At 47.5% G+C, this 115343-nt stretch carries 97 protein-coding genes (1 of these 97 running past the window's edge); 68 read left to right on the top strand and 29 right to left on the bottom strand.

The genetic code is table 11. The features are described from left to right. Positions 1-1264 carry the 3' portion of a RagB/SusD family nutrient uptake outer membrane protein gene (locus BMZ54_RS00480; RefSeq protein ID WP_089906203.1) on the top strand. It extends 77 nt beyond the left edge of the window, so only the last 1264 of its 1341 coding nucleotides appear in the window; its start codon lies beyond the left edge, outside the window; its stop codon occupies positions 1262-1264. Between the two features lie 146 nt (positions 1265-1410). On the opposite strand, the gene BMZ54_RS00475 is transcribed toward BMZ54_RS00480, so the two are convergent. The 7 genes from BMZ54_RS00475 to ubiE all read right to left on the bottom strand — a co-directional run bounded on the left by BMZ54_RS00475 (position 1411) and on the right by ubiE (position 7928). Continuing rightward, a complete protein-coding gene (locus tag BMZ54_RS00475; protein ID WP_089906202.1) occupies positions 1411-1767 on the bottom strand; it encodes a hypothetical protein in 357 nt (118 codons plus the stop codon). Between the two features lie 43 nt (positions 1768-1810). Further along, positions 1811-2269 carry a MauE/DoxX family redox-associated membrane protein gene (locus tag BMZ54_RS00470; RefSeq protein WP_089906201.1) on the bottom strand — a complete coding sequence of 153 codons (459 nt, stop codon included), beginning with the start codon at positions 2267-2269 and terminating at the stop codon, positions 1811-1813. 41 nt (positions 2270-2310) lie between these two features. Next, positions 2311-3297: a helix-turn-helix transcriptional regulator gene (locus BMZ54_RS00465; protein WP_089906200.1), complete on the bottom strand. Its 987-nt coding sequence runs from the start codon at positions 3295-3297 to the stop codon at positions 2311-2313. 238 nt (positions 3298-3535) lie between these two features. After that, on the bottom strand, positions 3536-4864 hold the full coding sequence (locus BMZ54_RS00460) for a MutS-related protein (RefSeq protein WP_089906199.1): 1329 nt from the start codon (positions 4862-4864) through the stop codon (positions 3536-3538). A gap of 130 nt (positions 4865-4994) precedes the next feature. Continuing rightward, positions 4995-6341, bottom strand: coding sequence for a dihydroorotase (locus BMZ54_RS00455; protein ID WP_089906198.1), 1347 nt, complete (start codon positions 6339-6341; stop codon positions 4995-4997). 160 nt (positions 6342-6501) lie between these two features. Next, the gene (porT, locus tag BMZ54_RS00450) at positions 6502-7209 is read right to left on the bottom strand and encodes a type IX secretion/gliding motility protein PorT/SprT (RefSeq protein ID WP_089906197.1); all 708 of its coding nucleotides are present in this window, start codon (positions 7207-7209) and stop codon (positions 6502-6504) included. After that, a complete protein-coding gene (gene ubiE / locus BMZ54_RS00445; RefSeq protein ID WP_089906196.1) occupies positions 7182-7928 on the bottom strand; it encodes a bifunctional demethylmenaquinone methyltransferase/2-methoxy-6-polyprenyl-1,4-benzoquinol methylase UbiE in 747 nt (248 codons plus the stop codon). Before ubiE ends, porT begins: the two co-directional genes overlap by 28 nt. Before the next feature lie 105 nt (positions 7929-8033). On the opposite strand from ubiE, the gene yihA reads away from it, so the two are divergent. Further along, positions 8034-8642: a ribosome biogenesis GTP-binding protein YihA/YsxC gene (gene yihA, locus BMZ54_RS00440; RefSeq protein WP_089908136.1), complete on the top strand. Its 609-nt coding sequence runs from the start codon at positions 8034-8036 to the stop codon at positions 8640-8642. Positions 8643-8805: 163 nt separating this feature from the next. Here yihA and BMZ54_RS00435 read toward each other — a convergent pair whose 3' ends face one another. The 7 genes from BMZ54_RS00435 to BMZ54_RS00405 form a co-directional block, all read right to left on the bottom strand. After that, complete coding sequence (locus tag BMZ54_RS00435; RefSeq protein ID WP_089906195.1) at positions 8806-9282, bottom strand: ribonuclease H-like YkuK family protein; 477 nt, start codon at positions 9280-9282, stop codon at positions 8806-8808. 146 nt (positions 9283-9428) lie between these two features. Then, positions 9429-9809, bottom strand: a complete 381-nt coding sequence (locus BMZ54_RS00430) for a CoA-binding protein (protein ID WP_089906194.1) — start codon at positions 9807-9809, stop codon at positions 9429-9431. A gap of 106 nt (positions 9810-9915) precedes the next feature. Next, a complete protein-coding gene (locus BMZ54_RS00425) occupies positions 9916-10872 on the bottom strand; it encodes a TIGR01777 family oxidoreductase (protein WP_238386442.1) in 957 nt (318 codons plus the stop codon). A gap of 39 nt (positions 10873-10911) precedes the next feature. Further along, positions 10912-11418, bottom strand: coding sequence for a GbsR/MarR family transcriptional regulator (locus BMZ54_RS00420; RefSeq protein WP_089906193.1), 507 nt, complete (start codon positions 11416-11418; stop codon positions 10912-10914). 245 nt (positions 11419-11663) lie between these two features. Further along, entirely contained in the window at positions 11664-12053 is a 390-nt protein-coding gene (locus BMZ54_RS00415; RefSeq protein ID WP_089906192.1) for a VOC family protein, read from the bottom strand. 189 nt (positions 12054-12242) lie between these two features. Beyond that, positions 12243-13934, bottom strand: coding sequence for a pyruvate dehydrogenase complex dihydrolipoamide acetyltransferase (locus BMZ54_RS00410; protein ID WP_089906191.1), 1692 nt, complete (start codon positions 13932-13934; stop codon positions 12243-12245). Between the two features lie 131 nt (positions 13935-14065). Beyond that, the gene (locus BMZ54_RS00405; RefSeq protein ID WP_089906190.1) at positions 14066-15979 is read right to left on the bottom strand and encodes a DNA polymerase III subunit gamma/tau; all 1914 of its coding nucleotides are present in this window, start codon (positions 15977-15979) and stop codon (positions 14066-14068) included. Between BMZ54_RS00405 and BMZ54_RS32870 the strand changes: the two genes are divergently transcribed. Then, positions 15980-16123, top strand: coding sequence for a hypothetical protein (locus BMZ54_RS32870; protein ID WP_156093004.1), 144 nt, complete (start codon positions 15980-15982; stop codon positions 16121-16123). 343 nt (positions 16124-16466) lie between these two features. Beyond that, a complete protein-coding gene (locus BMZ54_RS00400) occupies positions 16467-17858 on the top strand; it encodes an ATP-binding response regulator (RefSeq protein WP_162277440.1) in 1392 nt (463 codons plus the stop codon). A gap of 12 nt (positions 17859-17870) precedes the next feature. On the opposite strand, the gene BMZ54_RS00395 is transcribed toward BMZ54_RS00400, so the two are convergent. Then, the gene (locus BMZ54_RS00395) at positions 17871-19031 is read right to left on the bottom strand and encodes a hypothetical protein (protein ID WP_089906188.1); all 1161 of its coding nucleotides are present in this window, start codon (positions 19029-19031) and stop codon (positions 17871-17873) included. A 124-nt stretch (positions 19032-19155) separates the two neighbouring features. On the opposite strand from BMZ54_RS00395, the gene BMZ54_RS00390 reads away from it, so the two are divergent. Next, positions 19156-19767, top strand: a complete 612-nt coding sequence (locus BMZ54_RS00390) for a hypothetical protein (RefSeq protein WP_089906187.1) — start codon at positions 19156-19158, stop codon at positions 19765-19767. 104 nt (positions 19768-19871) lie between these two features. Here BMZ54_RS00390 and BMZ54_RS00385 read toward each other — a convergent pair whose 3' ends face one another. After that, positions 19872-21356 (bottom strand): DUF6600 domain-containing protein, encoded by a 1485-nt coding sequence (locus BMZ54_RS00385; RefSeq protein ID WP_089906186.1) that lies wholly within the window; start codon positions 21354-21356, stop codon positions 19872-19874. A gap of 390 nt (positions 21357-21746) precedes the next feature. Between BMZ54_RS00385 and atpD the strand changes: the two genes are divergently transcribed. The 3 genes from atpD (at position 21747) to BMZ54_RS00370 (ending at position 25116) form a co-directional block, all read left to right on the top strand. Further along, complete coding sequence (atpD, locus tag BMZ54_RS00380; RefSeq protein ID WP_089906185.1) at positions 21747-23249, top strand: F0F1 ATP synthase subunit beta; 1503 nt, start codon at positions 21747-21749, stop codon at positions 23247-23249. 95 nt (positions 23250-23344) lie between these two features. Further along, on the top strand, positions 23345-23599 hold the full coding sequence (atpC, locus tag BMZ54_RS00375) for an ATP synthase F1 subunit epsilon (protein ID WP_089906184.1): 255 nt from the start codon (positions 23345-23347) through the stop codon (positions 23597-23599). Positions 23600-24909: 1310 nt separating this feature from the next. Then, positions 24910-25116 carry a helix-turn-helix domain-containing protein gene (locus BMZ54_RS00370; RefSeq protein ID WP_162277439.1) on the top strand — a complete coding sequence of 69 codons (207 nt, stop codon included), beginning with the start codon at positions 24910-24912 and terminating at the stop codon, positions 25114-25116. Between the two features lie 506 nt (positions 25117-25622). Here BMZ54_RS00370 and BMZ54_RS00365 read toward each other — a convergent pair. Then, complete coding sequence (locus tag BMZ54_RS00365) at positions 25623-26174, bottom strand: YqgE/AlgH family protein (protein WP_089906182.1); 552 nt, start codon at positions 26172-26174, stop codon at positions 25623-25625. 440 nt (positions 26175-26614) lie between these two features. On the opposite strand from BMZ54_RS00365, the gene BMZ54_RS00360 reads away from it, so the two are divergent. Together BMZ54_RS00360 and BMZ54_RS00355 are read left to right on the top strand one after the other, a co-directional pair. Next, entirely contained in the window at positions 26615-27979 is a 1365-nt protein-coding gene (locus BMZ54_RS00360; RefSeq protein ID WP_089906181.1) for a sensor histidine kinase, read from the top strand. A 179-nt stretch (positions 27980-28158) separates the two neighbouring features. Next, entirely contained in the window at positions 28159-28971 is an 813-nt protein-coding gene (locus tag BMZ54_RS00355; protein WP_089906180.1) for a HesA/MoeB/ThiF family protein, read from the top strand. A 200-nt stretch (positions 28972-29171) separates the two neighbouring features. Here BMZ54_RS00355 and BMZ54_RS00350 read toward each other — a convergent pair whose 3' ends face one another. Next, the gene (locus tag BMZ54_RS00350) at positions 29172-30083 is read right to left on the bottom strand and encodes a S66 peptidase family protein (RefSeq protein ID WP_238386441.1); all 912 of its coding nucleotides are present in this window, start codon (positions 30081-30083) and stop codon (positions 29172-29174) included. A 170-nt stretch (positions 30084-30253) separates the two neighbouring features. Here BMZ54_RS00350 and metG point away from each other — a divergent pair, with 170 nt between their 5' ends. From metG to lpxB, 9 genes are all read left to right on the top strand, one after another. Further along, the gene (gene metG, locus BMZ54_RS00345) at positions 30254-32335 is read left to right on the top strand and encodes a methionine--tRNA ligase (RefSeq protein WP_089906179.1); all 2082 of its coding nucleotides are present in this window, start codon (positions 30254-30256) and stop codon (positions 32333-32335) included. A 105-nt stretch (positions 32336-32440) separates the two neighbouring features. Next, complete coding sequence (locus BMZ54_RS00340) at positions 32441-32683, top strand: hypothetical protein (protein WP_089906178.1); 243 nt, start codon at positions 32441-32443, stop codon at positions 32681-32683. Continuing rightward, on the top strand, positions 32673-32972 hold the full coding sequence (locus BMZ54_RS00335; protein ID WP_238386440.1) for a type II toxin-antitoxin system RelE/ParE family toxin: 300 nt from the start codon (positions 32673-32675) through the stop codon (positions 32970-32972). The genes BMZ54_RS00340 and BMZ54_RS00335 overlap by 11 nt, the downstream gene beginning before the upstream one ends. A gap of 175 nt (positions 32973-33147) precedes the next feature. After that, positions 33148-35547 (top strand): 3-hydroxyacyl-CoA dehydrogenase/enoyl-CoA hydratase family protein, encoded by a 2400-nt coding sequence (locus BMZ54_RS00330; RefSeq protein ID WP_089906177.1) that lies wholly within the window; start codon positions 33148-33150, stop codon positions 35545-35547. A gap of 94 nt (positions 35548-35641) precedes the next feature. Further along, a complete protein-coding gene (locus tag BMZ54_RS00325) occupies positions 35642-36529 on the top strand; it encodes an ABC transporter ATP-binding protein (RefSeq protein WP_089906176.1) in 888 nt (295 codons plus the stop codon). Between the two features lie 6 nt (positions 36530-36535). After that, entirely contained in the window at positions 36536-37315 is a 780-nt protein-coding gene (locus BMZ54_RS00320) for an ABC transporter permease (protein ID WP_089906175.1), read from the top strand. Between the two features lie 51 nt (positions 37316-37366). Then, on the top strand, positions 37367-38143 hold the full coding sequence (gene surE / locus BMZ54_RS00315) for a 5'/3'-nucleotidase SurE (protein WP_089906174.1): 777 nt from the start codon (positions 37367-37369) through the stop codon (positions 38141-38143). A gap of 33 nt (positions 38144-38176) precedes the next feature. After that, the gene (locus BMZ54_RS00310; RefSeq protein WP_143080865.1) at positions 38177-38479 is read left to right on the top strand and encodes a hypothetical protein; all 303 of its coding nucleotides are present in this window, start codon (positions 38177-38179) and stop codon (positions 38477-38479) included. A 123-nt stretch (positions 38480-38602) separates the two neighbouring features. Then, positions 38603-39706 carry a lipid-A-disaccharide synthase gene (gene lpxB, locus BMZ54_RS00305; RefSeq protein WP_089906172.1) on the top strand — a complete coding sequence of 368 codons (1104 nt, stop codon included), beginning with the start codon at positions 38603-38605 and terminating at the stop codon, positions 39704-39706. Between the two features lie 20 nt (positions 39707-39726). On the opposite strand, the gene BMZ54_RS33090 is transcribed toward lpxB, so the two are convergent. After that, the gene (locus BMZ54_RS33090; RefSeq protein WP_202909100.1) at positions 39727-39894 is read right to left on the bottom strand and encodes a DUF6728 family protein; all 168 of its coding nucleotides are present in this window, start codon (positions 39892-39894) and stop codon (positions 39727-39729) included. Positions 39895-40037: 143 nt separating this feature from the next. On the opposite strand from BMZ54_RS33090, the gene BMZ54_RS00300 reads away from it, so the two are divergent. The 12 genes from BMZ54_RS00300 to BMZ54_RS00245 all read left to right on the top strand — a co-directional run bounded on the left by BMZ54_RS00300 (position 40038) and on the right by BMZ54_RS00245 (position 57079). Next, on the top strand, positions 40038-41474 hold the full coding sequence (locus BMZ54_RS00300) for an alpha-L-fucosidase (RefSeq protein WP_089906171.1): 1437 nt from the start codon (positions 40038-40040) through the stop codon (positions 41472-41474). 239 nt (positions 41475-41713) lie between these two features. Then, a complete protein-coding gene (locus BMZ54_RS00295) occupies positions 41714-42454 on the top strand; it encodes a response regulator transcription factor (protein WP_089906170.1) in 741 nt (246 codons plus the stop codon). Between the two features lie 45 nt (positions 42455-42499). After that, positions 42500-43237 (top strand): 2'-5' RNA ligase family protein, encoded by a 738-nt coding sequence (locus tag BMZ54_RS00290; RefSeq protein ID WP_089906169.1) that lies wholly within the window; start codon positions 42500-42502, stop codon positions 43235-43237. Between the two features lie 154 nt (positions 43238-43391). Beyond that, positions 43392-45647 (top strand): RelA/SpoT family protein, encoded by a 2256-nt coding sequence (locus tag BMZ54_RS00285; RefSeq protein ID WP_089908123.1) that lies wholly within the window; start codon positions 43392-43394, stop codon positions 45645-45647. Positions 45648-45872: 225 nt separating this feature from the next. Beyond that, positions 45873-47150, top strand: coding sequence for an adenylosuccinate synthase (locus BMZ54_RS00280; RefSeq protein WP_089906168.1), 1278 nt, complete (start codon positions 45873-45875; stop codon positions 47148-47150). Positions 47151-47244: 94 nt separating this feature from the next. Beyond that, entirely contained in the window at positions 47245-47697 is a 453-nt protein-coding gene (locus BMZ54_RS00275; RefSeq protein WP_089906167.1) for a hypothetical protein, read from the top strand. 111 nt (positions 47698-47808) lie between these two features. Continuing rightward, positions 47809-49026, top strand: coding sequence for an anthranilate synthase component I family protein (locus BMZ54_RS00270; protein ID WP_238386439.1), 1218 nt, complete (start codon positions 47809-47811; stop codon positions 49024-49026). Positions 49027-49205: 179 nt separating this feature from the next. After that, the gene (locus BMZ54_RS00265) at positions 49206-49805 is read left to right on the top strand and encodes an RNA polymerase sigma-70 factor (RefSeq protein ID WP_089906165.1); all 600 of its coding nucleotides are present in this window, start codon (positions 49206-49208) and stop codon (positions 49803-49805) included. A 55-nt stretch (positions 49806-49860) separates the two neighbouring features. Continuing rightward, positions 49861-50814 (top strand): FecR family protein, encoded by a 954-nt coding sequence (locus BMZ54_RS00260; protein WP_089906164.1) that lies wholly within the window; start codon positions 49861-49863, stop codon positions 50812-50814. A 43-nt stretch (positions 50815-50857) separates the two neighbouring features. Further along, a complete protein-coding gene (locus BMZ54_RS00255; RefSeq protein WP_238386438.1) occupies positions 50858-54280 on the top strand; it encodes a SusC/RagA family TonB-linked outer membrane protein in 3423 nt (1140 codons plus the stop codon). Between the two features lie 19 nt (positions 54281-54299). Next, complete coding sequence (locus BMZ54_RS00250; protein WP_089906162.1) at positions 54300-55760, top strand: SusD/RagB family nutrient-binding outer membrane lipoprotein; 1461 nt, start codon at positions 54300-54302, stop codon at positions 55758-55760. An 89-nt stretch (positions 55761-55849) separates the two neighbouring features. After that, a complete protein-coding gene (locus tag BMZ54_RS00245; protein ID WP_089906161.1) occupies positions 55850-57079 on the top strand; it encodes an alkaline phosphatase family protein in 1230 nt (409 codons plus the stop codon). 176 nt (positions 57080-57255) lie between these two features. Here BMZ54_RS00245 and BMZ54_RS00240 read toward each other — a convergent pair whose 3' ends face one another. Then, on the bottom strand, positions 57256-58182 hold the full coding sequence (locus BMZ54_RS00240) for a TIGR01777 family oxidoreductase (RefSeq protein ID WP_089906160.1): 927 nt from the start codon (positions 58180-58182) through the stop codon (positions 57256-57258). A gap of 337 nt (positions 58183-58519) precedes the next feature. On the opposite strand from BMZ54_RS00240, the gene BMZ54_RS00235 reads away from it, so the two are divergent. The 5 genes from BMZ54_RS00235 (at position 58520) to BMZ54_RS00215 (ending at position 64561) form a co-directional block, all read left to right on the top strand. Next, positions 58520-60037, top strand: coding sequence for a hypothetical protein (locus tag BMZ54_RS00235; protein WP_143080864.1), 1518 nt, complete (start codon positions 58520-58522; stop codon positions 60035-60037). 15 nt (positions 60038-60052) lie between these two features. Further along, on the top strand, positions 60053-61030 hold the full coding sequence (locus BMZ54_RS00230) for a hypothetical protein (protein ID WP_089906158.1): 978 nt from the start codon (positions 60053-60055) through the stop codon (positions 61028-61030). A 176-nt stretch (positions 61031-61206) separates the two neighbouring features. Continuing rightward, on the top strand, positions 61207-61899 hold the full coding sequence (gene purQ, locus BMZ54_RS00225; RefSeq protein ID WP_089906157.1) for a phosphoribosylformylglycinamidine synthase subunit PurQ: 693 nt from the start codon (positions 61207-61209) through the stop codon (positions 61897-61899). Positions 61900-61945: 46 nt separating this feature from the next. After that, a complete protein-coding gene (locus BMZ54_RS00220; RefSeq protein WP_089906156.1) occupies positions 61946-62401 on the top strand; it encodes a protein-disulfide reductase DsbD domain-containing protein in 456 nt (151 codons plus the stop codon). A 147-nt stretch (positions 62402-62548) separates the two neighbouring features. Further along, a complete protein-coding gene (locus BMZ54_RS00215; RefSeq protein ID WP_089906155.1) occupies positions 62549-64561 on the top strand; it encodes a protein-disulfide reductase DsbD family protein in 2013 nt (670 codons plus the stop codon). Between the two features lie 81 nt (positions 64562-64642). On the opposite strand, the gene hisS is transcribed toward BMZ54_RS00215, so the two are convergent. Then, positions 64643-65992 carry a histidine--tRNA ligase gene (hisS, locus tag BMZ54_RS00210; RefSeq protein WP_089906154.1) on the bottom strand — a complete coding sequence of 450 codons (1350 nt, stop codon included), beginning with the start codon at positions 65990-65992 and terminating at the stop codon, positions 64643-64645. A gap of 133 nt (positions 65993-66125) precedes the next feature. Beyond that, positions 66126-66563 (bottom strand): low molecular weight protein-tyrosine-phosphatase, encoded by a 438-nt coding sequence (locus tag BMZ54_RS00205; RefSeq protein ID WP_089906153.1) that lies wholly within the window; start codon positions 66561-66563, stop codon positions 66126-66128. A 580-nt stretch (positions 66564-67143) separates the two neighbouring features. Between BMZ54_RS00205 and BMZ54_RS00195 the strand changes: the two genes are divergently transcribed. The 23 genes from BMZ54_RS00195 to BMZ54_RS00085 all read left to right on the top strand — a co-directional run bounded on the left by BMZ54_RS00195 (position 67144) and on the right by BMZ54_RS00085 (position 92107). Continuing rightward, positions 67144-68061, top strand: a complete 918-nt coding sequence (locus BMZ54_RS00195) for a substrate-binding domain-containing protein (protein ID WP_089906151.1) — start codon at positions 67144-67146, stop codon at positions 68059-68061. A 37-nt stretch (positions 68062-68098) separates the two neighbouring features. After that, the gene (locus BMZ54_RS00190; RefSeq protein ID WP_143080863.1) at positions 68099-69826 is read left to right on the top strand and encodes a tetratricopeptide repeat protein; all 1728 of its coding nucleotides are present in this window, start codon (positions 68099-68101) and stop codon (positions 69824-69826) included. A 157-nt stretch (positions 69827-69983) separates the two neighbouring features. Further along, positions 69984-71729, top strand: a complete 1746-nt coding sequence (locus tag BMZ54_RS00185; protein ID WP_143080862.1) for a tetratricopeptide repeat protein — start codon at positions 69984-69986, stop codon at positions 71727-71729. A gap of 244 nt (positions 71730-71973) precedes the next feature. After that, on the top strand, positions 71974-72366 hold the full coding sequence (locus BMZ54_RS00180; protein WP_089906148.1) for an NADH-quinone oxidoreductase subunit A: 393 nt from the start codon (positions 71974-71976) through the stop codon (positions 72364-72366). Between the two features lie 56 nt (positions 72367-72422). Further along, the gene (locus BMZ54_RS00175) at positions 72423-72986 is read left to right on the top strand and encodes an NADH-quinone oxidoreductase subunit B (RefSeq protein ID WP_089906147.1); all 564 of its coding nucleotides are present in this window, start codon (positions 72423-72425) and stop codon (positions 72984-72986) included. A gap of 33 nt (positions 72987-73019) precedes the next feature. Next, positions 73020-73523: an NADH-quinone oxidoreductase subunit C gene (locus BMZ54_RS00170; protein ID WP_089906146.1), complete on the top strand. Its 504-nt coding sequence runs from the start codon at positions 73020-73022 to the stop codon at positions 73521-73523. 105 nt (positions 73524-73628) lie between these two features. Continuing rightward, positions 73629-74846 (top strand): NADH-quinone oxidoreductase subunit D, encoded by a 1218-nt coding sequence (locus tag BMZ54_RS00165; RefSeq protein ID WP_089906145.1) that lies wholly within the window; start codon positions 73629-73631, stop codon positions 74844-74846. Between the two features lie 82 nt (positions 74847-74928). Then, entirely contained in the window at positions 74929-75420 is a 492-nt protein-coding gene (locus tag BMZ54_RS00160) for an NADH-quinone oxidoreductase subunit NuoE family protein (RefSeq protein WP_089906144.1), read from the top strand. A gap of 31 nt (positions 75421-75451) precedes the next feature. Beyond that, positions 75452-76813, top strand: a complete 1362-nt coding sequence (gene nuoF, locus BMZ54_RS00155; protein ID WP_089906143.1) for an NADH-quinone oxidoreductase subunit NuoF — start codon at positions 75452-75454, stop codon at positions 76811-76813. Between the two features lie 24 nt (positions 76814-76837). After that, positions 76838-77929: an NADH-quinone oxidoreductase subunit G gene (locus BMZ54_RS00150; protein ID WP_089906142.1), complete on the top strand. Its 1092-nt coding sequence runs from the start codon at positions 76838-76840 to the stop codon at positions 77927-77929. A gap of 124 nt (positions 77930-78053) precedes the next feature. Further along, positions 78054-79088 carry an NADH-quinone oxidoreductase subunit NuoH gene (gene nuoH / locus BMZ54_RS00145; RefSeq protein ID WP_202909099.1) on the top strand — a complete coding sequence of 345 codons (1035 nt, stop codon included), beginning with the start codon at positions 78054-78056 and terminating at the stop codon, positions 79086-79088. Between the two features lie 17 nt (positions 79089-79105). After that, entirely contained in the window at positions 79106-79606 is a 501-nt protein-coding gene (gene nuoI, locus BMZ54_RS00140) for an NADH-quinone oxidoreductase subunit NuoI (RefSeq protein ID WP_089906141.1), read from the top strand. Positions 79607-79637: 31 nt separating this feature from the next. After that, positions 79638-80132: an NADH-quinone oxidoreductase subunit J family protein gene (locus BMZ54_RS00135; protein ID WP_089906140.1), complete on the top strand. Its 495-nt coding sequence runs from the start codon at positions 79638-79640 to the stop codon at positions 80130-80132. Positions 80133-80242: 110 nt separating this feature from the next. Continuing rightward, on the top strand, positions 80243-80560 hold the full coding sequence (gene nuoK, locus BMZ54_RS00130; RefSeq protein ID WP_089906139.1) for an NADH-quinone oxidoreductase subunit NuoK: 318 nt from the start codon (positions 80243-80245) through the stop codon (positions 80558-80560). A gap of 101 nt (positions 80561-80661) precedes the next feature. After that, on the top strand, positions 80662-82569 hold the full coding sequence (nuoL, locus tag BMZ54_RS00125) for an NADH-quinone oxidoreductase subunit L (protein WP_089906138.1): 1908 nt from the start codon (positions 80662-80664) through the stop codon (positions 82567-82569). Positions 82570-82590: 21 nt separating this feature from the next. Further along, the gene (locus BMZ54_RS00120; RefSeq protein WP_089906137.1) at positions 82591-84027 is read left to right on the top strand and encodes a complex I subunit 4 family protein; all 1437 of its coding nucleotides are present in this window, start codon (positions 82591-82593) and stop codon (positions 84025-84027) included. 135 nt (positions 84028-84162) lie between these two features. Further along, the gene (locus BMZ54_RS00115; protein WP_089906136.1) at positions 84163-85536 is read left to right on the top strand and encodes an NADH-quinone oxidoreductase subunit N; all 1374 of its coding nucleotides are present in this window, start codon (positions 84163-84165) and stop codon (positions 85534-85536) included. Positions 85537-85723: 187 nt separating this feature from the next. Further along, positions 85724-87001, top strand: a complete 1278-nt coding sequence (locus tag BMZ54_RS00110; RefSeq protein WP_089906135.1) for an ABC transporter permease — start codon at positions 85724-85726, stop codon at positions 86999-87001. Positions 87002-87110: 109 nt separating this feature from the next. Then, entirely contained in the window at positions 87111-87578 is a 468-nt protein-coding gene (locus tag BMZ54_RS00105) for a RidA family protein (RefSeq protein WP_089906134.1), read from the top strand. Positions 87579-87809: 231 nt separating this feature from the next. Beyond that, a complete protein-coding gene (locus BMZ54_RS00100) occupies positions 87810-88913 on the top strand; it encodes a D-TA family PLP-dependent enzyme (protein WP_089906133.1) in 1104 nt (367 codons plus the stop codon). 87 nt (positions 88914-89000) lie between these two features. Next, positions 89001-90074: a dipeptidase gene (locus BMZ54_RS00095; protein WP_089906132.1), complete on the top strand. Its 1074-nt coding sequence runs from the start codon at positions 89001-89003 to the stop codon at positions 90072-90074. An 87-nt stretch (positions 90075-90161) separates the two neighbouring features. Further along, positions 90162-91055, top strand: a complete 894-nt coding sequence (locus BMZ54_RS00090; protein ID WP_089906131.1) for an alpha/beta hydrolase — start codon at positions 90162-90164, stop codon at positions 91053-91055. Positions 91056-91210: 155 nt separating this feature from the next. Further along, entirely contained in the window at positions 91211-92107 is an 897-nt protein-coding gene (locus BMZ54_RS00085) for an alpha/beta hydrolase (RefSeq protein ID WP_089906130.1), read from the top strand. A gap of 60 nt (positions 92108-92167) precedes the next feature. Here BMZ54_RS00085 and rplI read toward each other — a convergent pair whose 3' ends face one another. From rplI to rpsF, 3 genes are read right to left on the bottom strand one after another with little or no spacing between them, the layout of a single operon-like run. Next, positions 92168-92614 carry a 50S ribosomal protein L9 gene (gene rplI, locus BMZ54_RS00080; RefSeq protein ID WP_089906129.1) on the bottom strand — a complete coding sequence of 149 codons (447 nt, stop codon included), beginning with the start codon at positions 92612-92614 and terminating at the stop codon, positions 92168-92170. Positions 92615-92623: 9 nt separating this feature from the next. Further along, entirely contained in the window at positions 92624-92890 is a 267-nt protein-coding gene (gene rpsR, locus BMZ54_RS00075; RefSeq protein WP_089906128.1) for a 30S ribosomal protein S18, read from the bottom strand. A gap of 4 nt (positions 92891-92894) precedes the next feature. Continuing rightward, complete coding sequence (gene rpsF / locus BMZ54_RS00070; protein ID WP_089906127.1) at positions 92895-93248, bottom strand: 30S ribosomal protein S6; 354 nt, start codon at positions 93246-93248, stop codon at positions 92895-92897. A gap of 367 nt (positions 93249-93615) precedes the next feature. Between rpsF and BMZ54_RS00065 the strand changes: the two genes are divergently transcribed. Next, positions 93616-95709: a glycoside hydrolase family 76 protein gene (locus BMZ54_RS00065; RefSeq protein WP_089906126.1), complete on the top strand. Its 2094-nt coding sequence runs from the start codon at positions 93616-93618 to the stop codon at positions 95707-95709. Between the two features lie 153 nt (positions 95710-95862). On the opposite strand, the gene BMZ54_RS00060 is transcribed toward BMZ54_RS00065, so the two are convergent. Beyond that, positions 95863-99159 (bottom strand): Ig-like domain-containing protein, encoded by a 3297-nt coding sequence (locus BMZ54_RS00060; RefSeq protein WP_089906125.1) that lies wholly within the window; start codon positions 99157-99159, stop codon positions 95863-95865. A 345-nt stretch (positions 99160-99504) separates the two neighbouring features. Here BMZ54_RS00060 and htpG point away from each other — a divergent pair, with 345 nt between their 5' ends. Next, the gene (gene htpG, locus BMZ54_RS00050; RefSeq protein ID WP_089906123.1) at positions 99505-101355 is read left to right on the top strand and encodes a molecular chaperone HtpG; all 1851 of its coding nucleotides are present in this window, start codon (positions 99505-99507) and stop codon (positions 101353-101355) included. Positions 101356-101491: 136 nt separating this feature from the next. Next, positions 101492-102292, top strand: coding sequence for a carboxylesterase family protein (locus BMZ54_RS00045; protein WP_089906122.1), 801 nt, complete (start codon positions 101492-101494; stop codon positions 102290-102292). A gap of 78 nt (positions 102293-102370) precedes the next feature. Here the strand turns inward: BMZ54_RS00045 and recJ are convergent, their stop codons facing one another. Together recJ and BMZ54_RS00035 are read right to left on the bottom strand one after the other, a co-directional pair. After that, positions 102371-104083 (bottom strand): single-stranded-DNA-specific exonuclease RecJ, encoded by a 1713-nt coding sequence (recJ, locus tag BMZ54_RS00040; protein ID WP_089906121.1) that lies wholly within the window; start codon positions 104081-104083, stop codon positions 102371-102373. Positions 104084-104192: 109 nt separating this feature from the next. Beyond that, positions 104193-105158 (bottom strand): polyprenyl synthetase family protein, encoded by a 966-nt coding sequence (locus tag BMZ54_RS00035; protein WP_089906120.1) that lies wholly within the window; start codon positions 105156-105158, stop codon positions 104193-104195. Positions 105159-105450: 292 nt separating this feature from the next. Here BMZ54_RS00035 and BMZ54_RS00030 point away from each other — a divergent pair, with 292 nt between their 5' ends. The 5 genes from BMZ54_RS00030 to BMZ54_RS00010 all read left to right on the top strand — a co-directional run bounded on the left by BMZ54_RS00030 (position 105451) and on the right by BMZ54_RS00010 (position 114125). Further along, positions 105451-107004, top strand: coding sequence for an OmpA family protein (locus BMZ54_RS00030; protein ID WP_089906119.1), 1554 nt, complete (start codon positions 105451-105453; stop codon positions 107002-107004). Between the two features lie 149 nt (positions 107005-107153). Further along, positions 107154-109109: a KUP/HAK/KT family potassium transporter gene (locus BMZ54_RS00025; RefSeq protein WP_089906118.1), complete on the top strand. Its 1956-nt coding sequence runs from the start codon at positions 107154-107156 to the stop codon at positions 109107-109109. 397 nt (positions 109110-109506) lie between these two features. Then, a complete protein-coding gene (locus BMZ54_RS00020; RefSeq protein ID WP_089906117.1) occupies positions 109507-112314 on the top strand; it encodes a T9SS type A sorting domain-containing protein in 2808 nt (935 codons plus the stop codon). A 12-nt stretch (positions 112315-112326) separates the two neighbouring features. Beyond that, positions 112327-112917 (top strand): Crp/Fnr family transcriptional regulator, encoded by a 591-nt coding sequence (locus tag BMZ54_RS00015; RefSeq protein WP_089906116.1) that lies wholly within the window; start codon positions 112327-112329, stop codon positions 112915-112917. Positions 112918-113000: 83 nt separating this feature from the next. Next, entirely contained in the window at positions 113001-114125 is a 1125-nt protein-coding gene (locus BMZ54_RS00010; RefSeq protein ID WP_089906115.1) for an oxidoreductase, read from the top strand. Here BMZ54_RS00010 and BMZ54_RS00005 read toward each other — a convergent pair. Beyond that, the gene (locus BMZ54_RS00005) at positions 114090-115001 is read right to left on the bottom strand and encodes an acyltransferase family protein (protein WP_089906114.1); all 912 of its coding nucleotides are present in this window, start codon (positions 114999-115001) and stop codon (positions 114090-114092) included. The genes BMZ54_RS00010 and BMZ54_RS00005 overlap by 36 nt on opposite strands. A 54-nt stretch (positions 115002-115055) precedes the next feature. Between BMZ54_RS00005 and BMZ54_RS32665 the strand changes: the two genes are divergently transcribed. Further along, positions 115056-115343: transposase (locus BMZ54_RS32665; protein WP_143080861.1), on the top strand; the 288-nt coding region annotated here is incomplete at its 3' end.

Below are 115343 nucleotides of genomic sequence, written 5' to 3'. Positions count from 1 at the left end.
CAGGCCGGATGTAAAGCTGGAAGTGCCTGTAACCATCAAAGACCTGCAGCTGCTGATGGATGATTACGCCACTATGAACAATACCTGGCCGGCTGCCGGCGGTTTACTGGCTGATAATTTTTACCTGGCCGCAGCAGACTGGAATGCTTTGCCGCAAAGTGACCAGGAGCTGTATCTATGGCAAAGAACAGATCAGACCAACGATTACTGGAACGGCCCCTACCAGGCTATTTTAAATACCAATGTGGTGCTGGAAAATGTTGACAAGGCGCGCAATACCGGTGCTGTAGAGGACTGGAATAACCTGAAAGGTACCGCCCTCTTTTTCCGGGCCATGTATTTTCATGCGCTGGCGCAGCTGTTTGCCAAACCCTATGATGCTGCCACCGCCGCGCAGGACCCAGGTATTCCGCTACGTTACACCTCCAATTACAATGATCCTACAGTAAGGGCATCAGTTGCACAAACCTATGACCGTATTCTGTCTGATCTGAAAACCGCGCTTACCTTATTACCCGAAACACCTGCAATAAAAAGCCGCCCGGGTAAGCCGGCTGCTTATGGTGCGCTGGCCCTTGTATACCTGGATATGCGGGACTATGCCCATGCGGGCGCCTATGCAGATTCCTGCCTGCAATTGTATAACCGGCTGATGGATTACAATGAGCTGGATACCCTGGCAGATGCGCCTGTTCCGCGTTTTAATGATGAAGTGATCTTTGAGATGATATCGCCTAATGCCGGCGCATTATTTCCGGCAGTGTGTAAAGTAGATACGGTACTTTATAATACTTACACGGAGAATGATCTGAGAAAACGTATATGCTTTACCGGTAACAGCTTTAAAGGAGATTATGCAGGTATGGGCCCAGACAATGGATATATTTTTGCCGGTATTGTTACAGATGAAATGTACCTGGTACGTGCAGAGAGCCGGGCCCGTGCGGGGAATGCCACCCAGGCAATGAACGACCTGAATGCATTGCTGGTAAAGCGCTGGCGGCAGGGTACCTTTGTGCCGCTCATAGCTGCAGATGCAACAGATGCGCTCAAACAAATACTCCGTGAAAGAAAAAAAGAGCTGCTGTTCCGCAGCGCCCGCTGGGCCGATCTGCGGCGGCTGCAGCAGGAACCGGCTTTTGCGGTAACACCACAACGTATGTTAAACGGGGAAACCTACACGCTGCTGCCCAACAGCCCTCGTTATGTATTACAGATACCGGGCAAAGTAGTTAGTATGACGGGCATTGAACAAAATCCATGAAAAACCGGCGAAGGCGGTTCATAGAGACCATTTAAAAGACTTTATGAACGGGATAAATGTAAAATGATAAATGTAAAAGTGAAAGATGCAGGACATCGCTGCATTCACTTTTACATTTATCATTTGAAATTTTACATTAAATTTTTTTACGGTTTCTCCTTAAGAAACCCTCCCACAGAAGTACCACCGGTATTGAAATAAGTTACCAGCTGGTTATCCAGCGTGCTGCCCTGCGTAATTACCGGCAGGTGATTGTTGGTTTGCGCCAGCACTGCACACAGGTTCACCGTACCGTTGCAAACATCAGATACATCGGTACCGGCTTCAATATAATTCCCTGCATTACGGGCTTCACCAACATTAAAAGCAATATCGTCCCCGCCATCTGAATACAGGAACCATTGCGTGGTTACAGGTTTTTTTACCAGTTTGCCGGCATGAGTATAAGACGCTGCTGTTACTGCCAGCAGCACAGCCAGCAGGCAAATACGATTTTTCTTCATACAAAAATTTGAAGGTTTAATGGATTAATAAGCCTACTCTTTTTTACAGGTTTTCAGCTTCGCCTGTTTTTATAGATGGTGAAAGAGGATGGTGGAACATGGGTGAATGCAACCGTATACCCAGCAGCGCCAGCGCAGTAAGCACAACATTAAATACCAGGTGCTGCTGCCAGCTTAGCCGGCTAATAACGCCACCACAGGAGCAGGGCAGCCTGGGCACAAAAAGAAGCATGTAGGTAAGGTAAGCGGTGAACACCAGCATAAGCCCCAGGGATGCCAGCATGCCCTGCTTGCGGGTGGCTGGCAGGAACAATAATAAAGCAACCAGTATTTCACCGGCAGGTATCAATACCGCCATAATACCGGCATTACGGGCTATTAAAGGAGAGCTGCGCAGGAAATGTCTGAACACGGCAAATTCACCCAATTTGCTTAATGCGGTGTACAAAAACAGGAGAATAAACAATCCTGCAATGACTTCCGCCATCGTTTTTTTGGACATAGGTTTAAACGCTTGGTCAAAAAAGATTTGACGCTAATGTATTATTCTTCAGTGGCATAGCTTACCCCATTGGCCCGGTGCGACCGTGGGGAATAACCAAAGAACTTTTTAAAGTCCCTTGCAAAGTTGGTAGGCATGTAGCCCAGATCCGCCGCAATATTGGCTACACTTTTATTAGTATGCAGCAGCAGCTGCATGCTGCGCTCCATACGTTGTTTATGATGATAGCTCCATACAGTGGTCATGAAATATTTTTTGAAACCCTGCTTTAGCTTTGACTGGCTGATGCAGAAGCTGCGTGCCAGCTGCGCCAGATCAGGCCGGGTATCCAGGTGATTGGAGAGGTATACCTTAATGGTTTCAAACAGCTGGCTGTTGGCATCGCGGTAAGGGCGGTCGCCGGAGGTATCCAGGTCTTCCAGTACCATGGCCTGTATTTCCAGCAGCTTGCTAAAAAGTTGCATTTCCGTTATTTTCTTCACAGGAGTGCTGTGATTAATATCCTCTATCAGCTGGTACAGCTTATTCCAGGTAATACCGGAAAGCGGTTTGGGTGCGCCATCCTTACTCAGGGTTTGATGCAGCAGCTTTTTAGCATGAAAAGAATCCGTGGCCATTTCTTCCAGCAGCGTGTAAGGGCTATCTACCCCCCAGGATGCATACAGGCCGGGATTCAGGAATATTTCATGGGTACCCTGGTGCAGCTGCAGCAGGTTATACTGCCCCTGGTACAGGCGTACGCGCTCCCTGCCATTAATACGGCAGTCTATGCTGCCTTGCATCATACAGTACAGTGTAGCGCCGGTTTCGTCGGGCTGCAGCAACAATTTTACCGGTCCTTTTACAAACATCCAGTGATGGGATACCACGCAACCTCTTACAGTAATTTTCTGTTCCAGGATCACCGTTAACGGGGTGGAAATAAGCTGGCTTTGTGCAAAGGGATATTGGTAGTTCTTGTACTGTACCGGTATTTCATAGGTAACACTCACCAAATGTGCCGGCACATCCGGAAATGAATACTTCATGGGCTGTTAGTATTTAATGGTTAACATGATGAATAGATATGGTTTAATGATCGTTACAGGTTTTTCATAGTATGCTGCAAAGCATTGCTACGAGGTTCATTCCAGAAAAAGCAGGTTCTCACACGGATACATAGGTTTTCATTTAATGGTCAAAAAAAACAGAGGATAGCGATAAAATTAGTAGTTGCCACTGCTATTATTCTGCAGCAGCTCCTAAAAATCTTGTCAAAAATAAGCACTATTTTATTTCTTTCAGCAGGTCCAGCACTTTCTCCCGTTTCAGGATCAGATAACCGATCTTTTCACGGGCAATACCGTCTTTTAACTGGTAGGTAAAGTGCAGGTTATCCGCAATAACTTCCGATTCAAAGTACTTAAAAAGAATGTTCTTTTCTCCCTGCAGCTCTTCTGCCAGCTCATATAAATGGGTTGACAGAATGAACAAACAGTTAGAGCTGCGCAACAGGCCCTGTATCACAGCCAGGGAGCAGTTCTTGGCATCTTCCACGTTGGTGCCCTTGAACATTTCATCTATCAGCACCAGCCAGTGACGGCCGTTACTGATCTTGATAATGGTGTTCTTAATGCGCTGCACCTCGCTGTAAAAATAGCTTTCTCCTTTAAAGATATTATCCTGCACCTGTATATTGCTGAAAATACCGTGAAAAAAGCTAAGCTTCATATGTTCTGCAGGTACGCCCATTCCAATATGTGCAAGAAATACGGCCACACCTACCGCTTTAATAAACGTGGTTTTGCCTGCCATATTGGCCCCGGTAAGGAATAAAAAACGGGATTTGGGATCCAGCTCAATGTCATAGGATACCGGCGCCTGTAAGATCATGTGATACAGCTGCTTAGCTGCTATAAAGGGGTGAGGGGTATCTTCAAATACCGGGAACTGCAGGTTATAATGTTTCACCGCTTTGGCCATAGCATAATAAGCATCCAGCTTTTTATACAGGTCCACCAGCTCCCAGAGATGTTTTTTCTGGCGGGTGCGGATCAGGTTATCATAACGTAAGATCTGTATAAAGGAAAGCTGTTCCAGGGATTCTATGTGCAGCAGCTCCGTGAATTCCCGCTGCTGTAACAGCTGTTGGGCCCTGTCCAGCAGCTGTTTAAGTATTTTTGGGGTAATATCTGTATTGAATACTTCTACCAGCTTGCGAAAGCCTTTTATGAGGTTCATGAGCTGGGAGAACGAGAATTTAATGAACCCGTAATCCGGTGCATAAATGGTTTTGGTCATTACAGCGCTTAGCAGCAGGCCGGGGCCGCCGGTGCTGGAAATAGGCGTTATCTGCGCTTCCAGGTAATTTTCTACTACTACAATAGTGCCGTTGGTAATGATCTCCGGCCACTGGGCTTGCTGGGCCAGTATGTATTGCAGCACCTGCTGCCTTTGTTCTATGGTTGCAATATCGGCCAGGGGAGCGCTGAACAGTTGCCGCAGGTATTCGCGGCCACCCGCAGTGGTGGTAAAGTCTAACCGGTGGAACAGTGAAAATTCTTCCTCCCGGTTAAAAATAGATAGATCATAGTAGGTCGTCTTGTCCAGCTCCATGCAACCGTATTTTAATTTTAGTGAATATACGTTTTGTAAGGATGCAGGGCAATCATATTTCCATAAAAGTTATTAGTAGTTAGCACAGCATTATGCATTTAACTAACTATCAATAATTACAGGTAGTTCTTTATACCCCGAATGTAAGCCTGCGGCCCTGTACGTTTTCATTGAACTGGCCGTTTTCCCAGGCCAGGTGGCCGCTTACAAACGTGTGGGTAACGGCTGCCGGGAAAGTATGTTCTTCAAACGGGCTCCAGCCACATTTGTAATAAATATTGGGCTTATCTACCATCGTAGCCTGCTGCAGATCCACGATCACACAATCGGCAAAATAACCTTCCCGCAAAAAGCCCCTTTCCTGTATGCGGAAACAGGTGGCCGGTGCATGGCTCATTTTTTCCACCATTTTTTCCAGGGTCAGGTTGCCTTTGCTTACATGTTCCAGCATCATCAGCAGGCTGTGTTGCACCAGTGGTACGCCGGAGGGCGCCTGCATATAAGGCTGCTGTTTTTCTTCCCAGGTATGCGGGGCATGATCCGTGGCAATAATATCCAGCCGGTCATCCAGCAGGCCTTTCCACAGGGCATGTTTATTATGTTCCGCTTTAATGGCCGGGTTACACTTAATAAGGTTGCCGTAACGCACATAATCATCAGCCGTAAAATATAAATGATGCACACATACCTCAGCGGTTATACGTTTTTCTGACAGGGGCAGCATGTTGCTGAACAGCTGCAGCTCTTTTTCCGTTGAAATATGCAGAATATGCAGGCGGGAATTATGTTTTTGTGCAAACTGCACCGCCACTAAGGAGGATTCAAAACAGGCTTCCTCGTTACGGATCAGCGGGTGGTCGGCGGCTGTAAGATTTTCTTCTCCTTTTTCTGCCTGAAAGGCCGCCATGTTGGTACGGATGATCTTTTCATCTTCGCAATGTGTGGCAATGAGTAGCTCGCTTTGGGAGAATATTCTTTCCAGGGTCAGGTAATTATCTACCAGCATATTACCGGTAGAGGAGCCCATGAATATTTTTACACCGCACACGCGGTCTTTTTTTGCATTGGTTTTCAGTACTTCGTCCGCATTGTCATTGGCCACTCCCATAAAAAAGGAGTAATTGGCCAGCGAGCGTTGTGCGGCGATGTCATATTTTTCCTCCAGTATTTCCTGGGTAAGGGCAGCAGGTTTAGTGTTGGGCATTTCCATAAAGCTGGTAGTGCCGCCGGCTACAGCTGCACGCGCTTCAGTATAAATATTGGCTTTATGGGTAAGGCCGGGTTCGCGGAAATGTACCTGGTCGTCAATAACCCCGGGCAGCAGGTGTTTGCCTTCCCCGTTTATCTCTTTGTAGTTAGCATCCAGGGTGATCTGTGGAGCTATTTTTTCAATGCGGTCGCCTTTGATCCATACGTCCTGTACTGTAGTACGTCCTTCGTTTACGACTGCAATATTCCGGATGAGATAATTTTGCATGCCGCAAAGATAATAAGTTGGCAGTTAACAGTTGGCAGTTGGCAGTCAGGGGAATTGTAGTTCAATAGTATGGAGTTGGCATAGCAGGCAATCTCAAAACTATAGCTGACAACAAAAAGCAATCTTCCCAGACTGCCCACTGCCAACTATCTACTGCCAACTACCCTTCCAGGTGTATAGAAAATACAAACATCCTGGATTGCATTTTCTCAACCACATTGGAGTAGCGGAGGTCCGTGTTTTGTACATGCACATTGCCTAACCCGTTACTGATCTTAATTTCAGGGGAGAAGATGAAGCTTTCAAAGTAAAACTCAAAACCGGCGCCTAATTCATAACCATAATCCGTGGTGCGGATCTTGGGCAGGTTATCATCGCGGCGGGCACGGGCATTGGCAGCCAGGTCATAATCAAACTTTAAACCGGCTATCGTGTATACGCGCATGTTACCAATGCGGTCCGATTTAAATTTGATCTGAACGGGAAAGCTTAAGAGAATGGATTCTACCTTTTTAGTGGTTTCCTGTACCGGGTACAGCTCTTTATAATAGAGGTTCTTGGAGGCAAATACCAGCTGCGGATTAAAACGCAGGTCAAAATACTGACTCAGGCGGGCATTGGCAAGCAGGCCCAGGTTAAAACCCATGGTGCGCAAAGGTTCTACCACCATAATGGAATCGTTCTTCAGGAAAGCCTGCGACTGGACCAGCTTAAAATTGGAATTGTTGGCGGCCAGGGTAATACCAAAATAATAAGGCTTGGCATCATGCTCCAACATGTTCATCATTTGCTGGGCGCATACGGTTGTTGGCTTCCATAGGACTATGAAAAGGGATAGGATCAGCGCGTTGCGCAGTAAATTGAACATATGCCGAAAGTGAGCGTTTTGCATGTAACCGACTGGAAACCAGTGTTAGTTAAAATATTGCACATTACCTGCCCCTGTGGAAAAGCCTTCACTGAATCCGGCAGGTAGCTGTAAGCTGCCTGACTTTTCGCAATCCATTTTCCCAGCAGTGGCGTTATATAACGAAAATACAGATTATATAATTGTTTAATGGGAAAAACTGTTGGATTTGAAAATTCAAGGATCACCAGTTTTCCGCCCGGTTTCAGTACGCGGCACATTTCTGAGAGCCCTTTTTCCAGGTTTTCAAAGTTGCGCACGCCAAATGCCACCGTTATGGCATCAAACGTCCTATCAGGAAAAGTTATTGTTTCACTGTCGCCGGCCTGCAGGGTTATTTTATTTTCCAGTCCCAGCTTGGTTATTTTTTCCTGCCCGAAACGGAGCATGCCTTCGGAAATATCTATCCCCGTTATATGATCCGGTTGCAGCAGCCGGTTGGCCATAATGGCAAAATCACCGGTGCCGGTGGCCACATCCAGCATTTGTTTGGGTTGCAGGGTTTTCAGCTGCCGTAAAGCTTTTTTGCGCCACAACACATCAATTCCCATGGACATAAAATGGTTCAGGAAGTCGTAGCGGAAGGCAATATCATTGAACATGGCCGCTATTTGCTCCTTCTTGCTTAATTTTGACTCCGCATACGGAACTACCTTCTGAACATTCGCTTTATCTGACATAGGGGGCAAAGGTAGTAAATGTGTAAATATGCAGCTGTGCCAATGTGCAGATGCATGCTATTTTAAACTTCCAGGGGCTATGGCCCATGGAGCATGTACTTTATAATGATCATCAAATCAGCAGCATACATTATCAGTAACGTGGACTGGCAAAAGTGCCCCGCACCCAATTTGCCGGAATACGCATTTATAGGCCGTTCCAACGTGGGTAAATCATCCCTGATCAATATGCTGGCCAACTATGATAAGCTGGCCAAAACATCCGGTACGCCGGGTAAAACGCAGCTGATCAATCACTTCGTTATTAACGACGCCTGGTACCTGGTGGATCTGCCGGGGTACGGGTTTGCCAAAGTAAGCCAGTCGCAGCGCCGGCAATGGGAGCAAATGATCGAGAATTACCTGCGTAAAAGGGAGAACCTGGTGAATGTATTTGTGCTGATAGACAGCCGCCATACACCTCAGAAGCTGGATATTGACTTTATTAATCAGCTGGGTAAATGGGAAGTACCTTTTAACCTGGTATTTACCAAAGCCGATAAAAATACCCAGGCCGAAACCAGCAAAAATGTAAAAGCCTTCCTCAATAAGCTGCGCGAAGAGTGGGAATTCCTGCCGCAGCATTTTATTACCTCTACCGTTAAAAAATCAGGCCGGGATGCCATCCTGGGCTTTATTGATGAAATGAACGCACAGTTCAGGACAACAGTGTAAGGTTATACAACACCTTGTTATACAGTTGTTTTAGCCTGTAATAAATGATGATACCGGAGTTATAGGAATGTGTGCCGGAGCTGGCTGAAATAGGGGAGACAAACCTACCGGACGCGTGGCCACGTCCAAAAAACAGGGGTTAAATCAGTTTACTTCTTCAAGGTCAGTTCACTACCTTATTGGCGCAGCTGCTGCTGGCAAAGGCTTCCGGCTTGGCTTTAAAGGCAAAGCCCATACCCAGTATGTAACCCATGGCTTCACGTAGGGCCAGGTTACTTTTGAACTGGGGATTGGTGTTAATGTCGGCATGCACTTCCATGTCCACATCATACTCCGTGAAAAGGTCGCATAGCTCATAGGCAATTTCAATGCTCTTGGCCACTTCGATCAGCATGCGCTCCTTAATGGAATACACATCCCTTGTTTTTTCGTTGTGAATGAACATAAAACCGCCGTGCCCTTCCCGCAGGAAAACGATCACGGTAGCAAATTCAGTTTCTACGCCTTTCACCTGTGAATCCGTGCCAATGCAAACTTTCAGTCTGAAACCACGGCCTGTTTCGCGGATAATGGCCTCGCGCACCTCATCCTTAATAGGTAAGTGAATGGGGTCGCCATTGAATCTTCTCCATTTAAACATGTGAGTATAATTAAAAAGTGAATAGGCGTTGGTGTTATACGCGCTTAGTCGGTTACGGAAAGCCGGTCTGTATCTATAGCCTTGCAGTAATGGGGAATGGATGGATCCAAAAAAAGTCAACCGAATATACGAAAAAAAGTAACAGGTTAATATTGCCCGGTGCTGAGCATAACCAGGGTGCAGGCTTCTATGGGCTCAATACCATTTTTAATGGCCAGCTGCTCCAGCTCAGGGTTTTCAGTACCGGGGTTAAAGATGATGCGCTTGGGATGCAGTTGCAGAATATAATCATAATAGGCCTGCTGCCGTTGGGGGTTCAGGTACAGGGTAATGGTATCTACCGCCTCTACTGCCGGATGTTCTTTGATCACCGGCGTGTCACCGATCTTTTCATCCTTTAAACCAATGGCTACCACCGGATGCCCGTGCGCCGTTAACCGCGATACCGCCAGGTAGCTGTATCGTTGCGGGTTAGCGGATGCGCCAATAACGACGGTTAATTTTTTATTATTACTGTTGATAGCCATAAAACTAAGTTAAGGCAATTACCTGGAAAACGGGGCGGGCTGAATAATGAAATCTTCATCAATTATCCTGTATTCTGCACCATCATCTTACTCCTGCATCCTTATTTCAAAACAAATGATACGCCCTGCGTGGCAGCTGCTGCAAGATATTTTCAAACGCCGGCTGCAGCTGCGGATATTGAAACGTAAAGCCGGCCTGCGTGATCCTTGCAGGCAGCACCCAGCGGCTTTTTAACAGCAGCTCCGTTTCCGTACCTATCATACGTGCGCCCAGGGCCAGCATCCAGGCAGGAGCAGGCAGGCCTATATAATGCCCGCCGGCTTTGCGCAGCATTTGCATAAACGTTTTGTTAGGTACAGGATTGGGCGCGCTGCAATTAAAAGTACCGGATAGCTGCGGCTGTTCGTATAACCAGGCAATCATACGGCATACGTCGGTAATGTGCACCCAGCTAAACATCTGCCGCCCGTTACCCTGGTATCCGCCCAGCCCGAATTTCATGAGGTTCAGGTAAGGCGCCATCACACCGCCCTGATGGCCCAATGTAACGGCTATACGTAAAACAATCTTCCGTGTATGGGGCAGCGTTATATCATTAAAGGTCTGTTCCCATTTTTTGCAAACCTGTACGGAAAAATCGTTTTCAATTTCACCGGTAAATTCATCCATGGGCCGGTCTTCCGCATGCCGGTAAATAGTGGCAGATGCAACATTTACCCACAAACGCGGCGGGTGTGCCAGGCCGCGGATGGCCTCCCCTAATATAGTAGTAGCATGGGTGCGGCTGTTGAAGATCTCTTTTTTGTTGCGTTCTGTATACCGGCAGTTCACACTCTTACCGGTAAGATTGATCAGCAGGTCTGCGTTTTCCAGCTGGGTTGCCCAGTCACCCAGGGTTTGGCCATCCCAGTATACATAGGTGGTGCGGCCCTGGTCCGGTTTAGGATGCCGGGTAAGGATCACCAGGTCATTCTCCTTTCCAAAATGGTCTATCAGTCCTTGTCCAATAAAACCGGCGCCACCGGCCACCACGATCTTTTTATGTTGCAATATCGGTTTCATAACTTTCAATAATTATTGAAACATTGTGATAAAAAAATTTTACTTGAAGATCTTCAGCAGCGTACTATAAAACCAGCTTTCTTCCGACTTTACAAAAGAGTTGATGGTTTTATCCGTATGGTGCGCAAACTTGTTGATGTTCTGAATGGAATCTTTGAAAGACTTTACGTATTTATCTTTTGCTTCGCCTTCCACATCCTGCAGCTGATTCAACACTTTCATAATCGGATCCAGCTCCCGTTTCTTCCGCTCTTTGGCAATGTAGGTAGCTACTTTCCAGATATCTTTTTCTGCGGAGAAGAATTCGCGGCGTTCTCCGGGTACCAGGATGCGCTCTACCAGGCCCCAGTTAATGAGCTCCCGCACATTCATATTGGTATTGCCCCGGGAAATGTTCAGCTCCTGCATAATCTCATCCGCGCTCAGGGGATCGGGCATAATGAGCAGCAGCGCATGGATCTGCGCCATGGTGCGGTTAATGCCCCATTGCGCCCCCAGTGAACCCCAGGTTTGGATGAATTGTGCTTTTGCTTCTGCCAGTTTCATATGCTTCCCTTTTCAAAACGAAGATAGGAGAAGTTTTTGAATTTTCAAAAGTTAGTGAAAGAATAAAAGGGAGTCCATGGTCGATGGTCCATAGTCATTGCCTTGTTCACATAAGAAGTACGGGTAGGTGGGATTAAGATGGAGGGACCACAAGGCTCCCTGGTAGCTCACGGATTTCCCATTTCAGCGAAAACCTTCCATAACGCACTACGCGATGGACTATGGACGATCGACCATGGACCACTTCACCCCATCGAATGCAACGCCACCCGGTTCCCTTCCGTATCCCGGATGATCGCATAATAACCCAGCTCCATTTCATCCGATACCGGCGCTTTCTCCTGTTCCACATGCCCACCCGCCGCAGCAACGCGGCCCAGCACCTGGTTCAGGTCATCACCGGCATTCAGGTACACCAGGCTGCCACGCTGGCTGGGTATATAATCCGGGCCTTGCACAATAGCGCCACCAATGCCGCCGCCCTGGGGGGCAAACGGTAAAAAACCTCTTTGATTAGGTCCCATAACGGAAACCTGCATCTCATATTCAAACAGCTGGCTATAGAACTCGCGGGCACGTTCAAAATCATTGACCGGTATCTCAAACCAGTTAAGGGTGTTTACAGGCAATTTCATGACAGAACAGGATTAGGATGTTGGGGTATAGTTAAATTTACTGAATTCAGCCGAACCGTCCAAGCGGAATAGCGGTATACTGTTCATGATAGTTTCAGGGGGGCGGTGCCGTTATACGGTAGGCGGTACCCAAATAAAAAAAGGGCGAAGCACCTGCTTCGCCCTTTCGTATAGTTATTTGCGTAAGTGCTATACCAGCATGGTCACCGGGTTTTCCAGGAACCCTTTCAGGGTAGCCAGGAAGCGGGCGCCTACGGCGCCGTCTACAATACGGTGGTCGCAGCTCATGGTCAGCTTCATGATGTTTTGCACCTTGAATTGTCCTTTTTCTGATACTACGGTTTCTTTGATATTACCTACAGCCAGGATTGCGGAATCCGGCGGGTTAATAATAGCCGTGAACTCGTCTATACCCAGCATGCCCAGGTTAGAAATGCTGAAAGTATTGCCACTGAACTCCTGCGGCTGCAGTTTTTTGTTCTTGGCTTTTTCATACAGCTCTTTAGCTTCACCGGCTATCTGGCTCAGGGATTTCTGATCTGCAAAACGGATCACCGGTACAATCAGGCCTTCGTCAATAGCTACGGCAGAACCAATATGGATATGCTGATTGGTGCGGATAAAATCGCCCATCCAGCTGCTGTTTACGAAAGGATGCTGGCGAAGGGCCATGGCAGCGGCCTTGATCACCATATCATTAAAGGAAACTTTTACAGGAGAGATCTCGTTGATGGTTTTGCGGGCTTCCATTGCCTTGTCCATCACCACATCTATTTTCAAATAGAAATGAGGTGCGGTGAACTTGCTTTCGCTCAGGCGGCGGGCAATTACCTTGCGCATCTGGCTCAGCGGAGTATCGGTATAACCTTCCTGACCGGCCGGTACAAATGCAGGAGCTGCTGCACCACCTTTTGCCGCAGCAGGGGCAGTAGTAGCTGCCGGTTTAGCGCCGGGTACAAAGCTGTCCACATCTTTTTTCACAATACGGCCACCATCACCACTGCCGGTTACCTGGTTAATGTCAATTCCTTTTTCTTCTGCCAGCTTTTTGGCAAGAGGAGAGGCTTTAACGCGGCCATCCTTAACAGCGCCATTACTTTCTGCCGGGGCAGCAGTAGCAGCAGCGGTCTGAGGTTGGGCATCGCCGCTTTTATTTTCAGCAGGTGCGCCATCAGTTGCGGGAGCGGGAGATCCGCCTTCAGCTGCCAGTATAGCATCTACATTAGTTCCTTTTTTACCTACAATGGCTATAATGCCATTCACTTTAGCGGCTTCGCCTTCTTTTACACCTACATATAAAAGCTCACCGTCGGCATAACCTATTACTTCCATAGTGGCCTTATCGGTTTCCACTTCTGCCAGCACATCATCACTCTTAACGGTATCGCCTACTTTTTTATTCCATGCTACGATCTTGCCTTCTGTCATGGTATCGCTCAGCAGCGGCATACGGATCACCGTTGCATTCTTCAGCGCTTCGGCTGCTGCAGCGGCATCGCCGGCAGGTTGAGCGGCTTTGGCAGCAGGGGCTTCAGCCTTTGGAGCTTCTGCTTTGGGTGCAGGTGCAGCTGCATCGGCCTTACCGTTGGATGCCGGCGCTTTAGCGGCGCCACCACCTTCCAGTAAAGGTTTATAATCTTCCCCGGCTTTACCTACAATAGCTATGATATCATTTACTTTGGCAGCCTTTCCCTTTTCCACGCCTACATATAACAGCGTTCCCTCCACATATCCTATTACTTCCATGGTAGCCTTATCGGTTTCCACTTCAGCTATTACGTCGTCTGATTTTACGGTATCACCCACCTTTTTATGCCATTCCGCAATCACCCCTTCTGTCATCGTATCACTTAAAAGGGGCATTCTGATAACTTCTGCCATAGTCTTTAGTCAAAATTTTGCCCAAACCTACAAAAGAAAGTCGAAAGTCGAAAGTCGAATCTCAAAGTAAAGCCGGGAGATATTAAGTAAGAAATGAGCGGTTAGCGCCAACGTAGTCAGCAATAACCGGTTTAAAAATCCAATTCCATGTTCAGCCGGTCCTTCAGCTCTTTGATCATGGGATAATGCTCCGCCATTAGCTGGAATTGTTCCCGGCTACTGAGCGGCGCCGGACCTATATCCTGGGTTTGCTGGCTTTCATCCAGCTGCAGGGTGAGAATAATAGCTGGGTTATTAAACTTACGTTTAAAAAAGTCGGAAATAGCCAGCTTCTCTTCTTCCATAAAGCGGAACTGTACAATGTTCCGGCTTACAATCCCGATCTCTTCCTTGCCCAGCAGGTTAATAATGGCCAGCTGCAGGTTGCTCACTACCGTCATTTTATTGGCCTGCCGGAAAATGTCAATAAACTCTTCCCAGTACACAGCCAGCGCGCCCGCCGTAATGGGTACTGCTTCGCGCACGGTAGTTTGCTGCTGTTTGGCGGCCAGGGCTTCTTTCATGGCTGCCAGGCCCGTAAGCTTGCTGCCGGTAGCGGGCGCGCCTTGTTTAACGGGCGCAGTGCGGGTTGCCGGCGTATTATTACTATTAGTGAGTGTAGTAGCGGTGGTATTGGCGGCGGCAGCAACAGGTGCTGTAGCTGCAGGTGCCGCGGGGGCCGTTGTTGCCGGTGCAGCAGCCGTAGCCGCTGTTTTAGCTGCCGGCGGCGTCTCTATCGTTAGCTTAGCGCCTTCATTTTGTGCAATGGAGGCCGCTGTAGCAGGCTTGCCGGCGCTTTTAGGCCCGGCTGCCTGGGCAAAAGGTGCGCGTAACTGTTGCGGCACTGCCCCATCAGGTACTAACTTTTTTTTTACCACTTCGCCGGACTGGTCATCGCCGGCCAGGGTAACGGCCTGCTGCAGGTAGCACAGCTTTATCAGCGCCATTTCTACATGCAGGCGTTTATTGCGCGCCATCCGGTAGTTGATCTCCGTTTCATTCAGCAGGTGCAGGGCAGTGATCAGGTAAGCCGGGCTTATTTTACCGGACAGCTGTTTGTACCGGTCCTTCAGGTTACCGGATACTTCCAGCAGGTGCAGCACCTTTTCCTCTTTACACATTAATAAATTACGCAGGAACTCTGCCCAGCCGTTCAGGAAGTTATCTCCCTCAAAGCCTTTCTGCAGGATCTCGTCAAATATCAGCAGAGCGCCGGCTACATCCTGCTGCAGCACGGCATCCATTACTTTAAAGAAATAGTCGTAATCCAGTATGTTCAGGTGCTCCAGCGTATTCTGGTAGGTGAGGTGCCCGCCGGTAAAGCTCACAATTTTATCCAGGGTGCTCAGGGAATCACGCATACAGCCGTCTGTTTTCTGGGCTACCAGGTGCAGGGCGTCGGCTTCTGCCTGTATATGCTCTTTCTCGCAGATCTCATGCAGGTGATCCACCGTATCCTGTATAGTAATGCGCTTAAAGTCGAAGATCTGACAACGGCTCAGGATCGTGGGAAGGATCTTGTGCTTTTCTGTGGTGGCCAGGATGAAAATAGCGTAGGAGGGCGGTTCTTCCAGTGTTTTCAGAAACGCGTTAAAGGCGGAGGAGCTGAGCATGTGCACCTCATCTATGATATAGATCTTATACTTGCCTGCCTGCGGCGCAAAACGTACCTGCTCAACCAGGGTACGGATATCATCCACCGAGTTGTTGGAAGCCGCATCCAGCTCGTGAATATTAAAAGAGCTGCCTTCATTGAACGATTTGCAGGAATGGCACTCATTACAGGCCTCTCCGTCCGGTTGAAGGTTCTCACAATTAATGGTTTTGGCCAGTATACGGGCACAGGTGGTTTTACCCACACCCCGCGGACCGCAGAACAGGAAGGCATGCGCCAGCTGGTTATTACGGATCGCATTTTTAAGAGTAGTGGTAATGTGGGATTGTCCTACTACGGTAGAAAAATTCTGAGGACGGTATTTACGGGCCGAAACGATAAAATTCTCCATATGCAAGCATTCGCAAAGCCCGAAAGTACACATTTTTTCGGACTGTTATCCGCCCGCGGCGCACCTTGCCGGTGGCGGGATGCTAACCAGGATAGAATGAAAAGCTGGATAGATCAGCGGTTCAGCACTACCTGTTTATCTTGATTCTAAACCGTTTGTAAGAATTAAAATTTACCATGTCTGTAAATTTCTTTAATTTTCTTGCTGATACCCAATCGTTAATTCCCGGCTGGTATCCCTTTGAAATAACTATAAACCAAAAGTAGGGGCGTGAATGTTTTACCCATATGTACAATAAGTCGCAGCTGATCTATTAGGATCCTTCCAGGTTATCTGTTGAAAAGACAATACACCATGTATCAAATTTTAATTTAATTAAATGCGCTTTTTACGTATTGCACTGTTTGTCCTGTTGGCCTGTAAATTAATTGTTGGTGTGACAGCTTTCTATTACCACCGTCATAATATGAACCAACTACGGCAGGCTATGCACCAGTTAGAACTGGAGAATAGTGCCATGCCTGCAAATGATGCCGCGCAAAAGCAAGCCATGCAAGCACGGCAAGCCGCCATTGCCGCCGATTTCAACGGACGCACCAGGGGTATGGAGAATGTTGTGCTGCTGGTGATCGTATTATTAGAGCTTACCGCGATAGTAACCGGCGTTATCTGGTGGGACTATCACCGGAAGGATAAACAGCTTAAGAAAGAAAAACAGCATGCGTTGAATGCCGCCAAAGCCCGCTCCGTATTCCTGGCCAATATGAGCCATGAAATACGTTCACCGCTGAACTCTATTGTAGGTTTTACCGAACAATTGGCGCATACTCCTTTACAGGAAAACCAGCGGGAGCTGTTACACGCCGTAGAGGTATCTGCCGGTATGCTGATGGATGTGGTGAATGATGTATTGGATTTTTCAAAGCTGGACAGCGATTATATCTCCATTCAGAAACAGCCCTTTACATTATACCAGGCCCTGGCAGATGTAACGAACACCCTGCGTATACAGGCCACTAGCAAACAGCTGCAGCTGCATTTTTCCTTTACAGGCAATCAGCAGCAGCATGTGATGGGCGATGTGTTCCGCCTGAAACAGATCCTGGTGAACCTGTTGGCCAATGCCATCAAATACACTGAAACCGGGAATGTTACCGTAACCGCTAAGCTGGATAGCAGCGGTAAGCAGGGGGTATTGTACCTGTCTGTGGAAGATACCGGCCCCGGTGTGCCGCCGGAAGTGCTGCCCCGCATTTTTGAACGGTTTTACCAGGTACGTACCGCCCACCATAAGCCCGGTGGTACGGGCCTGGGGCTGGCTATTACCCAGCGCCTGGTGCAGCTGCACGGTGGCAGTATTAGCGTGGAGAGTGAAGTAGGCAAAGGCACGCGCTTCAGCTGCCGGATCCCTTATGAGCTGGCAACCCCTGCACAAACAGTAATTATAACCCAGCATGATATTGAGCAAATGACCGGCAACCAGCTGGAAGGACTGTATGTGCTGATAGCTGACGATCAGGAAATGAACCTGCTGCTGCTGAAAATAATGCTTACCCGCTGGAAATGCCGGTTTGATATGGCCCGGGATGGCGCTATAGCCTATGAGCTATACCAGACCAATAACTACGACCTGATACTGCTGGACCTGCAAATGCCGGAAATGAGCGGGCTGGAAGTGGTACAGCACATCCGTGCCGATAAAGACATCAGAAAGGCAAAGGTCCCCGTCGTGGTGCTCACTGCTGATATTGACCGGCAGGATGAAGAAGCCTTCCGCAAAGCCGGGTTCAATGACTGGCTGCTGAAACCCTTTAAGGAAAGGGATATTTATAAAAGCATTCTGAAACAGCTGCCCCGGGCAAGAATGCAGGCGAATTAACCTATCACCACATTACACCAGCGGATGCCGTTTAAACTCTTTGGTACGGTCAAATAAATAACGGTAAGTGGTAAGCTGGCGGCTGCGGTAAGCGCCCAGGTTCTCGCCAATGTTGAGCATTTTGGGATTAAAATCACCGATCCACTGCATTTCATAATCCTCATACAGGTGCTGCCCCTGTATCAGCTTGGCGCCTTCCACGATCATATAAGCATCCACCCCCTTGCCCTGGAACTCCGGAACAACGCCAAACACAATACCGGTGAATTTGCGGCATTGGCGGGTATACTTCATCCAAAGGAGCTGCAGCTTTTGCCATAACCCGAATTGGCCGTTCATATGTTTAAAGAACTGGTTCAGCTCCGGCAGGTTTAACCAGCAGGCAATAGGCTCGTTGTTGTGATAAACAAACCACACCACTTTTTCATCCATCACCGGTTTCATTTGCTTAAAGATCTGCAGGGCCTGCGCCTTGGTAATCTCTTTGCCGCCGTCATGGCCGGCCCAGGCTTTATTATAGATGGTGCAAAAATCTTCTGCGTACTTTTCCAGCTTGTTTTTTTGCAGATGCTGCGCCTTGTAGGCAGGGTCTTTATCCAGGGCATCATGGCGGGCATAGAACTTCTCCTGCAGCTGTACACCAACGTTTATGGCAAAGCAGATCTGGTAAAAGAAAGGCCGGAAACCGTAGGTTTCAAACAGGTCTTTGTAATAAGGCGGGTTATAGTTCATACAGTACAGGGGTTCATGAAAACCCTCTGTAAGCAGGCCCCACCAGTTATTACGCTCACCAAAGTTAATAGGGCCGTCCATAGCGCCCATGCCCCTTTCCTGCAGCCATTGTTTAGCGGTATCAAATAAAAGGTTGGCTGCTGCCTGGTCATGTACGCAATCAAAAAAACCGATCCCGCCGGTAAGCTGCTCATCACCTTTAGTGCGGTATTTATTATTCACAAAAGCGGCGATCCGGCCAATCCATTGTCCCTGCTTGTTCTTCAGCAGCCAGCGTACACATTCCCCGTGCCGGAAGGTTTTGTTCTTCTGCGGGTCAAATACAAAATTAATATCCTTATCCAACGGACGGATCCATTGGGAGTTATGTTTGTTAAGGTCTACGTGGATCTGTATAAACAGCCGGGCGGTTTGTTCGTTATCTACTTTGATGAGCTCCATAAGGGAGCAAAAATAAGGAAGTCGGGGAAAGGATGTATAAAGCAATTTTATAATGGCATCATTTTTTCTAATTGCCAGGATAAGCCCGGTAAAACAGGTACCATACCATTAACAACTATTCCAGATGAAAAAAACATCACCTTTTCTTTATACGATCATCTTTTTTTTTGTAGCCATTATCCTGGGCCTGGGCTATTACCGGCAGCAGCAGCGGGTACGCAAGGTATTACAGCAAAATGAGCGCCTGCTGAACGAGAACCGCGACCTGAGGCAAAGCCTGAACCTGGCCAGTGGGGCCGCCCAGCAGATAGCTGACCGCAAAGACCAGCAGCAGCGCGTGCAGGGTAAGTTTGTGGAGCGCCGCACCTATTACCGCCGTAACTGGAAGCAGTTTATTTCCGTTAATACCAGCGACTACAAAACCGGCTTTTTCGGCGGTATCAAAAACCTGCAGGTGATCGTGAAGAACCAGACGGAGTACCCGCTGGACAATGTAGTGGTAAGTGTGCAATACCTGCGCAGTAACGGGGATGTATTCAAAACAGAACAATATACGGTGAATGATATACCAGCTAAGGAAACCCGCGCCGTGGATGCTGCCGGCAGCCGCAAAGGCATGAAGGTGCAGTTAAAGCTGATCAGCATTACCAGCCAGGCCATGAACTTTTGCTGGGCCTTTAATAAACCCGCCCCGGAAGGCAATCCTGATCCTTTTCAGTGTGTAAGTGATCAATAATTTATTTTTAAAAAATAAAAAGAAGAGGGAAATAAGACTATGATGTGATTCATATATCTTATTTCCCTCTTTTCAATCTCCTGCTTCTTACTTCCTATTTCATCTTATCCTCTCTGGATCCTTCCTCCGCCACCGCCATTGTTGTCGTTAACACGGCGTGGGGCCGGTGCAGGCGCAGGTGCAGGACGTGGTGCTGACGGCTGCTGCATACGCGGTTCGGGGCGCGGAGCAGGAGCTGGCATGCTCCGTTGTGGCTGCGGTGCAGGAAAACTCCTGGGTTGCGGCGCCGGACTTGTCCTGGGTTCTGGCCTTGGTGCAGTCGGCGAAGGCTGTGTCCTTGGCATTGGTGCAGTTACAGGAGCAGCTGCCGGGCGGTTGCTTGGCTCGTTGAATATACGCCGGGGCGGATTATTGTTCGGAGCCGGGTTGTTAACTGGATTACTGGGCCGGTTCGGCGCTGGATTATTAGGAGCCGGTGTGGGTGTTACCGGACGGTTATTAATGTTGTTGTTATCAATCCCGCGGTTATTGTCGAATATACGCCTGGGCGCATTCCGGTTCGGGTCCGGGGTGTTAACCGGCTGATTATTGTTATTATTCGGCACATTAACAGGCGGGTTCACCCGGTTATCATTATCGTTATCGAATATCCGGCGGGTTCTGCCCGGTGCACCTGGCTGGGTAACATTATTGTTGTTATTAGTTGCAGGCGTAGGAAAGACCCGGTTATTATTGTTGTTATTCCCGTTAATCCTGGTAGGATTGTTTCCCCGGTTATTGTTGTCAGCCAGCGGGCGGCGCAGCTCTGCACCCTGCGGGCGGAAAATGCGCATCTGGTTATTACTAAGGCTGCCACTACCCGGGCGGTCACTGTTCACTACCCGTACCGGGGTAATAGGCCGGCGCGTTACCCTTTCCACATCCCGTACTTCAGGGCCACGGTAGTAACGGTTATTATTAACGACCCGCACATTATTGATCACGGTAGTATTGTTAATGATGGTAACGTTGCGGCTGCGGGGCACGTAATACTGATGAATGCTGGGGCTGCTTATATATGCGCAGGGCACAAATGACCAGTAAGCTGTTGGAATGTTCATACTTACCCCGATGCTCATACCCGGTGTTAACGGTGCCCAGCCATAATAATCCGGGCTGTTACGCCAGCTTACCCACGCAGGGCCCCATTCTTCACCAGGCACCCATAACCATCCGTAATTGTTGTCAAAGGCCCAGCGGCCATAGTGGAAAGGAGCCCAACCCCAGGGGTAGTCGCTCATCCAGGTCCAGCCATAATCTGTATATACCCAGTGCCCGTTAGTAGAGTAGGGCTGAAAGTCCCGCCCGGCATTGGGCACCCATACCTGTCCGTATTGTCCGTAGTTCATCCATTGTCCATATGGGCTTAAGGCATCATAAAAGGCAGAAAAAGATACATTTCCCTGCTGGTAAGGATCGGGGTCATAATTTTGATCATAACCCTGGTCATAGTACTGTTGTGGTCTGGCCGTAGCGCAACTGTCGGCTAATGTAGTAATGAAAAAGCTGGCAATAATTACGCTAGCATAGAAGTTTATCTTGCTTTTCATATCGCATACTTTTAAAGGTATCAGGAAAGTCTTACGCATTTCCTTAGGTTGTTGTGTACATTACAAATAATGCGATTATCGTACCAGAGGCACCATACCGGCACTTTCTTAACGCTATTTAACGGTCAGGCAGGGGATTTTAGGACGACCTTAACATTTATACGGTGTAACACGCAATTTGGCAGGTGAATATTGTGCAGTGAGCGAAGAAAATAAGGCAAACAGCGATAAATAAGATGACCAGGAGTTGGTTTGGTATTAGGTTATTTATATATTTGATTTTGACTCCGATGAATCCGGGCGTTTATTTGAATTTTACCCCTTTAACCATTACCTTTGCGCCAAATTTTATAAACCGCTCATTTAAAGATTTATAAATAGCAATAATATATGCCTAACACAGGTAAGATCAAGCAAATTATCGGTCCCGTAGTGGACGTGCATTTTGAAGGAAAATTACCCGAAATCTACAACGCCCTGGAAGTAACCCGTGAAAATGGTCAGAAAGTAGTATTGGAAGTGCAGCAGCACCTGGGTGAAGACAGCGTTCGCTGTGTAGCCATGGACTCTACAGATGGTTTCGTAAGAGGAATGGCCGTATCCGATAAGGGCACTCCTATTAAAATGCCTGTTGGCGACCAGATCAAAGGACGCTTGTTCAATGTGGTAGGTGAAGCAATTGACGGTTTGGGAGATATTGACGCTTCCAATGGTTACCCCATTCACCGCCAGCCGCCCCGTTTTGAAGACCTGGCTACCGATACAGAAGTACTGTACACCGGTATCAAGGTAATTGACCTGATCGAGCCCTATGCAAAAGGTGGTAAGATCGGTTTGTTTGGCGGTGCAGGTGTGGGTAAAACCGTATTGATCCAGGAGCTGATCAACAACATTGCAAAAGGTTACGAAGGTTTATCAGTATTTGCCGGTGTAGGTGAGCGTACCCGTGAAGGGAACGATCTGATGCGTGAAATGATCGAAGCCGGTATCGTAAAATATGGTGAGAAATTCCAGGAATCCATGGAGCATGGTGGCTGGGAGCTGGGTGCTGTAGATATGGAGGCACTTAAAAACTCACAGGCTACTTTTATCTTTGGCCAGATGAATGAACCCCCCGGAGCCCGCGCACGTGTGGCCCTGTCCGGTTTAACCATTGCAGAATATTTCCGTGACGGAGATGGTTCTGCCAGCGGCGGCCGCGATATCCTTTTCTTCGTAGACAACATCTTCCGTTTTACCCAGGCAGGTTCTGAAGTATCCGCGCTGTTAGGCCGTATGCCTTCTGCGGTGGGTTACCAGCCTACTTTGGCTACAGAAATGGGTTTGATGCAGGAACGTATCACCTCTACCAAAAACGGTTCTATTACCTCCGTACAGGCGGTATATGTACCTGCGGATGACTTGACGGATCCTGCTCCTGCAACAACCTTTGCCCACCTGGATGCTACTACCGTACTGGATCGTAAGATCTCCGACTTAGGTATTTATCCTGCTGTGAGCCCGCTGGATTCTACTTCCCGTATCTTATCACCTGCCATTGTAGGTGAAGCACACTATAACTGCGCACAAAGGGTGAAAATGATCCTGCAGCGTTATAAAGAGTTACAGGATATCATCGCCATCCTGGGTATGGATGAGCTGAGTGATGAAGATAAGCTGACCGTATTACGCGCACGCCGTGTACAACGTTTCCTGTCACAGCCTTTCCACGTGGCAGAACAGTTTACCGGTCTGAAAGGCGTACTGGTGCCCATTGAAGAAACGATCCGCGGTTTTAACATGATCATGGATGGTGAAGTAGATGAGTATCCGGAAGCTGCCTTTAACCTGGTAGGTACTATTGACGATGCCATTGAAAAAGGTAAGAAACTGCTGGAAGCAGCCAAAAATTAATTAATAATGAAGAATGAATAATTAATATACCTGTGTGATATTAGTGACATTCTTCATCTTAATTATTAATTCTTCATTTTTAATTATTAATTATAATGTTGCTTGAAGTTTTAACACCTGAAAGAAAGCTGTTCACCGGAGAAGTGTACGGCGTGCAGCTGCCGGGTATCGATGGCTCTTTTGAAGTGCTGAACCGCCATGCGCCGTTGATCGCTGCTTTGGGCAAAGGCAAAATGAAGGTGCTGAAAGATAAAGTGCAGGCAGAATATTTTCAGATAGAAGGCGGCTTCGTGGAAGTGCTGCGTAATAAAGCAACTGTGCTGGTAGAAGGCGCTTCGCTGATTGGCTAAAAAGCAGAGATGCACATAAAATAACAGGCCGGGTATGATTACCCGGCCTTTGTTTTTGTCCTAACTATTCCAATCTAAGAAGACCCCGTTAAAAGCGCAGTAGGAATACTGGCCGGGTTATTCAACGAGCAGGTTATTGCCGATTATGATAATTACATTACATAACTACCATGCAGCAGGCATATAACCCTATTCCTATGAAAATGAATATATTTAAGCGCCGCTGAACGGTGGCTGCCGTTACAGAAGTACAAGTGTATCTTCAATAAGTTTTTGGGTGTTTTTTTTTATATATTATCCGATGCAAGCTGGCCTAAAAGAGACCTACCGTTATCGTTTTCATAGGTTTAGCTATTCGGTATCAATGCTTTCGTTGCTCCTGCTCTCACAGTTGAAAAATGGGTTAAAATGCATCGCGCTCCGTGGTTGATCCTACCGTATCCATTTTACATTAGCAAGATATTTAAATTGTTTTGAATATTCTCACTCCGTTTAGTCATTTTTGTTAGGGAGAACAAAGGGCGGCACGTTAACCATTGGACTTCAAAGCATAGGCACAGAAAAAAAAATCAAAAATTTTATTAACAGATTGATGTGTAAAAATACACCGGCCTCACCCGCCAGGAGCCTTGCCAGCAGATGAAAGCAGCCGGAACTGTAATAATGCAGCAGCCGCAAGTTTACGAAAGTGATTGAAAGCGACCACACTATGAACCTTCCTGATCCCTATTGTTGCCAGATCACCAAAAAGGCTACTTACGTAAATCTTTTTTAGCAGCGCTCACCGTATTCCTATTCGCTTGAAGATCAGGCCTGTATTGTTTTAGCTGGATTTGACAGGGAAGCGCTGTTGCGTGCTTACGCAAATAAAAAGCGTAAATGCTTCATTTCCATTGCAGCTTAACCGGTTACGTTTATGCTTAAAAACGTATCTTCGCTTAACAATTCATTAACAAGTCATTAAGAATTCAAGCGTACAGAATTATTTAACTTAATAGAAGAGGCTCTCTAAACTATTTTATAGCTATTCCTGTTAAACCATTAGACCATAAAGACACACACTCCATAGTATGCATTAAATGCAATTGTTTGTTTGATAAACTGATGTACCATGTCCTTACACTTAACTTACCCACGTGACCTGGTTTATACCTGGAGAAAACGAGTGATCACCCGCATGGCTAAACGTTGCTGTTTGCCGTATAGGGGTGATAGTTAGTACTCCTATGTTAACATAATCCTGATCATATCCGTCTTTTACATAGCAACCCTCTCATATGGATCAAAATACCATTACACACACCTACATAATGCGTGTTATCCAAAAGCTTCGTTCACTGCGCCGAAAAAAGGAATACTCGCAGGAGTATATGGCTTTTATGCTGAATATTTCTCAAAATGCATATAGCCGTTTGGAGAATGGTAAAACCCCGCTTACCATTCATCGCCTGTTTGAAATTTGTGATCTGCTGAAAGTAAAACCGGCAGAGTTCTTAGGGCCGGATGTATTGGGCTGATCCCTCAGCGGCGCAAACGAGGTTGTTTTCACCTGACCAGCTTTTATCAGCAAACCTACGCGTGCTGTAAGGCTTTTTATGCATGAAAAAGGCCGGGAAAACCCGGCCTTTGCGGTTATGTCATAGGATGGCTACAACGGAAGATTTTCGTGTGCCAATGCAATCTCAAACAGTCACTAATAACTGTAGTACCATAATTGGCATGCTGTTACCAGCACAATATTTTTGATAGTGATAAATAGCCTGGTTGATGAGTGTACCTTATGCTGCCTGTAAGTTACAACGGGAATAGGAAATGGTCTTATCTGGGAGCAACGGGTGATCATACAATGACTTTCACAACGGGATCAGCAAATGTTTATCCTTATAAAGTTGACAATTATTTTTTCATTTTCCTAAACGTATAGTGGTTAAAGTATGCCTGTAAGGTTTAATCTCTGCAGGAAAATAAAATCCCGTTGCGGCCACGCCACAACGGGATAAGCGCCTTTTATAAAGCAATATTTTTAATTCAAAGATGGGTCAATAGGGAAGTTGGCCATTATGGCAAAATTGTTCCCTAAATTCTTCAGCGATTGCTGCCAGATGTTCTGTTCCTTTTCATCAAAAATAAGCGCCGTATCGCTTTCAGATAAGATCCAGGATTTTTCATTGAACTCATTCACCAGCTGCCCGCTGCTCCAGCCGCTATAACCGATAAAGAACTTGATCCTGCTCAGATCCAGCCGGCCTTCATTCAGCAGCGATACTACATTCTCAAAACGGCCGCCCCAGTAAATGCCGGGAATGATCTCAAAACCGCCGTCTATAAGCTCCGGCTGCTGGTGCACAAAATGGATCGTATCCATTTGCACCGGGCCGCCAAAGAACACGGGAATGTTAGGCACCAGCACTTCCGGCACCAGCTCATCCAGCGTTTGATCAAACAGCTTATTGATCACAAAACCAAAACTGCCCTTATCCTGGTGTTCACAAAGTAATACCACGGTGCGCGCAAAGTTCGGATCTTTCAGAAAGGGATCAGCTATGAGTAATATTCCGGGAGCAAGGGACACCATACGCAACAATTTTGATCACTAAAATAAATTTAACCAATTTTGATTGGAAATGAAATAGCTATAATAAAAAAAGGAGGCTAGAAAGCCTCCTTACCATTTTATCAACCAAAATCTAAATCGCTTATGGAACGAAATCCACGTCGATGTATGTAGAAAGTTTAATTATTCAATTTTGTCTCTGGTATCTACTTTACAAATTTGATACCAGTTTATACAGCAAAGGTAAGTAAAGAAGCAATAAAAAATGCAGCGGTACGCAGTTAAAATTACGTTAAAGTGATAGTCTTTTGTTAAAATTAAGCTGCTGAACGGGTTACGTGCTCTAATTTTGTATTATTGTTGCTATAGCAATGATTGTTTTTGACAGAATTTAAGACACTTAATGTTATCTTAGAAAGTTACAAATCAGATACTTGCTTATTTAAGTTTTTACAAAATACATGCTACCGTTAAAGAAAACATTTCCGATCATCGTTGTGCTTATCACCTTGTCTCTGCTGGGCATTATTGTAATACAGGTTAGCTGGATACGCAATGCGGCCATTCTGCGCAAAGAGCAGATGGAGCAGCGTTTCCTCAATGTACTGATGAATGTGCGCGATGAAATGGTGCGCCGCCAGGCCCCGCCCATCCGGTTTAAAATGGGAGGCACTGCCCTGAGCAAAGGGGCGGATAACAGCTTTACCCTGGAAAAATATGAGCTGAGTAATATAACCGTAGACGTAAGCGACCGCTTTACCACCGACGAAGTGGAGCAATTGATAGACAGTATATTACATAAGCAAAAGCTGGATACGGATATTGACTTCGGCATTGTGGGCAGGAGCAGCTTAAGCAACGACAAGATTGTTGTAAAACTGCAGTCGGCGCATTTTTCTGATCATATGAACCTGGCCAATAAGGATACGCTGGACTATTCCATACAAAGCGTTCCCCTGGTCAGCAGCCTCGATCTGTTGACGGACCGCACCGAACTGTTGTATATAATATTCCCCAACAATAACCTCTCTATCCTGCGCTGGCTGGGATGGGTGATAGTTGGTTGCGTACTGTTTACACTGATCATTGTCACGGCCTTTGCCCTTACCATCCGAACCTTGCTGAACCAGAAAAAGCTATCGGAAATAAAATCAGACTTCATCAATAACATGACGCATGAGCTGAAAACCCCGCTGGCTACCATTTCCCTGGCAATAGACGCCATTGGCAACCATAAGGTGATGGATAATAAGGAAAAGATCCAGTACTTCTCCGGCATCATTAAAGAGGAAAATAAGCGCATGAATAAACAGGTGGAAAGCATCCTGCAATCTGCCCTGCTGGAAAAGAACGAAATAGGCCTGAACCTGCAGGTGCTGGATGTACATGAGGTGATACAGCATACCGTGGATAACCTGCAGCTGCAAATGGCTTCCAAGAACGGGCGGGTGGAGCTGCGGCTGGATGCCATCAACCCTATCATTAAAGCAGATGATGTGCATTTTTCCAACGTGATCTTTAACCTGCTGGATAACGCCATCAAATACTCCAAGCAACACCTGGAAGTAATGATCAGCACCTATAACACCCGCAAAAGCATTGTGATCACCATTTCCGATAACGGCATTGGCATGAGCCGGGATACGATTTCGCGTATCTTTGAAAAATTTTACCGCGCCCATACCGGTAACGTGCATAACGTAAAAGGTTTTGGCCTGGGCCTCAGCTACGTAAAAGCCATTGTGGATGCTCATAAAGGCAAAATAAAAGTAGATAGCGCTTTGGGTAAGGGCAGTAAATTCACTTTGGAATTCCCACAGGAATAAGCTGTAAAATGCTGAATGCGTAACGCCGGACGCTTAACGCTGCCTGTGTTTTATTCTAAGAAGGGCCTTTAGCATTCAGCGTTCCGCATTCATTCGTAATTATTCATATCACAATTACTTTCAGCGGCATTCATGAATGCTCGCATTTCGTAATTGACAATTCGTAATTGACCTATAGCATGGCATTAACAGAGAAAGAAATACAACACTTCCGGCATCCTATAGCCGTACCTGGTATGGGACTGGCTATGCAGGAAAAGCTCAAAACATCCAGGGTATTAGTAATAGGGGCCGGTGGCCTGGGATGCCCGGTGATACAATATCTCAGCGCAAGTGGCATTGGCGTAATAGGCATTGCAGATTATGGTGTGATCACAGATGAGGATATGCACCGCCAGCCCATTTACCAGATGCAGGACCTGCGTAAGCATAAAGCTAAAATGGCATCCAGCCGTTTATGGGCTACTAACCCCTTCACCAAACATTATCCTTTGCTGGTGCAGATAAAACCGGAAAATGTGGTGCAGCTGATCACTGAAATGGACCTGGTAATTGACTGCTCCCAGCACCTGCCTACTCACCTGGTGGTGAATGATGCCTGTGTGCTGCATGAAAAACCGTTTGTAATAGGGGAGGTGCATAACTGGGTGTCCTGGTGGGCTGGATATAACATTCCGCAGCCGGATGGCGCACCCTCTGCCTCTTACCGCTGCAGTGCCGCGCTTACGGAAACCTACCGCAATTTTGACGCAGGGGCCATGGGCGTTACCCACGGCGCTACCGGTTTGCTGATGGTGAATGAGATACTAAAATACCTGGTAGCTGTACCGGATGGCCTGGTGAATAAGCTATATAGCATGGATTACCTGCACAACCAGTTCAGGAGCCATCACCTTACACCGGATAGAGATCTGATCGCCCAAACAAAAGCTGCGGGTATTTTAACAGCTGAAGATTACGGGCTGGAGATTGTGCCCGATGTGGAGGATTAGTGGTTTTTCCCATGTCTTTCTCATGAGTTTCTCATGTCTTTCCCTACTGGATCCCATGTTTTTCCCTAGTGAATCCCTAGTGAAGTCCATGTCAGGGGTATAATTAACAATGAAAAATTAATAATTAATAATCATGAGGGCAGGCTTTACATTGAAATGCCTGCGACCACTATTGTTAATCATTAATTATCCATTATTAATTATTTAGCTGTATAAAGTATACTTCCTTTAGCGCCTACCTTAAGCTGGTGCTTTGTGCCCAGCCGCAGGGCATAATTCTCCACCTGGTGGCCGGAGGGGAAGCCGTAGCACACTGGGTATTTGTAATCTTTTACGATATTCTGGATGATCTCAAATTCGTTCTGCCCAAAGGGGGTAGTGGTTTCCTTACCATCTACAAAAGCGCCTACTACCAGGCCTGCCAGCTTATCCAGCCAGCCGGCGCGTTTCAGGTTGTACATCATGCGGTCCACATTGTAGCGGTACTCGCTGATATCTTCCAGCAGCAGGATCTTGCCTTTGGTGTCAATTTGTGATCTGGTGCCTGACAGGTTGGCAAGCAATGACAAATTACCACCTACCAGCACGCCACTTGCTTCCCCGGGCCGGTTCAACTCATGCGGGGCTGCTGCATATTTATAGGCTTTGCCGCGCAACGCCTGGTGCAGGCTGTCCACATACACGTTTTCTGCAGTGGCTTCCGTAATGCCGCTGCACATCAGGGAATGCAGGGTGGCGATGCCATACCGGTGTTGTACGTGGGTGTGCAGGGTAGTAATATCGCTGTAACCGCATAGCCACTTGGGATGTTTGCGGAAGCGGGTAAAATCCAGCTTATCCAGCAGGCAGATCATTCCATAGCCACCACGGCCAAATATAATTGCTTTTATTTCCGGGTCGTCCAGCATACCCTGTAGCTCTTCCAGCCGTAGCTCGTCCGGGGCGGAAAAATTATGGAAGCTGGTGCCTACGGTAATGCCCAGGTGCACCTGGTAGCCCCAGGAATTAATCACATTGGCCGCATATTCTGCCGCAGCCAGCTCCATTTTACTGCTGCTGCAGGTAATGCCTATAAGATCGCCTTTCTTCAGATAAGGGGGAATTTTCATCATTCTAATGCGCTTTATTTACCTTTGCGGACTGGTTTGCCGGTTTACGCTTCCCTCATAAAAGCAGGAGGTATGTTTTGGAAAACAGTTCCACCAAAAACTTCAGTCCAAAATAAATCAATAAACCAGAAAACAAACAAACCTTCAAACATTTAAGTATTGTTTAAACGGATATGGCAAAATTTAATAGATATTTAATAACAGCTGCGTTACCCTATGCTAACGGACCGGTACACATTGGTCACCTGGCCGGTTGTTATTTACCTGCGGATATTTATGTCCGTTACCTGCGTGCAAAAAAAGCCGATGTAAAGTTCATTGGCGGCACAGATGAACATGGCGTGCCCATTACCATCAAAGCCATGCAGGAGAACGTAACCCCTCAGGATATTGTAGATAAGTATTATAAGATCATCAACGAAAGTTTTGCGGAGATGGGAATATCCTTTGATATTTTCTCCCGTACCTCGCGCCAGGTGCATCATGAAACTGCAGCCGCCTTTTTCCTGAAAATGTATAACGACGGCCGCTTTGAAGAAAAAGAAAGTGAGCAGTATTTTGATGAGGTTAAACAAATGTTCCTGGCCGACCGCTATATTGTGGGCACCTGCCCCGTTTGCGGCAATGACCGGGCCTATGGTGATCAGTGTGAACGCTGCGGTACTTCCCTGAGCCCGGAAGAGCTCATCAACCCTCGCTCTGCCCTGAGCGATGCCGTGCCCGTGAAAAAGAAGACCAAACACTGGTACATGCCCCTGCAGGACTATGAGCCCTGGTTAAGGGAATGGCTGCTGGAAGGCCATAAAGAGTGGAAGAATAACGTATACGGCCAATGTAAAAGCTGGCTGGATAACGGTTTGCAAAGCCGCGCCATGACGCGTGACAGCAACTGGGGCATTAAAGTGCCGCTGCCTGATGCAGAAGGCAAGGTACTATACGTATGGTTTGATGCGCCTATTGGGTACATTTCCGCCACCAAAGAGCTGACGCCTAACTGGGCCGATTACTGGTGTAAGGACGATACCAAGCTGGTACACTTCATAGGGAAGGATAACATCGTGTTCCACTGTATTATTTTCCCGGCCATGTTAAAGGCCCACGGCGGTTTTGTAGTGCCGGAAAATGTACCTGCCAACGAGTTCCTGAATATTGAGGGCGAAAAAGTATCCACCTCCCGCAACTGGGCCGTGTGGGTACATGAGTACGTGAAGGATTTCCCGGATCAGCAGGATGTGCTGCGCTATGTATTATGCAGCACTGCACCGGAAACAAAGGATAATGATTTCACCTGGAAAGATTTCCAGGACCGCAATAACAACGAGCTGGTAGCTATTTTCGGCAACTTCATTAACCGCACCATGGTGCTGATGCACAAATTGTGCAATGGTAAGGTGCCTGCTTTCCATGCCGATGTAAAAGATGCAAAGGATGATGCGTTAATGAACGCATTGCAGGAAGCCAAACAGAAAATAGAAGATGCGCTGGAGAATTTCCGCTTCCGGGATGCCCTGCAGGAAATGATGAACACAGCCCGTGAAGGCAACCGTTACTTACAGGAAAAACAACCCTGGATCCTGGCTAAAACGCCGGAACTGCAGGCGGAAAATCAAAAGCTGATAGACAACTGTTTGCACCTGTGCCTGCAGCTCACCGCCAACCTGGCTATTTTCAGTAATCCCTTTTTGCCGTTCACGGCTAAAAAGATCTGCCACATGCTGAAAGTGGTGGACCGTATGCTGGAATGGGAAAATGCAGGCAGCCTGAAGCTGGTGAGTGTGGGTTATAGTTTGCGTCCGCCGGAGCTGTTGTTCAAAAAGGTGGAAGATGAGCAGGTGAAAGCACAGGTAGATAAGCTGCATGCAGGTTTGAAGAAGTCGGCTGCTGTTACTACGCCTGCCACACCGCCGCCTGCACCTGCAGCGCCGCCCAAAGCAGAGATCCAGTTCGATGATTTCGCCAAGCTGGATCTGCGTGTAGGAACTATTATACAGGCAGAAAAAGTAGAGAAGGCCGATAAGCTGTTAAAGCTGTTAGTGGATCTTGGTACGGAAAAACGTACAGTCGTTTCCGGTATTGCCATGCACTTTAAACCGGAGGATATTGTAGGCAAGCAGGTAACGCTGGTAGCCAACCTGGCCCCCCGTAAAATGAGAGGTATTGAAAGCCAGGGCATGATCCTGATGGCAGAGGATAACGGGAAGCTGGTGTTTGTGAACCCGGCAGAAATGGTGAGCCCGGGGAGTGGTGTAAGCTGATATAATTTTAAGAGGATAATGCATGCACAAAGTCAGCAGGATTGAGTATTCTGGCGGGCTTTGTGCATTGCTTTTTTTAGTGTAGATTCGTAGAAATTGTTATTTATGGGAGCGCCTTCATTGGATAGTGAATTTATGAAATACTGGTTGCGGCTGACAAGTATTGAAAAAGAATCGCTTTTAAGTGTAGCTAAGCATTACGTAGCACTGAAAGATGAGGTAGGCCGTGTGGGTATAGAACAATACAACCAGGAAATAGCAGCAGCTATGGATGGTATAGACGCCGGTGAGTTTTATACACATGAACAGGTAACAGCCATGTCCAAAAACTGGATGGGTGGCAAATAGGAATATTGTCTGGGGTAAGGTTGCCTTTCAACAGTTTAATGCAGCTATTGAGTACATTAGTGAAGATTCTGTACAAAATGCAGAAAAGGTAAGAGCAGAGATATTGGAGAGAATAGGTAGGTTATCCGGTCACCCGGAAATATATCCCCCGGATAAGTACAAGCTGAATAATGACGGAAACTACCGTGCCTTTGAATGTCAGCGACTTCGGATCGCCTATTATACAGGCCCACATGAAATAAGAATATTACGCATACGCCATACCTACCGCGAACCGCTAACATACTGATAGCATCCCCACTAAAAGATACACTAGAAAAACCCTTCCCTTTGTACTCCGTACTACAAAAAGTCCTAAATTCAAGGATCAAAATAAAGAAACAACGTTTTTATCGATAAAGGCTATCGGCACTATGACACGAGCCGCAGGCGACTGCATCAGGCCTTTAAAAATATATTAACTGATGAAAAGACACATTAATAAAATTGCCGTCCTTGGTTCCGGTGTAATGGGTTCCCGTATTGCCTGCCACTTTGCCGGCATTGGGGTGCAGGTGTTATTACTGGACATTGCCCCGAAAGAACCCAACGCAGCCGAACAGGCTAAAAAGTTAACCCTGGACAGCCCCGTTGTGAAAAACCGTATTGTAAATGAAGCCCTGCAATCCGTACTCAAATCAAACCCTTCACCGGTATTTACAAAAGATGTGGTAAAACGCATTCAAACCGGCAACTTTACAGATGATATGCCCCGCATAGCCGATTGCGATTGGGTAATAGAAGTAGTAGTAGAAAACCTGGACATTAAACGTTCCGTATTTGAACAGGTTGAAAAATACCGCAAGCCCGGCACCTTCATCACCTCCAACACATCCGGTATTCCTATTCATTTAATGACAGAAGGCCGGAGTGATGATTTCAAAAAATATTTCTGCGGTACACACTTCTTCAATCCCCCGCGGTACCTGCGTTTGCTGGAGATCATTCCCACCCCGCATACCGATCCGGAAGTGATAGATTTCCTCATGCATTACGGGGACCTGTATTTAGGTAAAACCACCGTACTGTGTAAAGATACACCGGCATTCATAGCTAACAGGATAGGCGTGTTCTCTATCATGGCCATCTTCCACATTATGCAGGAGATGGGGCTAAGCATTGATGAAATAGATGTGCTCACCGGCCCGGTAATAGGCCGCCCTAAATCCGCCACCTTCCGTACCGCTGATGTAGTAGGTATTGATACGTTGGTAAAAGTAGCGAAAGGTGTGGCTGATAACTGTCCGCAGGATGAAGCGCGTAAGATCTTTGAGATCCCGCCTTTCCTGCAAAAAGTTGTGGAGAACAATTGGCTGGGCGATAAAACCGGTCAGGGTTTTTATAAAAAAACGAAAGGGGAAGGCGGTAAGGAGATCCTTACGCTGAACCTGCAAACCATGGAATACGGCCCTAAACAGCGGCCTAAGTTTGGCAGCATAGAAGCCGCCAAACCCATAGAGGACCTGAAGCAGCGCATTCGTATGCTGAACGCTGCTACAGATAAAGCCGGCCAGTTCTACCAGTTATTCCATGCACAGCTGTTTTCGTATATCTCTCACCGTATTCCCGAGATAGCAGATGATATTTACAAGGTGGATGATGCCATGAAAGCCGGTTTTGGCTGGGAAATAGGCGCCTTTGAAACCTGGGACCTGCTGGGTGTGGAAGCCACGGTAAAGGCTATGGAGGAAAAAGGTTTTGCACCGGCCGCCTGGGTGAAAGATATGCTGGCTAAAGGCATCAAATCTTTTTACAAAGTAGAGAACGGCAAAAAATATTATTACGAGGTAGTCACTCAGGCCTACAAGCTGGTGCCGGGGGCCGATACCTTTATCATACTCGAAAACCTGAGTAATAACATCGTGTGGAAGAACAGCGCCTGCAATCTGTATGACCTGGGCGATGGGGTAGTAGGGCTGGACTGGAAAACCAAGATGAACACCATTGGCGGTGAGGTGCTGGAAGGCGTGAACAAAGCCATAGACCGTGCAGAAAAAGATTTTCGCGGGCTGGTGATCGGTAATGACGGTACTAATTTTTCCGCTGGCGCTAATGTAGGTATGATCTTTATGCTGGCGGCAGAGCAGGAGTATGATGAGCTGGATATGGCCGTGCGCCTGTTCCAGAAAACCACTATGCGTATCCGTTATTCATCTGTGCCGGTAGTGCTGGCGCCTCATGCGCTTACCCTGGGCGGAGGTTGTGAAATGTGCCTGCATGCAGATAAGGTGCAGGCAGCTGCAGAAACCTACATAGGCCTGGTAGAGTTGGGAGTAGGTTTAATTCCCGGTGGCGGCGGCACCAAAGAAATGGCTGTACGCGCCAGTGATGAGTTTAAAGAAGGCCGTATTGAGGAAGAGCCTTTAAAAGACCGCTTTATGACCGTAGCCATGGCTAAAGTGGCCACTGCCGCGCATGAAGCCTATGACCTTGGCATTCTGCGCCCCGGTAAGGATGAAATTACCATGAACCTGAGCCGCCTGATCGCCGATGCCAAGCGCAGTGTGATCACGCTGGCGGATGAAGGATATACCCGCCCGCAGGAAAGAAAAGACGTGAAAGTGCTGGGCCGTACGGCGCTGGGCGCTTTGCTGGCAGGCATTAATGCTATGCAGGTAGGGAAATATATTTCAGCGCATGATGCTAAAATAGGCGCGAAGCTGGCTTATGTAATGTGCGGGGGCGACCTGAGCGAAACCTCCCTGGTAAGTGAGCAATACCTGCTGGATCTGGAGCGGGAGGCCTTTTTAAGCCTGGCTGCTGAACGTAAAACACTGGAACGCCTGCAAAGTGTTATCAAAACCGGTAAACCGATCAGAAATTAATTAGATCTTAGATTTACGATCTTTAGATTGAGGGTGCGGGAGATATGCTGCTATCAGATCTAAGATCGTAAATCTAAAATCGTAAATCCCCTTCATGCCAATTCTCTCTCTTCAGAACATTTCCAAACGATATGGGGCTATACAGGCACTGTCCGGCATTAGCTTTGAAGTGCCCAAAGGCGCCGTGTTTGGTATCCTGGGACCTAACGGTAGCGGCAAAACGACGTTGCTGGGTATTGTTACCGATGTTTTAAAAGCAGATACCGGTACTTTCACCTTGCTGGATGTGCCGCCCACGGCCCGCCAGCGGCAGCGTATAGGTACCTTGCTGGAAACGCCCAACTTTTACCACTACCTGTCGGCCTATCAGAACCTGCAGGTAGCCGCCTCCATTAAACAACAGTCCGGGCAGGATATACCCCGTGTATTAGACATTGCAGGCTTAACCGCCCGGCAGCACTCCCGTTTCAAAACATACTCCCTGGGTATGAAACAGCGGCTGGCTATTGCGGCCGCCATGCTGGGTGATCCGGAAGTGCTGATACTGGATGAGCCAACCAATGGCCTGGATCCCGCCGGTATTGCAGAAGTTAGGCAGCTGATCCTGCAGCTGGCGCAAACGGGTAAAACCATTATACTGGCCAGCCACCTGCTGGATGAAGTGGAAAAGGTATGCACCCATGTGGCCATCCTGCAAAAAGGAAAGTTGTTGTTATCCGGCCCGGTGAACCAGGTGCTGGTGCGGGAAGATTTTGTGGAGCTGTCCTGTAACGATAATACAAAGCTGATGTCTGTCATTAGCCAGCATCCTGCCTTTGATCATATTATTTCCAGCCAGGAACATTTACAGGTGGTGTTCAAACAACCGGTAGACCCGGCCACGCTGAATGCCTGGTGTGCCGATCAGGGCCTGTGGCTCAACCATCTGTATACACGCAAACAAAGCCTCGAAAAAGCTTTCCTGCAAATCACCAACAACTAAACGTACATGCTGCATCTGATACGTACTGAATGGCTGAAAATAAAGCCCTACCGCGCCTTTTGGGTGATGGTAGGCCTGGCGGTGGCCATTATCCCGGCAGGCAATTATATTGCCGCAGAGATCACCAGCCAGATCGTGAGTAAAACCAAAGAGCTGATTGCGGTAGCGCCTTATGACTTTCCGTTGATCTGGCAAAGCATTGCAAATGTGAACAGTTACATGACTGCGCTGTTTGCCATTCCAATGATCATATTGGTCACCAATGAATTTACCTATAAAACCCACCGCCAGAATATTATTGACGGATGGGAGCGGCGCGAGTTTGTAATGGCAAAGCTTTTCTGGTGGCTTGCCCTGAGTGTGCTGGCTTTTTTAACCACTGTTATTACTGCGCTGGTCCTGGGGTTGGCCTATGGCACCCACCCGCTAAGCTTTGAGAATTTTGAATACCTCTTCTATTACCTGCTGCAGGTGCTGTTATCACTGGGCATTGCCACATTGATAGCCGTGCTGGTACGGCGCTCCGGCCTGGCCATTGTGCTGTACCTGTGTTATATTATGATCGTGGAACAGGTGCTGGTATTAGTGCTTAAACGTAATTTTGGTGAAATAGGCGGCTTGCTGCCCCTGCAAACAGGCGATGAGCTGATACCCTTCCCGGTAATTGGGAAGCTGCTGAACAATGCAGACCATTATGATGATGGAGTATATCTGCTGATGTTATGTTTGTACATTGGGTTAATGATCTTCCTGGTTTTCAGAAGAATGCTGAAAACAGATTATTAACATAAAATGTGATAATACATACTAAATTTGTAACAAGTAAAAAAGCGGAACGTGGAAACAGACGAAAAGATCATACTGGTCACCAACGATGATGGCATAACAGCGCCGGGCATACACGCATTAATAGACGCCGTACGCCCGCTGGGTAAAGTAGTGGTGGTAGCGCCGGACAGCCCGCAATCAGGCAAGGGACACGCCATTACCATTGGGGTACCTTTACGCCTGAACCAGGTGGATCAGTTTGAAGGAATAGAGGCCTGGCAATGTTCCGGTACCCCGGTAGATTGTGTAAAGCTGGCCCGCGACAAAATACTGCACCGTAAGCCGGACATTTGCGTAAGCGGCATTAATCATGGCGCCAATCACTCCATCAATATTATTTACTCCGGCACCATGTCGGCCGCTATGGAGGCTGCTATTGAAGGCATTCCCTCCATTGGCTTCTCATACCTGGACTACAGCTTTGCAGCTGATTTTACACTCAGCAAGCAGGTAGCGTATGATGTAACAAAAAAATTGCTGGAAAGCGACGTATCACCCAACACCCTGTTTAACGTTAATATACCGGTGATAGCAGATACCCTCGAGTTCAAAGGTATTAAGATATGCCGGCAGGCCAACGCCAAGTATGTGGAAGCATTTGATGAGCGCCGCGACCCGCACGGTAAAAAATATTACTGGCTTACCGGTGAGTTCAAAAATATGGATCCCGGAGAAGATACAGATGTATGGGCGCTGGAAAATAACTATGCTTCACTGGTACCCGTGCAGTTTGACCTGACGCATTACCGGATGAAAGAGGAGATGGAAAAAACGTGGAAGTTGTAAAGCACATTAGCATATCGTCATATGAATTATGTTATGTTCAAGAAAGACAATTTACCCCTGGGCATTATGCTGGGCTTACTAACACCTATTGTTGGTTTCTTCTTGTATTACCTGCTCATACTTTTTAAGCAGCATATAGGGCTGAGTGAATTTATTACCATCCTCAGCACCAACCGGCAAATGATCCCCAAAGTAATCAGTATTTGCCTGTTGCTGAATGGCCTGGTTTTTTACCTGTACACCCGCAACAGAAGGGATATTACCGCCAAAGGTATTTTCCTGGTAACCATGCTGTACGCCATCACTATCCTGCTGTTAAAGTTAGTTCACGGATAAAATGCTTAACGCGGAACGCGTAATGCTTAACGCAAAGGCCTATTACGCCAGGCCCACCGCAAAACACAATCAGCGTTAAGCATTATGCATTAAGCATTCAGCCTATTTCTCTACTTTTGCTCCATGAAATATTACCTCATAGCCGGCGAAGCCTCCGGCGACCTGCATGGCAGTAACCTGATCCGGCAAATGAAACAGCTGGATACGGCAGCGGATATACGTTGCTGGGGCGGCGACCTGATGCAGCAGGCCGGCGGCCATGTAGTAAAACATTACCGCGATCTGGCTTTCATGGGTTTTGTGGAAGTGGCCATGAACCTGCGTACCATTTTCCGTAATATGGACCGCTGCAAGGAAGATATCAAAGCCTTTCAGCCGGATGTGCTGGTGCTTATTGACTACCCAGGTTTTAACCTGCGCATTGCAGAATGGGCTAAAAAAGAGGGTTATAAGATCGTTTACTATATATCGCCCCAGGTATGGGCCTGGAAGGAAAGCCGGGTGAAAAAGATAAAGGAGTGTGTAGATAAAATGGTGGTGATACTGCCCTTTGAACAGGATTTTTACCGGAAATGGCAGTACGAAGTGGAGTTTGTAGGCCATCCGCTGGTAGAGGTGATCAAAACAGAAAAAGCAAAACCGGCAGCAATATCTTTTTCAGACAAACCTATCATAGCCATATTGCCCGGCAGCCGTAAGCAGGAGGTGAGCATTAAGCTGCCTATTATGCTTACTATGGCCAAATATTTTCCGGAATACCAGTTTGTAATAGCCCAGGCCCCCAGCCTGGACGATGAGTTTATACAAGGGCTCATAGGTCAGCATCCAAATGTAACCACCGTAAAAAATCAAACCTATGCTTTGCTGCGGCAGGCACAGGCTGCGCTGGTCACCTCCGGTACCGCTACCCTGGAAACCGCCCTGTTTGGGGTACCTGAAGTAGTATGTTACAAAGGCAGCGCCATCTCATACTTTTTTGCAAAACGCCTCATTAAGGTAAAATACATTTCGCTGGTGAACCTGGTCATGGATAAGCCGGTAGTAAAAGAATTGATCCAGAACGAGCTAACGGAAGAGAACCTGCTGAAAGCCCTGACCCTGCTGTTGAAGGATGAACAAACCCGGCAGCAGATGCAGGCAGATTATGCCGCTTTATGGAGCCGCCTGGGAGAACGCAACGCCTCCCGCCTGGCAGCTGAGATCATTGTTAAAGAAGGGGAAAAATAAGGTGCAGATGTGCACATTGTTCATCGTCTTATCAGCTTTATCAGCATAATAATCAGCGCGATCAGGAACAGTAAAATGGATATCCGGTTCATGCCGTGCATCATAGCCACATAACGGGTTTTAGGCGCCCCGGGATCTTTTTTGCCAATATACAGGTATCGTAATATTTGCTGCCAGATACTTTTCATACCACAAAGATACAGGCTGCCAGCCGTATATCCGGAGGTAATATGCTACACAAAACAGTTAAAGAACTGTAAGGGAATAGTGCTAATATTTGTTATTTTGTTCCCCAAATCATATACCTATCACTCACACCACAAATATTATCATGCGCAAATTATGGATCACGGCCGCCGCCCTGTTGGCGCTGTTCACCGCACAGGCCCAGGAGCAGCATGCGGAGCCGCCTTATGTACCTGAAACAGATCCGGCCGTACTGCAAAAGCTGGATGAATGGCAGGACTGGAAGTTTGGCCTGCTCATGCACTGGGGGCCTTACTCTCAATGGGGGGTAGTAGAATCCTGGAGCATTTGCCCGGAAGATGAAGGTTTTACCCAGCGCAAGCCATACGGCATTCCCTACTTTGAGTACCTGAAAAAATACGAGGAGCTGGGCAATACCTTTAACCCGGTGAAGTTTGACCCCTCCAAATGGGCCAAAGCCGCTAAAGATGCCGGTATGAAGTACCTGGTGTTCACCACCAAGCACCATGATGGCTTCTGTATGTTTGATACCAAACAAACGGACTACCGCGTAACCGGCCCCCAATGTGCCTTTAGTAAAGATCCCCGTTCCAATATAGCCAAAGAGGTGTTTGAAGCATTCCGTGCGCAGGGTATTCATGCCGGGGCTTATTTCTCTAAACCCGACTGGCATACAGAATATTACTGGTGGTCTTACTTCCCGCCTAAAGACCGTAATGTGAACTATGATATTACCAAATATCCCGAGCGCTGGAACAAGTTTAAGAAATATACCTATGACCAGATAGAGGAGCTGATGACCGGGTATGGCAAGCTGGATATCCTTTGGCTGGATGGGGGCTGGGTACGTCCCCGGAAAACACAAACCGCGGAGTCACTTTCCTGGCTTAAAACACCTCCGCAGAACCAGGATATAGATATGGAGGGTATTGCCAAAATGGCTCGCCAGCACCAGCCGGGTCTTATAGTAGTAGACCGCAGTGTGCACGGCCCTTTTGAAAATTACCGTACGCCGGAGCAGCAGATCCCGGAAAAGCCGCTGAGCTATCCCTGGGAAACCTGTATGACGATGGCCGGCTCCTGGTCTTATGTGCCGGATGATCATTACAAATCCGTAAACACTATTATTCACAATCTTGTAGACATTGTGGCCAAAGGCGGTAACTATCTGTTGAATGTTGGCCCCGGTCCGGATGGGGAATTACATGACGCTGCCTATACCACTATGCATAATATCGGTTTATGGATGCAGGTGAATGGAGACGCTATCTATGGCACCCGCGCAATAGCCCCCTATAAAGACGGCAAGGTATGTTTTACCACTAAAAAAGATGGCAGTGTATATGCAATATACCTGCTGGGTGAGAACGAGAAGCTGCCGGCCACCATTTCCTTTAAAGGCCTTACACCTGCCAAAGGAGCTAAGATGGTAATGCTGGGCGCTAAAGAAAAGCTAAGCTGGAAGAAAACAGGAGAGGTGGTAGAGATCAGCCTCCCCGCCGCTGTGCAGGGGAAACCCTGGCAGCATGCAGTAGCCATCCGTATAGATCATGTATCTTAATAGTTAGGAAGCCTAATGATTGGAATGCGCATGATATGATAATATAATTATTGTAAAAGCGCATTTCAATTAGTTAATTCGATTTTAATGGCTGTTAAAAAATTACTTGGAATAACGAATTATTAACGCGATGGCAACAATAAATTAACAATATTGCAGGTGTTACTATCCCCTGCATAGTGAAGCGAAGAACCTTATAACCATAAAGCTTTAACCATATCCCCATTGTTAATTTAAAGATGAATCGTATCGCAAAAATATTGCTGGTTGATGATGACTACCAGTTTGGTGGCGTCGTCAAAAAGCATCTTGAATCAAAGGGGTTTGACGTAGTACTTTGTTTTGATGGTGAAATAGCCTGGAAGAAATTTCAGAAAGAGGACTTTGACCTGATCCTGCTGGATGTGATGATGCCGAAGAAAGATGGATTTACCCTGGCACAGGAAATAAGGAAAAAAAACGGGCTGATCCCTATTCTTTTTATTACCTCCCGCAAGCTGGACGAAGACCGCCTGGAAGGATTCCGCCTGGGCGGCGATGATTATATTACCAAACCATTCAGCATCGATGAGCTGGTGGCAAGGATCAAAGTATTTTTAAAAAGGACCTTACCCCGGGCCCATAATGAACAGAATGAATTTACTTTAGGCAAATTAACTTTTAACTCGGAAAGCCTGCAGGTAAGAGATGAAAATGGTGTGCGCATAGGCGTAATTACCCCAAGGGAAGTAGCCCTGATCCGTTATTTTAAAGAAAACGCCAACCAGATCCTGAGGCGGGAAGAGATCCTGCTGAACGTTTGGGGCAAAGAGGGCTTTTTCAGTGGCCGCAGCATGGACGTTTTTATTACCCGCATGCGAAAACATTTCCGGGCCGATCCGCAAATACAGCTGGAAACATTGCACAATGTAGGATTTCGTTTAAACCTCCCAGAGCAGGAAAATCATAAGGGACAACAGGAAGATCATAAAGAGCACTAATACCTATACACTTAACATACAGGTGTTAAACCCAATATTTTTTGTATGAACTTTGAAAGAGGAGAACAACCCCACCGTCCACGGGTGGTACAGAACCGTCCATCTTCACAAGGTGGTTATGGTGGCAACAGGGACTTTGGAAATAGTTATAACCGGGGCAACCGGTTTAACCAGGGCAACAACCGGCCTGCACCCAAAAGACGATTCAACAAACCGCCCAGGCAGGAGAAAAAGATCTATTTCATAGCCCTTTTACCCACCGCAGAAGCAGGCAAAGAGATCATTCGCCTGAAACAGGAATTTGCGGAACATTACGGCGCGCGCTTTGCGCTGAAGGTATTGCCACATATTACCCTGCAGGTGCCCTTTACCGCCGATCCCTTCCTGGAAAAAACACTGACCGCCGGTTTAGCCGAATTTGCCGCCAGCGCCCAGCCCTTTGAAGTGACCTTAAATGGTTTTGGTACCTCTTTGTTCAAAGCACAACGCATCCTGTATATAAAAGTAGCGCAGGAGCCGGCTATAATGAACATCCATAAAGAGCTGGTAACTTTTCTGCGCCGGGAGTTCGGTTTTAGCAGGATGCTGGCCCGCGACACGTTTAGACCGCACGTTACCGTAGCCTTTAACGATCTTACAGCACCCCAGCTCGAAGCGGCCTGGCCGGAATATGAGCACCGCCCTTTCAACATCTCCTTTAAGGTCAATAACCTTTATTTTATGCGCCATAACGGCTCCTCCTGGGAAGTACTGCAGAAGTGCAGGCTGGGACAGCCCTTGTAATTAATATGAATAATGAAGGATTAATGATCGTGGTCACCGGCATTTCAACGTAAAGCCAGCCTCCATGATTATTAATTATTCATTCTTAATTATTAATTAAAACCGCCGCAGGCGGCGGGTAATCGTATTGCATAAAATCGTAACTTTAGTGCAGATGGAAACAGTGGTAGTACAAAAATATAATTTAGACGAGGAACAGGAGAAAAAGGAGATCGTCCGCCATTACCGCGCATTATTGAGGGCTTTGAAACCCAGGTTGAAGAAAGGCGACCGGGAGCTGGTGCGTACCGCCTTTGAAATGGCGGCAGATGCACACAAGGATATGCGGCGTAAATCCGGGGAACCCTACATCCTGCACCCGCTGGCAGTAGCCCAGATATGCGTGGAAGAAATAGGTCTGGGCGTACGTTCGGCTATATGTGCATTATTACATGATACCGTAGAAGATACTGAAGTAACCCTGGAAGACGTGGAACGCGAGTTCGGCAGCGAGATCGCTCATATTGTAGACGGCCTCACCAAGATCTCTACCGTTATAGATTCCAGCACCAGCACCGCACAGGCAGAAAATTTCAAGAAGATCCTGCTTACCCTGGCAGATGATCCCCGCGTGATCCTGATCAAGCTGGCAGACCGTATGCATAACATGCGTACCCTGGACAGCATGAGCCGGGAAAAACAGCTGAAAATAGCTTCTGAAACCGTATTTATTTATTCCCCGCTGGCTCACCGCCTTGGCTTGTATAACATCAAGTCAGAGATGGAGGACCTGGCCATGAAATATACGGAGCAGCAAACCTATCGCGATATTGCCAAAAAGCTAAAGGAAACCAAGCGGGAACGCACCCGGTATATCAACGAATTCATTAAGCCTATTAAGGAGGTGCTGCAGGAAGAGGGGTTTGACTTTGAGATCTATGGCCGCCCCAAATCCATTCACTCCATTTACAATAAGATCAAAACCAAAGGCGTAGCCTTTGAAGAGGTATATGACCTGTTTGCCATCCGCATTATCATGAACTCCCCCCTGGAAAAGGAAAAGGCTGATTGCTGGAAGGTATATTCCATTATCACGGACTTTTACCACCCCAGCCCGGAACGTACCCGCGACTGGCTTAGCAACCCCAAATCCAATGGATATGAGGCGCTGCACGTAACAGTAATGGGCCCCCAGGGTAAATGGGTGGAGGTGCAGATACGCTCCAAACGCATGAACGACTATGCGGAAAAAGGCCTGGCAGCGCACTGGCGTTATAAGGAAGGCAACCAGAGCCCTGCCAGCCAGGAATCTAAATTTGATCAGTGGTTTACCCAGATCCGGGAAATACTCAACAACCCCGATTCCAATACACTGGACTTCCTGGCCGATTTTAAGAGCAACCTGTTCACCGAAGAGATCTATGTATACACGCCCAAGGGCGATCTGAAGATACTACCCGTAGGCTCCACCTCCCTGGACTTTGCCTATGCCATACACAGCGCCATTGGCAACAAGTGTATAGGCGCCAAGGTGAACTACAAGCTGGTACCCCTGAGCCACAAGCTGCGCAGCGGCGACCAGGTGGAGATCATTACCTCCAACAAACAAAAACCATCAGAAGACTGGCTGAACTTTGTGCTTACCGCCAAAGCCAAGTCCAAGATCAAAGATGCGCTGAAGGAGGAAAAGCGGCAAATAGCCATGGATGGTAAAGCCCAGCTGGAACGTAAGCTGGATCATCAGAAAATATCCGCCAGCCAGCATAACATTAATGAGCTGGTGCAGTTCTATAAACAACCCTCCCCGCTGGACCTGTACTATCAGATCGCCATCAGGAACATTGATCTGAAGGAGCTGAAACAGTTCACCGTACTGGGTGATAAGCTGGAACCGCCTAAGCCGGTAAAACAGCCGGAGCACCAGCATCAGCCGGAAGAGCATCTGAAACATCAGGGGCCTTCCAAGAAAGATGCAGAGCTGATCATCTTCGGGGAAAGTTCTGACAAGATCGCCTATAAGCTGGCCAATTGCTGCCGCCCAATACCCGGCGATGATGTATTTGGCTTTATAACTGCCAGTGAAGGACTGAAGATACACCGCACCAACTGCCCCAATGCCGCACAATTGCTGGCCAACTACGGCCACCGCGTGGTAAAGACCAAGTGGGTGAAGAACCGTGAAATATCCTTCCTGACCGGCGTACGGATCATTGGGATGGATGACGTGGGAGTGATCCACAAGATCACCAACATTATATCCGGTGAGCTGAAAGTGAATATTTCTGCCCTTACCATTGAATCACGGGAAGGTTTGTTTGAAGGGCTGATCAAAGTATACGTACACGATAAAGAGGAGCTGGATGAGCTGGTAGACCGCCTGAAGCGCCTGGATGGCATTCAGTCTGTGAACCGGCTGGAGGAGGAGCAGTAGTTAGTTTGTAGTCCATGGTCCATAGTTGATGGTCCATGGTATATACCGCAGGGAAAATATACCCGTAATGGTATTATGCAAACTACTATCAGCATGCCCCGCAATACTTGCCTGGCTGATAAAGGCTATGGACCATCGACTATGGACCATGGACTTCGAGAAAATTCTCTAAATCTTCATATTTCGCCTTAATTTTGCCACTTCTTTTCTAAACTTACACAAATTATGGTAGATGTTTTGTTAGGCCTGCAATGGGGAGATGAAGGCAAGGGGAAGATTGTGGACTATTTTGCAGGTAAATATGACGTGATAGCCCGCTTCCAGGGTGGGCCGAACGCTGGTCATACTTTATATATCAATGATCAGAAGGTGGTGCTGCACACCATTCCTTCCGGGGTGTTCCACAAAAACACCGTGAACCTCATTGGTAATGGCGTAGTGCTGGACCCCGTAACCTTCCGCATGGAATGTGAAAAGGTAACCGCATTAGGCGTAAACCTGCAGGAGAATTTATTTATTGCAGAAAGAACGCACCTCATAGTACCCACACACCGGGCGCTGGATAAAGCATCTGAAATAGCTAAAGGCAGTGAAAAGATCGGTTCTACGCTTAAAGGCATAGGCCCGGCTTATATGGATAAAACCGGCCGTAACGGGCTGCGCGTGGGCGATGTAATGTTGCCTGACTTTAAAGAGAAGTACGAAAAGCTGAAGCAGAAGCACCTGCATCTGCTGGCCGGCTACGATACCCAGGACGATATCAGCCAGGACATCATTAATTGGGAAAAAGACTTTTTTGCCGCAGTTGAGCTGCTGAAGAAAATGAATATTGTAAACGGAGAATATTTTCTGAATGAGAAGCTGAAAGCCGGTAAAAAAGTGCTGGCAGAAGGTGCGCAGGGCAGCATGCTGGATGTGGATTTTGGAACATACCCCTTCGTAACATCCTCCAACACCATTTCTGCCGGCGTATGTACCGGTTTGGGTATAGCACCTAAATGGATCCAGGAAGTAATAGGCGTTACAAAGGCCTATTGCACCCGCGTAGGTGGCGGTCCGTTCCCAACGGAGCTGCATGATGCCACTGGCGAAAAGCTGCGCGAAATAGGCCGCGAATTTGGCGCTACCACCGGCCGCCCCCGCCGTTGCGGATGGATAGACCTGGTAGCCCTGGATTATACCTGCATGTTAAGTGGTGTAACCCAGCTGGTAATGACCAAAAGTGATGTGCTGGATGCATTTGACGAAGTGTACGCTTGTACCGCTTATGAAGTAAATGGTACTAAAACAAGGGAAATGCCGTTTCAGTTAACCAGCCTGGATGTGAAACCAGTATGGGAAAAGTACGCCGGCTGGAGTGATGAAGCAGCTGCCAACAGTAAGTTTTACAACGAGTTACCGGCGGAAATGAAAGCATTTGTTAAGGAAGTGGAAGCTTACCTGAAGGTACCTGTGAAATACGTTTCCAACGGGCCTGGACGGGATCAGATACTGGAGCAATAAAACTTAAAAAAGTACAAAAAAAAGAGAAGAAAAAAAATTTGGCGAATAAAAAAAACTGTTAAAACTTTACGCTAAAGAAATAAGTGAACCTATTATGAAATCGAAATCTGATAACGAAAAAGAGAACAAGAAACCTACTTCTCCCAAGCCAACCAAAGGGACTCCTAAGGCTGCCGCCAAACCTAAGAAAGAAGTAGATGACGAGGACGAAGACGATGATGACGAGGAAACTCCGAAGAAGTCTGCTGCTGCAAAGAAATCAGATAAGCCGGCCTCCAAAAAGAGTAAAGATGATGACGATGACGATATAGATGACGATGATGACGCAACCGATGACGATGATGATGCATGGGAAAAAGGAGAACAGGATGAAGACTATGATCCTGACTTCGAAGAGTTTGATATACCTAAGCCTAAAGCACGCCGTGGCCGCCCGGGTAAGAAAACCGGCGACGATGACGATGATCTGGGTTTTGATGATGAGTTCAAAGACATGGACCTGTTTAACGACAGGGGTGGCTTTGATGATGACGATGACGATTTCTAAGCGTTAAAACAAACCATTATCAGGATATTTCACGATTTTCCAGTAGTCGATCATAAAGTTTTTAAACGGCAAATGTTGAATTGGTCTAACCGGTTCAACATTTGTTGTTTTTTGGACAACAATGATTACCCCTCACCGTATAACCGCTACGAAGCGCTGCTGGCAACTGAAGCAATAGAATACATTGCGCTGCCTGCCGGTAACGCGCTTACCGCACTGCAGCAATTCCATGATACCTGCCAGGACTGGCTGTTTGGTCACTTAGCCTATGACCTGAAGCAGGAAACCTCCCATACTCCCATTCCGTATAGCGCCGCCCGTGATAACGGCATTGCTTTCCCCGACCTGTATTTTTTCAGGCCACGGATAGTAATGTTGTTACAACCGCACCAGGTGCAGATAGGAGGAGTGGATCTTACAGCGCAGCAGGCCCGCGAAATTTACAACGCCTGCCTGCAAATGCCTGCGCACATAGCCGCACAACGGAGTACCATAGCTGCCACGCAGCCCCAAAGCCGCCTGCACCGGGCTGCGTACATGGAAACGGTAAAAGCCCTGCAGGATCATATACACCGCGGAGATTGTTATGAAGTGAATTTTTGCCGGGATAATTTTATACCGGACATTAGCGTACATCCCTTAACGTTGTTTGACCAGCTGAACCGTTTATCGCCCGCCCCCTTTGCTGCTTATTACAGGGTAAAAGATCAGTACCTGTTATGCTCCAGCCCCGAACGGTTCTTACAGCAGCAGGGTAACAACATTATATCCCAGCCCATTAAAGGCACTACCCGCCGTTTGGAGAATGCAGCTTTGGATGAGCAGGCCCGCAGCACGTTATTCCAAAGCCCCAAGGAACGCGCGGAAAATGTAATGGTAGTGGACCTGGTGCGTAATGACCTGGCGCATACTGCTATGCCGGGAAGTGTGCAGGTGGAGGAGCTGTTTGGCATTTACTCTTTTGCGCATGTACACCACATGATCTCCACGGTAAAGGCTATACGTGAAAATAACATGCCTTTTACAACAGTGCTGCAGCATGCTTTCCCAATGGGATCTATGACCGGCGCCCCCAAATTAAAGGTCATGCAGCTTATTGACCAGTATGAGCCTGTCCGCCGCGGGTTATTCTCCGGCGCTGTAGGATACATTACCCCCTCCGGTGATCTGGATCTGAATGTAGTGATCCGCAGTATCCTCTACAACGCAGCTACCCGCCACCTTTCCTTTCCCACTGGCTCAGCCATTACCTTTTACAGCGACCCTGAAAAAGAGTGGGAAGAATGTTTACTGAAAGCAGAAGCAATGGTCAGAGTGCTGAAAGCGTAAAGCCAAAAGCAATACGGCCAGGCATCTATGCTAATTGCTTTTATGATATATGGCCCTGCTTTAACCTTTCTGCCTTCCGCTTTCTGCTTTCAGCATATTTACCTAAATTTAATACTACCTTAATACTCCGGTAAAGGTCATTTCCGACCTTTGGCGTTTGTAATTTGATACCTCTGTACATGCAGGAATATGTACCAAAAATAAGGGAAGGGAATGCAGCCGCTTTCAGAGATCTGTTTTACGCAGTAAAGGATCCGCTGTTCGGCTATGCCTGTAAGCTGTGCCGGTCCCCGGAGCTGGCAGAAGAAGTAGTGCAGGAGGTATTCATGAAGCTGTGGATCAACCGCCTGCAGCTGAAAGAAGAGCTTTCCATCAAATCTTATCTCTATACAGCTACCAAACACACGGTATTTAACTTATTGAAAAAAGCCGCCCTGGACGAAAACCTGCGTCAGGCCATTTTTTACCGCCAGCCTGCCTCGCTCAATACTACAGAAGAAGCTATTTCCCTGGCAGAGCTGCAGCGCTGGAATAATCAGGCGCTGGAACAGCTGCCGCCACAAAGAAGGTTGATCTACTCCATGAGCCGCATTGACGGCCTTTCCCACGAAGAAATTGCCAGCAAGCTGGGTTTATCCAAGAACACGGTAAAAGACCAGATCACAAAAGCCAGCCGTTTCCTGCGTACACAATTCCATACCCATTACGACAGCCACGACATGATTGTGCCCCTGCTCATTATCACCAGCTGCCAGGTAATGCTGCATGCAGGCGCCTGAAAAAAATTTTCAACCAGGATCGTCCCTTTTAACCGCCGGATTGTATTAATACAAAATGGATATCAGAGAACTGTTCATAAAACATGCGCAAGGCACCTGTACAGCGGAGGAAAAAGCCCTGCTGGTAGCCTGGTTGCAGGAAAATGAGGATGCCGCAGCGCTGCCTGATCCGGAAGAGCTGATGGCAGTAATCACCCTGCCGGTGCTGGAAACAGCTGCTGCAGAGCGTATGCTCGAGAACATCCTGGAAACGCCTGTATTGCCGATACGCCGTAACTACCGGCCGCTGATAATCCGTTGGGTGGCCGCTGCTGCCGTGGTATTGGGCCTGGTAGCCACCACATTATGGTGGTACCGCCCGCATGCACAGTGGGTAAGTGTGCGCACACCCTATGCTCAAATGCGCACCATTACCCTGCCGGATGGCAGCGCCATTCACCTGAATGCTAACTCTGAGCTGAAATACGATAGTAACATGCAGCGCAGCAATGCGCGTGAGGTATGGTTGCAGGGCGAAGCCTTTTTTGAAATAGCCCCCGCCGCTGCACAGTTCACCGTACATGCAGGCCAGGGCTTAGAAGTAGCCGTATTGGGCACCCGGTTTAATATAACACATAATGATAGTAGCATACAGGTAGTACTGAACAGCGGACGGGTAAGCGTAAAGGCTGCCAACAACAGCCCCATGCTGCTGTTGCCCGGCGAAATGGCGGTATACCATGGGGGCGCACAAAGCTTGCAGAAACAGGCAGCAGACACCCTGGTGCTCACCGGCTGGAAGGATCATGTACTTACCTTCCACCAGACCAGCCTGCAGGAAATTGCAGGGTTAATACAACGTCACTTTGGCGTGCAGGTGGTATTCACTGCACCGGAGCTTAGCAGGCTGCAATTTACAGGCACCGCGCCTGCAGGCAACCTCGAGCTGCTTTTATCTATTCTTGAAAGATCGCTTGATATCAGGGTCAATAAAACAAACGGGCAAGTAGTGATCCGGCCGGCTCACTGATCTATTTGCCTGCCAACATTCTTCATCGGAAAAAAATATGGTTATGCACAAAACGCTACTTATAAAAAGAGTAGTAACAGGCATTATTATTTTGTATGCATTGGGTTGTTGTTTGAACCCCATCTATGCACAGCAGAATATGATGGCAAAGGCCGGCACAGCGAACTCCCGGCTTTTGCACCCGCTGGAAGCAGTGTTACTGCAGCTGGAAAACACGCACAAAGTAAAATTTAACTACAACAGCAATCTCCTGTACGGCAAAACCGTAAGCGACGCCATTTACCGTAAAGTAACGCAGGAGGAGCTGCAAACCGCCCTGCCACAGCTGCTGCACCCCTTAGGGTTAACCAGTGAGCTGGTGTATGGCAACTACTACGCCATACACAGCATAGCCGGTGAGCAAACAGCCGAACAGCAGGTAACAGTAAGCGGCAATATTACCGACGCTACTACCGGCACGCCGTTACCCGGCGTAACCATTACCGTTAAAGGGAAAACCAAAGGCGCCGTTACAGATGCTAACGGGCATTTTTCCATACCCCAGGTAGCTGCTACGGATATATTAGTGGTGAACTTTATGGGCTACAAACCTGTGGAGATCACGGTTGGCGGGCAAACCACCATTAACCTGGCATTACAGCCCGATGTATCGGGCCTGAATGAGGTGGTAGTAACCGCCCTGGGTATACAAAAAGAAAAGAAATCACTGGGATACGCGGTGCAGGAGGTGAAAGGTGAAAGTATGACGCAGGCCAGGGAACCCAACTTGGTTAGCTCCTTAACCGGCCGTGTGGCCGGCCTTACCATCCGCAGCTCTACAGACCTTTTCCGGGATGCAGGCATCTCCCTCAGAGGACAAAAACCCCTGATGGTAATTGATGGTATTCCCGATCAGCAGGCAGATATGTGGAAGGTGAACCCGGATGATGTGGAAAGCATTAACGTGCTGAAAGGCCCCACTGCTTCTGCATTATACGGCTCCATAGGGCAGTACGGCGCTATTATGATCACTACCAAACGTGGTAAGGGTAAAGACCTGGCAGTGGAATTTAATTCCTCTACCATGTTCCAACCCTCTTTTATACGCATACCCAAAGTCCAAAGCACTTATGGCAATGGCTATAAAGGCAAATATGCGTATGTGGATGGTTCCGGCGGTGGCACAGAGGGTTCCGGCTGGATCTGGGGTCCTAAGCTGGATCAGCCCGATCCAAGCACGCCCAGTGGTTATTGGGAAACACCGCAGTATAACAGTCCTATAGATCCCAATACCAACCAGCGGGTGCCGCTGCCCTTTATAGCCCGCGGTAAGGATAATGTGAAGAATTTTTTCAGAACAGGCATTATCTCCACTAACAACATCAGTGTTACCAAAGGCAGTGATAAAGGTAATTTCCGGGCATCAGCCTCTCATATTTATCAAATGGGAGTGGTACCAAATACGGATCTGAACAACAGCTCCTTCAGCTTATCAGGTGACTACAATTTAACTGACCGGCTGAATGTGGATGCACGCATCACTTATAACCGCCAGTACACTGATAATTACCCGGAAGTAGGCTACGGCCCCGGTAACTACCTGTATAACCTGGTTTTATGGACTGGCGCTGATGTAGATATCCGCGACCTGCGCAACTACTGGCAGCCAGGCCAGGAAGGCATTCAGCAAAAACACTATAACCAGTCGTGGTATAACAATCCTTACTTCCAGGCATATGAGCTGCTGAACGGTTATTATAAGGACAATACGTTTGGCTCTATGGCCCTGAACTATACGTTCAATAAGGATTTTAGTGCTAAATTCCGTACAGGTGTTAACAGCTATGGTTTAACCTCCAATGTAAAGGAGCCTAAGAGTTATGTGCGTTACAGCGATAAATCCCGCGGTAACTTTTATGTGAGCAGCGGTAATTATATCGACATTGTTACAGACCTCATTTTGCGGTATGAGCATACCTTCAGCAAAGACTTTGCAGTACATGCGGAATTAGGCGGCTCCAACTACTACCGCAATTACCGGTACCAGTCGTCTAATACAGATGGGCTGTCAATACCCCAATTCTATAACCTCAGCAACTCAACCAACCCGGTACAGGGTACCAATGGGCTGGAAGAAAGGCGTACCAGCAGCGCCTATGGTTTTGTGGACCTGGAATATTTAGGAGCGTTTTACCTGACGCTCACCGGCCGTACCGATAAAATATCCACCCTGCCGGTAAGCAACAATACGTTCTTTTATCCTTCCGTATCCGGCTCCATACTCGTGTCTGAGCTGGTAAAGCTGCCGCACTGGTTCTCTTACCTGAAAGCACGCGGCTCCTGGTCAAAAGTGTCCAGCGGTTTGCTGGATTCGGATAATAACTATACCTACAATTACCTGCCCGCTTATGACCGGGGCATTAAGTGGAATGGCACGCCCTCGCTCACTTACGGCGGCGCGCTGCAGAACCCTGATCTGAAGCCCCGCACCTCTGCCTCCTGGGAAGCCGGCCTGGAAATGAAGTGGTTCGGCAACCGTTTGGGCTTTGATGCTACCTACTACCGTATACAGGATTACAATAATATTGTGAACATCAATGTATCCGGTACCAGCGGTTACACCTCCCGCCGGGAAAATGGTAATAAGTATTTACGCAAGGGTATAGAGTTTGTGTTAACGGGCACCCCTGTACGCAGCAAGAATTTTAGCTGGGATGTGCTGGTGAATTTCAGCAGCTATCACCGTTACCTGCAGGCCATTTTCAATAATGAAGCTGTGCTGGGTAAGCTGAAGGCAGGAGACCGGGTTGACCGCATCTTTGCATCCGTATATGAAAAAGACCCGCAGGGCAATATTGTATATCAGACCAATGGTTTTCCGAAAGATGATCCCTTTACGCGATATGTAGGTAACGACGATCCGGATTGGGTGTACGGTGTGGAAAATACATTCCGGTATAAGAATTTTTCGCTGCGTTTCCTGGTAGATGGGCGCATTGGCGGATTGATCTACTCCACCACCAATCAGAAAATGTGGTGGGGTGGTACGCACCCCGGCACAGTAAACCAGTTCCGCGATGATGCTAATGCAGGGCAGGCCACCTATGTTGGCCAGGGTGTAGTAGTAACCGGCGGTGATATCCAGTATGATGGGGCAGGCAATATTGTTAGCGACAGCCGCAAGTTTGCACCCAACACCAAAGCCGTGAACTATATTGATTATATGGTGAACACCAGCAACGCTGCCAACACCCGTTACAATTACTATTCAGAAACCTTCTTAAAGCTGCGGGAAGTGAACCTGACCTGGCAGGTACCGGAAAAATGGATCAAAGGCACCTTCTTCCGTTCCGCTTCCGTAGCCCTGATAGGCCGTAACCTGCTGCTGTTTGCCAAGCTGCCAAATGTAGATCCGGATACCGGGGTAGATGACCTGCAAACACCCTCTATGCGCAGCATGGGTTTCAATGTGAATTTTAAATTCTGATCATCAAAGCAAGTAAAGTATGCGAAAGATATTTGTAGTTATTAACCTGCTGCTTATAACCGGTTTGGTGAGCTGTAAGAAGTTTGAGGCTTTCCAGACAGATCCCAACAAAACCACGCAGGCCTCACCGGACCTGCTGCTTACCGGTATAGAGATCGATGCTTTTAATGAGATAAGCCTGTCCGCTGCGCTGGCATCGCGCCAGATGGCCTATACGGACGGGGTAGATAATAACCAGTACTACGGCTGGCAGCGCTCAGGGTATGGCGATTATGATAACCTGCGCCAGGTAGTGCAGATGGAAATAGAAGCCCAGCGGGTAAATAAGCCGGTGTACCTGGCATTAGCCAAATTTTTCAGGGCCTATTTTATTATGCGTCTTACCCTGACTTTTGGCGATGTGCCCTACAGCGAAGCATTACAGGGCAACGAGAAAAATTTTACACCAGCCTATGATAAGCAGGAGGATATTTTCCTGAAAGTGCTGGACCAGCTGAAAGAAGCCAACAGTGCGCTGACGGACGATGCAGGCACCATACAGGGCGATATAGTGTACAAAGGCACCATTAAACAGTGGAAACAGCTGATCAACAGTTTCAGCCTGCGGGTGCTCATCATGCTTTCCCAGAAAGAAGGCAACACAAAGCTGAATATCAAACAACGGTTCAGTGAAATAGTGAACAACCCGGCGCAGTATCCTTTATTTACCGGTAATGCCGACAACGCACAGCTGGTGTTCTATGACCTGCAGGATGACCGTTATCCCTTCTTTAACAACAACGGTCTGCAAACCGCTTATTACATGGAGGAAACTTTTGTGAACATGCTGAAAGGGTTAAAAGATCCGCGTTTGTTCCGTATGGCAGCTAAAGCGCCCATCCATTCCGGGCTGGCAGATGATGATTTTAATGCCTACGGTGGTGTTATGGGCAGCGCTACTATTGACGAGAACTCTACCCGGGTAGCAGCGGGGCAGGCATCTAAAATAGATGAGCGTTACTACCATGACCCCGTGAATGAGGCCAGCACCGCTATGGGATATGCAGAGCTGCAGTTCATACTGGCAGAAGCGGTGGTGCGCGGCTGGATCAGTGGCAGCGCCAGCGATTATTATAAGAAAGGTATACAGGCCTCTCAGGAGTTCTATAAAACAACGCCGGACGCCATCACCGCCTACCTGGCCCAACCGGCTGTACAGCTGCAGGCAGGGCAGGAGCTGAAAGCCATTATTACACAAAAATACATTGCCTGTTTTGTGAACACCGGCTGGCTGCCCTTTTATGAGCAACGGCGTACAGGCTTCCCCGTGTTTGATGTATCCGGCGCCGGTGTGCTTAACAACCACCAGGTACCCAAACGCTGGATGTATCCTGAAAATGAGTTTGACCTGAACCGTGAGAATGTAACTGCCGCCATTAGCCGCCAATACCCCACAGGGGATAATATTAACGGACAAATGTGGTTACTGATCAAAGAATAAACTATGAGGCTGACTAAAAGGATGTAAAATGTTCACAGCATTTTACTTTTACATTCTTTTAGTCAGCTGCTTTTTAAAACCATGTAAGTATGAAAAAGATCATATATACCTTCCTGTTAGTGCTCTCAGGTCTTACCCTCTACGCCCAGCAAGGCGCCCGTAAGGCGGTATTTATTATCGTGGACGGTATTCCGGCAGATGTAAAAGAAAAAGTTCCCACCCCGCACATGGACAGTATTGCAGCGGTAGGCGGTTATACCCGCGCTTACGTAGGTGGGGAAAAGGGCGGTTATTCTCAAACACCCACTATTTCCGCAGTAGGCTATAACAGCCTGCTCACAGGCGTTTGGGTGAATAAGCACAATGTATGGGATAACGATATTGCCGCACAGAACTACCATTACTGGAGCCTGTTCCGCTATTTTAAAGCGGCTTACCCGCAAAAGCAAGCCGCTATTTTCTCTACCTGGCTGGATAACCGTACCAAGCTGGTAGGCGATAGCCTGCAGCAAACCGGGTACCTGCATATAGATCATCATGTGGATGGGCTGGAGCTGGATACGGTACAGTACCCGCATGATAAAAGCAGCCAGTACATTCACCTGATAGATGAAACCGTGACCAACCAGGCCGCAGCCTACCTCCGTACCAATGCGCCGGACCTTTCCTGGGTGTACCTGGAATACAGTGATGATATGGGCCACCGTTTTGGCGACAGTGAAAAAATGTACGATGCCGTGAAGATGGTAGATGACCAGGTAGGCCGCATCTGGAGCGCCATCCAGTACCGCCGTAAACAGTTCGGGGAAGATTGGCTGATCTTCATTACCACGGATCATGGGCGCGATAGCGTAACCGGCCGGGGGCATGGCCGCCAGTCGGACCGGGAACGTACCACCTGGATGGTAACCAATGCGCAGCAGCTGAATGATTGTTTTAAGCATGGCCAGCCGGGTATAGTAGATATTATGCCCAGCATTGCCCGCTTTATGAAAATTAATATCCCTGAAGCAAACGCCCGGGAAGTAGATGGGGTGCCGCTTATAGGCCCTGTATCCCTGGTACAGCCGCAGGCCGTGTATGCAGATGGCAAGCTACAGCTGCAATGGAAGGCCATGGCTAAAAAAGGAAAGGTGAAAATATGGGTAACCACTACCAACCGGTTCAAAGAAGGCGGCCAGGATGATTACCAGCTGCTGGCACAGGTGCCGCTGGAACAGGAAAAAGCAGTAGTAGACGTACAACAGCTGCCCAAAGGCTTTTATAAAGTAGTGCTGGAAGGCCCGGATAATATGGTGAACCGGTGGATCGTGAAATAATTTTCAATTACGAATTACGAATTGAGTTGAGCGGGGAAGAAATAGTGCATGCATAAAGAGTTTTCTGCATCCGATGCCTGGCATTATGCATCAGGCATTGTGCATTTAGATTTCCGCGTTCAGCATTTAACTCAACACATTCGGCCAATTCGTAATTCGTAATTGACAATTCGTAATTATTGCAGCAGTTGTTCCATTGCTGCACCAATCTCCGGGTAGGAGAACTGGAACCCGGTGTCCTGTATCTTCTGGCAGGATGCGTTGACGCTTTTTAATACCTCCGTGCTCATCTCACCTAAGCCCAGCTTCAAAGCAAAGGCAGGTACATGTACAGAAATAAAACTTTTGCCCTTCGCCACCTTGGCCATGGTCATGATCAGGTCCTTATGCTGTACCGGCTTTGGCGCCACGGCATTAAAAATGCCGGTTAAGCCCGGGTTTACAATTGCATTAAAGTAAAGGCGTACCAGGTCGTGCAGGTGTATCCAGCTTACCCATTGTTCCCCGCTGCCCAGGATGGTGGCAAAACCAAACTGCAGGGGTTTATAAAATTCTTTTAGTGCACCGCCATTTTTGTTTAAGGCTATACCGGTGCGGAAGATCACTACTTTTTTATCCAGCTGTTCCATTTGCAGGGCGCCCGCTTCCCAGGTTTGGCAGGTATTGCCCAGGAAATCTGTGGCAGGTGGATCCATTTCTGTAAAAGGGGGAAGGCCGTTATGATTTTCACCATAATAACCGGTGGCGGAAGCGCTGATGAATTTACGCACCTTATTAGGATGCTGCTGTAACGTATTGAATAACAGCTGGCTGCTTTGAACGCGGCTGTCTACGATCTCTTTTTTATAGGCACTGGTCCAGCGGTGGCCGGCTACATTGGCCCCGGCCAGGTGCACAATAAAATCAGCCGCCTGCACGGCCGCCAGATCTATGGCCTGCTGGCGCACATCCCAATGAGCATAGGTGAGCAGGTTGTTAGCGGAATTGGTGTGCGCATGTGGTTGACGGCTTAGGACAATTACATGATATCCATGTTCGGTAAGCAGTTGAGTAAGCGCTTCTCCAATAAATCCCGTACCCCCGGTAATTAACACTGTTTCCATCAGGCAAAGAACGGTTCTGAATTAAATTTATCTAAATGTACAGAATAAAAGTAAATAGTCCATGGTCCACAGGCCATGGTCCATCGCCTTTAGCGTATGACAGGTTTTACAGGTACAGGCAGCAGCCGTGCATCATTGCCTTCGTCCATTCATCCGTAGTACAAGTAGTGCCGGAGTAGGCTATGAACTATGGACCATTGACTATGGACCACATACTCTTTGCGAAAAGCAAATTTTCGTGTAGGTTTGACTGTAAAATTTTTCCTATGGGTATGGCCCGTCGCCTACAACAATATAGAATGAATTTACGTTACCACATTATTTAAAACATATACCGATGCTATACCGATTTTCTCTCCTGGCTTGCCTGCTTTTGTGTGGCGGATCACTCATGGCCCAAAAAATAGCCTACTCAGAACCGGAACGGGATGATTATAAAAGCACTGAATTTGAAATTATAGGCCGGGTAGGCGGTAACATCATGGTGTATAAAAGTGACCGGGGTGATAACGCGGTGTCCGTATATGACAACGCCATGCAGCTGAAACAGCGGGTAAAGCTGGACTTTTTACCCCGTAAGATCATCAGCATGGATTTTGTGGCCTACCCCAACAAGGTGTTCATGATCTACCAGTTCCAGCGTAAGGATGCCGTGTACAGCGTTTGCGCCACCATGAACCCCGAAGCCAAGTTTGAACAATCTCCTGTCGTAATAGACTCTACCCGCATTGGTTTTTATTCCAAGGAAAACAAAGTGTATTCCGTAGAGTATTCAGAAGATAAGGCCCGCATCCTGATCTACAAGATCAACCAGGATAAGGAGGACAACAACGTGTTTTACACTTTCCAGTATGACAGCTCTTTCAACTTTGTAAATAACAGCCGGCTTTCATTGCCTATGGAAAAAAAGAGCTTTCTCAGCAATTTTAACCTTTCCAATAATGGCGACCTGATATTTACCAAGCTGGAACGTACCAGCAACCGGGATTATACCGTGAATGGGGAGCTGGTGATCAAAAGGTCCGCAGTAGATTCCTTTGAGATCACGCCCATGAATCTGCAGAACCAGCTGCTGGATGAGGTAAAAATGAAGCTGGATAACAACCAGCACCGGGCCCTGATCACTGCTTTTTACTACAAACAGAAGCGGGGCAATGTGGAAGGCCTGTACATCAGCAAATATGACTATGAGCAGAAACAGAAGGTATTTGAAAAGCTGGCCCAGTTCTCCAATGAGCTGAAAATGAACGCCCGTGGAGAATCCTCTACCAATGCAGCTTTCAACGATTATTTCATTCGTAAGATCATTAATACCAAAGACGGAGGGTTCCTGTTAACGGCAGAATCGTTCTACACCACCTCCCGCTACCAGCCCTGGAACCGCTGGAACTATATGTACGGCCCATACGGCGGCATGTCGTACCCGTACTCCTATTATTATTCCCCGTATTCCCCCATGTATTATAACCCCTGGGGATGGAATAACTCACAGGGGAACCGCTACCACTATGATAATGTAGCTATCCTGTCATTTGATAATGAGGGTAACCCGCAATGGAGCAATTTTGTACGCAAAAGCCAGTTTGATGATGGGGCCGACCTGTACCTCTCCTATATAATGGTGAACATTGGCAGTGAGCTGCGTTTCCTGTATAATGAGCTGGACCGCCGTAACTATATCTTAACGGATAATAGCATCCAGCCGGATGGTAAGATCAGCCGCCTGCCTACCCTGCGCAACCTGGACAAAGGGTTTACCTGGATGCCCCGCTACGGGAAGCAGATCAGCAGCCGCAGCGTACTGATACCCTGTGTTTACAGGAATTATATTTGCTTTGCAAAAGTTGACTTTTAATCACACCTTTGCACCGTGGTAAGATTTTTCCGCTCCGGCAATCCATTAACGGTATTGCTGCTGTTAATATATACGTTACTGGTTAAGTTTTTCTACCTGTTACATCCGTCAACCTTTATTGCAGACGGATCAGAGGGGCTTTTGTACGACCTGCTGGTAAAATGGCTGCAGGTGCTGGTAGGCAAAAGCCCGCTGTTCTTTACCTCCATAGCTATCCTGCTGCTGTTCCTGCAAACGCTGCTACTCACCAGGATCATTAACCACCACCGCCTGTTTCCCAAATCCACCTATCTGCCGGCAATGAGCTACCTGCTCTTTACCTCTTTATGGCAGGGCTGGAATGTATTTTCACCGGCCTTGCTGGTGAACTGTATTATGCTGTGGGTATTTTCCAGTACAACGGAGCTGTATACACGCACTTCCGCAAGGGATGTAGTATTTAATATAGGTTTTGCGCTGGGTATTGCCGGCTTGTTCTACTTCCCGGCCATTGTATTTTGCGTGCTGCTGCTTATCAGCCTGCTTATTATGCGGCCCTTCCGGCTGGCAGAGTGGATCATTGCCCTGCTGGGGCTCATATGCCCGCTGTACCTGCTGGGCACTTACCTGTTCATCACCAACCAGGGGGCTTTGCTGAAAAGGATCCCCCGTATAGGTTTCAGCCTGCCAATTATAAGTGATTATAAAGCATGGGGCGCTGTAATAGTCAGCCTGTTCTTCTTTATCCTGGGGTGGATGCTGTTACAGCGCCCGCTCAAGAAAATGCTGATTCAAACACGTAAAACCTGGGCTGTGCAGATCGTTTTTGTGATGGTGGCTATCCTGGTGCCTTTGTTTAATGTGCATTTTTCACCAGACTATTGGGTGCTGGCTATATTACCTATTTCTATGTTCGTGGCCAATGTATACTGGACCATTACCAATGAAACGGTAGCCAATATCATCCACTTTATTACGCTGGGCTACGTGGTTGTAATGCAGTATTTTAGTTAAAAAATGAATGCCGGCTTACCCGCGGGGTATAAGAATAATATATATAGAACTATTTGTCAGTGCATTAGCATATCAACCTGTTAGCACATGCTTAGATTAGTATAGACGGCTATGGAAATGTGCGGACGGCTCCCTAATTTTGCAATTTACCTGTATTATTGATTAAAGATTTTCACATGAAATTTGGTGTTGTCACCTTCCCTGGTTCTAATTGTGACCATGATATGATAGATGCCCTGCGTTATGACCTGGGGCAGGAAGTTATAGAATTATGGCATAAGGATAAAGACATTAGCACTTTTACCACACAGGACTGTATTATACTACCGGGTGGCTTTTCCTATGGCGACTACCTGCGTTGCGGGGCCATAGCCAGGTTCAGCCCTATGATGCAGAGCGTAATTGAATTTGCCAACAAAGGCGGCCGTGTAATAGGCGTATGTAACGGTTTCCAGATCCTGTGTGAAGCCGGTTTGCTGCCGGGCGTGCTGCTGCGTAATGAGAACCAGCAGTTCGTATGTAAGAATATCTTCCTGAAAAGCGAAAATACCGCCACCTCCCTCACTAAAGATGTAACCGGTCGTCCGCTGATGATACCGGTGGCCCATGGCGAAGGCCGCTATTATGCAGATGATGCCACGCTGGACAGCCTGTTCAAGTACAACCAGGTGCTGTTCCGCTACTGCGATGAGTTTGGCAATATTGTGGACGCTGCCAACCCGAACGGCGCCCTCCGCAGCATTGCCGGTATCTGTAATAAGGAAAGGAATGTTTTTGGCATGATGCCACATCCGGAGCGTGCTACCAGCGCCGCTCTGAATAATAGGGACGGTCAGCTGATATTCCAGAGCCTGATCGCAAATAATTAAGACACCAAAACCAGAACCAACCAACCATTTAAAAAGAAAATTGATTATGAAGAAACTGTTCACTGCACTGCTTTTGTTTGCCTTGCCCGTATTGGCAAGTGCGCAGATCGAAAATCCGGTAAAATGGAGCTTTGCATCCAAAAAGATCAATGACAAGACCTATGAGCTGCATATGACAGCCACCATAGATCCGGGATGGCACCTGTACGCGCAGGAAGCCGGTGAAGGACCGGTGCCTACCTCCTTTAAGTTCAGCAAAAACCCGCTGGTAGCTGCTACCGGCCGCATAAAGGAAGATGGTAAGCTGCACAAAGCGTTTGATAAGAACTTTGATTCTGAATTAAAATATTACGAGAACCAGGTAAACTTTGTACAAACCGTTACCATTAAAGGCAAAGCGGCTACCAAAGTAAAAGGCTCTGTTGAGTTCATGGTATGTGATGATCACCAATGCCTGCCGCCCAAAGAGATTGAGTTTGCAATAGGCGTAGGAGGGAAGTGAGGCAGTATTTGACTCATCATTTGTAACTGGCAGTTTGCAGCCAGCAATCAGCCGTGAATGAAATAAGATGCAACACTTTTCCATTCACTGCCCATTGCAGCCCTGCGGACTGCCATTTTTTTATTTAAAGTTCCGTGATAAACCACCATGAAGCACTTGTTCGTATTTCTACTATACATGCTGGGCGCCACTGCAGTAGCCCATGCGCAGGATTCCACGGCTCCCGTGGTAAAATGGCAATATTCCGCTGAGAAAAAAAATGACGGCGAATATGTGCTGCACCTGAAAGGTACTATTGATAAAGGCTGGCAGCTGTTTTCCACCACCATGAGCGATGATGAGCCCAACACCCGCGTGGTGCTGGATACCACCGCCGCAGCTACCGCTACCCTAACAAATGTAACAGAAGCCGGTAAATTGAATAGCCGTAAAGAGCCGCTGCTGGATAATGCCAACATCAAATTCTTTGAGAACGAAGTAGAGCTACTGGCCACCGTAAAGCTGAAACCCGGCGCCAATAAAGTCGCCGGCAGTGTGAACTTTATGGCCATTAAGGGCGAAGAAGTAGTGGGTCCGGAAGAAACAGCCTTTAAATTCAACCTGGATGCAGCCGGTAACTTAACCAGTGTAGCAGCCGGCTTACAGGAATCAAGCGATGCTGCACAAACGCTGAAACGCAATAATATTGTACTGGACAGCCCTGCCAATACCTGCGGTGGTATTGGGCATGAGGGAAAGAAAAGCCTGTGGGGCATTTTCATACTGGGTATGCTGGGTGGTTTCATTGCCTTGCTAACACCCTGTGTGTTTCCCATGATCCCGCTCACCGTTTCATTCTTTACCAAAAAAACAAAGGAAAAAAGTAAAGGGGTAATGAATGCCTCTTTGTACGGCTTTTTCATTTTCCTGATCTATGTATTATTAAGCCTGCCCTTTCACTTTTTAACTTCCCTGAACCCGGAAATACTCAATAATATTTCTACCAACATCTGGCTGAACCTGGCCTTCTTTGTGATCTTCATTGTATTTGCCATTTCATTCTTCGGTTACTTTGAGATCACCCTGCCCAGCGGCTTAGCCAGTAAGGTGGATGCTAAGACCAGCGTAGGCGGGGTTATTGGCATTTTCTTTATGGCGCTTACCCTGGCGCTGGTATCTTTTTCCTGCACAGGTCCTATATTAGGTTCCCTGCTGGCAGGCTCCCTTTCAACAGATGGTGGGGCCATGCAGCTAACCATGGGGATGGCCGGTTTTGGTTTTGCGCTGGCATTACCTTTTGCCGTTTTTGCCATGTTCCCCGGCTGGTTAAATTCAATACCTAAATCCGGCGGCTGGTTAACAACGGTGAAAGTGGTGCTGGGCTTTCTGGAAGTAGCCATGGCTATTAAGTTCCTTTCCAATGCAGACCTGGTAAAACACTGGGGCCTGTTAAAGCGGGAAGTGTTCTTTGGCATCTGGATCATCATTGGTGTTTGTATTGTATTATACCTGCTGGGTAAGATCCGTTTCCCGCATGATGCGCCGCTGAAGAAATTGAGCCCAACCCGTTTGGTGTTTACGCTTATTTTCGCGGCATTTACACTATACCTGTTACCGGGTGTTACCAACACGCCTTATGCAAACCGTGCCTTGATCAGCGGTTTCCCGCCGCCCTTAACCTACAGTGTGTATGGAGAGGATGCCGCCAAAGGAAAAGGCGTGGAAGCCAATGTGGTCAATGATTATGAGAAAGCCTTACAGCTGGCCAAAGCGCAGCACAAACCCTTACTGCTGGACTTCACTGGCTGGGCTTGTGTGAATTGCCGTAAGATGGAGGAAAATGTATGGCCGAAGGATGAAGTAAAAACAATTATCAAAGACGATTACATACTGGTATCCCTATACGTAGATGACCGTAAGCTGCTGCCGGAAGATGCGCAGTTCCTGTTCACTACCGGTACAGGCCATAAGAAAGAAATAAAAACAATAGGGGATAAGTTTGCCACTATGCAAACAGAAAATTTCAGCAATAACTCGCAACCGTTCTATGTGTTAATCAGCCCCGATGAAAAATTGCTTACACGCCCGGTAGGTTATACGCCGGATGCAAAAGCATATGCCAGCTGGCTGAAATGTGGGCTGGAAGCGTTTAAGAGCAGTAATGTTGCGATTAATAAATAAAGTAAAAGTAAAAAAGCAAAAATTAAAAAAGACGCGGATGATCTTCGCGTCTTTTTTAATTTTTGCTTTTTGCTTTTTTATTTAAAACGCAAACCCTAACAATTCACCAGCTGCAATCTTCTGCTGTTCGCCGGTTTGCAGGTTTTTAATACTCAGCATATTTTCCTGCAGCTCACTTTCCCCAATGATCACTACATAAGGAATACCGCGTTTATCCGCATACTTCATTTGCTTATCCATTTTGGCCTGCTCATGAAATACTTCTGCCGCAATACCTTTATCGCGCAGCTGCATTACATGGTTAAACGCCACCGGTAAAGCCTGCTCGCCTAAATTCAGGAATAATACTTTGGTGCCTTGTTGCGCAGTAGAAGGGAACAGCTGCAGCTCCTCCAGCACATCGTAAATACGGTCTACCCCAAATGAAATACCTACGCCAGACAAACCCGGCAGGCCAAACAACCCGGTAAGGTCGTCATAACGGCCGCCGCCGCCAATGCTGCCCATTTTTACCGCTGCCGGCGCTTTGGCTTCTACGATCATGCCGGTATAATAATTCAGCCCGCGTGCAAGCGTTACATCTACGATCGGGGCCTCTTGAAAACGGCCTAAACCACTGTTCAGCACAAACGATAATTCTTCAATGCCTTTTTGCGCGACAGTTGAACCCTGCAACAAGGTTTGCAATTGCTGTAGTTTTTCAGTGTTGTTGCCCTCAATGCGCAGGAAGTTGTTGATTATGTCCACATCTTGTTGGCTCAGTCCGCGATTTAATAATTCCTCATTCACACCAGCCTCGCCAATTTTATCTAATTTATCAATGGCAATGGTAATGTCCATCAACAGTTCGGGTTTCCCGATCTTTTCAGCCAGGCCGCTTAAGATCTTGCGGTTATTTACCCGCACTTCGTAGCCCTGCATTCCCAGTTTAGTGAATACCCGGTCGTAGATCATCAGTAATTCTACTTCATTCAGCAGGGAGTTGCTGCCCACCACATCAGCATCGCACTGGTAAAACTCGCGGTAGCGGCCTTTTTGCGGCCTGTCGGCCCGCCACACAGGTTGCATCTGGTAACGTTTAAAAGGCAGGGCCAGCTCATGCTGGTTCATCACTACGTATCGTGCAAAGGGAATGGTGAGGTCATAACGCAACGCCTTTTCACAGATCAGGGTAGCCAGTTCCCGGCTATCCTTGGCTTGTTGCGCACGGCCTAAGATCTCGCCATTGTCCAGTATCTTAAAGATCAGTTTATCACCTTCTTCTCCGTATTTACCCGTCAGTGTACTCAGGTTTTCCATGGCTGGTGTTTCCAGTGGCTGAAAGCCGAACAGCTCAAACGTTTCGCGGATGGTTTGAAAAATATATTGCCGCTTCTTCACCACTGCCGGCCCAAAATCACGTGTGCCCTTGGGAATGCTGGGTTTTATCATTGAATTAATAATTAAGAATTAATGATTAATAATCAAGAACGATCATGTTAAACGAAAAATCAAATACTGCAAAGAACAATTAATATGGAATCCTAACCGTACTGCTGCTACTTCCTCCACGATTATTAATTATTCATTTTTCATTATTAACTATCCGCTCACACGCCTTATATATCATCTGGTATACGGGCTCAAAAAGTTTATCGTCATACCAGGGATCAGGGACTTCCTGCTGGTTGGCCAGCAGCAGTTGCACCTTCGCCCGGTCGGCTTCACTGCGGGCTTTCCGCAGTACATCGCGGTAATTGTCCAGGTCCATCACATAAATGCGGTCAAACTGCTGAAAGTCTGCCACACCAAACTGCCTTCCCCGGAGCCCTGAAATATCCACCCCGTGCTGCCGGGCCACTTTTACAGAGCGGTGATCCGGTGGGTCGCCAATATGCCAGCTGCCCGTGCCTGCTGAATCAATATCCCAGTTAAGTCCCTTTTTTTGTGCCAGCTGTCGTAAAACGCCTTCTGCCAGCGGAGAGCGGCAAATATTGCCCAGGCATACCATTAATACTTTCATATGAGCGCCCGGTTTGGCCGGGACCGCAAACCTACAAGATTTTACGGGAAGTCCCTATATGGAAAATAGGTGCGGCCCGCATCTATTTATCAAAGGCCGGCACATACAGCCACTGCATTAACGGTCGCTTAACACCTTCATACCCAATTGTTAAATATATTAACAATAAATAAGGAACAAAAAAAGTTAATGCCCGCAAAGCCAGCAGCAACGGCCATTTTAACACATATAGGCCCGGAGTTTTAACATTTTACTGGCTTTGAATATGTGAGATTAAAAAAATAATTTTTGTATAATTGTAACTTACTATCATGCTAATGCAACAGGAAAGATCAAGTAACAGGCGGATACAGATAGCGTACCGCCCACTGGGGGAATTGTTAAGAGGTATATTTTTTCTGCTCTTTGGACTCTTTGCCTTCTTTGCTGAAAAACTGGGTTTAGGCAACTTTAGATTGGACCCATGGGTGATGAATATTTTTGGTGCAATACTGGTGGCGTATGGATTATTTCGTGTGTACAGGGGTATTAAGCAATTATTTTTTGACAAACGAACAGAAGAAAACTAACCGGCTATATTATGTTTTTGAAAGGAATAAAGCATAAGGCGGCCTGGCTGGCATTGTTGGCTGGTGGCCTGTTTGCATGCAACAATGGCGGTAATGGGAAGCAACCTTTGGATACGCCCACAACAGGCACGATCCATATTAGTGTAGATGAAACGTATGAACCGCTGATAGAAGCAGAGCTGAAAGTATTTCACTCCCTGTATCCCAAAACAAAGATTGTGGCGGAATATAAACCGGAGGCGGAATGTTTTAAAGATCTTTTAAATGATAGTGCGCGCATGGTCATTGTCACGCGCGAATTAACGGATCAAGAAAAAGCCTACTTTAAAGAGTTAAAGATTACTCCGCAAAGCATGCTGCTGGCCTGGGACGCGCTGGCGCTGGTTACTAACCATGAGAATCCTGATTCCATTCTAACTATGGATCAGGTACGCCACGTTATGGATGGTACCGACACAGAACGCAAATGGCAAATTGTTTTTGATAACGAAAATTCCAGTACCGTAAGGTATATACGCGATTCCCTGAATAAAGGAAAACCGCTGCCGCCTAATACCATGGCGGCTAAAACTAATCCGGAAGTTGTGGACTACGTTACAAAGAATAAAGCCGCCATCGGTGTGATCGGTGTGAACTGGATCTCTGATCCGAATGATTCTACATCGATCGAGTTTACCAGCAAAGCTACGGTAGTAAAAGTGCGGGCCGACTATGGCTCCGAATTTGTAAAGCCTTACCAGGCATACATTGCTACCGGCTCTTACCCGCTGAAACGTGGTTGCTTCTTTGTGCTCAGAGAGCCCTATCGGGGCTTAGGCACGGGATTTGCAACCTTCCTCGGCAGTTATGAAGGCCAGTTGGTGATTAAGAAATTCAGATTATTCCCTGCTAAGATTAATGCGGTGTTCAGGGAAGCCAATATTCAATAAAGCAAAAAAACACAACACAACTAAAACCAGATTGCTCATGAACAGACGGAAAAGCTTAATTGTAGCATTGCTGTGCGTCGCGAATGGCGTAATGGCTCAATCTGTAGAAGATGGCTTAAAGGACATGTACTACGGTAAATACAAATCTGCCAAAGAAACATTTGAAAAAGTAGCCGCCGCTAAACCAGATGAGAGAGCATACTACTATATGGGTATTGCAGATCTGAGCCTGGAAAATAAAGATGCTGCCGCTGCTGACTTTCAGAAAGGATTACAGGCTATCCCCAACTCACCTTTATTACAGGTAGGTATGGGCCGTATAGACCTGATCAACAATAACGCAGCTGCAGCCAAACAAAAATTTGAAGCTGCTGCTACTGCTACCCAAGGCCGTAATGGCGATGTAGCCCGCGCTATTGCGGACGCTAACTCCTCCATAAAAGGCGGCGACCATGGTTATGCGCTGAGCACCATGGAAAAACTGCTGAATAACGAAGGCCGTAAAAAGAAAGAACAATATACTGCTACTGCAGCTGATTATATTGAGCTGGGTGATGCTTACCGCGTACTGGGTGGTGAAAATGGTGGTAAAGCCATTTCCACTTACGAGAAAGCGCTGGAGCTGGAACCTAATAATGCAGAAGCGATCATGAAACAAGGTTTGGTGAACTACAACGCCAAACTGTTACAGGAAGCAGTGAACGACTGGACCAAGGCTACCAATACCGATCCTAAGTATGCACCTGCATTCTTTGAGCTGTTTGAGTTCTACATCACACCTAAAAAGAATCAGCTCTCCTGGGATAAAGCAGCAGAATACCTGCAGAAATATATGGAAGTAGGGGACCCTGCTGATAAGCTGAAAAATGAATATTACCTGGCCGCCATCTCTTTCTATAAGAAAGATTATGATGCAGCTATCAATAAAGCAAAAACTGTATTACCGCAGGTACCTGCTGAAGAAAAAGGTAAATTCACCCGCCTGCTGGCAGATGCTTACCTGCAGAAAGGTGATTCCATGACAGCAAAACAAACCATCGACGAATACGTAAAAACCGCTGGCGAAAGCAAGCTCGAACCTAACGACTATAAGCTGCTGAGCGAAATTTACGGCCGCGTAAAAATTAAGGACAGCGTGCAGGCTGCAGTGGTTGATTCACTGGCTTCCCTGTACCTGGAAAAATACGCTTCCCTGGATACTACCAAGGACGTAGACCACTACCGCGAAGTAGCAGAGAAATTTAAGAGCCTGCGCGATTATGACCGTTCTGCTGAATGGTATGGTAAGCTTACCACAGACTTTACTGATGAGCAGAACACTGGCAAGATCCAGGATTATTTCTGGAAAGGCACCATGGAGATCTACGCTAACAAGCCTAAAGATGCGGATTCTACCTTCGGTACTTTCGTAAGCAAATATCCCACTCAGGAAGCGCTTGGCTTATACTGGAGAGGCCGTGCCAACATGCTGAATGATAAAGAAGCAAAAGAAGGTTCTGCAGTACCTTACTTCACAAAATTCTTTGAAGTAGGTGGCGAAAGTAAAGTAAAACCTAACCTGCTGATGTATCCTTATCAATACATGATGATCTATTATTATAATAAAGAAGATAAAACCAACCTGAAAACCTGGATGGATAAGGTTTTATCACTGAACCCGAATGATCCTGCTGCCAAGCAGATCCAGGAGAACCTGGCCAGCACTGCAAAAAGCAATGCTAAACCCGGTCCCAAACCTGCTAAAGAAGGTCAGAACAAGAAATAATTTTTCCAGTTAGAATATTTTTCCTGAAAAGGGGAGTGCCGTCAAAGCGCTCCCCTTTTTAACTTTTTAATAGTTCCGGTTCCGCCCGATTTTTGTTATATTACAGTAAGAGTAAAGGATAAGGAGACAACTGGTTTATATCACAAAATCAGACCGCATGAGACAGCAACTTTTTATTGCAACGTTACTTTGCATTGCTAATAACATAATGGCTCAATCCATAGAAGATGGGCTGAAGGATCTGTATTACGATAAATACGAATCTGCCAAACAAACATTCACTAAGCTGAGTGCCGCCAAACCCGACGACCGTGCCTATTATTATTTAGGTATGGCGGAGCTGGGGCTGGAAAACAAGGATGCTGCCGCTGCTGCCTTTCAGAAAGGATTGCAGGCCGTACCTAATTCCCCGCTGTTACAGGCGGGCATGGGCCGTATTGATCTGCTAAATGGAAATGCCGCTGCCGCCAAACAAAAGTTTGAAGCAGCCAGTACAGCCACACAGGGGGCTAATGGCGATGTGGCGCGGGCCATTGCAGATGCTAATACGGAAGTTAAAGGGGGCGACCGGGGGTATGCCATGACTATCATGGAAAAGCTCCTGAACAATACCGGGCGTAAAAAGAAGGATCAGTATACTGCTACTGCAGCGGATTATATTGAGCTGGGAGATGCTTACCGTGCCCTGGGTGGGGAAAATGGCGGTAAAGCCATTACCACCTACGAAAAGGCCCTGGAGCTGGAACCTAACCGGGCAGAAGCCGTCACCAAACAGGGGCTGGTAAATTACAATGCCAAGCTGCTGCAGGAAGCGGTGAATGACTGGACCAAGGCTACCACTATGGACCCTAATTATGGCCCGGCATATTACGAATTATACCAGTTTTACATTACGCCCACTAAAAACCAGCTTTCTCTGGAGAACGCTGCCAAATATCTGCAGAAATACATTGATGTGGTAGGCGCCGGCGCCGGTAAGCTGGAAAATGAGTACAACCTGGCTGCCATCTCCTTTTATAAAAAAGATTATGATGCGGCCATTGCTAAAGCAAAAAGCGTATTGCCACAGGCAACGGATGCCTATAAAGGCAAGTTTACCCGCCTGATGGCCGATGCCTACCTGCAAAAAGGCGATTCTGTAAATGCCAAGAAAACGATGGATGACTACACGAAAGCTACTCCACCGGAAAAGCTGGAAGTGCTGGACTATAAGCTGCTGAGCGCTATTTATGGCCGGATAAAAGCCCCGGACTCTACCCAGCAGGCCGCTCTTAATAAACAGTCGCTGGAATACTTGGAAAAATACGCGACCCTGGATACCACTAAAGATGTGGCCCGCTATGAAGATGTAGCCAAGGCTTATATTAACGTGGAAGCCTTTGATAAGGCCGCGGACTGGTATAAGAAAATAATAGACCTGAAAACACAGCAAAAGGAAACGCTGGGTGCGCTGGACTATTATAATGTAGGACAAAACTACTTCCGGGCAGCCGGTAACACCACTCCGCCGGATACCCTGATGCTGAACCGTGCAGATAGCGCTTTTGGCGTGCTGGCCGAAAAGTTTCCGGACATTACCACCGGTGTTTACTGGCGGGGCTCGGTAAATGCGGTAAAAGATCCGGAGGCTAAGAAGGGACTGGCAGTGCCTTATTACGAAAAGTATATTACCATGGCCGAATCCGATCCTGCCAAGAACAAGGTAGGGCTGGTGAAAGCTTACACCTATATTATGGTGTACTATTATAATAAGGAAGACAAGCCCAACCTGGAAAAATACATGAATAAGCTGCTGGCGCTGGATCCCACCAGCGAGGCGGCCAAGCAGATCAAGGAAAACATTTCCAATACTAATAAAACGGCCCCCAAGGGCCAGTCCGGCAACAGATCCGGGCATAGATAAAAGATAATTCATTCGTAATGAATGGTTAACGATGTGTGCCACACCCAAGCGGTGTGGCATACTTATTAAAACGCGGTTAACACGCATTAAAAATCATTGCATACGGGGCATCACAGCGTACCGCCGGGGTTTTTAAGTTTCCGTTTGGTAAAAAAAGATAATATTTTAGACGTTCACAGATTTGTATTTTGCCGTTTGTTGCAGTACTTTTGCACATTCGCGTGAACGTTTTATTGGGAAGCTTATGTTTTTAGACATTGAACTATTGTCAGCAACTACTCCTTTCAGCTATTTTCCTATTGTTTTGCAGCTTTTGGCTGCCGTAGGCTTCGTAGGCATTACCATGCTGGCAACGCATTTCCTGGGACCGAAAAGGAAAACCAAAGACAAACTGATTAACTTTGAAAGTGGAATAGAACAGATCGGGAATGCCCGGCAACCTGTGGCTATTAAATATTTCCTGACTGCCATCCTGTTTGTACTGTTTGATGTAGAGGTGATCTTCTTCTACCCCTATGCAGTAAATTTTAAGGAGCTGGGCTGGGACGGATTTTTTGCTATGCTGATGTTTGTAGCGTTCTTTATGGGCGGCTTCTTTTACATTATTAAGAAGGGCGCCCTGAAGTGGGAGGATTAAGAGAAAAGTAGCAATACAATTATAAACCGTATTTAAATTTTTAGGAGGGATTGTCTATGGCACGTCCGGTTTCGCATAATACAAAAGTGAAGATGGTGGAAATGCCCGAAGGGTATTCCAGTGAGGGGTTTTTTGCTACCTCTTTTGATAAGGTAATTGGGTTGGCGCGTAAAAACTCAATCTGGCCGTTACCTTTTGCCACATCCTGTTGTGGTATTGAATTTATGGCCACAGCCGCCTCGCATTATGACCTGGCCAGGTTTGGCTCTGAGCGTATGGCTTTCACGCCCCGCCAGTGTGATCTGCTGATGGTAATGGGTACCATTGCCAAAAAAATGGGGCCGGTATTGCGCCAGGTATATTTGCAGATGGCAGAACCCCGCTGGGTAATAGCCGTAGGCGCCTGCGCATGCAGCGGTGGTGTGTTTGATACGTATTCTGTACTGCAGGGTATAGACCAGGTAATACCGGTGGATGTATATGTACCGGGTTGTCCGCCCCGGCCGGAGGCTATCCTGGACGGTTTTATGCGCATCCAGGACCTGGTAGGCCAGGAAAGCATGCGCCGCCGTCACTCACAACGTTACCAGGATCTGATGAATGAATATGGCATCCAGTAAATCAAGAATCGTAAATCGTAAATCTGAAATCGGATGTCTTTGACAAACGACTATATAAAACAAAGATTGGTTGAAAAGTTTGGAGAGGCCTTAACCAATTTTGAAGAATCTTTTGGCGTACTGTCCTTTGCAGCACCTGCCGCCCTCAACCTGAAAGTAATGCAGTTCCTGTACGATGATGAGGAGCTGCAATTCCGTTTTTTAACAGACCTTACTGCGGTGCACTATCCCCACCAGGTAGATGCAGAACTGGCCGTAGTATACCACCTTTATAACTTCCGCGAAAAAGTACGGCTGCGTTTTAAGGTATTTGTTCCTGTTGCAGCACCTCAGGTATTTACAGCTACCAAACTATTTGAATCCGCTAACTGGATGGAACGGGAATCTTATGATTTCTTCGGGGTTGACTTTGTAGGTCACCCGAATCTAAAACGTATCCTGAATGTGGATGAAATGACGTATTTCCCTATGCGCAAGGAATTCCCGCTGGAAGACCAGAGCCGTATAGATAAGGATGACGAGATGTTTGGACGCTAAATCAATTAACAATTAATAATTAATAATGAATAATCGCATTGCAGTGAAACACCTCGACACGAATTCTTCATTCTTCATTATTAATTCTTCATTATTCATTTGACTATGTCAGAGCAGCAACATATACATTTGCCGCAAGGCTCCGTGGAAAAGCAAACCACCACGCTGAACCTGGGTCCTACGCACCCGGCCACGCATGGCGTGTTTCAGAATATACTGGAAATAGATGGTGAGCGGGTAATGAGCGCAGAATCTACCGTAGGGTATATTCACCGTGCATTTGAGAAGATCGCAGAACGCCGTCCCTATTACCAGATCACGCCGTTAACAGACCGCCTGAACTACTGTTCTTCCCCTATTAACAACATGGGCTGGCACCTGACCGTAGAAAAGCTGTTAGGCATTCAAACACCTAAGCGGGTGGATTACCTGCGTGTGATCATTATGGAGCTGGCCCGTATTACCGATCACCTGATCTGTAACGGGGTAGTAGGGGTGGATACCGGCGCTTTTACCGGTTTCCTGTACCTGATGCAGTTCCGTGAGCTGGCTTATGAGATCTATGAAGAAGTGTGCGGCTCCCGTCTTACCACCAACATAGGCCGTATAGGCGGTTTTGAAAGGAACTTTACACCGGTTGCTTTCCAGAAAATAGAAAAATTCCTGGCAGAATATCCTAAAGCGCTCAAAGAGTTTGAAACCCTGATGACCCGTAACCGCATTTTTGTGGACAGAACTACCGGGGTAGGAGCTATCAGCGCAGAAAGGGCTATGAACTATGGTTTTACCGGGCCGAACTTACGGGCCGCCGGTGTAGACTATGATGTAAGGGTAGCACACCCCTACAGCTCTTACGAAGATTTTGATTTTACCATACCTGTAGGCAGCACCGGCGACTGTTACGACCGTTACCTGGTGCGCAATGCAGAAATGTGGCAAAGCCTCAGCATTATACGCCAGGCAATGGATAAGCTGAAAGGCCTGCCGGAAGATGTGTACCATGCTGATGTACCGGCCTATTACCTGCCGGAAAAACAGGATGTATATAATAAAATGGAAGCCCTGATCTATCACTTTAAGATCATTATGGGTGAATCCGATATTTTACCGGGCGAGCTGTATAACGCTGTTGAAGGCGCTAACGGGGAGCTGGGTTTCTATTTGATCAGTGATGGCGGCCGTAGTCCGTACCGTTTGCATTTCCGGCGTCCTTGCTTTATTTATTACCAGGCCTACCCGGAGCTGGTAAAAGGCGCTATGCTGAGTGATGCTATTATTTGCCTGAGCAGCCTGAACCTGATAGCAGGAGAGCTGGATGCTTAGTAAAGCAAAAGGAAAAACGTAAAAAGAAGAACGGATCAAACCCGTGTTTACTTTTTTGCTTTTCAATTTTTAATTTTTTTCTATGTTTTCAGAAGAGAAACTGAATAAAGTAAAAGAGATCATTGCACGCTACCCGGAAGGGAAGCAGAAAAGCGCGCTGATACCGTTGCTGCACCTGGCGCAGGAAGAGTTTGGTGGCTGGTTAAGCCCGGAGACAATGGATTACGTTGGCTCCCTGCTGCAGATCACGCCTATTGAAGTGTATGAGGTAGCTACCTTTTACAGCATGTTTAACCTGAAGCCGGTAGGCAAATACCTGTTTGAAGTATGCCAGACCGGTCCCTGCATGCTCAATGGCTCTGACCAGATCATTGACTACATAAAGCAAAAGCTGAAGATTGGCGTTGGTGAAACCACGCCGGACGGCCTTTTCACCCTTAAAACGGTAGAGTGCCTGGGCGCCTGTGGTTACGCACCCATGATGCAGCTGGGCAAACACTTCCGGGAGCACCTGACCCCCGAAAAGGTAGATGCAATTATTGCAGAATGCAGGTCAAAAGCAAACGCAAACTAAAGAACAAGTAAGGCGGATAATAAACGAGTATATGGGACGCAAATTACTTTTAGATAAGGCACATATAGAGGGCATCCGGTATTATGATACCTACCGGAAAAATGGCGGGTATGAGGCTGCTGGCAAAGTGTTTAAGACCATGAGCCCCGACCTGGTGGTGGAAGAGGTGAAGAAGAGCGGCCTGCGTGGCCGTGGTGGTGCGGGTTTCCCTACCGGTATGAAGTGGAGCTTCCTGGCCAAACCGGAAGGCGTGCCCCGTTACCTGGTTTGTAATGCAGATGAATCTGAACCCGGTACTTTCAAAGACCGCTACCTGATGGAATTTTTACCCCACCTGTTAATAGAGGGGTTATTGATAGCCAGCTATGCACTGGGCTCTCACAGCACGTATATCTATATCCGTGGGGAGTATGCCTGGATCCCGGACATACTGGAAGAGGCCATTGCAGAAGCCAAACAGAACGGCTGGTTAGGTAAGAACATACAGGGTACCGGTTTTGACCTGGAAATATATGTGCAGCGCGGCGCCGGCGCTTATATCTGCGGGGAGGAAACTGCTTTGATAGAATCACTGGAAGGCAAACGCGGTAATCCCCGCATTAAGCCGCCATTCCCGGCTGTAAAGGGCTTGTGGCAGTGCCCTACCGTGGTAAATAACGTGGAAACTTTAGCGGCAGTAGTGCCCATCATTAATATAGGTGGTGAGGAATATGCGAAAATAGGTATCGGCAAATCAACCGGTACCAAGCTCATTTCAGCCTGCGGCAATATTAAAAAGCCGGGGGTATATGAAATTGATATGACCATCTCCGTAGAAGAGTTCATTTATTCAGATGAATACTGCGGAGGCATTCCCAAAGGCAAGCGCCTGAAGGCCTGCATTCCGGGTGGATCTTCCGTACCCATTCTGCCGGCTAACCTGCTGTTGAAAACAGCCAAGGGCGAAACCCGCATGATGACCTACGAAAGCCTGAACGACGGTGGTTTTGCCACGGGCTCTATGATGGGCTCCGGCGGTTTTGTAGTGCTGGATGAGGACCAGTGCGTGGTACGCAATACCTATACACTGGCCCGCTTTTACCATCATGAAAGCTGCGGACAGTGCAGCCCCTGCCGCGAAGGTACCGGCTGGATGAAACGTGTGCTCCATAACATTGAGTATGGTAAAGGCAAGATGAGTGATATAGACCTGCTGTGGGATATACAACGTAAAATAGAAGGTAATACCATTTGCCCGCTGGGCGATGCGGCTGCATGGCCGGTAGCGGCTGCCATCCGTCACTTCCGTGATGAATTTGAATGGCACGTGAAAAATCCGAATGCCGCGCAGCAGCGCAATTTTGGTATTGCACATTACGCCGATCCTTTACCTGTTGCAGCAGCAGCAGTGTAATGCCACAGCTTTAAACATATAAACATGGCTGAAGAAAAGAAACTATTCAAGGTTAAGATTGATAATATCTCCGTGGAAGTGGAGCCGGGAACAACCATCCTGAATGCAGCCCGGCAGATAGGAGGAGATATAGTGCCGCCGGCAATGTGTTATTATTCCAAGTTACAGGGCAGTGGTGGTAAATGCCGTACCTGCCTGGTAAAAGTAACCAAAGGTTCTGAGGCCGATCCCCGCCCTATGCCCAAGCTGGTAGCCAGCTGCCGTACCACTGTAATGGATGGTATGGAAGTAGCCAACATCACCTCTCCCGAAGTACAGGACGCCCGTAAAGGTGTAGTAGAGTTCCTGCTGCTGAATCACCCGCTGGATTGCCCTATCTGCGACCAGGCGGGCGAATGCCATTTGCAGGATCTGGGTTATGAGCACGGTGCAGATGGTACCCGCTATGAGTTTAAACGCAGAACATTTGAACAGGTAGATATTGGCGATAACATCAAGCTGCACATGACGCGCTGCATTCTTTGCTACCGTTGTGTATACACCGCCGACCAGCTTACCAACAACCGTGTGCATGGCGTATTGAACCGTGGTGAGGCATCTGAGATCGGTACTTACATTCAAAAAGCGCTGACCAGTGAGTTCATTGGCAACGTGATCGATGTATGCCCTGTAGGCGCCTTAACAGACAGAACTTTCCGCTTCAAGAACCGCGTATGGTTCCTGAAACCGGTAGATGCGCACCGTAACTGTGATAAGTGCTGCGGTAAAACCGTACTGTGGATGCGCGGTGATGAAATATTCCGTGTAACGGCCCGCAAGGATAAATATGGTGAGGTAGAAGATTTTATTTGCGATACCTGCCGCTTTGATACCAAAGAGGCCAGCGCCTGGACCATTGAAGGCCCGCGCAAAATTGACCGTCACAGCGTGATCTCACAGGGCCATTATGTAGGTACGGTTAAACCGAAAGATACTCTTGTCGAAGTAATGGACGGCCGCCAGCCACGCCTGCTCATGGATATCCATAGCGTAAGTCAGGTGAACCGTCCGGAGATAGACCTGTCTAAGATAGACGGGCCTGCGCATTCGGATGACTTTAATAACGCTAAACGCTAAACGCCGAATGCTTAACGCAAAAAGCGCAAAGCACAAAGCATAAAGCACAAAATGGAAAGCTTAAAGCAAAACACGATCAGCGTTCGGCATTAAGCGTTCAGCACTAAGCATAAATTCGTAATTGATGAACATAGACTGGTTCTTTATAATTGAAAAGATAGCGCTCATCTCAGGGGTGCTGGCACTGTCATTGGGAGTAGCCATGTATTCAACCTGGGGAGAAAGAAAGGTTGCTGCTATTATACAGGACAGGCGCGGTCCTAACCGGGCCGGTTTTATGGGGCTGCTGCAGCCTTTGGCTGATGGGGGAAAGCTCTTTTTCAAGGAGGAGATCATTCCCACCCTCTCTCATCGTTTCCTGTTCATCCTGGGGCCTTCCCTGGCTATGCTGGTAGCCTGTATGACCAGTGCGGTAATTCCCTGGGGCGATACGCTTACCATTGGAGGCAGGCAGGTATCCCTGCAGGTAGCAGACATTAACATCGGTATCTTATACATTTTTGGAGTAGTGAGCCTGGGCGTGTATGGCATTATGTTAGGCGGCTGGGCCTCCAACAATAAATATTCGCTGCTGGCTTCTATACGTGCCGCTTCGCAGATCATTTCCTATGAGCTGGCCATGGGCCTTTCCCTAATAGCCCTGCTGATGCTGACCGGGTCCCTGAGCCTGAAGGATATTGTAGAGCAGCAACGCCATAGCTACTGGAACGTAGTATACCAGCCATTAGGTTTTATCATCTTCCTGATCTGCGCTTTTGCAGAGTGTAACCGTACCCCGTTTGACCTGCCGGAAGCAGAGAATGAACTGAACGGCGGTTATCACCTGGAATACTCTTCTATGAAGCTGGGCTTTTACCTGTTTGCAGAATATATCAACATGTTCATCAGCTCTGCACTCATGGCCAGTATGTATTTTGGCGGTTACAGCTTTCCTTTTATGGATAGCCTGGGCCTGGATGCTAACCTGATCACCATTCTTGGATTTGTAGCTTTATTTATTAAGATAATATGCTTCCTGTTCCTCTTTATGTGGGTACGGTGGACCATTCCACGGTTCCGTTATGATCAGCTGATGCGCCTGGGATGGAATATTATGATCCCGATCGCCATCGTAAATATGCTGCTCACCGGCGCGTGGATATTGTATAAACAGGGATAAGAAAAACTAATTGAATTATGCAAGCACTAACAGATAGAGTAAAACCGGTGGACCGCAGGCCGCTGAATTTTGTGGAGAAGCTATATATACCGGCTATTTTAAAAGGCATGGGTATCACCTTTAAGCATATCTTCAAGAAGAAAGCTACGGTGAACTACCCCGAAGAAACACGCCCCTTTAGCCCGGTGTTCCGTGGTTTGCATATCCTGAACCGGGATGAGGAAGGCCGTGAAAGATGTACTGCCTGCGGCTTGTGCGCAGTAGCCTGCCCCGCAGAAGCCATCACCATGGAAGCTGCAGAAAGAAAACCCGGAGAAGAAAAGCTGTATCGTGAAGAGAAATATGCCGCCAGCTATGAGATCAATATGCTGCGCTGCATTTTCTGCGGTTTCTGTGAAGAAGCCTGCCCGAAGGATGCTATTTATTTAACAGAAACATTTGCGCCGTCTAACTACGATCGTAAAGGTTTTATATACGGTAAAGACGATCTGCTGATCCCTGATCCGAAGAAAAAATAAATTGCACCACCTCCAACAATTCACCATATAAATGAATACGCAACAAGTCATTTTCCTGGTACTTTCCGCAATATCCCTGGCATCCGCCATGGGGGTGATACTGAGCAAGAATCCTGTCACCAGCGTATTATGCCTGATCCTTACCTTCTTTACTATAGCCGGTCATTATGTAATGCTGAACGCACAGTTCCTGGCAGTGGTGCATATCATTGTATATGCAGGCGCTATCATGGTGCTGTTCCTGTTTGTGATCATGTTAATGAACCTGAATGCAGATGTAGAGCCGCAAAAACGTAATTGGTTAAAATATGCGGGCGCTATCAGCGGTGGTACGCTGCTGGTAATACTGGTGGCTGCCCTGCGCGATGCCAGCATGCCTTCCCTGCAAAGCGGCTCCTCAGATATCGGATTGATCGCAAACCTGGGTAAAACCTTATTCCACCAATACGTGGTGCCCTTTGAAATAAGCAGTGTGCTGTTCCTGAGCGCTATGGTAGGCGCCGTGGTGATCGGTAAAAAGGAATAAGTAAATGTGCTGATGTGCTAATGCGCTGGTGAATGTTTAATGTGCAAATGACAAACAGCAAAGCATCCTCAATTCGTAATTCGTAATTAAATAATTCGTAAATAAATAATATGCCTGTTCAATACTACATATTTCTCAGCATAGCCTTGTTCTGTATCGGAATAATGGGTGTGCTGATGCGCAGGAACGCCATTATTATTTTCATGTGCATAGAGCTGATGTTGAATGCCGTGAACCTGCTGCTGGTGGCCTTTTCTAAAATGTGGGCCGATGCAGGCCGTATAGATGCAGCAGCAGCGCAGATCTTTGTGTTCTTTATTATGGTGGTAGCAGCAGCAGAAGTGGCGGTGGGCCTGGCTATTATTGTCATGGTATACAGGAATACCCACTCCGTGGATATTAACATTCTGAACAGACTTAAAAACTAAAAACGCTGCATGCTTAATGCTTAACACTTAACGCACCTAACAAAACACGATCCGCGTTCAGCGTTCCGCATTCAGCATTCAGCATAAATCGTAATTGATAAATGATCAATCTCGTTTGGCTGGTACCAGTTTTACCATTATTAGGTTTCCTGATTAATGGATTAGGAAGGCGATACTTATCCAAATCCCAGGTAGGCGTTGTGGGCAGCGGTGTTATACTGGCTGCATTTGTAATTAGTGTAATGATATTCCTGGAGGTAAGGCAGCCGGGTTTCAGCGGGCAGGTAGTTACTTTGTTTGACTTCATTAACGTGGGCCGCCTGCAAATACCCTTTGCTTTCCAGGTTGACCAGCTGAGCGCCTTATTCCTGTTGATCATTACCGGTGTTGGCTCTCTCATTCATATTTACTCCACCTCTTATATGCATGATGAAAGTAACGAAGGCTTTGCCCGTTACTTCGCTTACCTGAACCTGTTCGTATTCTCCATGCTGCTGCTGGTGCTGGGCGCTAACTATGTGCTGATGTTCATTGGCTGGGAAGGCGTGGGTTTATGTTCTTACCTGCTGATCGGTTTCTGGTTTAAGAATGCAAACTATAACAAGGCCGCTAAAAAGGCTTTTGTAATGAACCGCATTGGCGACCTGGGTTTTCTGCTGGGCATTTTTGGTATGATAGCTATGTTCAGCAGCGTTACCTTCTCAGAAGTGTTTTCCAAAACAGCCGCTTTAGGTGCACATAGTAATTACAGCAGCCAGATCGCAATTATTGCTATGCTGCTGTTTGTAGGCGCTATGGGTAAATCGGCCCAGATCCCTTTATATACCTGGCTGCCGGATGCCATGGCCGGTCCTACACCGGTATCTGCCCTCATCCATGCTGCCACCATGGTAACCGCCGGTATTTATATGGTAGCCCGCAGCAATGTGTTATACACGCTGGCGCCGCAGATACAAACTGTTGTAGCGGTAATTGGTTTGGCTACTGCGCTGCTGGCAGCCTCCATTGCACTGGTGCAGAATGATATTAAGAAAGTGCTGGCCTACTCCACCGTAAGCCAGCTGGGTTATATGTTCCTGGCGCTGGGCGTGGGCGCTTATACCGCCGCGGTATTCCACGTAATGACGCATGCCTTCTTCAAAGCCCTGCTGTTCCTGGGCTCCGGCTCTGTGATACATGCTATGGGCGGTGAGCAGGATATCCGCAAAATGGGCGGCCTTAAAAAGTTCATGCCCACCACCAACTGGACCTTCCTGGTAGGCTGTCTGGCAATAGCCGGTATACCGGGCCTTTCCGGCTTCTTTTCTAAAGATGAGATACTGGCTCACACCTTTGAACATAATAAGATCATGTATGTGCTGGCCTTAGCCGGTGCGCTGATGACGGCGTTTTACATGTTCCGTTTATACTACATTACTTTTACCGGAAGTTTCCGCGGCACACATGAGCAGGAACACCATCTGCATGAAAGCCCGGTAGCTATTACTTTTCCGCTGATAATACTGGCCATCCTATCTATAGTAGGTGGTTATATTGGCCTGCCGGAAGTATTTGGCGTAAAGCACTGGCTGGCAGAATACCTGTCGCCCATTTTTGCGCCTTCGGCTCCGTTCACAGAAGCACATCACCTGGAGCATAATATGGAATGGCTGTTAATGGGCCTGAGCTCTGTGCTGGTGATCATCTTTATTTTCATTGCCCGCAGCAAATATGTGAAGTATGCGGATACCGGCCGTGAAAACACCGGCCTGGCCAAAGTGCTGGAGAACAAGTGGTATGTGGATGAGCTGTATGATGCGGTGATCGTAAAACCATTGGGCATGCTGTCCCGCTTTTTCCAGGATGCGCTGGAAAAAGCCGGTATAGACCGTTTGGTGAATGGCGTTGGCCGCAGCATTACCTGGGGCAGCCAGCAGGCACGCCGCCTGCAGAACGGGCAGGTAGGTTTCTACGTATTTGCCATGGTAATAGGAATTATCGTATTATTTGTGATAGGATTGTTGTTATAATAGACAAGCGAACGAAAAATTATGTTAACAGTTTTACTGATATTGATCCCTTTGGTAACAGGCCTGCTAACGTTTGGCCTGAAGGGGTCAGGACCTAAAGTGCTGGGCCTGATATCATCCCTGGCTTCTTTAGCCGTAGTGTTAGGCGCATTGTTCCAGTTCCGGGCAGCCCCGGATACCCTCCATTTTGCCGTTAACTGGATCCCCCAGCTGGGCAGCCAGTTCAATGTGGGCCTGGATGGTATGGGAGTAATGCTTTGCCTGCTTACCGCTATTGCGTTCCTGCTGGTTTTTATAACCATCTTTAACCGTACGTATGAGAACCAGAGCAGCTTTTACGGTTTAATGCTGCTGTCGCAGGCCGGGCTGGTAGGCGTATTTACCGCTTACGATGCATTGCTGTTCTACGTTTTCTGGGAGCTGGCTTTAATACCGGTATACTTCCTGTGCTCTATGTGGGGCGGGGAAAAGCGTGTACCCGTTACGTTTAAATTCTTTGTTTACACCTTTGCAGGGTCCTTACTCATGCTGGTAGGCATTATTTACCTGTACCTGCAATCACCTGATAGATCTTTCAGCTATGCTACTTTCACCAGCCTTAACCTGCCGGTGAAGGAGCAGTCCTGGTTATTCTGGCTGCTGTTTGTAGCCTTTGCTATTAAAATGCCCATCTTCCCTTTTCATACCTGGCAGCCGGATACGTATGAGCAATCGCCTACGCCGGTAACCATGATCCTTTCCGGTGTAATGGTTAAAATGGGTTTATTTGGTGTTATCCGCTGGCTGTTGCCGGTATTGCCCCAGGGTGCTTTCATGTGGGCGGATGTGGTAATGGTGCTGTCTGTGATCGGTATCATTTACGCTTCCTGCATAGCCATTGTGCAAACGGATTTCAAACGCCTGATCGCTTATTCTTCCATTGCGCACATCGGGTTAATGTGTGCCGCCATCTTTGCTAATAATGAGCAAAGCCTCCAGGGCATACAGGTGCAGATGTTCAACCACGGTATTAACATCATCGGGTTGTGGATAGTGGTAGAGATCATCCAGTCAAGGCTGAATGTGAAAAATATGGACGAGCTGGGTGGTATTGCACAGGTGGCGCCGCGCCTGTCTATCTTCCTGGTAATTATTTCACTGGCTAATATTGCATTACCGCTTACCAATGGTTTTGTGGGCGAGTTCCTGATGTTTAGCGGATTGTTCCAGTATAATATGTGGTTAATGGGCGTTGCCGGTTTAGGCATTATACTGGCGGCTGTATATACGCTGAATATGCTGCAGAAAGTAATTTTCGGGGAAAGCAATGCTTTAACCGCTACGACTACCGACCTGCAAAATTCAGAAGTGCTGGCGCTAAGCCTTATTGTGGTAGTGATACTGGCATTGGGCGTGTATCCCAAACCCATGCTGGACCTGGTAAGCAGCACTACAGAACTGGTAAATAAAGTATTTTAACAGAGTCCATGGTCCATAGTCCATGGTCCATAGTCCATGGTCCATGGCATATGCTTTTGGTAACGGTGTTACGTAGTATGCAATGGACTATGGACCATCGACTATGGACTATAAACTTTTTTGTAACGGAACAATATGAATTCACTAATTTCTACTGCTTTATCGGGTGTTGTGCTGATGTTTGTTGGTTTATTTGTCAGCAATAGGCAGCGCATTAAATATTTTGCTATCGCACTGGTGCTGGTGGCCTTTGTGGCTAACCTGCTGGAGCTCTCCACCCTGCAGGGCGGCAGCCAAACCCTGTTTGGTATGCTGGAGGTAAGCAAATTCGGCCTCCTGTTCAATGCAGTGATGCTGGGTGCTACCTTATTATATTTTTTGCTGTGCGGCAGTGAGTTTGAAAAAGTAGGAGAGCATGTAGCGGATTATTTTGCGTTGATATTTTTTATCCTCTCCGGGATTATGCTGGCATCCGGCTTTAGCAGCCTGCTGATGCTGTTCCTGGCCATTGAGATCATTTCTATTCCGCAATATATACTGGCCGGCGCTGATAAAAAGAACCTGAAAAGTAATGAGGCTTCCCTGAAATACTTTTTAATGGGCTCCTTTTCTACCGGTATCCTGTTAATGGGTATTGCGCTCATTTACGGCGCTTCCGGTACTTTTAATATTAATGAGCTGGCGCTGGGCACCGGTGAGCTGCATCCCTTAACTATCGGCGGTATTATGCTGCTGATCTTTGCGCTGGCCTTTAAAGTATCTGCCGTGCCCTTCCACTTCTGGACGCCGGATGTATATGATGGCTCACCCACCGTATTCACTGCCTTTATGGCTACCGTGGTAAAGGCGGGCGGTTTTATTGCTTTCCTGCGTCTGTTCCATGTAAGCTTTACCGGTGGCGCCATTAGCCAGCACTGGCTGCTGGTACTGGCCATTATTGCTGCAGCTACACTGGTACTGGGTAACCTTACTGCCGTGTTCCAGCAAAGTGTAAAGCGTATGCTGGCATATTCCAGTATTGCGCAGGCAGGCTTTATGCTGCTGGCCGTAATTGCGCTCAATGAAACAGCTACCCAGGGTATTATCTTATATGCTGCTGCCTACAGTGTGGCTACTATTGGTATGTTTGGCGTGTTAATGAAAGTAAAGGACTACACCTTTGAAGGATTTAACGGCCTGGCCCGCAAACAGCCTTTGCTGGCCCTGGCTGCCACTATCTTCCTGTTCTCGCTGGCAGGTATTCCTTTAACAGCCGGGTTCTTTGCCAAATATTTTGTGCTGTCAGCCGTAGTGCAGCAGGGTAACCTGCTTTGGCTGGTAATACTGGCAGTGATCTGCGCCGCCATCAGCGTGTACTATTATTTCCGCGTTATTATGGCTATGTACTTCAAGGCCGGTGAACCGGAAGTAGGGGTAATTACGCCCGCTTTCAGAACAGTCCTGATCATTGCTATTATCATTGTAATTGTACTGGGTGTTTATCCCGGTGTACTGTTGCAGTGGGCATAGATCATTCAATAAAAGGGTGAAAAGCGAAAGGCTGTAATAAATGCCTGCCGCTTTTCACCTTTCTTTTTGCATAACCGCTTGTTTTCCACGCACTCCCTTCGCCGTTCATCGCCTATCCGGCGCACCCTTCACCTTTCGGCTTTCAGCTTTCACCTTTTTACATTAACTTTAGCTGGAACCCTTTACTATGCAATTCCGTGACATTTTTTCCCTGGCGTACCGCTCAGTCAGCGCCAACCGTTTGCGAACCGGTCTTACAGTAGCCATCATTGCTTTTGGTATTATGGCCCTGGTGGGCATCCTGACTGCAATTGACAGCATTAAGGGCAGCTTGTACAGCAGTTTTGCCAGCATGGGCGCCAACAGCTTTTCTATCCGTAACCGGGAAATGATGATCCGCATGGGTGGTGGCGATAATGCCACCAAAGGCAGTAATAAGCAAAAGAAAAAAGTAAGGACCTCCAACCGCAATAAACGCATCTCCTACGAGGAAGCCATGGATTTCAAACAGCGGTTTTCCTTCCCTTCCATGGTAAGTATTTCTTTTAATGCCACCGGCATTGCTACGGTGTATAAAGATGATAAGAAAACCAACCCCAATGTGCAGGTGATCGGCGGGGATGAAAATTATATACAGTTCTCCAACTACACACTGGAACAGGGCCGTAATTTTAACGAACAGGACGTAACCTCCGGCCAGAACGTAGCGCTGCTGGGGCATGATGTGGCCGTAAAGCTGTTTGGCCGTAATCTGAAAAATGTGGTGAATAATACCGTGCGCGTGGGCGATGTGCGTTACCGCATTATTGGATTGCTGGGCTCCAAAGGCAGCAGTAATATAATGAGCGCAGATAATATTGTGCTTACTACGGTTAACAATACACGCCGTGTATTTAACCGGCCAACCGCTTCGTACCAGATCGGGGTGGCGGTAAACGCCGTACAGCAAATGGATGCAGCCGTAGGGGAGGCCACCGGCCTTTTCCGGATCATACGCCACCTGGACCTCAATGAAAGCGATAATTTTTACATCAGCAAAAGTGATAGCCTGGCAGAAATGCTGTTCAGCAGCTTAAGCAAAGTAACCATTGCTGCCGCAGTGATAGGTTTTATTACCTTGTTTGGTTCTGCGATTGGGCTCATGAATATCATGCTGGTATCGGTGGCAGAGCGTACCCGTGAGATTGGAGTGAACAAAGCCCTGGGAGCTACCGCGCCTACCATCCGCAAACAGTTTATTTACGAAGCCATTATTATTAGTGTGGCCGGCGGTTTGCTGGGCGTGTTCCTGGGCATGATCGTAGGTAATATCACTTCACTGCTGTTAAAGACCAGTTTTGTTGTGCCCTGGTTGTGGATCACGCTTGGCATAGCGCTGTGTGCCACCGTAGGGTTAATATCCGGCATTTACCCTGCCATCAAGGCTTCCCGCCTGGATCCTATAGTAGCGTTGCGCTACGAATAACCGTTTACTAACTTATTATGAACGGCCCGGTAATGCAAAATTAACCGGGCTGGAAATTTTTTTTATTCATAGCTTTATCGCATCGGTAAACCATTAAAATTATCTAACCGTGGGATCTCCAACAGAAAATTTCAAGGCATTAGGTTTAAGCCTGCCGCCGGCGCCAACTCCATTAGGAGTGTACAAACCTTTTTTAATAGATGGTAAGCACGTATATGTATCCGGCCACGGCCCGGTACAGGACGATAAAAGCCTGATCATTGGCCGCATTGGCGCAGACCTGGATATTGAGCAGGGCAAGCTGGCTGCAAGGCAGGTGGGCCTTACCATCCTGTCTACACTGGTGGCTAACCTGGGCAGCCTGGATAAAATTAAAAGAGTGATCAAAGTATTAGGAATGGTGAACGGTACCCCGGATTTTGCACGCCACCCTTATGTGATCAATGGCTGCAGCGAGCTGTTTGCCAAAATATGGGGAGAGGATAATGGCATTGGCGTACGCAGCGCAGTGGGCATGGGCTCCCTGCCGGATAATATTCCTGTGGAAATAGAAGCGCTCTTTGAGCTGCACGACTAATTTATAATTAAGAATGAATAATTAATAATAAAGTAGGCAAGCTCTTTGTGGTGTACCTGCACAACGGTTGTTCATTCAATATTCCGTATAGAACAATGAATAGTTTAGTGAACAGTGAGCAAACAGAATTCTCATAACTATTATTCATTCACAAATAATACGCAGTATTAACCTACAGCAACATTACTGGCACAACGATTATTCATTATTAATTATTCATGCTTAATTATAATGTGGTATTCTCTTGAAAATGAAGCCCAGATAGACTCCCCGGCCCTGCTGATATATACCGGCAGAGTAAAGGAGAATATTGAGCTGCTGAAAAGCAGAATAAATGATGTACAACGGTTACGCCCCCACGTAAAAACCGTTAAGATAGCAGAGGTAGTGCAACTGATGCAGGCAGCCGGCATACAGAAATTCAAATGCGCCACCATTGCTGAGGCAGAAATGTTAGGCCTTGTAAATGCGGCCGATGTGCTGCTGGCTTACCAGCCGGTAGGTCCCAAAGTAGCAAGGCTGGCTGCATTGGTGCAAAAGTATCCGCAAACCGGCTTCTCCTGCCTGGTAGATAATATTATGGCTGCAACAGCCATTGCTGAGTATTTTGATGCGCAAAAACTCAACCTGCCGGTGTACCTGGACCTGAACGTAGGCCAGCAAAGAACAGGCATTATACCTGGCGCAGCAGCATTGGAGCTGTATGCACAGCTGTTTACATTAAAAGGTATTACACCCGTAGGGCTGCATGCGTATGACGGCCACCTGCACGATGAAGCAATTGAGATCCGTACCCAGCGCTGTAATGCGGCATATGAGCCGGTAGCTGCGCTGGCGCAGGCTATTATTGATAAAGGATTGCCCGCTCCAAAAATTGTAGCAGGCGGTACGCCTACCTTTCCCATTCATGCACAGCGCAGTGGTATAGAATGCAGCCCCGGCACCTTTGCTTTCTGGGATTGGGGATACCAGCAACATTTGCCGGATCAAACGTACAATCATGCCGCATTGGTTATGACCAGGGTGGTATCACATCCCGCAGAAGGGCTGCTTTGCCTGGACCTGGGACATAAATCCATAGCTGCAGAAAACCCGCTGCCTAACCGTGTACACTTCCTGAATGCACCGGAAGCAAGCCCGGTATCGCAAAGCGAGGAACACCTGGTGATTAAAGTAGCAGATACGGCTGCTTACCCGGTAGGTACGGTATTGTATGGCGTGCCCTATCATATATGCCCTACCGTAGCCCTGTATGATAAAGCCTACATCATTGCCCACCATAGTGGTGAAAGCCAGTGGCCGGTAATAGCAAGGAATAGAACTATATTAATTTAATTAGCCGATGTGCTAATATGCTAATGTGCTGGTTAGTCTTGTCAGCACATTAGCATATCAGCACATTAGCACATAAAACATTTAACTGTGTTTGTAATAGATGCACACCTGGACCTAAGCATGAATGCCATGGAATGGAACCGTAACCTGCGGTTACCTGTAAACGAGATCAGAGCAAGAGAGCAGGGCTTAACGGATAAGCCGGACCGCGCCAAAGGCGTAGTTGCCCTGCCGGAGCTGCGTAAAGGCAACATAGGCCTGGTGGTAGCTACGCAGATAGCCCGTTTTGTAGCGCCGGATAACCCGCTGCCCGGCTGGTTTTCGCCGGAGCAGGCCTGGGCGCAAACCCAGGGCCAGCTGGCCTGGTACCAGGCCATGGAAGAAGCAGGGGAGATGGTAGCTATTACAGACCTGGCATCGCTGGAAAGACATTTAGCGCTGTGGAATAACAGCAAAAAGTCCAATGAGCAAAAGCCGGTAGGTTATATCCTGAGCCTGGAAGGTGCGGATTCTATTGTAGATACTTACTACCTGCAATGGGCATACGAATATGGCTTACGCGCCGTAGGCCCTGCTCATTATGGCCCCGGGCGCTATGCACAGGGCACGGATGCCACCGGCAAAATGACGCCCCAGGGGCATGAGCTGCTGAAAGAAATGGAGCGCCTGAACATTATTTTAGATGCCACGCATTTATGTGATGATAGTTTCTGGGATGCCATGGATCACTTTAACGGGCATGTATGGGCCAGCCATAACAACTGCCGTGCATTGGTGGATCATAACCGCCAGTTCAGTGATGAGCAGATCAAAGAGCTGGTGGCACGCAATGCCGTAATAGGCGGTGCGCTGGATGCATGGATGATGGTGCCCAACTGGCAAAGAGGCGTATCGGATCCCAAAGCGATGAACTGCTCGCTGGAAGTGATGGTGGATCATCTGGATCATATTTGCCAGATAGCAGGTAATGCGCTCCACATTGGTATTGGTTCTGACCTGGATGGAGCTTTTGGCAAAGAGCAATGCCCGTATGACCTGGAAACCATTGCCGACCTGCAAACCGTACCGGCGCTGCTGGAAAAACGCGGTTACTCCGCAGCGGATATTGAAAACGTAATGCACGGGAACTGGCTGCGCTTTTTACGCAATGCCTGGAAGTAAAACAACGGAATAATAAGTAATATTAGAAGTGGCCATACCCTGGCGGCATATTATTTGTAAAAATAATTACAAATAAAAGCACAGGTTATGGCCATATCTTTTTCCCTTAAGAACAACCTTAGTGCCTGGTGCTTACTGCTGGGCATGGCAGTAGCCACTGTTAGCTGCTCTAAAAATGATGATGTTAATGAGGTGAACAACCCGCCGGCCACCGATACCGCCGCCACTTACCTCAACCAGGCGTATGGCACAGATGCGCAGCAAACAATGGACATTTATTTACCACCGGGCAGAAGCCGGGCAGCTACACATTGCCTGATATTCATACATGGTGGTGCATGGACCTTTGGCGACAAATCAGAATTTACCAACACCATTGACTCCCTGCGGCGTTTGAATACACCTTACGCCTGCTTTAATATTAATTACCGGCTTGCAGCAGTAGGTAAGAACCAGTACCCTGCAGCAGAAGATGATGTACAAAGCGCGCTGGATTATATCAGTAAGAACAGTGAGCGTTTTGGCGTTTCTGCCAGCTGGATATTGCTGGGTACCAGTGCGGGCGCACACTTGTCGGTACTACAGGCTTACAAATATAATAACGGTAACATTAAAGGAGTGGTAAGCCTGTATGGCGTGTATGATCTTACTAAACTATTTGATCAAACAGAAACAGCCGTACAGGTAATACTCACAAATGTAATGGGAGGCATTCCTGCTGTTAAGCCGCAGGCTTACCACGATGCCAGTCCTGTTAACTATGTAACCCCCCAAAGCGTACCGGTATTGGTGATGTACGGCACGCAGGATCCTATTGCGCCGCCGGCGCAGGCTACCGGATTTATAGAAAAGTTAAAGGCGCAGGGCGTAACCTATGAGCAGGTAAGTTATCCCTCTGAACATGGAATACCGCCCGCTTATGCAGCAGACGCCTGGACTAAGATCTTTGCATTTATCAACAAATATTCCACCGGTAAATAAAAATAGGTAGCTAACCCACCGGTAAGAACAGCAATATATACGCTGCGTTTTTTACGAAACATAAGGCAGTAAAACAACGGTAAATCAGGTAACGGTATAAACTGCCGTAGCCTGCAGACTATATTTGTAAATTTTTTACAAATAAAAGCACAGTTATGACCCTATCCTTTTCCCTCAAAGAAATTCTGCACAAATGGTGCGTGTTATTCGCATTCGCGGCACTGGCCGTAAGCTGCTCCAGAGATGATAATGATCCACCCGTTGGCAAACCGCCGGCCACCTGGCTTCCCGTTACTTACTTTGACCAGGCTTACGGACTGGATTCCGCACAGGTAATGGACATTTATTTACCACCCGGCAGAAGTGTTGCTGAAACAAAATGTATTGTGTTTATACATGGCGGCGCATGGACCTGGGGCGATAAAAGCGACTTTACCGGCATTATTGATTCCCTGCGGCGAACGCATACGCCTTATGCCTGTTTCAATATTAACTACCGGCTGTCGGGCATAGGCAAAAATCAATACCCCAGCGGTGAGGAGGATGTGCAAAAGGCGCTGGACTACATTCGTAAGAACCATGTGCATTTCAATGTATCTGAAGATATGATATTGCTGGGCGCCAGCGCCGGTGCGCAACTGGCAGTACTGCATGCTTACAGGTATAACGCTGATGGGCATATTAAAGCTGCAGTGAGCTTATATGGTGTATATGACCTGGCTGCTTTATACTCACAAACAGAAACGGGTATACAGGTGGTGCTAACAAATGTAATGGGCGGCATTCCTGCAGTAAAACCGTTGGAGTATTATGCAGCCAGCCCGGTGAATTTTGTAACGGCGAAAAGCGTACCGGTGTTTATATTGTATGGTTTGCTGGATAAGATAGCGCCCCCGGCGCAGGCGCTGGAGTTTATGCTGAAGCTAAATGCAGCAAAAGTGCCTTACCAACAGGCGCCTTATCCTATGGAACATGAAATAGCGCCTGTGTTTGCAAAGGATGCTTGGAGTAAGGCCTTTGCGTTTATTAATAAATACCTGCCGGCCAGCTGATAAAAAAAGATCCCGTTCACTCGCAGTGAACGGGATCTGTAAAAATATTAAACAGTAGGATTACTCAGCTACTACTTCAAATTCCAGCTCAGCTTCATTGCCTTTACCGAAATCGATCTTTGCTTTGTAAGTGCCCAGTTCTTTCACGTCGTCCAGGATGTGGATGCGGCGGCGGTCAATTTCGTAACCTTTCTGCTCTTTAATAGCACGTGCAATTTGCACACCGGTTACGCTACCGAATATTTTACCGGAAGTACCTGTTTTAGCGCCGATCTTAACCGGGCCTGCTTTCAGCACTTCTACCACCTTGGCAATTTCAGACAGCAGCTTTTCTTCTTTTACTTTCTGCACTTTCAGGCGTTCCTGTAATTGCTTCATGTTGGAAGGACTGGCCTCTACTGCAACTTTCTGGGGGATCAGGAAGTTCCTGGCATAACCGTTTCTCACGTTTACCAGTTCATTTTTCTGGCCCAGATTATCAACGTCTTGTATTAAGATGATTTGCATAACTTTTTCTTACTTTAAAAGGTCAGTAACATAAGGCAATAAAGCCATTTGACGAGCTTTCTTAATAGCCTGGGCTACTTTACGCTGAAATTTCAGAGAGTTACCCGTAATACGGCGGGGTAGCATTTTACCCTGATCATTGAGGAACTTTTTCAGGAATTCCGCGTCTTTGTAATCCACATACTTGATGCCCATTTTCTTGAAGCGGCAGTATTTCTTCTGGCGCTTCTCGGTTTTAACGGCGGTTAAGTACTTAATTTCTTGTTTTACTGCCATAACTTTAAGCTTCTACGGTTTTAGAATCAGCACTCACGCCATGTCTCTTTCTGCCATTATATTCAACGGCATACTTGTCCAGCGCTGTGATCATGTGGCGTAATACATTTTCATCGCGGTTCAGCTGAATCTTCAGCTTCTCATTGAGGTCGGATGGCGCACTGTACTCCAGAACCAGGTACATGCCCGTGGTTTTCTTCTGGATAGGATACGCCAGTGATCTTAATCCCCAGGGATTTTCGTGCGTTACAGTTCCGCCGGTCTCTTTTATAAGATCAGCGAACTTCTTTTGGGCGACTTTGTAGTCTTCCTCAGAAAGCACAGGGGTAAAGATCACCATCAATTCGTAATTGTTCATTTCCCTGGTTTTAAATGTTGTTTAAAAATTTACTTCAAATACCCAATAAAATTGGGACGGCAAAGATACAATACTATTTTCAATTCCCAAGCTTAAATAGCCGCACTTTCCGGGGTTTTTGAGGTGCCCGTGGCCGGAAAGCCCTTTTCCCGGCGGCCAGGGAAAGGATAGAGTTTTTAACAGGAGTGTAAAAGTATGATAATTAGCTGATTAATTATGTTTGCCAGCCCACCTGCCGGTATTATAAATTATCTTCCGGGTTGATTATCTTTATAAGGAAAGCCCGGAAAACCCGTACCATTTATCCTAAGACCCTCTTTTTAACCCATGGCCTCCCATATCAATCACCTTAAAATCCCACTGAAGCATGAAAAAGCCTTTACCCAACTTTTGCAAGGCCCTGTACGCCCTGCTGCTGGTCCTGTGTGGCTATGCCCTGCCCGCCAGCTCCCAGTCGTCCGTTTTTAATGGCCCGGCAGAAATGCTGCAAAGCAGTATGCACAACCTGTTTATTTCGTCCAACGGCCGGTATTACATTCAAACAAATGGCGGCAACACTGGTTTTAACTACTGGTGGAATGCCAATGGTTTAGATGCGCTGGTGGATGGTTACCTGCGCAGCCGCAGCAGTACCTATACCACCCGCATGAAAAACCTGCTGTACGGTATCAAGGCCACCAATGGCAATACCTACATCAATTATTTTTATGATGATATGGAGTGGATGGCTATTTCCACCCTGCGGGCCTACCAGCATACCGGCGATACCGCCTATATGAACGCCGCCAACATCCTGTGGGCGGACATTCAAACCGGCATTCACCCGGAAAGGGGCGGCGCCATTCAATGGAACAAGGGTACGCCCAACTCCTTTAACGCCTGCGCCAATGCGCCTGCCGTGATCTTTGCTGCCCGCCTGTACCAGCAAAATGGCAATGCTGCCACGCTCACCGCTGCCCAGAATATTTATAACTGGACGAAAAGCGTGCTCGTAAACCCAACTACCGGTGCAGTGTATGATAGTTATGATGCAGGCACCAATACGGTGAATACCAATCCCGACTGGGTATTTTCCTACAACGTAGGCACCTGGATAGGCGCTGCGCTGGAGCTATACCAGGTTACGGGCAACAGCACCTATATGGATGATGCAGTAAGAACCGCGGAATACGCCATGAACACCCGTTTGTACAATGGCGTTTTTTTTACCAATGAAACCGGCGGTGGCGATGGTGGCTTGTTCAAAGGCATTTTTATCCGCTACTTTACCTTGCTGGCCCGGGAAGGCAATTTACCGGCAGCCACCCGGCAGCGTTATACCAATGCGCTCAAAACCAGCGCCCAGGCGCTTAACGGCCAGGGCATTAACCCATCCAATGGTCTGGTAAGTCCGGTGTGGACGACCCAGCCCGGCGCTTCCACAGATTACTCAACCCAGCTAAGCGGGGTAATGATGCTGGAAGCCGCTGCCACGTTGGACCAGGCCTTCGTTTACAAAGACCTGAACTACGGTGGCTACTCCGCCGGTTTTACGCCAGGCAGCTATACGTATAATGATATTATTGCCAGGGGTGCGCTGAATGACGATATTACCTCCTTCACCCTGCCGGAAGGGTATTCCATTACCTTATACCAGGATGATAACTACGCAGGGACTAATGCCACCTTTACAGCAAACACGCCATGGGTGGGCGCCAGCTGGAACGATCTTACCTCTTCCCTGCGTGTGAACCGCACCGGCGGCGACGGCTTAAAGGGAGAGTATTACCAGGGCCTGAACTTCAATACCTTTAAGCTCAGCCGCAATGATGAGAACATCAATTTTAACTGGGCCAATGGTTCCCCGGACTACACCATCCGCCCGGATAGCTTCTCTGCCCGCTGGACCGGGCGCATTAAACCCCGCTATACGGAAACCTATACATTTTACCTGAACAGCGACAATGGCCGTCGCCTGTGGATCAATAATCAGCTGCTCATTGATCAATGGATAGATAACTGGAATGTGGAGTACACTGCCACTATTACTTTGACGGCAGACCAGCTATATGATATACGCCTGGAATACTTTGAGCACAACGGCGGGGCCGCCTGTAAGCTGGAATGGTCCAGCCCTTCACAAGCAAGGGAAGTAGTGCCGGCCAGCCGTTTTTATACGCCATCCGCAGTTGCCCGCAAAGCAGCACCAGCTACTATTGCGGCAAGTGATAAGGATGTCAATATGCTGCTTACCGCCAGTCCCAACCCGCTGAGTGACCGGGTACGCATCCAGGTAGCCAATGCCGGCACAGCTGCCCGCCTGCAGGTACAGGTATATAACCTGAGCGGCGCGCCGGTGAAACCTTTGCAGCTTATAGAGAATGGCCAGCAGGCTGACCTGGCGGGCCTGCCAGCCGGTATGTATATTTTGCAGGTAAGAACCGGCAATAAAATATTTACCAAAAAATTGGTGAAGCATTAATGTAATGAGCTTTCCGGGCTTTCATAAAAACAGGCATACCATTTAGTGTATGCCTGCCTTAAAATATTTCATCATGTTATAGCTTAGCCGATAGTAAGTAAAAAGGCTGTCCCCGTAAGGACAGCCTTTTTAGCATGGTTTCTCAACAAAAGATTATTGGGCAATGAATATTTGGCTTACCTGTGATTTATTAGGTGTTTGTACCCGCAGGAAGTAAATGCCGTTAGGCAGCTTGCTTACATCCAGCTCTTTGTAGTTCCGGCCAGGTATCAGTGTTACAGGACCCTGGTAGCGGATGCGTCCAAACAGGTCTATGAGCTGCAGCTGTGCAGGGCCGCCGGAATTTTTGTCAATATCCAGCCATACCTGCAGCTTATGTCCCAGTAAGCACCAGATAAAGCGCCAGATGATGTCTTTGATCTGTATGTTCACGGATTGTACTGCGCTGTACTGAATGTTGCCAGCCAGGTTTTCCAATCTTAAGCGGTAGTAGTTCCGGCCCAGCCAGGGGCTGTTATCATAAGCCTGGTAATTGTTAGGGAAGGTTGTAGTACCGTGTGTAGTTACAGTATCAATTGCATTCCAGCCACGCTGGTCTTTAGAGCGTTCTACCACAAAGCGGGCTAAATTGGTTTCTGCATTTGTACGCCAGTTCAGCCTTACGCGGCCGGTATCTACCGTTGCAGTAAAGGCCAATATGCTGTTCTGGTGTGCCAGGGTATGCAGGTTATAGCGGGTAATAACCGGGTAGTGATCTGTAGTAGTGCTGCTATAGCTGCTTACAAGCTGCGCGGCCTGCGTAAACACCATTGCGGATCCGGGCAGGTAGGCCTGTCCCATTTCATTGGAGGCGATCACATTATCGATCACAGTGGGGAACGATACGGTAGATTGCTGCCCTGCCAGGCTTAGTGGCAATGTAAGCGGGTCATAATCCGCAGTATCCGTTACAAAGTTGATGTAAGAGGTGGTGGTATCCGGCGCCAGCTCTGTGGTGATGGTTTTATTCAGCGCATCGTTAAAGTCGCCCAGCATCAGGATGTTGCTGTACGGGTATTGCGTATCCAGCGAATCTTTCAGCTCGATGTTGCCACGTTTACGGCGGTAGTACGCTTCAATTTTTTCTGATGCGCTGCCGGTATTAGCCTTGGCATGCAGCAGTACAAAATTTATGCGGGCGCTGTCGCCATTCAGGTTGGCTACGGCTTCCATGAAATACGGGAAGCGGCCGGATGACCAGTTGTAATAAGCGCTGTCGCTGCCACCCTGGCGTAATATACCGTAAGTGCGCAGGCTTCTTACAACAGATGTTTTATATACAAAGGCCAGTTTTTGTGCGCTTACATAGTCCGGGTCGTTCACATTATCTGCATAGGAACCAAAGTCGGAAAGCACATAGCTGTAACCGGGCAGCTGGCTTACCACCTGTTTAAAGCGGGCGGTATCCACTACTTCTGCCAGGGCAAAAACATCTGCATTCAGTTTTTGGAGAATGGTGGTTACGTTGGCCTGCTGCAGGCTGTCGTTAGCCGGGTTTTGCGCCGGACTGCCAAACCATTCTATATTCCAGTTCACCACCTTCAGGGAGCGTAAGGATGTACCGGTAAGCTGTATGCGGCTGGTGCTGAAACCAGGTGTGCTAAAAGTAAGGGTGCCGCTGTAGTTCTGATCTGCAGTGGTGGGGCTGAACTTTACCCAGGCTGTTTGTGGGCCTGCGCCAACCGTGGCTGCATCATAGGTAAGTACCGGGCCATAGCTACCCGCACTGTCCCTGGAAAGGCTGAAGGCTGCAGGTGCGGTAACCAGTAAAGTGTCTGTAATATTATTACCCCAGAAACTGATTTTTTGCGGCGCGGAGGTTTGGCCTGCCTGTACGTAATCAAAGTCCAGCGCAGCCGGGCTGCTGGTGATGCCGGGTGAGGGCGCTACTACACTGTTATACAGGTTAATATCGTCCAGTGTCCAGCGGGCGGCATTCAGGCTGGGAGAGGAGGTGTATACAAATGCAATGTACACGCTATCCTGTTTAAAGCCGGCCAGGTTAATGCTGTCAGACAGCTGCCAGGCATCAGAGCCGGGTGCGGGGAACTGCCCGTTCAGCAAGGTCCAGGTGGCGGTATGCGGGTTGCTGTGCCCATCGTAATCATTGCTTACCATCAGCTGTAAAGCTGGTCCGGTAAACGCGGTACGGCTGGCGAAACGCAGCAGGGGATAGGTGAAGCTGCTTAGGTCAAAAGAAGGAGAGATCAGCCAGTCCTCATTTTCAACTGCACCGCCGCTAAAGCCGTTGATCTGTACTCCGTTGCTGCTGTTCTGTCCAAACGTAGTACAGCCCCACAGCTGCGCGCCGCTTACACTGTATTGTGTAAAACCGCCGGAAAGCAGGGAGCTGCCGCTGGGCGTACAATCGTTAAAGTTAAAGCTCAGTACCTGCTGGCCGGTGGTAAAATGCCAGGTGATGCTGTCGGTAATACCGGCAAAAGCATTACCGGAAAGGTCTGTTACAGCGCCGCTATCCAGGGTAATGTAATAAGAGCTGAGGGGCTGCAGAAATATATTATTCACCGCAAGGGTAGTATTGGAAATAAGCACCAGGGCGCCGTTAACGTCCAGCATTTGCTGGGTGCCGGTGCTTGTGTTGTGCAAAACCAGGTAGCCGGTAGCCGGTTTTATATTCTCCGTAAAGGTGATCTGCGGGTGCACGTCGAGTGCTGCGGCAGTATCGCCATTTACCGGTAACAGTGCGCTGATGGCCGGTGCGGTGGTATCGCCGGTGCTGCCGCCGCCAGCCACTATATTATCTATTGCAAAGCTGGGCCGTGAGCCCGCTCCGCTGACCTGCCGGTTTACCCAGCGCAGCTGCACCAGGGGCTGGTTGTTACAATCCGGTGGTAGCACAACCGATATGTTAACCGGGTTTTGCGGGGTGGTAACACCGGAGGTGGTTTGGGTAGTAGTATCGTTCTGGTACAGGGTGCCTGGTACATTGCTAAAGGCGCCGGTGCTGCCAATACGGTACTGCAGCGTAACCTCGTTAATGCGGGTATTGCTGCTGCCATCGTAAGGGTTGCGCAGCGTCATTACATCGTACCGGAAAGCAATGTTCAGCTGTCCGCTGGTGTTAAGGCCCAGCGCCAGGCTGTTATCTACAGATCCGCTGTTCAGGAACCCCAGCTTGCCATTGTAGTTATAGGCGCCGTTGGTGGTGGATGAGGCGGTACCGGTTAGCAGCGCTTTATCACTGGCCGGTGCAGCGGTATTAAAGCTGCCGGAAGGGGAGCCGCTTAAAGCCCAGCCCTGCCAGCCTGCGGGATACGTGGTGGCGGCGGGTGCCAGGGCATCAAAGTTCTGCTGGTAAGGCAGCGGTTGTGGAGCCGGTTGGGTTTGTGCCCAGGCTGCGGCATTTACAAAAAGGGCAATAAATAAGAATGCGAGTAACGGTTTATGCATACGCAATCCAGGTTTTCTGAGTTAAGAGATGTTTAGAATGATTATTGAAAACAGATCAGTAAGGGATTAAACAGGTACATGCAAAATACAATTCTTTGGGTGGCTTCACAGGGCCTATGCATGATCTATTTGTTAAGTTATGAAATTATCAGGTTTACAGGGCAATATTTATAATCCTGACATGGACTTCACTAGGGATGTACTAGGGAAAAACATGGGATCTAGTAGGGAAAGTCATGAGAAACACACGAGAAAGACACGAGAAAACCAGTACTTTACGTCAAACTGTCAGCCGGAAGCCGCTGGCACGGCCTTTGAAAAAATCATGTAAAAATCTGAATTCCCATGCAGAAAGGTGCCATACGCGTACAAACAGAAAACATTTTCCCCATTATCAAAAAATTCCTCTATTCTGATCACGAGATCTTTATCCGCGAACTGGTGAGCAATGCCGTGGATGCCACGCAAAAGCTCAAAACCCTGGCCAGTGTAGGCGAGTTTAAAGGAGAGCTGGGAACCCTTGAAATAACAGTTAAGCTGGACAAAGAGAACAAAACCCTCACCATCTCCGACCGCGGCATTGGTATGACAGCGGAAGAAGTGGACAAATACATTAACCAGGTAGCTTTTTCCGGTGCGGAAGAGTTCCTGAAAAAATACAAGGGGCAGAATGAGGGTACCAACATTATCGGTCATTTTGGCCTGGGCTTTTATTCTTCCTTCATGGTAAGTAACCAGGTGGAGATCATCACCCGCTCCTGGAGGCCCGATGCCGAAGCGGTGCGCTGGGAGTGCGACGGCAGCCCGGAGTACCAGCTGGATACTATTACCAAAGAAGACCGGGGTACGGATATAGTAATGCACATTAACGAGGAAAGCGAAGAATTCCTGGATGAGCACCGCATTCGCACCATCCTGGAAAAATTCTGTAAGTTCCTGCCCGTACCCATTAAGTTTGAAGATAAGCAGATCAACAATCCTACGCCGGCCTGGACCCGCAAGCCTGCTGAGCTAACGCCCCAGGACTACCAGGATTTTTATAAAGAGCTGTATCCTTTTGCAGAAGCGCCGCTTTTCTGGATACACCTGAATGTGGACTACCCATTCAACCTGACCGGGATCCTGTACTTTCCGAAAATATCCAAGAGCTACGAGATCCAGAAAGACAAGATCAACCTGTACTCCAACCAGGTATATGTAACGGATGAAGTGAAGGATATTGTACCGGAGTTCCTGATGCTGCTGCATGGCGTAATAGACAGTCCGGACATTCCGCTGAATGTGAGCCGCAGTTACCTGCAGGGCGATCCGAATGTGAAAAAGATCAATGCCCATATCACTAAAAAAGTGGCCGATAAGCTGGATGAAATGTTCCGTACAGACCGTAAGAGCTTTGAAGAAAAATGGGAATCCATTGGCCTGTTTGTGAAGTACGGCATGATGACGGACGACAAGTTCCTGGAAAAAGCTAATAAATTCCATGTAATGGAAGATGTGGAAGGAGGTAAATTCTACACGCTGGAAGAATACCGCCAGGAAGCGCAGGCCCTGCAGAACAATAAGGAAAATAAGCTGGTGATCCTGTATGCCACCAATCCCGTACAGCAGGATAGCTACATACAGGCGGCAAAAGCCAAAGGTTATAAGGTTGTGAAGCTGGAAACCATTGTGGATGCGGCTTTCATTAACAATATGGAAATGAAATGGGAGAATGTACAATTCACCCGCGTGGATGCTGATATTGCCGACAGCCTGATAGATAAGGACGAAAAATCGGAACATGTACTTACCCAGGACCAGGAAAGCAAGCTAAAAGAAATATTTACCCAGCAGGTGCCGCAGCCCAATATTAAGGTGGAGCTGAAAGGCCTGAGCGCAGAGGCGCAGCCGGTGATCGTAACCCGCTCTGAATTTATGCGCCGCATGAAAGATATGGCTGCAGTAGGCGGCGGCGGTATGAACTGGTATGCCAATATGCCCGATGAGATCAGCATGACGGTGAATGCCAACCACCCCATTTACCAGCAAATACTGGAGGAGAACGACGAAAACAAGCAACAGAAGCTGGTGCGCAACCTGGCCGACCTGGCCCTGCTTTCCCAGAACCTGTTGACAGGCGCTGATCTTACCGCTTTTGTGAACCGCAGCGTAGAGCTGCTGGGCGGCGAAAAAAAGAGTAAGATCATTTTACAATAAATCCCCCGGTCTGTCGTTTTGAGGGATAGGTTTAAAACGCAGATAACATATTTTATCATCGAAGAAACCAGACACAGCAAGGCAAAAGGCCTTGAATTGTCTGGTTTCTTATTACCATTAAAAATGGGGGAATTTTATGAGAGCTTTATTGAAAAACCTGAACCATGTACTAACTATTGCTGCACTATTCGCAGTAGCGTCCTGCTCTAAACAAGAAGACCAGAGCATCGATCCTGTAAAAACGGGAGCAGAATCATCCGTAACAGCGTCAACAGCGGAATTCTTCTGGGCACAAACGCCCGTAAACAGCCTGATTAACAAAACACTCACCGCGAACGTTGGCAATGTATCTAAAAATTACGTTTTGTATGTACCGGAAACGTATAATGCCAATTACAACAAATGGCCGCTGGTAATTTTCCTGCACGGTATCGGGGAAATGGGAACCGATATCAACAAAGTAAGAGGTGTAGGATTATGCCAGGTGGTAAAAGGTAAACAGTTTGTGATGGTTGCACCTCAGTGCCTGAGCGGCTGGTGGAACACTGCTGCACTGGACCAGTTCCTTACCCAGATCATTCCGAAATTCCATATAGACCCTAAAAGGATCTATCTGACCGGTATGAGCATGGGTGGATTTGGAACCTGGGATTGGGCAGAAACCTATCCTGCACGGTTTGCAGCGATTGTTCCTATTTGCGGCGGCGGCAATCTGAGTAAGGCCTGCAACCTAAAAACCATGCCTACATGGGTTTTTCACAATGCCGATGACCCTACCGTGAGCGTAAACAACTCCCGCGATATGGTAAAGGCAATAAAAGCCTGCGGCAGCACGGTTATTAAGTACACTGAAAATGCTACGGGCGGGCATAATGCCTGGACCAAGGCCTATGCAGATCCTAACCTGTATACATGGATGCTGGCCAAGCATAAATAATTAAACAGCGGCAGGCAGCCGGCTACAGGGATTTGCCACAACACGTTATCTGCATTTAAACCTTTAAGCCTCCTGTAGTTAGTAGCCTGCCGCTTTTCTTATATCAATTACTTTCAGCTGCAGCATTGTTTTCCCGTTCCACTCATTTTCATCAATAGTAAATACCATATCAAAAGGCTGGCGGTTACTAAGCACCTCAAATTTCTCCGCCATAAAAAAACCAATGCCGGAAAAAGAGCTGCCATGATTTCCCTGTTTAATGGAAAACTTGATATGCTCATCTTTAACGATCCTGGAAAAGCCCGTGTCTACTACATTCCGGGCCAGGAATACAGGGCGCAGGTTATCAGGCCCCAGGGGTTCGAATTGGTGAAGGATCTTATAGAACTTGTTATCAATATGGTGAAAGTTGATCTCTGAATCCACTACAATTTCAGGGATCAGCAGCTCGGGGTCAATAGTGGTGGCTACCACTTCCTCAAACTTTTTCCGGAAGGCTTCTACATTTTCCGGTTTCAGCGTAAGGCCTGCGGCATAAAAGTGACCTCCATAATTTTCCAGCAGGTCTTTGCACTGGTGAATAGCTTCATACACATTAAAACCCATTACAGAACGGGCGGAGCCGGCCACCTGGTCGTTACTTTGGGTAAGGATGATGGTGGGGCGGTAAAAATATTTATCGATCAGGCGGGAGGCTACAATGCCCACCACCCCTTTATGCCAGTCGGCCTTAAACAGCACAGTGCTTTTGCGGGAAGCCAGGGAAGCATCATTCTGAATGAGGGCTACGGCCTCTTTGGTAATGTTATTATCTACCTCTTTACGGTCTGAGTTATCGGAATGCAGGATGGAGGCAATTTCCATAGCCTTCTCAAAATCATTCTCCACAAACAGGTTCACGGCTTTGCGGGCATCATCCATTCTGCCGGCTGCATTAACGCGGGGCGCTATTACAAAAACCAGGTTGGAAATGGTGAGCTGTTCTTTCAGCTCGCTGAGCGTGATGAGCGCTTTAATACCTGGCAGCGGATCATCATTCACTTTCAGCAGGCCATGAAAGGCAAGGATGCGGTTCTCACCGGTCATGGGCACAATATCCGCCGCTATGCTGGTGGCCACCAGGTCCAGGTAGCGCCACACTTTTTGTTGCGGTTCGCCCAGCTTTTGCGCCAGGGCGGTAATGAGCTTAAAGCCAATACCACAGCCGCTTAGCTCTTTATAAGGATAAGGGCAGTCATATTGTTTTGGATTCAGGATAGCTACTGCAGGCGGTAATATGGCATCCGGCAGGTGGTGGTCGCAGATAATAAAATCAATACCATGCGCTTTGGCCTCGGTAATATGCGCCACTGATTTTATACCACAGTCCAGCGCTATAATAAGGGTAAAATCGTTTTCTATGGCATAGGTGATACCGGCGGTGGATACGCCGTATCCTTCCCGGTAGCGGTGAGGAATATAGAACTCAATATTGGGATAGATGCGTTGCAGAAAATCATACACGGTGGCAACGGCCGTGGTGCCGTCCACATCATAATCGCCATACACCAGTATTTTTTCCTTGCTGTAAAAAGCCTGTTCAATACGGGTAACGGCTTTGTCCATATCCTTCATGCTCCACGGATCATGCAGATCATCCATGGTAGGGCGAAAGAACTGGCGTGCAGCTTCATAGGTATGAATACCGCGTTGTACCAGCAGCCTGCATAACAGGGGATGTATACGCAAAACCTGTTGCAGTAACCCTTCCTCTTTTGGTTGATATGATCGAACGGTCCAGCGTTTTTGCATGCGTTAATTTAGGTGTATTTACGATATTAGATTTTAGATTTACGATTTATGATCTGGATCGGAGTGGGTTGGCTTCGATCTAAAATTTAAAATCTAAGATCCCAAATAGTTAAAACGTTCTGTCTGTAGTAAAACGTACTAATTGTTCCAGCCCATTCCGGATATCATTTTCCGGGAAGCTATGCAGGATGGCCATAGCCTCATCCCGGTACTGGAACATTTTTTCCTGTGCATAGGTAATACCACCGGAAGCTTTTACCATTTCTATTACGGTAGCTACTTTCTCTTTATCTGTATTATAGTTTTTTACTATATTTATAATCCGGCGGCGAACGTCGGGTGTGGCATGTTCTAAAGTATAGATCAGCGGCAGGGTTAATTTTTTTTCCCTGATATCTATACCGGTAGGTTTGCCTATTTTATCAGCGCCGTAGTCGAACAGGTCGTCCTTGATCTGGAAGGCCACCCCCACTTTTTCCCCGAAAAGCCGCATTTGAGCGGTGGTTTCATCGTGGCCGCTGGTGCTCCAGGCGCCGGCTGCACAGGCAGCGCCTAACAGGGAGGCTGTTTTGCGGCGTATAATTTCAAAGTAGATATCTTCCTTTATATTCAGCTTGCGGGTTTTCTCCATCTGGAGCAGCTCCCCTTCGCTCATTTCCTTTACGGCAGTAGTTAATATCTGTAAAGTTCTGAAATCGTGGTTGTCAAGCGACAGCAGTAATCCCTTGGATAATAAGTAATCCCCCACCAGTACGGCTATCTTGTTCTTCCACAGTGCGTTAATGGAAAAAAAGCCCCGGCGTTCATTGGAGTCGTCCACTACATCATCATGTACTAGGGTGGCGGTATGCAGCAGCTCTACCAGGGCTGCGGCGCGGTAGGTACTTTCCTGTATATCCGTGCTGAAAAGCCGGGCAGAAAGGAGTACGAACATGGGCCTGATCTGCTTCCCTTTCCGCTTTACTATATAGTGCATGATCCTATCCAGCAGCGGCACATGACTTTTTACCGCGTCTGAAAATTTACTCTCAAAATCCTGTAATTCCTTGCCGATCAGGTGTTTAATATCGTCCATGTATCAATAAAAAAGATTGCTAAGCTATGCCTAAAATATCAAAGTTTTAACAATTTGGCCCCTAATTTGTAGATATCGGAATAACATTGCTTTAACATCGCATTAATATTACGATAACAAATAGGCAAATTAAGGTATAACAATTGTTTTACCTAAGCTCTAATATTGAGCGAGTTATCAATGAAAATAATATTGTAAGAAAAATTTGTATATTCATTTTTGATTTTTACCTTTGCCTGGTAAAAAACGGGTTATTAGTAAATCTTTAACAGTTTTTAAATAGAAAACAATTATGGCAAGCAAAAAGTACTTATTACTAGCAGGCGCTATGAGTTTACTAGCGGCGTCTACTGGTTTTGCACAAGTTCAGCCTAACTACGATGCACTTGACTCCTCCAAGGTTCCTGCATCCAGAGCTGCACAGCAAAACAACTTCGTTAACCATCAGTATGATTACCCTGCTAAACCCCGTAGCATGTGGGAATTAGGTTTTCATGGTGGTTACCATTTCATTAGAGGTGACATGGACGCTAAACCGGGCTTCGGTGGCGGTCTCTCTTTGAGAAAAGCATTAGGTCATACTTTCTCTGTAAGAGCTGAGTATACCGGTTCTATCGATAAAGGCCTGGATTACCAGTTACGTCCGGCTAACTACGCTGGTGGTACTCTATCCTGGCAGCCAACAGCCGCTTTAAACGGTGGTAGGATCGTGCCTAACTACAAAACACAAACTCACCAGCTATCTCTGGACATGATCGCCTCCCTGAGCAATATCATGTTCTATAAATCTCAGCCTAAAGTTAACTGGTATGTATTAGCTGGTTATAGCTTAATGCTGGCTGACGTTGACGTAGATGCAGTAGGTGCTAACGGTGCAGGTTACGATTTTTCCAGCGTTAATTTCTCTGGCAAACGTAAAGACATCAAAGATCAGATCAAGAACATCTTAGACGGTGATTATGAGTCTAACGCTCCTTCTCAGGGTAACAGAGCTCAGATCGGCCGTAAAAGCGACAACCAACTGTGGCGTCATGCTGTTGACTTCGGTACTGGTGTTGCCTTCAAAGTATCTAAGCGTTTCAACATCGGTATAGAAGAAAAGATCACTATGCCGTTTGATGATTACTTAGACGGTTACAATTCAGGTGCTTATGACGCTAGCAAGGACTTCTTCTCCTACACCAGCGTTCGCCTGAACTTCAACCTGGGTAACCCCAACAAACGTGTTGAGCCGCTGTGGTGGATCAACCCGCTGGATTATGCCTACAATGAGCTGAGCTCTCCCCGTCACATGAAGCTGCCTACTCCGGTACTGCCTGATGCTGATGGTGATGGTGTAACCGACCAGTTCGACCGCGAGCCTAACACACCTGCAGGCGCTCCTGTAGATGTACACGGTGTAGCTAAAGATACTGATGGTGACGGTGTACCTGACTTCAAGGATAAACAACTGATCACTCCGACTTACTGCCAGCCGGTTGACGCTGACGGTGTTGGTAAGTGCCCGGATCCTGAGTGCTGCAAAAACATGACTCAGAAACCTGCTTGTGCTAGCATCGTTCTGCCTAGCGTTGCATTCAAAGGTAGCTCTACTAAGATATCTTCTGACAACGAAGCTATCCTGTCTAGCGTAGCTAATACGCTGAGAACCAGCCCTGAGTGTAATGTACTGGTTACCGGCCACGCTGGTGCCAAAGGCAAAAAAGGTGGTGTAGACCTGAGCAGCCGCCGTGTTGACGCTGTGATCGACTACCTGGCTGACAAGCAAGGTATTGACCGCGGTCGTTTCATCAAACAAAATACTCCTGGTGAATCCAGCACTGTAGATTTAGCTCCTGCTAACTAATACGGTGGTGTATCACACGTAGAGATATTAAAAGAGTCCCCCGTTACGGTGTAATGCTGTAACGGGGGATTTTCTTATTTGGGGGAATAATCACTATTGTCAATATATTGCTGTAATTTTGTTGGCTTTTTTAATTAATTATTTCACTCGTGAAAGTTGACATAAATAAGATTAGCCTTGCCGGTTTTGTAGTTGCATTAGGAATTATATACGGCGACATTGGGACTTCTCCGCTATATGTATTCAAGGCTATTATGGGAACTAACCCTATCAGCGACCTACTGGTGATTGGCGGTATTTCCTGTATCATATGGACCCTAACCCTGCAAACCACCATTAAATATGTAATATTAACCCTGCAGGCCGATAACAAGGGGGAAGGCGGTATCTTCTCGCTCTACGCCCTGGTACGGCGGCACGCCAAATGGGCCGTTATTTTCGGAATGATAGGTGGCGCTGCCTTGCTGGCAGACGGTATTATTACTCCCCCCATTACTGTTACCTCTGCTATTGAAGGTTTGCGGACCCTGGAAGTGTTTAAGGACCTGAGCCAGTTCACTATAGTAAAGATTGTACTGACCATTATTGCCGGGCTGTTTTTCATGCAGCAATTTGGTACCATAACTATTGGTAAAATGTTTGGGCCTATTATGGTGGTATGGTTTGCCATGCTGGGCATATTGGGTTCTATACATGTGGCAGATGATCTGTCAGTATTAAAGGCATTCAGCCCGCACTATGCCATTGAGCTGTTAACAACTTACCCTAAAGGATTTTTAATATTAGGCGCGGTGTTCCTGTGTACAACAGGAGCGGAAGCCCTGTATTCTGACCTTGGCCACTGCGGCCGCGGTAACATCCGGGTATCCTGGATCTTTGTAAAGCTATGTTTGATCCTGAACTACCTGGGACAGGGCGCCTGGCTGCTTACACAGCGTGGTCAGATACTGCCAAAAGATCAGAACCCGTTCTTTACCATTATGCCGGAGTGGTTTGTGATCTTTGGCGTATTGATAGCCACCATGGCCTCTATCATTGCCAGCCAGGCATTGATCACAGGCTCATTTACCCTGATCTCTGAAGCTATGCGCCTGAACCTGTGGCCCAAGCTGAAGGTGAATTATCCTACAGAAATGCGGGGACAGCTGTTTATACCCGGCATTAACGTAATGCTGTTTGTAGGCTGTACCTCCATTGTATTGATCTTCCGGGAATCCAGCGCCATGGAGGCGGCATATGGTTTATCCATTACCATTTGTATGCTCATGACCTCCTGCCTGTTTGCCTTTTACCTATACACGCGACGGGTACGGGTGGCCTGGGTATTAATATACCTGGTCATATACCTGACCATTGAATTCTCTTTCCTGTTTGCCAACCTGGTGAAATTTATGCATGGCGGTTATGTAACCGTGGTAGTAGCCGGCGGCCTGTTTGTGGTAATGATCGTATGGTTTAAATCGAGAAAGATCAAGAACCGTTACGTGGAGTTTGTGCGGCTGGAAGATTACCTGCCTATTTTACAGGAGCTGAGTAACGATACTTCTATCCCGAAATATGCTACCCACCTGGTGTACATGAGCAGCGCCGATAATCCGAAGGAAATTGAGCACAAAGTTATTTACTCCATTCTCAATAAAAAACCTAAACGGGCGGATATTTACTGGTTTGTGCACGTGGATGTGGTGGATGAACCTTACCTGAGCGAGTACTCTGTACAAACGATTATTCCCAATGAGGTGATACGGGTAGAGTTCCGCCTGGGCTTTAAAGTGGAACAACGCATTAACCTCATGTTCCGTATGGTGGTGGAAGATATGGTGCGTAACAAGGAAGTGAACATTACCAGCCGTTACGAATCTTTAAGTAAGAACAACGTGGTAGGCGACTTCCAGTTTATAGTAATGGAAAAATTCCTTTCCCATGATAATGACCTGCCGCTGTATGAAAGGATGGTGATGCGTATGTACTTTTTCCTGAAAAAGATCAGCCTTTCAGAAGAGCGGGGTTTTGGCCTGGATTCAAGCTACGTAACCATTGAGAAGTATCCGCTGGTGGTAGCGCCCATTACGAACCTGCAGTTAAAACGCATTATACCGTCTTAAAAATTATCGCTGCGTTAAAAGCAAAAACTGCATTTAAATATTGCCAAAAAAAGAGTAGCTTTAGTGTATTGTCACTATTGACCGGATAAGAACTGCCTGCTGTAACCCTTTTCCATAGCTAATTTCAGAACTTTAAGGAAACCTTACCCCCCATGACTAACAGCTACTATTACACGGGCTTTATATTGGCAGCGCCTGCGCTATTTTCAAAGATGCGCTGCAAACAGATCGCAGTAATGATCACATAACTACACAGATGGCTGCATTACACTGTTTTACAGTGTGGTATATACATGCTTGATAATATCCGCCAGGAGTACTGGAACAAGTATAAAATAATAGGAACCGGCACATTATTATTGATTAACCTTTTTATGCAACGAAAACCACGTTTCCCATGAACAAAATTTTACTGTTGTTTGCCTTTCTGAGCTGCCATTATTTTGCGCATGCTCAGTCTCTTAGCCTGTATTTCCCTGATCCCAGCAGCATGCCACAGAATAATAGTGTGTGGCAGGATACAGGTATTAGCGTAAGCGTAGTGATAAATGCCCCCGCGGCAGTTATCTCCGCAACCGCAGCTGCCGGCGGCCGGCAGATCAATCTTACCGGTAATAGCTCCAGTGTGTACCGCGGGCAATTGTCTTTAGCCGGTTTACCGGGCGACACGCTCCGTTTAGTGATTGCCGCGAAAGATGCCAATAACAATATGGCCGATACCACTATTAAATTTATTTACCGCCCGCTGAACGATCCCAGTATTACTTTAACAATAGACAGCCTGGCCGATTCTTCGGTAGCGCGGCCTGTATACCGGCTGGGCGCACGCTGCACAGCGGCTGGTGGCAGCTGCACTATCACAGCATACGATGCCAGCGTCGGCGGTGGTAACAAGGTGCTGGGCACCGGCAGGGATAGCCTTCCCCGGCTGGATCTGACCTATTATAATGGCAGAAGGATGAGTGTGAAACTGGTGGCTACAGACAGCCTGGGAAGAACCGCCCAGCGTACTGTTACGGTGTTTGTTGAAGGCAGCCCTTACATAACACCTCACCTGCAGGTGAGCGGGCAGATACTGGATTATAGATATCATAAAGCATTGTACATTGATAAAGCAACCGGGCATCCCATGCTGGCAGATGCGGTTACCGGGCAGCGTACCACCTTATCCACTACTGTGCTGGATACCCGCCTTACACAAAAGGGCTTTGTAACTGCCCAGGGAGCTGTGTGGATGGAAGGGACCAGCTTAAAAGAATGGAATAACGGGCAGATCATTTTTACAGCGGACGTGCCTTACAGTACTGCCTTTGATGTATCCAATAATTATATAGCCTGGTCTAGTCATAACCAGGTTGGATTGAAAAACCTGGCTACAGGTGATACTACTTACACGGACATATCCGCCGATACACTCGGTTTTTTTCTCGGTAACATAAGTGTAGGAGATAATGGCGTGGTGGCTTTGGACATAGAAACCTTCCGCACCTTATACGATGTATTTAAATTACAGAACGGCCAGTTTACCCGCTTAAGCACCGGATCTATAAATTATGATCCGGTAACAGATGGGAAGAACGTGATCTATCAGGGAGATGGACTGTACCTTTATAACGGGCAAAATAATATACTCCTGGGATCACCAGGTACCGGTAGTATCCACTCTGGCTGGGATTACCAGATAAACAGTAACTATGCCGCCTTTATAAGGGATGGGCAGGTGAACCTGCGGGATACTGCCGGAACCATACGGCAGCTAAGCACCTTTAGCTATATTCCCGGTAATGCCAACAGCAGGCCGCAGTTGGACCGGTTGAATACAGAGGGTAACCTGATGGTATCTTTGAGCGATAGCGGCCGCTTTTATCTGAACCGGGCTGGGATGAGAAAACTTGTTACCAGGACACCATTTATTCTCGATCCAGGTAACAATGCCGTATTATTAAGCCGCTCTTTTTACGATAATGGCGAATGGTATGTAGTGATCGGGAATACCCTCTTTAAGGTAGCAGTGGATAGCCTCCCGGTTAACCATATCAGCAGCTTTGAAAAGCGGATCAAACCAGATAGCACACTGGCCTTTAAAACAGAAGATTTTGCATCTAATTTCTCCGGTCCCGGTGGGCTGGTAGATATTAAATTTCCAGGCCTTCCCAAACATGGTGTGCTTAAATTGAATAACCAGGTTGTAAATATCTATTACACGATTTCAGCAAGCGACATCAGTAAGCTCACCTACACACCGGATAGCGCCTACATGGGCCTGGATACGCTGCGCTGGGTAGCAGGTAATGGCCTGGAATATACAGCAGATACAGCGAGTGTATTTATTAATGTGACAGACAGCGTAATAACCGTACCGGTACCGCAACCCATTATCAGTGGCTTAGCCAGCACCTATTGTGGTGCAGCAGGTGCGCAAACGGTGAAGATATTGAACCTGCCGGCAGCCACTTCCGGTATTGCAGTAAGCGTGCTGCTGGATAGTACCTTTAATTTGCCGGTAGCAGCTGATAGTACCTTCACCATTTTACCGGATAGCCTTGCTGCGGGAACGCATACCATCACGGTTACTTTTGCGCACGATACCACACAAAAACAGCTGACCCGCGAGTTTACCATTACTGCAGCGGTTACACCGGATGTAAATGTTACGGTAAATGTGAATCCCATTACGTCAGATACTATACCGGTAGTGATCACTGCTGCAAATGCAGGCGGTGGGGGTAAGCTGCCTTTGTACACCTTTGCATGGGACCGCAATTTCACGGATCAGATACAAATGGAAAGCACCAATGATAATGCCACCGTGCAGCCATCGGAATTTAAGCTGGGCGATAACTGGGTGTATGTACGCATGCGCAGCAGCGATAACTGTACTACTACATCTACAGCTACGGATAGCATTAAGATCAATAAAACCAACATTACGGCTATTGTTGATGTAAATGCACCGGGACGGATGATCCATATTTACCCGAATCCTTTCCGCGGACAGCTGACCCTGAAAGGATTCCAGCCAACAGGTACCTATATTATATCCCTGTACAATGCGCAGGGCCGGTTATTGAAACAACAACGAATTGTGAACAATACGCAGGTGCAGCTGCAGGTGCCGGTGACCAGCGGCAATATTTATTTGCTGAATATTTATGACGAGAAGAATAAAAAGATGCTGGGCACAGAGAAGTTACTGGGGTATTAGTAATATTGCAGTATGGAGCTGCATCAACATCCGATCATTCAGCATATTCAGAAATTTGTTTTACTAACAGGAGAGGAGCAGCAATTGCTCCTCTCTTTGTTTCAGGAAAAACAGCTACTGCGCAGGCAGTATTTATTACAGGCAGGTGATGTGTGTAAGTATGATAGTTTTGTGCTGGAAGGGTGTTTACGGTCTTTTTATGTAGATGACAAGGGAGATGAGCATACCTTACACTTTGCCATGGAAGACTGGTGGATCACGGACCTGGAAAGTTTTTTACATCAAACACCGGCATTGGTGCACATTGAGGCATTAACGCCTGTAACGGTGCTGCAAATAGACAAACCTTCGCTGGAACATTTATACAGCGCGGCGCCTGCCATGGAACGGTTTTTCCGCATCCTGCACCAAAATGCTTACCTGGCGCAGAACCGCCGTATTTTAAACAACATTAGTATGAACGGGGAGCAGCGTTATCTGGAGCTCCTTAACCAATACCCTGACCTGCTGCAGCGTGTGCCCCAAAAATATATTGCCTCTTACCTGGGTATTACACCGGTATTTTTAAGCCAGATCCGGGCTAAGCTGGGCCACCGGAATTAAAATAGTTTAACGCCATTTATTAAATTACTTTAACCGCTGTTGGCCCTCCGGTACCTCAACTTTGTATGCATAAATCATAGATGATGCATACACATAAAATATTTGATCCTTATGCTTTACAGCAGCATGTATTACGTAACCGCCTGGTAGTGGCGCCTATGTCGCGCGTAAGTGCTACGGCTGCTGGTGTACCTACGCCAGTGATGGAGGATTATTACGAAGCATTTGCTGCAGGTGGTTTTGGAATGATCATTACGGAAGGTATTTATACCGATTCCATCGCCAGTCAGGGATATCCTTTACAACCGGGCATAGTAACACCGCAGCAGGTACAAGGCTGGCAGGCCATCGCCAATAAAGTAAAACAGCAGGGCGCATTCATCATTGCGCAGCTCATGCATGCCGGTGCTTTATCACAGCATGTTACCCATACCTGGGCGCCATCTGCAGTACAACCCTTAGGCCTGCGTATGCCGGAGTATGGCGGTGGGGATGGGCCATTTAATTTTCCCCGTGCCATGACGCTGGAAGATATTGTTACCGTAAAACAAGGTTTTATACAAGCTGCACAACAGGCATTGGCAGCTGGTTTTAACGGTGTGGAAATACATGCAGCCAATGGGCATTTGCTGGATCAGTTTATTACTGACTATACCAACCTGCGGCAGGATGATTATGGCGGCAACATCACGAACCGTTTTCGTTTAATAGCAGAAATTATGGCTGAAATAAGAGCCGTGGTACCGGCGGAATTTATCATCGGCTTACGTTTGTCGGAAGGGAAGGTGAATAATTTACGCTACCGCTGGCCGGAAGGGGCAGCTACCGCAGGCGCACTATTGGAAGAAGTTGCAAAAGCAAAACCGGATTACGTGCACATTGCCGCAGAAAGCGGTAACTGGGAGCGGGATTGTATGTATGCTGATGGCAGCTCACTTACCAGCCTGGCCAAACAGATAGTGCAGGTACCGATAATTGCCAATGGCGGATTACACGAACCGGCGCGTGCCAATAAAGTGCTGGAAGAAGGACATGCCGATCTGCTGGCCTTAGGCAAGGCCGCCTTAGCAAACCCCGACTGGCCATTGCGTATACAGCGTGGGGAAAATACCATTGCCTTTCATGCAGGCATGATAAAACCCAGCGCCAGTATTATACATACCCGGCAGGTGCTACAAGTACTTTTTGATCAGCGATTGCTTACGTAGTAAAGACACCAGCAGCCAGCTGCCTGAAAGCGCCACCCCAAAAGTGATCACAAACTTAATGAATGCCGGTAGTTGGTTGTTTAATAAAAAGTACTGGCACCATACTATAAGAATATAATGCACCAGGTAAATGCCGTAAGCGTTGGCGGAAAGTGAGTTCCACCAGCTGCGGGAGCGATGAATGCATGCTTTAAAAATGGTAAGAAATGCTATGCAGCTTAAGGTGCAGGATGCAACATACAGGGTGAAATAAATGAGCCATGCAGCTACTTCCGGTAAAGTATGCGCGGCTACCATGCTGCGCAGCAGCGGTGGTATAATGGTTAACACTGCATACGTTAACAGGCATAATATTATCCACAACGGCCATTTTCTAACAAAGGAAGTATCATCTGTAAAGATGCCCGCATTCCCAGCAAGGGCGCCGAATATGAAATAACCGCCATACAGCAGCACACGGCTTTTCTGGAAATCAAAAGGGCCGAACCCTGTCCAGCTGTATGGGCCAAATAAAAATGCCAGTGGTACGTAAAGTATCCAGGTTAGCAGTAACCAGATGAGGAATAATATGACTGCTTTATTTTTTAAGGAAGCCAGTTTGTTGCTTAATTTATACAAGCCATTCTTAAGAAAAGGGAAAAGCAGCGCTATTACTATGTTAAAGAAAAACAACTCCCATATAAACCAGGGCGGCCCTACCGGCCAGCCTTCGGTAGTAAAGTAATCTACTACATACGCTTTAAGATCATGCTGCCCATGTGCTACATAATAAGCGGGGTAATAGGCAATTAACATCAGCAGGGTAACGCCTATGGCAAAGGGAATGAATAACCGATAAAAACGGTCGCGGATAAAAGGCCCTACACCTGTATTGATTCAGAATTGACTTTACATGTTGGGGGTTAATTAAGGATTAATTAAATTACTAACATGAAAGGAAAATCATTAGGACCACCTCCTATCTACGCCGAGACCTTGAAAATCAGCGTTGCCCGGGAATATCTATCGACAGATCAAAGCTATGGGGAGTTGGCAAAGAAGTACGGCCTTAAAAACAGAGAGGTCGTTAGGAGTATGGTGTCCTGGTACGAAAGGCATTACAGCCAGGATCAGCTGCCAGTAGTTAAAAATGCTCCAGCAGTTGGCTCACCGGACCTAAAAGCAGGAGCCTCCAATACAGATAAGGAAAAACAATTAAAGGAAGCCCTTTTAAAAGTA

Source organism: Chitinophaga rupis (assembly GCF_900109685.1).
In the GTDB taxonomy this organism is placed as follows: domain Bacteria; phylum Bacteroidota; class Bacteroidia; order Chitinophagales; family Chitinophagaceae; genus Chitinophaga; species Chitinophaga rupis.
Note: the sequence above shows the minus strand (reverse complement) of the source record. Positions and strands in the feature narration are given on the sequence as shown.

Excerpts from the sequence above, each read along its gene's own strand:
- nuoF (WP_089906143.1), top strand. The coding sequence starts at position 75,452 with ATGGGACGCAAATTACTTTTAGATAAGGCACATATAGAGGGCATCCGG.
- BMZ54_RS00415 (WP_089906192.1), bottom strand. The coding sequence starts at position 12,053 with ATGAAATTGCCTGTAAACACCCTTAACTGGTTTGAGATACCGGTCAAT.
- BMZ54_RS00250 (WP_089906162.1), top strand. The coding sequence starts at position 54,300 with ATGCGAAAGATATTTGTAGTTATTAACCTGCTGCTTATAACCGGTTTG.
- BMZ54_RS00010 (WP_089906115.1), top strand. The coding sequence starts at position 113,001 with ATGCATACACATAAAATATTTGATCCTTATGCTTTACAGCAGCATGTA.
- BMZ54_RS00350 (WP_238386441.1), bottom strand. The coding sequence starts at position 30,083 with ATGATGAAAATTCCCCCTTATCTGAAGAAAGGCGATCTTATAGGCATT.
- rplI (WP_089906129.1), bottom strand. The coding sequence starts at position 92,614 with ATGCAAATCATCTTAATACAAGACGTTGATAATCTGGGCCAGAAAAAT.
- BMZ54_RS00295 (WP_089906170.1), top strand. The coding sequence starts at position 41,714 with ATGAATCGTATCGCAAAAATATTGCTGGTTGATGATGACTACCAGTTT.
- BMZ54_RS00255 (WP_238386438.1), top strand. The coding sequence starts at position 50,858 with ATGCACAAAACGCTACTTATAAAAAGAGTAGTAACAGGCATTATTATT.
- BMZ54_RS00150 (WP_089906142.1), top strand. The coding sequence starts at position 76,838 with ATGGCTGAAGAAAAGAAACTATTCAAGGTTAAGATTGATAATATCTCC.
- BMZ54_RS00325 (WP_089906176.1), top strand. The coding sequence starts at position 35,642 with ATGCCAATTCTCTCTCTTCAGAACATTTCCAAACGATATGGGGCTATA.
- BMZ54_RS00215 (WP_089906155.1), top strand. The coding sequence starts at position 62,549 with ATGAAGCACTTGTTCGTATTTCTACTATACATGCTGGGCGCCACTGCA.
- BMZ54_RS00365 (WP_089906182.1), bottom strand. The coding sequence starts at position 26,174 with ATGGTGTCCCTTGCTCCCGGAATATTACTCATAGCTGATCCCTTTCTG.
- nuoI (WP_089906141.1), top strand. The coding sequence starts at position 79,106 with ATGCAAGCACTAACAGATAGAGTAAAACCGGTGGACCGCAGGCCGCTG.
- BMZ54_RS00195 (WP_089906151.1), top strand. The coding sequence starts at position 67,144 with ATGTTTTTGAAAGGAATAAAGCATAAGGCGGCCTGGCTGGCATTGTTG.
- atpC (WP_089906184.1), top strand. The coding sequence starts at position 23,345 with ATGTTGCTTGAAGTTTTAACACCTGAAAGAAAGCTGTTCACCGGAGAA.
- BMZ54_RS00460 (WP_089906199.1), bottom strand. The coding sequence starts at position 4,864 with ATGGAGCTGGACAAGACGACCTACTATGATCTATCTATTTTTAACCGG.
- rpsF (WP_089906127.1), bottom strand. The coding sequence starts at position 93,248 with ATGAACAATTACGAATTGATGGTGATCTTTACCCCTGTGCTTTCTGAG.
- atpD (WP_089906185.1), top strand. The coding sequence starts at position 21,747 with ATGCCTAACACAGGTAAGATCAAGCAAATTATCGGTCCCGTAGTGGAC.
- BMZ54_RS00085 (WP_089906130.1), top strand. The coding sequence starts at position 91,211 with ATGACCCTATCCTTTTCCCTCAAAGAAATTCTGCACAAATGGTGCGTG.
- BMZ54_RS00135 (WP_089906140.1), top strand. The coding sequence starts at position 79,638 with ATGAATACGCAACAAGTCATTTTCCTGGTACTTTCCGCAATATCCCTG.
- BMZ54_RS00160 (WP_089906144.1), top strand. The coding sequence starts at position 74,929 with ATGTTTTCAGAAGAGAAACTGAATAAAGTAAAAGAGATCATTGCACGC.
- htpG (WP_089906123.1), top strand. The coding sequence starts at position 99,505 with ATGCAGAAAGGTGCCATACGCGTACAAACAGAAAACATTTTCCCCATT.
- BMZ54_RS00115 (WP_089906136.1), top strand. The coding sequence starts at position 84,163 with ATGAATTCACTAATTTCTACTGCTTTATCGGGTGTTGTGCTGATGTTT.
- BMZ54_RS00435 (WP_089906195.1), bottom strand. The coding sequence starts at position 9,282 with ATGTTTAAATGGAGAAGATTCAATGGCGACCCCATTCACTTACCTATT.
- BMZ54_RS00420 (WP_089906193.1), bottom strand. The coding sequence starts at position 11,418 with ATGAAACTGGCAGAAGCAAAAGCACAATTCATCCAAACCTGGGGTTCA.
- BMZ54_RS00035 (WP_089906120.1), bottom strand. The coding sequence starts at position 105,158 with ATGGACGATATTAAACACCTGATCGGCAAGGAATTACAGGATTTTGAG.
- BMZ54_RS00235 (WP_143080864.1), top strand. The coding sequence starts at position 58,520 with ATGCTATACCGATTTTCTCTCCTGGCTTGCCTGCTTTTGTGTGGCGGA.
- BMZ54_RS00410 (WP_089906191.1), bottom strand. The coding sequence starts at position 13,934 with ATGGCAGAAGTTATCAGAATGCCCCTTTTAAGTGATACGATGACAGAA.
- BMZ54_RS00390 (WP_089906187.1), top strand. The coding sequence starts at position 19,156 with ATGAAAAAAACATCACCTTTTCTTTATACGATCATCTTTTTTTTTGTA.
- BMZ54_RS00020 (WP_089906117.1), top strand. The coding sequence starts at position 109,507 with ATGAACAAAATTTTACTGTTGTTTGCCTTTCTGAGCTGCCATTATTTT.
- BMZ54_RS00425 (WP_238386442.1), bottom strand. The coding sequence starts at position 10,872 with ATGAAACCGATATTGCAACATAAAAAGATCGTGGTGGCCGGTGGCGCC.
- ubiE (WP_089906196.1), bottom strand. The coding sequence starts at position 7,928 with ATGTCAGATAAAGCGAATGTTCAGAAGGTAGTTCCGTATGCGGAGTCA.
- metG (WP_089906179.1), top strand. The coding sequence starts at position 30,254 with ATGGCAAAATTTAATAGATATTTAATAACAGCTGCGTTACCCTATGCT.
- BMZ54_RS00045 (WP_089906122.1), top strand. The coding sequence starts at position 101,492 with ATGAGAGCTTTATTGAAAAACCTGAACCATGTACTAACTATTGCTGCA.
- lpxB (WP_089906172.1), top strand. The coding sequence starts at position 38,603 with ATGAAATATTACCTCATAGCCGGCGAAGCCTCCGGCGACCTGCATGGC.
- recJ (WP_089906121.1), bottom strand. The coding sequence starts at position 104,083 with ATGCAAAAACGCTGGACCGTTCGATCATATCAACCAAAAGAGGAAGGG.
- BMZ54_RS00355 (WP_089906180.1), top strand. The coding sequence starts at position 28,159 with ATGGCATTAACAGAGAAAGAAATACAACACTTCCGGCATCCTATAGCC.
- BMZ54_RS00015 (WP_089906116.1), top strand. The coding sequence starts at position 112,327 with ATGGAGCTGCATCAACATCCGATCATTCAGCATATTCAGAAATTTGTT.
- BMZ54_RS00275 (WP_089906167.1), top strand. The coding sequence starts at position 47,245 with ATGAAATCGAAATCTGATAACGAAAAAGAGAACAAGAAACCTACTTCT.
- BMZ54_RS00470 (WP_089906201.1), bottom strand. The coding sequence starts at position 2,269 with ATGTCCAAAAAAACGATGGCGGAAGTCATTGCAGGATTGTTTATTCTC.
- BMZ54_RS00030 (WP_089906119.1), top strand. The coding sequence starts at position 105,451 with ATGGCAAGCAAAAAGTACTTATTACTAGCAGGCGCTATGAGTTTACTA.
- porT (WP_089906197.1), bottom strand. The coding sequence starts at position 7,209 with ATGTTCAATTTACTGCGCAACGCGCTGATCCTATCCCTTTTCATAGTC.
- BMZ54_RS00100 (WP_089906133.1), top strand. The coding sequence starts at position 87,810 with ATGTGGTATTCTCTTGAAAATGAAGCCCAGATAGACTCCCCGGCCCTG.
- BMZ54_RS00320 (WP_089906175.1), top strand. The coding sequence starts at position 36,536 with ATGCTGCATCTGATACGTACTGAATGGCTGAAAATAAAGCCCTACCGC.
- BMZ54_RS00220 (WP_089906156.1), top strand. The coding sequence starts at position 61,946 with ATGAAGAAACTGTTCACTGCACTGCTTTTGTTTGCCTTGCCCGTATTG.
- BMZ54_RS00475 (WP_089906202.1), bottom strand. The coding sequence starts at position 1,767 with ATGAAGAAAAATCGTATTTGCCTGCTGGCTGTGCTGCTGGCAGTAACA.
- BMZ54_RS00170 (WP_089906146.1), top strand. The coding sequence starts at position 73,020 with ATGTCTTTGACAAACGACTATATAAAACAAAGATTGGTTGAAAAGTTT.
- BMZ54_RS32870 (WP_156093004.1), top strand. The coding sequence starts at position 15,980 with ATGCAAGCATTCGCAAAGCCCGAAAGTACACATTTTTTCGGACTGTTA.
- BMZ54_RS00465 (WP_089906200.1), bottom strand. The coding sequence starts at position 3,297 with ATGAAGTATTCATTTCCGGATGTGCCGGCACATTTGGTGAGTGTTACC.
- BMZ54_RS00180 (WP_089906148.1), top strand. The coding sequence starts at position 71,974 with ATGTTTTTAGACATTGAACTATTGTCAGCAACTACTCCTTTCAGCTAT.
- BMZ54_RS00370 (WP_162277439.1), top strand. The coding sequence starts at position 24,910 with ATGCGTGTTATCCAAAAGCTTCGTTCACTGCGCCGAAAAAAGGAATAC.
- BMZ54_RS00060 (WP_089906125.1), bottom strand. The coding sequence starts at position 99,159 with ATGCATAAACCGTTACTCGCATTCTTATTTATTGCCCTTTTTGTAAAT.
- BMZ54_RS00300 (WP_089906171.1), top strand. The coding sequence starts at position 40,038 with ATGCGCAAATTATGGATCACGGCCGCCGCCCTGTTGGCGCTGTTCACC.
- nuoK (WP_089906139.1), top strand. The coding sequence starts at position 80,243 with ATGCCTGTTCAATACTACATATTTCTCAGCATAGCCTTGTTCTGTATC.
- BMZ54_RS00310 (WP_143080865.1), top strand. The coding sequence starts at position 38,177 with ATGTTCAAGAAAGACAATTTACCCCTGGGCATTATGCTGGGCTTACTA.
- BMZ54_RS00330 (WP_089906177.1), top strand. The coding sequence starts at position 33,148 with ATGAAAAGACACATTAATAAAATTGCCGTCCTTGGTTCCGGTGTAATG.
- rpsR (WP_089906128.1), bottom strand. The coding sequence starts at position 92,890 with ATGGCAGTAAAACAAGAAATTAAGTACTTAACCGCCGTTAAAACCGAG.
- BMZ54_RS00455 (WP_089906198.1), bottom strand. The coding sequence starts at position 6,341 with ATGCAAAATTATCTCATCCGGAATATTGCAGTCGTAAACGAAGGACGT.
- yihA (WP_089908136.1), top strand. The coding sequence starts at position 8,034 with ATGATCATCAAATCAGCAGCATACATTATCAGTAACGTGGACTGGCAA.
- BMZ54_RS00245 (WP_089906161.1), top strand. The coding sequence starts at position 55,850 with ATGAAAAAGATCATATATACCTTCCTGTTAGTGCTCTCAGGTCTTACC.
- BMZ54_RS00090 (WP_089906131.1), top strand. The coding sequence starts at position 90,162 with ATGGCCATATCTTTTTCCCTTAAGAACAACCTTAGTGCCTGGTGCTTA.
- BMZ54_RS00205 (WP_089906153.1), bottom strand. The coding sequence starts at position 66,563 with ATGAAAGTATTAATGGTATGCCTGGGCAATATTTGCCGCTCTCCGCTG.
- BMZ54_RS00400 (WP_162277440.1), top strand. The coding sequence starts at position 16,467 with ATGCACCAGTTAGAACTGGAGAATAGTGCCATGCCTGCAAATGATGCC.
- BMZ54_RS00190 (WP_143080863.1), top strand. The coding sequence starts at position 68,099 with ATGAACAGACGGAAAAGCTTAATTGTAGCATTGCTGTGCGTCGCGAAT.
- BMZ54_RS00265 (WP_089906165.1), top strand. The coding sequence starts at position 49,206 with ATGCAGGAATATGTACCAAAAATAAGGGAAGGGAATGCAGCCGCTTTC.
- hisS (WP_089906154.1), bottom strand. The coding sequence starts at position 65,992 with ATGATAAAACCCAGCATTCCCAAGGGCACACGTGATTTTGGGCCGGCA.
- nuoH (WP_202909099.1), top strand. The coding sequence starts at position 78,054 with ATGAACATAGACTGGTTCTTTATAATTGAAAAGATAGCGCTCATCTCA.
- BMZ54_RS00175 (WP_089906147.1), top strand. The coding sequence starts at position 72,423 with ATGGCACGTCCGGTTTCGCATAATACAAAAGTGAAGATGGTGGAAATG.
- BMZ54_RS00165 (WP_089906145.1), top strand. The coding sequence starts at position 73,629 with ATGTCAGAGCAGCAACATATACATTTGCCGCAAGGCTCCGTGGAAAAG.
- BMZ54_RS00185 (WP_143080862.1), top strand. The coding sequence starts at position 69,984 with ATGAGACAGCAACTTTTTATTGCAACGTTACTTTGCATTGCTAATAAC.
- BMZ54_RS00405 (WP_089906190.1), bottom strand. The coding sequence starts at position 15,979 with ATGGAGAATTTTATCGTTTCGGCCCGTAAATACCGTCCTCAGAATTTT.
- BMZ54_RS33090 (WP_202909100.1), bottom strand. The coding sequence starts at position 39,894 with ATGAAAAGTATCTGGCAGCAAATATTACGATACCTGTATATTGGCAAA.
- BMZ54_RS00340 (WP_089906178.1), top strand. The coding sequence starts at position 32,441 with ATGGGAGCGCCTTCATTGGATAGTGAATTTATGAAATACTGGTTGCGG.
- BMZ54_RS00430 (WP_089906194.1), bottom strand. The coding sequence starts at position 9,809 with ATGGCTATCAACAGTAATAATAAAAAATTAACCGTCGTTATTGGCGCA.
- BMZ54_RS00385 (WP_089906186.1), bottom strand. The coding sequence starts at position 21,356 with ATGAAAAGCAAGATAAACTTCTATGCTAGCGTAATTATTGCCAGCTTT.
- BMZ54_RS00260 (WP_089906164.1), top strand. The coding sequence starts at position 49,861 with ATGGATATCAGAGAACTGTTCATAAAACATGCGCAAGGCACCTGTACA.
- BMZ54_RS00290 (WP_089906169.1), top strand. The coding sequence starts at position 42,500 with ATGAACTTTGAAAGAGGAGAACAACCCCACCGTCCACGGGTGGTACAG.
- BMZ54_RS00360 (WP_089906181.1), top strand. The coding sequence starts at position 26,615 with ATGCTACCGTTAAAGAAAACATTTCCGATCATCGTTGTGCTTATCACC.
- BMZ54_RS00065 (WP_089906126.1), top strand. The coding sequence starts at position 93,616 with ATGAAAAAGCCTTTACCCAACTTTTGCAAGGCCCTGTACGCCCTGCTG.
- BMZ54_RS00120 (WP_089906137.1), top strand. The coding sequence starts at position 82,591 with ATGTTAACAGTTTTACTGATATTGATCCCTTTGGTAACAGGCCTGCTA.
- purQ (WP_089906157.1), top strand. The coding sequence starts at position 61,207 with ATGAAATTTGGTGTTGTCACCTTCCCTGGTTCTAATTGTGACCATGAT.
- BMZ54_RS00280 (WP_089906168.1), top strand. The coding sequence starts at position 45,873 with ATGGTAGATGTTTTGTTAGGCCTGCAATGGGGAGATGAAGGCAAGGGG.
- BMZ54_RS00240 (WP_089906160.1), bottom strand. The coding sequence starts at position 58,182 with ATGGAAACAGTGTTAATTACCGGGGGTACGGGATTTATTGGAGAAGCG.
- BMZ54_RS00285 (WP_089908123.1), top strand. The coding sequence starts at position 43,392 with ATGGAAACAGTGGTAGTACAAAAATATAATTTAGACGAGGAACAGGAG.
- nuoL (WP_089906138.1), top strand. The coding sequence starts at position 80,662 with ATGATCAATCTCGTTTGGCTGGTACCAGTTTTACCATTATTAGGTTTC.
- BMZ54_RS00110 (WP_089906135.1), top strand. The coding sequence starts at position 85,724 with ATGCAATTCCGTGACATTTTTTCCCTGGCGTACCGCTCAGTCAGCGCC.
- BMZ54_RS00395 (WP_089906188.1), bottom strand. The coding sequence starts at position 19,031 with ATGGAGCTCATCAAAGTAGATAACGAACAAACCGCCCGGCTGTTTATA.